Annotated in this window: 105 protein-coding genes and 2 pseudogenes (1 of these 107 cut by a window edge); 33 read left to right on the plus strand and 74 right to left on the minus strand. The window is 67.3% G+C overall.

Annotated features, from left to right (window positions below; all coding sequences use genetic code 11):
- Positions 1-27: 27 nt before the first annotated feature.
- From BT264_RS09585 to BT264_RS09625, 10 genes and pseudogenes are all read right to left on the minus strand, one after another.
- On the minus strand, positions 28-762 hold the full coding sequence (locus tag BT264_RS09585) for a GntR family transcriptional regulator (RefSeq protein ID WP_047899075.1): 735 nt from the start codon (positions 760-762) through the stop codon (positions 28-30).
- Positions 763-1,087: 325 nt separating this feature from the next.
- Positions 1,088-4,291 carry an error-prone DNA polymerase gene (locus BT264_RS09590; RefSeq protein WP_072444727.1) on the minus strand — a complete coding sequence of 1,068 codons (3,204 nt, stop codon included), beginning with the start codon at positions 4,289-4,291 and terminating at the stop codon, positions 1,088-1,090.
- 6 nt (positions 4,292-4,297) lie between these two features.
- Positions 4,298-5,785: a Y-family DNA polymerase gene (locus BT264_RS09595; RefSeq protein WP_072444728.1), complete on the minus strand. Its 1,488-nt coding sequence runs from the start codon at positions 5,783-5,785 to the stop codon at positions 4,298-4,300.
- A complete protein-coding gene (gene imuA / locus BT264_RS09600; protein ID WP_110281348.1) occupies positions 5,718-6,410 on the minus strand; it encodes a translesion DNA synthesis-associated protein ImuA in 693 nt (230 codons plus the stop codon). Before imuA ends, BT264_RS09595 begins: the two co-directional genes overlap by 68 nt.
- Positions 6,411-6,703: 293 nt before the next feature.
- Entirely contained in the window at positions 6,704-8,347 is a 1,644-nt protein-coding gene (locus BT264_RS09605) for a DUF2334 domain-containing protein (RefSeq protein WP_072467033.1), read from the minus strand.
- 12 nt (positions 8,348-8,359) lie between these two features.
- The gene (locus BT264_RS09610; RefSeq protein ID WP_072437648.1) at positions 8,360-8,656 is read right to left on the minus strand and encodes a hypothetical protein; all 297 of its coding nucleotides are present in this window, start codon (positions 8,654-8,656) and stop codon (positions 8,360-8,362) included.
- 273 nt (positions 8,657-8,929) lie between these two features.
- Positions 8,930-9,198: pseudogene (locus BT264_RS40455) on the minus strand (hypothetical protein); the annotation flags it as partial.
- A 119-nt stretch (positions 9,199-9,317) separates the two neighbouring features.
- On the minus strand, positions 9,318-10,112 hold the full coding sequence (locus BT264_RS09615) for an ABC transporter ATP-binding protein (RefSeq protein WP_072437267.1): 795 nt from the start codon (positions 10,110-10,112) through the stop codon (positions 9,318-9,320).
- Position 10,113: 1 nt separating this feature from the next.
- Positions 10,114-11,010 carry an ABC transporter permease gene (locus tag BT264_RS09620; protein ID WP_072437268.1) on the minus strand — a complete coding sequence of 299 codons (897 nt, stop codon included), beginning with the start codon at positions 11,008-11,010 and terminating at the stop codon, positions 10,114-10,116.
- Positions 11,011-11,148: 138 nt separating this feature from the next.
- Positions 11,149-12,114, minus strand: a complete 966-nt coding sequence (locus BT264_RS09625) for an ABC transporter substrate-binding protein (RefSeq protein WP_072437269.1) — start codon at positions 12,112-12,114, stop codon at positions 11,149-11,151.
- A gap of 333 nt (positions 12,115-12,447) precedes the next feature.
- Between BT264_RS09625 and BT264_RS09630 the strand changes: the two genes are divergently transcribed.
- Positions 12,448-12,756, plus strand: a complete 309-nt coding sequence (locus BT264_RS09630) for a VF_A0006 family four-cysteine protein (protein ID WP_072437649.1) — start codon at positions 12,448-12,450, stop codon at positions 12,754-12,756.
- 112 nt (positions 12,757-12,868) lie between these two features.
- On the opposite strand, the gene BT264_RS09635 is transcribed toward BT264_RS09630, so the two are convergent.
- Together BT264_RS09635 and BT264_RS09640 are read right to left on the minus strand one after the other, a co-directional pair.
- Positions 12,869-13,684 (minus strand): MetQ/NlpA family ABC transporter substrate-binding protein, encoded by an 816-nt coding sequence (locus BT264_RS09635; protein ID WP_072437270.1) that lies wholly within the window; start codon positions 13,682-13,684, stop codon positions 12,869-12,871.
- Between the two features lie 207 nt (positions 13,685-13,891).
- Entirely contained in the window at positions 13,892-15,529 is a 1,638-nt protein-coding gene (locus BT264_RS09640) for a methyl-accepting chemotaxis protein (RefSeq protein WP_072437650.1), read from the minus strand.
- 210 nt (positions 15,530-15,739) lie between these two features.
- Between BT264_RS09640 and BT264_RS09645 the strand changes: the two genes are divergently transcribed.
- The gene (locus BT264_RS09645) at positions 15,740-16,030 is read left to right on the plus strand and encodes a YciI family protein (RefSeq protein ID WP_034179097.1); all 291 of its coding nucleotides are present in this window, start codon (positions 15,740-15,742) and stop codon (positions 16,028-16,030) included.
- Between the two features lie 143 nt (positions 16,031-16,173).
- Here BT264_RS09645 and BT264_RS09650 read toward each other — a convergent pair whose 3' ends face one another.
- Genes BT264_RS09650 through BT264_RS09670 form a run of 5 tightly spaced genes read right to left on the minus strand, consistent with a single transcriptional unit; the run spans position 16,174 to position 20,253 of the window.
- Positions 16,174-16,791 (minus strand): SCO family protein, encoded by a 618-nt coding sequence (locus BT264_RS09650; RefSeq protein ID WP_072437271.1) that lies wholly within the window; start codon positions 16,789-16,791, stop codon positions 16,174-16,176.
- Between the two features lie 18 nt (positions 16,792-16,809).
- On the minus strand, positions 16,810-17,712 hold the full coding sequence (cyoE, locus tag BT264_RS09655; protein WP_072437272.1) for a heme o synthase: 903 nt from the start codon (positions 17,710-17,712) through the stop codon (positions 16,810-16,812).
- 8 nt (positions 17,713-17,720) lie between these two features.
- The gene (locus BT264_RS09660; protein WP_072437273.1) at positions 17,721-18,833 is read right to left on the minus strand and encodes a COX15/CtaA family protein; all 1,113 of its coding nucleotides are present in this window, start codon (positions 18,831-18,833) and stop codon (positions 17,721-17,723) included.
- 25 nt (positions 18,834-18,858) lie between these two features.
- Entirely contained in the window at positions 18,859-19,482 is a 624-nt protein-coding gene (locus tag BT264_RS09665) for an SCO family protein (RefSeq protein ID WP_072437274.1), read from the minus strand.
- A 60-nt stretch (positions 19,483-19,542) separates the two neighbouring features.
- Complete coding sequence (locus BT264_RS09670; RefSeq protein WP_256260603.1) at positions 19,543-20,253, minus strand: SURF1 family protein; 711 nt, start codon at positions 20,251-20,253, stop codon at positions 19,543-19,545.
- An 84-nt stretch (positions 20,254-20,337) separates the two neighbouring features.
- Here BT264_RS09670 and BT264_RS09675 point away from each other — a divergent pair, with 84 nt between their 5' ends.
- A complete protein-coding gene (locus BT264_RS09675) occupies positions 20,338-20,547 on the plus strand; it encodes a twin transmembrane helix small protein (protein ID WP_034179103.1) in 210 nt (69 codons plus the stop codon).
- 187 nt (positions 20,548-20,734) lie between these two features.
- Here BT264_RS09675 and BT264_RS09680 read toward each other — a convergent pair whose 3' ends face one another.
- From BT264_RS09680 to BT264_RS09710, 8 genes are all read right to left on the minus strand, one after another.
- Complete coding sequence (locus tag BT264_RS09680; RefSeq protein ID WP_072437276.1) at positions 20,735-21,592, minus strand: cytochrome c oxidase subunit 3; 858 nt, start codon at positions 21,590-21,592, stop codon at positions 20,735-20,737.
- A gap of 138 nt (positions 21,593-21,730) precedes the next feature.
- The gene (locus BT264_RS09685; protein ID WP_047899090.1) at positions 21,731-21,931 is read right to left on the minus strand and encodes a DUF2970 domain-containing protein; all 201 of its coding nucleotides are present in this window, start codon (positions 21,929-21,931) and stop codon (positions 21,731-21,733) included.
- A gap of 16 nt (positions 21,932-21,947) precedes the next feature.
- The gene (locus tag BT264_RS09690) at positions 21,948-22,556 is read right to left on the minus strand and encodes a cytochrome c oxidase assembly protein (RefSeq protein WP_072437278.1); all 609 of its coding nucleotides are present in this window, start codon (positions 22,554-22,556) and stop codon (positions 21,948-21,950) included.
- 35 nt (positions 22,557-22,591) lie between these two features.
- Positions 22,592-22,732, minus strand: a complete 141-nt coding sequence (locus tag BT264_RS39140; RefSeq protein ID WP_006760728.1) for a cytochrome oxidase small assembly protein — start codon at positions 22,730-22,732, stop codon at positions 22,592-22,594.
- Between the two features lie 80 nt (positions 22,733-22,812).
- Positions 22,813-24,420 (minus strand): cytochrome c oxidase subunit I, encoded by a 1,608-nt coding sequence (ctaD, locus tag BT264_RS09695; protein ID WP_072437279.1) that lies wholly within the window; start codon positions 24,418-24,420, stop codon positions 22,813-22,815.
- 43 nt (positions 24,421-24,463) lie between these two features.
- On the minus strand, positions 24,464-26,065 hold the full coding sequence (coxB, locus tag BT264_RS09700; protein WP_072437280.1) for a cytochrome c oxidase subunit II: 1,602 nt from the start codon (positions 26,063-26,065) through the stop codon (positions 24,464-24,466).
- Positions 26,066-26,122: 57 nt separating this feature from the next.
- Positions 26,123-26,647: a DUF2244 domain-containing protein gene (locus BT264_RS09705; RefSeq protein WP_051983603.1), complete on the minus strand. Its 525-nt coding sequence runs from the start codon at positions 26,645-26,647 to the stop codon at positions 26,123-26,125.
- Between the two features lie 195 nt (positions 26,648-26,842).
- A complete protein-coding gene (locus BT264_RS09710) occupies positions 26,843-27,808 on the minus strand; it encodes a methyltransferase domain-containing protein (protein ID WP_072437281.1) in 966 nt (321 codons plus the stop codon).
- 83 nt (positions 27,809-27,891) lie between these two features.
- Between BT264_RS09710 and BT264_RS09715 the strand changes: the two genes are divergently transcribed.
- A complete protein-coding gene (locus BT264_RS09715) occupies positions 27,892-28,695 on the plus strand; it encodes a ComF family protein (protein WP_072437282.1) in 804 nt (267 codons plus the stop codon).
- Positions 28,696-28,802: 107 nt separating this feature from the next.
- On the plus strand, positions 28,803-29,273 hold the full coding sequence (gene trmL, locus BT264_RS09720; protein WP_034179112.1) for a tRNA (uridine(34)/cytosine(34)/5-carboxymethylaminomethyluridine(34)-2'-O)-methyltransferase TrmL: 471 nt from the start codon (positions 28,803-28,805) through the stop codon (positions 29,271-29,273).
- Positions 29,274-29,295: 22 nt separating this feature from the next.
- Here trmL and BT264_RS09725 read toward each other — a convergent pair whose 3' ends face one another.
- The 5 genes from BT264_RS09725 to BT264_RS09745 form a co-directional block, all read right to left on the minus strand.
- The gene (locus BT264_RS09725; RefSeq protein WP_072437283.1) at positions 29,296-29,820 is read right to left on the minus strand and encodes an O-acetyl-ADP-ribose deacetylase; all 525 of its coding nucleotides are present in this window, start codon (positions 29,818-29,820) and stop codon (positions 29,296-29,298) included.
- A gap of 93 nt (positions 29,821-29,913) precedes the next feature.
- Entirely contained in the window at positions 29,914-30,912 is a 999-nt protein-coding gene (locus BT264_RS09730; protein ID WP_072437284.1) for an NAD(P)H-dependent glycerol-3-phosphate dehydrogenase, read from the minus strand.
- 25 nt (positions 30,913-30,937) lie between these two features.
- Positions 30,938-31,417 (minus strand): protein-export chaperone SecB, encoded by a 480-nt coding sequence (secB, locus tag BT264_RS09735; protein WP_034179115.1) that lies wholly within the window; start codon positions 31,415-31,417, stop codon positions 30,938-30,940.
- Between the two features lie 107 nt (positions 31,418-31,524).
- Positions 31,525-31,785 carry a glutaredoxin 3 gene (gene grxC, locus BT264_RS09740; protein ID WP_034179116.1) on the minus strand — a complete coding sequence of 87 codons (261 nt, stop codon included), beginning with the start codon at positions 31,783-31,785 and terminating at the stop codon, positions 31,525-31,527.
- Entirely contained in the window at positions 31,782-32,204 is a 423-nt protein-coding gene (locus BT264_RS09745; protein WP_072437285.1) for a rhodanese-like domain-containing protein, read from the minus strand. The genes grxC and BT264_RS09745 overlap by 4 nt, the downstream gene beginning before the upstream one ends.
- Before the next feature lie 134 nt (positions 32,205-32,338).
- Between BT264_RS09745 and gpmA the strand changes: the two genes are divergently transcribed.
- The 3 genes from gpmA (at position 32,339) to BT264_RS09760 (ending at position 35,757) form a co-directional block, all read left to right on the plus strand.
- Positions 32,339-33,085, plus strand: coding sequence for a 2,3-diphosphoglycerate-dependent phosphoglycerate mutase (gene gpmA, locus BT264_RS09750; protein ID WP_072437286.1), 747 nt, complete (start codon positions 32,339-32,341; stop codon positions 33,083-33,085).
- A gap of 250 nt (positions 33,086-33,335) precedes the next feature.
- Positions 33,336-34,883, plus strand: a complete 1,548-nt coding sequence (locus BT264_RS09755) for a S41 family peptidase (protein ID WP_072437287.1) — start codon at positions 33,336-33,338, stop codon at positions 34,881-34,883.
- A gap of 121 nt (positions 34,884-35,004) precedes the next feature.
- On the plus strand, positions 35,005-35,757 hold the full coding sequence (locus BT264_RS09760; protein ID WP_072437288.1) for a HesA/MoeB/ThiF family protein: 753 nt from the start codon (positions 35,005-35,007) through the stop codon (positions 35,755-35,757).
- 97 nt (positions 35,758-35,854) lie between these two features.
- Here the strand turns inward: BT264_RS09760 and ptsP are convergent, their stop codons facing one another.
- From ptsP to BT264_RS09795, 7 genes are all read right to left on the minus strand, one after another.
- Positions 35,855-37,627, minus strand: a complete 1,773-nt coding sequence (gene ptsP, locus BT264_RS09765) for a phosphoenolpyruvate--protein phosphotransferase (RefSeq protein WP_072437651.1) — start codon at positions 37,625-37,627, stop codon at positions 35,855-35,857.
- Between the two features lie 201 nt (positions 37,628-37,828).
- Positions 37,829-38,098, minus strand: coding sequence for an HPr family phosphocarrier protein (locus BT264_RS09770; RefSeq protein WP_072437289.1), 270 nt, complete (start codon positions 38,096-38,098; stop codon positions 37,829-37,831).
- A 73-nt stretch (positions 38,099-38,171) separates the two neighbouring features.
- The gene (locus BT264_RS09775) at positions 38,172-38,642 is read right to left on the minus strand and encodes a PTS sugar transporter subunit IIA (RefSeq protein WP_034179121.1); all 471 of its coding nucleotides are present in this window, start codon (positions 38,640-38,642) and stop codon (positions 38,172-38,174) included.
- Between the two features lie 233 nt (positions 38,643-38,875).
- A complete protein-coding gene (gene gshB / locus BT264_RS09780; protein WP_072437290.1) occupies positions 38,876-39,832 on the minus strand; it encodes a glutathione synthase in 957 nt (318 codons plus the stop codon).
- 27 nt (positions 39,833-39,859) lie between these two features.
- On the minus strand, positions 39,860-41,149 hold the full coding sequence (gene gshA, locus BT264_RS09785) for a glutamate--cysteine ligase (RefSeq protein WP_034179123.1): 1,290 nt from the start codon (positions 41,147-41,149) through the stop codon (positions 39,860-39,862).
- Between the two features lie 243 nt (positions 41,150-41,392).
- Entirely contained in the window at positions 41,393-42,910 is a 1,518-nt protein-coding gene (locus tag BT264_RS09790) for an ammonium transporter (protein WP_072437291.1), read from the minus strand.
- A 37-nt stretch (positions 42,911-42,947) separates the two neighbouring features.
- Positions 42,948-43,286, minus strand: a complete 339-nt coding sequence (locus BT264_RS09795; RefSeq protein ID WP_006398175.1) for a P-II family nitrogen regulator — start codon at positions 43,284-43,286, stop codon at positions 42,948-42,950.
- Between the two features lie 355 nt (positions 43,287-43,641).
- Between BT264_RS09795 and BT264_RS09800 the strand changes: the two genes are divergently transcribed.
- Positions 43,642-43,893, plus strand: a complete 252-nt coding sequence (locus tag BT264_RS09800; protein WP_034179125.1) for an accessory factor UbiK family protein — start codon at positions 43,642-43,644, stop codon at positions 43,891-43,893.
- 281 nt (positions 43,894-44,174) lie between these two features.
- On the plus strand, positions 44,175-45,779 hold the full coding sequence (locus BT264_RS09805) for a YifB family Mg chelatase-like AAA ATPase (protein ID WP_072437292.1): 1,605 nt from the start codon (positions 44,175-44,177) through the stop codon (positions 45,777-45,779).
- Positions 45,780-46,751: 972 nt separating this feature from the next.
- Here BT264_RS09805 and BT264_RS09810 read toward each other — a convergent pair.
- Positions 46,752-47,072, minus strand: a complete 321-nt coding sequence (locus BT264_RS09810) for a hypothetical protein (RefSeq protein WP_072437293.1) — start codon at positions 47,070-47,072, stop codon at positions 46,752-46,754.
- A 285-nt stretch (positions 47,073-47,357) separates the two neighbouring features.
- On the opposite strand from BT264_RS09810, the gene BT264_RS09815 reads away from it, so the two are divergent.
- From BT264_RS09815 to BT264_RS09835, 4 genes are read left to right on the plus strand one after another with little or no spacing between them, the layout of a single operon-like run.
- On the plus strand, positions 47,358-48,710 hold the full coding sequence (locus BT264_RS09815) for a heme-binding protein (protein WP_218173336.1): 1,353 nt from the start codon (positions 47,358-47,360) through the stop codon (positions 48,708-48,710).
- A gap of 19 nt (positions 48,711-48,729) precedes the next feature.
- Positions 48,730-50,811 (plus strand): ferritin-like domain-containing protein, encoded by a 2,082-nt coding sequence (locus BT264_RS37415; protein ID WP_177318347.1) that lies wholly within the window; start codon positions 48,730-48,732, stop codon positions 50,809-50,811.
- A gap of 10 nt (positions 50,812-50,821) precedes the next feature.
- A complete protein-coding gene (locus BT264_RS09830) occupies positions 50,822-51,775 on the plus strand; it encodes an MNIO family bufferin maturase (protein WP_072437294.1) in 954 nt (317 codons plus the stop codon).
- Between the two features lie 17 nt (positions 51,776-51,792).
- Positions 51,793-52,596 carry an HvfC/BufC N-terminal domain-containing protein gene (locus BT264_RS09835; RefSeq protein ID WP_177318348.1) on the plus strand — a complete coding sequence of 268 codons (804 nt, stop codon included), beginning with the start codon at positions 51,793-51,795 and terminating at the stop codon, positions 52,594-52,596.
- Between the two features lie 531 nt (positions 52,597-53,127).
- Here the strand turns inward: BT264_RS09835 and BT264_RS09845 are convergent.
- The gene (locus BT264_RS09845) at positions 53,128-53,700 is read right to left on the minus strand and encodes a hypothetical protein (RefSeq protein WP_072437297.1); all 573 of its coding nucleotides are present in this window, start codon (positions 53,698-53,700) and stop codon (positions 53,128-53,130) included.
- A 162-nt stretch (positions 53,701-53,862) separates the two neighbouring features.
- Between BT264_RS09845 and BT264_RS09850 the strand changes: the two genes are divergently transcribed.
- A complete protein-coding gene (locus tag BT264_RS09850; protein WP_072437298.1) occupies positions 53,863-54,399 on the plus strand; it encodes a peroxiredoxin family protein in 537 nt (178 codons plus the stop codon).
- A 97-nt stretch (positions 54,400-54,496) separates the two neighbouring features.
- On the opposite strand, the gene BT264_RS09855 is transcribed toward BT264_RS09850, so the two are convergent.
- From BT264_RS09855 to BT264_RS09895, 9 genes are all read right to left on the minus strand, one after another.
- Entirely contained in the window at positions 54,497-55,852 is a 1,356-nt protein-coding gene (locus BT264_RS09855) for a sigma-54-dependent transcriptional regulator (protein WP_072437299.1), read from the minus strand.
- Between the two features lie 80 nt (positions 55,853-55,932).
- Positions 55,933-57,942 carry a sensor histidine kinase gene (locus BT264_RS09860; protein WP_072437300.1) on the minus strand — a complete coding sequence of 670 codons (2,010 nt, stop codon included), beginning with the start codon at positions 57,940-57,942 and terminating at the stop codon, positions 55,933-55,935.
- A 4-nt stretch (positions 57,943-57,946) separates the two neighbouring features.
- Positions 57,947-59,236, minus strand: coding sequence for a dicarboxylate/amino acid:cation symporter (locus tag BT264_RS09865; RefSeq protein WP_034179131.1), 1,290 nt, complete (start codon positions 59,234-59,236; stop codon positions 57,947-57,949).
- Between the two features lie 399 nt (positions 59,237-59,635).
- Positions 59,636-61,321, minus strand: a complete 1,686-nt coding sequence (locus BT264_RS09870; RefSeq protein ID WP_072437301.1) for a cation acetate symporter — start codon at positions 61,319-61,321, stop codon at positions 59,636-59,638.
- A gap of 11 nt (positions 61,322-61,332) precedes the next feature.
- The gene (locus tag BT264_RS09875; protein WP_014895931.1) at positions 61,333-61,638 is read right to left on the minus strand and encodes a DUF485 domain-containing protein; all 306 of its coding nucleotides are present in this window, start codon (positions 61,636-61,638) and stop codon (positions 61,333-61,335) included.
- Positions 61,639-61,876: 238 nt separating this feature from the next.
- A complete protein-coding gene (locus tag BT264_RS09880; RefSeq protein WP_072437302.1) occupies positions 61,877-63,082 on the minus strand; it encodes a CaiB/BaiF CoA transferase family protein in 1,206 nt (401 codons plus the stop codon).
- A gap of 30 nt (positions 63,083-63,112) precedes the next feature.
- Positions 63,113-64,261 (minus strand): acyl-CoA dehydrogenase family protein, encoded by a 1,149-nt coding sequence (locus BT264_RS09885; RefSeq protein WP_072437303.1) that lies wholly within the window; start codon positions 64,259-64,261, stop codon positions 63,113-63,115.
- Between the two features lie 14 nt (positions 64,262-64,275).
- On the minus strand, positions 64,276-65,484 hold the full coding sequence (locus BT264_RS09890; RefSeq protein ID WP_072437304.1) for an acyl-CoA dehydrogenase family protein: 1,209 nt from the start codon (positions 65,482-65,484) through the stop codon (positions 64,276-64,278).
- 29 nt (positions 65,485-65,513) lie between these two features.
- Positions 65,514-67,640, minus strand: coding sequence for a 3-hydroxyacyl-CoA dehydrogenase NAD-binding domain-containing protein (locus tag BT264_RS09895; RefSeq protein WP_072437305.1), 2,127 nt, complete (start codon positions 67,638-67,640; stop codon positions 65,514-65,516).
- Positions 67,641-67,794: 154 nt separating this feature from the next.
- On the opposite strand from BT264_RS09895, the gene BT264_RS09900 reads away from it, so the two are divergent.
- From BT264_RS09900 to BT264_RS39850, 4 genes and pseudogenes are all read left to right on the plus strand, one after another.
- Positions 67,795-68,757 (plus strand): LysR family transcriptional regulator, encoded by a 963-nt coding sequence (locus tag BT264_RS09900; protein WP_072437654.1) that lies wholly within the window; start codon positions 67,795-67,797, stop codon positions 68,755-68,757.
- Positions 68,758-68,828: 71 nt separating this feature from the next.
- The gene (gene ggt / locus BT264_RS09905; protein ID WP_072437306.1) at positions 68,829-70,703 is read left to right on the plus strand and encodes a gamma-glutamyltransferase; all 1,875 of its coding nucleotides are present in this window, start codon (positions 68,829-68,831) and stop codon (positions 70,701-70,703) included.
- Between the two features lie 353 nt (positions 70,704-71,056).
- Positions 71,057-71,434: pseudogene (locus BT264_RS40460) on the plus strand (adhesin); the annotation flags it as partial.
- A 397-nt stretch (positions 71,435-71,831) separates the two neighbouring features.
- Positions 71,832-72,782, plus strand: a complete 951-nt coding sequence (locus tag BT264_RS39850) for a YadA family autotransporter adhesin (RefSeq protein ID WP_256260604.1) — start codon at positions 71,832-71,834, stop codon at positions 72,780-72,782.
- A 254-nt stretch (positions 72,783-73,036) separates the two neighbouring features.
- Here BT264_RS39850 and BT264_RS09915 read toward each other — a convergent pair whose 3' ends face one another.
- From BT264_RS09915 to BT264_RS09945, 7 genes are all read right to left on the minus strand, one after another.
- Positions 73,037-74,452 carry an amidase family protein gene (locus BT264_RS09915; RefSeq protein ID WP_083533967.1) on the minus strand — a complete coding sequence of 472 codons (1,416 nt, stop codon included), beginning with the start codon at positions 74,450-74,452 and terminating at the stop codon, positions 73,037-73,039.
- Between the two features lie 289 nt (positions 74,453-74,741).
- On the minus strand, positions 74,742-75,767 hold the full coding sequence (locus BT264_RS09920) for an ABC transporter permease subunit (protein ID WP_256260605.1): 1,026 nt from the start codon (positions 75,765-75,767) through the stop codon (positions 74,742-74,744).
- Positions 75,707-76,504: a taurine ABC transporter ATP-binding protein gene (locus BT264_RS09925; RefSeq protein WP_072437308.1), complete on the minus strand. Its 798-nt coding sequence runs from the start codon at positions 76,502-76,504 to the stop codon at positions 75,707-75,709. Before BT264_RS09925 ends, BT264_RS09920 begins: the two co-directional genes overlap by 61 nt.
- 34 nt (positions 76,505-76,538) lie before the next feature.
- A complete protein-coding gene (gene tauA / locus BT264_RS09930) occupies positions 76,539-77,555 on the minus strand; it encodes a taurine ABC transporter substrate-binding protein (RefSeq protein ID WP_072437309.1) in 1,017 nt (338 codons plus the stop codon).
- Between the two features lie 255 nt (positions 77,556-77,810).
- On the minus strand, positions 77,811-78,803 hold the full coding sequence (lipA, locus tag BT264_RS09935; RefSeq protein ID WP_072437310.1) for a lipoyl synthase: 993 nt from the start codon (positions 78,801-78,803) through the stop codon (positions 77,811-77,813).
- On the minus strand, positions 78,796-79,551 hold the full coding sequence (lipB, locus tag BT264_RS09940; protein ID WP_072437311.1) for a lipoyl(octanoyl) transferase LipB: 756 nt from the start codon (positions 79,549-79,551) through the stop codon (positions 78,796-78,798). Before lipB ends, lipA begins: the two co-directional genes overlap by 8 nt.
- Positions 79,552-79,634: 83 nt before the next feature.
- The gene (locus tag BT264_RS09945; protein ID WP_072437656.1) at positions 79,635-79,961 is read right to left on the minus strand and encodes a DUF2917 domain-containing protein; all 327 of its coding nucleotides are present in this window, start codon (positions 79,959-79,961) and stop codon (positions 79,635-79,637) included.
- A gap of 102 nt (positions 79,962-80,063) precedes the next feature.
- Between BT264_RS09945 and BT264_RS09950 the strand changes: the two genes are divergently transcribed.
- Positions 80,064-81,050 (plus strand): transcriptional regulator GcvA, encoded by a 987-nt coding sequence (locus BT264_RS09950; protein WP_072437312.1) that lies wholly within the window; start codon positions 80,064-80,066, stop codon positions 81,048-81,050.
- Here BT264_RS09950 and BT264_RS09955 read toward each other — a convergent pair.
- From BT264_RS09955 to BT264_RS10000, 10 genes are all read right to left on the minus strand, one after another.
- A complete protein-coding gene (locus tag BT264_RS09955; protein ID WP_011546305.1) occupies positions 81,034-81,342 on the minus strand; it encodes an HP0495 family protein in 309 nt (102 codons plus the stop codon). The two genes, BT264_RS09950 and BT264_RS09955, sit on opposite strands and share 17 nt — an antisense overlap.
- On the minus strand, positions 81,342-82,268 hold the full coding sequence (locus tag BT264_RS09960; RefSeq protein WP_072437313.1) for a D-amino acid aminotransferase: 927 nt from the start codon (positions 82,266-82,268) through the stop codon (positions 81,342-81,344). The genes BT264_RS09955 and BT264_RS09960 overlap by 1 nt, the downstream gene beginning before the upstream one ends.
- A gap of 48 nt (positions 82,269-82,316) precedes the next feature.
- Positions 82,317-83,633, minus strand: coding sequence for a D-alanyl-D-alanine carboxypeptidase family protein (locus BT264_RS09965; RefSeq protein WP_072437314.1), 1,317 nt, complete (start codon positions 83,631-83,633; stop codon positions 82,317-82,319).
- 630 nt (positions 83,634-84,263) lie between these two features.
- The gene (locus BT264_RS09970) at positions 84,264-84,908 is read right to left on the minus strand and encodes an alpha/beta hydrolase (RefSeq protein WP_072437315.1); all 645 of its coding nucleotides are present in this window, start codon (positions 84,906-84,908) and stop codon (positions 84,264-84,266) included.
- Between the two features lie 13 nt (positions 84,909-84,921).
- The gene (locus BT264_RS09975) at positions 84,922-85,239 is read right to left on the minus strand and encodes a (2Fe-2S) ferredoxin domain-containing protein (RefSeq protein WP_011694422.1); all 318 of its coding nucleotides are present in this window, start codon (positions 85,237-85,239) and stop codon (positions 84,922-84,924) included.
- A 150-nt stretch (positions 85,240-85,389) separates the two neighbouring features.
- Complete coding sequence (locus tag BT264_RS09980) at positions 85,390-86,541, minus strand: VanZ family protein (protein ID WP_072437316.1); 1,152 nt, start codon at positions 86,539-86,541, stop codon at positions 85,390-85,392.
- 19 nt (positions 86,542-86,560) lie between these two features.
- The gene (locus BT264_RS09985; protein WP_072437657.1) at positions 86,561-87,184 is read right to left on the minus strand and encodes an ABC-type transport auxiliary lipoprotein family protein; all 624 of its coding nucleotides are present in this window, start codon (positions 87,182-87,184) and stop codon (positions 86,561-86,563) included.
- Positions 87,185-87,272: 88 nt separating this feature from the next.
- Positions 87,273-88,202: an MlaD family protein gene (locus BT264_RS09990; protein WP_072437317.1), complete on the minus strand. Its 930-nt coding sequence runs from the start codon at positions 88,200-88,202 to the stop codon at positions 87,273-87,275.
- 27 nt (positions 88,203-88,229) lie between these two features.
- Positions 88,230-89,159, minus strand: coding sequence for an ABC transporter ATP-binding protein (locus BT264_RS09995; RefSeq protein ID WP_072437318.1), 930 nt, complete (start codon positions 89,157-89,159; stop codon positions 88,230-88,232).
- The gene (locus tag BT264_RS10000; RefSeq protein WP_072437319.1) at positions 89,156-90,280 is read right to left on the minus strand and encodes an MlaE family ABC transporter permease; all 1,125 of its coding nucleotides are present in this window, start codon (positions 90,278-90,280) and stop codon (positions 89,156-89,158) included. Before BT264_RS10000 ends, BT264_RS09995 begins: the two co-directional genes overlap by 4 nt.
- A gap of 277 nt (positions 90,281-90,557) precedes the next feature.
- Between BT264_RS10000 and BT264_RS10005 the strand changes: the two genes are divergently transcribed.
- Both BT264_RS10005 and BT264_RS10010 read left to right on the plus strand, forming a co-directional pair.
- Positions 90,558-92,621 carry a bifunctional 2',3'-cyclic-nucleotide 2'-phosphodiesterase/3'-nucleotidase gene (locus tag BT264_RS10005; protein WP_072437320.1) on the plus strand — a complete coding sequence of 688 codons (2,064 nt, stop codon included), beginning with the start codon at positions 90,558-90,560 and terminating at the stop codon, positions 92,619-92,621.
- An 8-nt stretch (positions 92,622-92,629) separates the two neighbouring features.
- A complete protein-coding gene (locus tag BT264_RS10010) occupies positions 92,630-93,475 on the plus strand; it encodes a tetratricopeptide repeat protein (protein ID WP_072437321.1) in 846 nt (281 codons plus the stop codon).
- 41 nt (positions 93,476-93,516) lie between these two features.
- On the opposite strand, the gene BT264_RS10015 is transcribed toward BT264_RS10010, so the two are convergent.
- Together BT264_RS10015 and BT264_RS10020 are read right to left on the minus strand one after the other, a co-directional pair.
- Positions 93,517-94,026: a hypothetical protein gene (locus BT264_RS10015; RefSeq protein ID WP_072437322.1), complete on the minus strand. Its 510-nt coding sequence runs from the start codon at positions 94,024-94,026 to the stop codon at positions 93,517-93,519.
- Positions 94,027-94,055: 29 nt separating this feature from the next.
- Complete coding sequence (locus BT264_RS10020; protein ID WP_072437323.1) at positions 94,056-94,367, minus strand: hypothetical protein; 312 nt, start codon at positions 94,365-94,367, stop codon at positions 94,056-94,058.
- A gap of 388 nt (positions 94,368-94,755) precedes the next feature.
- Here BT264_RS10020 and BT264_RS10025 point away from each other — a divergent pair, with 388 nt between their 5' ends.
- From BT264_RS10025 to BT264_RS10035, 3 genes are all read left to right on the plus strand, one after another.
- A complete protein-coding gene (locus tag BT264_RS10025) occupies positions 94,756-95,676 on the plus strand; it encodes a biotin--[acetyl-CoA-carboxylase] ligase (RefSeq protein ID WP_072437324.1) in 921 nt (306 codons plus the stop codon).
- Positions 95,673-96,461 (plus strand): type III pantothenate kinase, encoded by a 789-nt coding sequence (locus tag BT264_RS10030; RefSeq protein ID WP_072437325.1) that lies wholly within the window; start codon positions 95,673-95,675, stop codon positions 96,459-96,461. Before BT264_RS10025 ends, BT264_RS10030 begins: the two co-directional genes overlap by 4 nt.
- Positions 96,462-96,710: 249 nt before the next feature.
- Positions 96,711-96,953, plus strand: a complete 243-nt coding sequence (locus BT264_RS10035; RefSeq protein ID WP_072437658.1) for a hypothetical protein — start codon at positions 96,711-96,713, stop codon at positions 96,951-96,953.
- A 16-nt stretch (positions 96,954-96,969) separates the two neighbouring features.
- On the opposite strand, the gene rfaE2 is transcribed toward BT264_RS10035, so the two are convergent.
- From rfaE2 to BT264_RS10065, 6 genes are all read right to left on the minus strand, one after another.
- Positions 96,970-97,455 (minus strand): D-glycero-beta-D-manno-heptose 1-phosphate adenylyltransferase, encoded by a 486-nt coding sequence (gene rfaE2, locus BT264_RS10040; RefSeq protein ID WP_072437326.1) that lies wholly within the window; start codon positions 97,453-97,455, stop codon positions 96,970-96,972.
- Between the two features lie 159 nt (positions 97,456-97,614).
- Positions 97,615-98,493: a ferritin family protein gene (locus BT264_RS10045; protein ID WP_072437327.1), complete on the minus strand. Its 879-nt coding sequence runs from the start codon at positions 98,491-98,493 to the stop codon at positions 97,615-97,617.
- 476 nt (positions 98,494-98,969) lie between these two features.
- The gene (locus BT264_RS10050; RefSeq protein WP_072437328.1) at positions 98,970-100,196 is read right to left on the minus strand and encodes a patatin-like phospholipase family protein; all 1,227 of its coding nucleotides are present in this window, start codon (positions 100,194-100,196) and stop codon (positions 98,970-98,972) included.
- Positions 100,197-100,220: 24 nt separating this feature from the next.
- Entirely contained in the window at positions 100,221-100,955 is a 735-nt protein-coding gene (locus BT264_RS10055; RefSeq protein WP_072437329.1) for a PhaM family polyhydroxyalkanoate granule multifunctional regulatory protein, read from the minus strand.
- Positions 100,956-101,035: 80 nt separating this feature from the next.
- The gene (locus tag BT264_RS10060; RefSeq protein ID WP_072437330.1) at positions 101,036-101,863 is read right to left on the minus strand and encodes an enoyl-CoA hydratase/isomerase family protein; all 828 of its coding nucleotides are present in this window, start codon (positions 101,861-101,863) and stop codon (positions 101,036-101,038) included.
- Positions 101,864-101,987: 124 nt separating this feature from the next.
- Positions 101,988-102,980 (minus strand): fumarylacetoacetate hydrolase family protein, encoded by a 993-nt coding sequence (locus tag BT264_RS10065; protein WP_072437331.1) that lies wholly within the window; start codon positions 102,978-102,980, stop codon positions 101,988-101,990.
- Positions 102,981-103,109: 129 nt separating this feature from the next.
- On the opposite strand from BT264_RS10065, the gene BT264_RS10070 reads away from it, so the two are divergent.
- The 5 genes from BT264_RS10070 (at position 103,110) to metH (ending at position 109,900) form a co-directional block, all read left to right on the plus strand.
- Complete coding sequence (locus BT264_RS10070; RefSeq protein WP_034179164.1) at positions 103,110-103,976, plus strand: IclR family transcriptional regulator; 867 nt, start codon at positions 103,110-103,112, stop codon at positions 103,974-103,976.
- Between the two features lie 123 nt (positions 103,977-104,099).
- Positions 104,100-105,371, plus strand: a complete 1,272-nt coding sequence (locus tag BT264_RS10075; RefSeq protein WP_177318349.1) for a DUF3108 domain-containing protein — start codon at positions 104,100-104,102, stop codon at positions 105,369-105,371.
- Positions 105,372-105,612: 241 nt separating this feature from the next.
- Positions 105,613-105,870, plus strand: a complete 258-nt coding sequence (locus BT264_RS10085) for a BTH_I0359 family protein (protein ID WP_006477667.1) — start codon at positions 105,613-105,615, stop codon at positions 105,868-105,870.
- A 202-nt stretch (positions 105,871-106,072) separates the two neighbouring features.
- Positions 106,073-107,140: a homocysteine S-methyltransferase family protein gene (locus BT264_RS10090; protein ID WP_072437333.1), complete on the plus strand. Its 1,068-nt coding sequence runs from the start codon at positions 106,073-106,075 to the stop codon at positions 107,138-107,140.
- 42 nt (positions 107,141-107,182) lie between these two features.
- Positions 107,183-109,900 (plus strand): methionine synthase, encoded by a 2,718-nt coding sequence (gene metH / locus BT264_RS10095; protein ID WP_072437334.1) that lies wholly within the window; start codon positions 107,183-107,185, stop codon positions 109,898-109,900.
- 112 nt (positions 109,901-110,012) lie between these two features.
- Here the strand turns inward: metH and BT264_RS10100 are convergent, their stop codons facing one another.
- The gene (locus BT264_RS10100) at positions 110,013-110,336 is read right to left on the minus strand and encodes a DUF1840 domain-containing protein (RefSeq protein ID WP_034179168.1); all 324 of its coding nucleotides are present in this window, start codon (positions 110,334-110,336) and stop codon (positions 110,013-110,015) included.
- A 201-nt stretch (positions 110,337-110,537) separates the two neighbouring features.
- Here BT264_RS10100 and argS point away from each other — a divergent pair, with 201 nt between their 5' ends.
- The 3 genes from argS to BT264_RS10115 all read left to right on the plus strand — a co-directional run.
- Positions 110,538-112,319 carry an arginine--tRNA ligase gene (gene argS, locus BT264_RS10105; RefSeq protein ID WP_072437335.1) on the plus strand — a complete coding sequence of 594 codons (1,782 nt, stop codon included), beginning with the start codon at positions 110,538-110,540 and terminating at the stop codon, positions 112,317-112,319.
- 104 nt (positions 112,320-112,423) lie between these two features.
- Complete coding sequence (locus BT264_RS10110) at positions 112,424-113,320, plus strand: SPOR domain-containing protein (RefSeq protein ID WP_072437336.1); 897 nt, start codon at positions 112,424-112,426, stop codon at positions 113,318-113,320.
- A gap of 69 nt (positions 113,321-113,389) precedes the next feature.
- Positions 113,390-113,583 carry the beginning of a thiol:disulfide interchange protein DsbA/DsbL gene (locus BT264_RS10115; RefSeq protein WP_072437338.1) on the plus strand. 445 nt of this gene lie beyond the right edge of the window, so the window shows 194 of its 639 coding nt (coding positions 1-194); it begins with the start codon at positions 113,390-113,392; the stop codon falls past the right edge of the window.

Genomic DNA, 113,583 nt, shown 5'->3' on the forward strand with positions numbered 1-113,583 from the left:
CATGTCGCGCGCGGGCAGTCTCGCGCGTCAGCGTTTCAGTTCGGCGACGAAGTCGTAATAGTCGTCGCGGCAATACGATTCGGTCACTTCGATCGCGCGCTGGTCCGCACCGTAGCCGATGCGCGTGATCACGAGCAGCGCCGCGCCCGGCTTCACCGCCATCCATTTCGCGATCTCGCGCGTCGCGTTCACCGCGCGAAAGTGCTGCAGCGCGCGCACGACGACCATGCCGCGTGCTTCGAGGTATTCGTACAGCGATGCACCGAGCGCCTGCGGATCCGGCACCACCGCGGCCGGCAGCGTCGAATGCTCGACGGCCATCACGATGCCGTCCGCGCGGCGCAGCCGTTCGAGCCGAGCAACCGTCGCGCCCGGCGCGAGGCCGAGATGCACGATCTCGTCGCGGCTCGCGGCGCGCAACTTGCGCGACAGCCACACCGAATCGGGCATGAAGCCGCGCTGCTGCATCTTCGCGGTGAAGCCGACGAGACGCGACAGCGGATCGGCAACGCGCGGCGTGATGAAGCTGCCCGCACCGCGCGCCCGGGTGATCAGCCCCTGTTCGACCAGCAGCGCGAGTGCGCGGCGGGCCGTGATCCGCGATACGCCGACCGACACCGACAGCAGCCGCTCCGACGGCAGCGCCTCGCCGGCCCGCCACGCGCCGCCGTGAATCGCGCTCGCCAGGTTGCGGGCGAGCTGCAGGTAGAGCGGCGTGTCGCTGAGGGGATCGGGCGCCAGTTCGGACCAGCCGGTTTCCATGTGCCTCCGGGTGTCGGGCGACGACCTCGGGCCGTCGAAAGTGAACGCATTATATAACCACCATAATACCAGTCAACGAACTGGTATTAGCGGCGTGAAAATCGCGGAAAGCCTTGCTGCGCAAGCGTTTTAGCGCCGGGAAATCCTTTGTTTACAATGCTGTGCGGGATAGGGATTTACCCGAGGTGGTATGCAAGGGGACAGTTCCAGTGCCCGGTTCAGCCAGGTTTCGGGTGCGAATATGAGACCGGAATAGAACCAGTTGAGCCGACTGGTATGCATCGTGGGACGAAGCGCCGCGGGCCGGCGGCACGCATCGATGGAGTCAGTGGAATTCGCGGCTCGACGTACGCAGGCCGCCGAGCAGCGGCGTCAGATCCTCGAAATGCTGCGCGATGAGGTGCCTCACGTCGCTCACGACCTGCCACACGCCGGACGCCGCGAGCAGCCGCGAATCGAGGGTTTCGCGGCGCTGCCGCGCGAGCAGTTCGGGCCGGACGATCACGTTCACGCAACCCGTTTCGTCCTCGAGCGTCATGAACATCACGCCTTTCGCGGTGCCCGGCATCTGCCGCGCGGTCACGAGCCCGCACGCGCGTGCGAGCCGGCCGTCGGGGCGGTTGCGCAGTTCGGCCGCGGACGACAGCCGCTGCGCGCGCAGCGCGGGCCGCAGCAATGCGACCGGATGGCGGTTCAGCGTGAGGCCGGTGGTGTGATAGTCGGCGAGGATGTCGTCGGCCTCCGACGGCGCGCCGAGCGCGGGCTGCTCCGCTTCGTCGATCGGCGCGGCGGCGAGCAGGTCGCGCTCCGGCGCCGCGGCGACAGCCTGCCACAGTGCATCGCGGCGATGGCCGGCGAGCGTCGCGAGCGCGTTCGCGGCGGCGAGCGCTTCGAGGTCGCGGCGTTCGAGCTGCGCGCGACGCGCGAGGGTGTCGACGTTCTCGAACGGGCCCGCCGCGCGTGCGGCTTCGATGCGGCGCGCGGCGGCTTCGCCGAGGCCGCGCACGAGCGACAGGCCGAGCCGCACGGCAGGCTGGCCGTGCGGCGGCGGCTGGCCGGGCAGCGCTTCGAGCGATGCTTCCCAGTCGCTTTGCGTGACATCGATCGGCAGGACCTGCACGCCGTGGCGCTTCGCGTCCTGCACGAGTTGCGACGGCGGGTAGAAACCCATCGGCTGGCTGTTCAGCAATGCGGCGAGAAAGATCGCCGGTTCGTGGCATTTGAGCCAGCTGCTGGCGTAGGCGAGCTTCGCGAAGCTCGCCGCGTGGCTTTCGGGGAAACCGTAATCGCCGAAGCCCTTGATCTGCTCGAAGATCTGTTCGGCGAATTCGGGCGGATAGTCGCGCTCGCGCATCCCGTCGACGATCTTGCGGTGATATTGCTCCAGATTGCCCTTGCGCTTCCACGCGGCCATCGCGCGACGCAACTGGTCGGCTTCGCCGGGCGTGAAGCCGGCCGCGATCATCGCGACCTGCATCACCTGCTCCTGGAAGATCGGCACACCCTGCGTGCGTTCGAGCGCTGGCTTCAGATCTTCCTTCGGGTAACTGACCTTTTCGATGCCCTGCCGCCGCTTCAGATAGGGATGCACCGCTCCGCCCTGAATCGGCCCCGGCCGCACGATCGCCACCTCGATCACCAGATCGTAATAATTGCGCGGCCGCAGGCGCGGCAGCATCGACATCTGCGCGCGCGATTCGATCTGGAACACGCCGACCGTGTCGGCGCGGCAGATCATGTCGTAGGTCGCTTCATCATCCTGCGGAATGTGTTTCAGCGTGAATGGCTCGCCGCCCGGCTCCGGCGGCCCGCGCCACGCGGTGCGCATGTCGAATGCGCGATGCAGCGCCGACAGCATGCCGAGCGCCAGCACGTCGACCTTCATCAGTCCGAGCGCCTCGAGATCGTCTTTATCCCACTGGATCACGCGCCGCCCGTCCATCGCAGCGTTCTCGACCGGCACGAGCCGCGTGAGCTTGCCGCGGCTGATCACGAAGCCGCCGGAGTGCTGCGACAGGTGGCGCGGAAAATTGAGCAATCGCCCCGCCAGTTCGGCCCATGCGCGAATCAGCGGCGTTTCGGGATCGAGCCCGGCCGTCGCGAACTTCTGCAGCAGATCGCGGCTGCCGTCGAACCAGCGGTGCCCTTTCGCAACGCGATCGACCAGCATCGGATCGACGCCGAGCGCCTTGCCGGTTTCGCGCAGCACGCCGCGCGGGCGATACGTCGATACGGCAGCGGCGAGCGCGGCGCGATCGTGTCCGTATTTTTCGTAGATATGCTGGATCACTTCTTCCCGACGCTGATGCTCGAAGTCGACGTCGATATCGGGCGGCTCGCCGCGTTCCTCGCTGATGAAGCGCTCGAACAGCATCGTGCTCTGATCGGGATTGACTTCGGTGATGCCGAGGCAGTAACAGACGACCGAGTTCGCGGCCGAGCCCCGGCCCTGGCACAGGATGTTCTGGCTGCGCGCGTATTTGACGATGTCGTAGACGGTCAGGAAGAACGGTTCGTAGTTCAGCTTCGCGATCAGGTCGAGTTCATACCGGATCTGCGTCGCCACTTTCTCCGGAATACCCTGCGGATAGCGCCCGGCCGCCCCTGCCCTGGTTTCCTGCTCCAGATAGCTCGTCGGCGTGAGCCCCTTCGGCACGATCTCGTCGGGATACTCGTAGCGCAGCGAATCGAGTTCGAAATGACATGCATCGAGAATCGCGCACGTCTGCGCGATCTCGTCCGGCGAGAACAGTTCTGCGATTCGCTGCCGCCTGCGCAGATGCTGCTCCGCGTTCGGCGCGAGCGCATAGCCGCATTCCGAGACCGGCATCCCGATCCGGATCGCCGTCATCACGTCCTGCAGCGGCTTGCATGACCGCCGGTGCATCGTCACATCGCCAAGCGCAACGATGCGCACCCCACGCCGCGCGCCGGCCGCACGAATCTCCTCGCGCTGCGCACCGTCCAGCGCGCGCTGCAACTGCACGAGCCCCAGCCGCGCACGCTCGCCGAATGTCGCGCGAAACCATGCGACCTGAGCATCGAGTACGTCCGCACGCACCGGATACGCGGGCACGAGAATCGCGAAGCAGTCGGGCATTCCGCGCAAGTGTGCAAACGCCTCGGGCGGCACCGACAGCATCCTCGACGTCAGTCGATACGTGCCCTTCGGCGATGCCATCCGCCGCCACGAAATCAGCTCGGACAGGTTGCCGTAACCCTCGCGGTTCTGCGCGAGCAGCACGAGCCCGAACGCGCCGGGGCCCGGATCGTGGCCAGGTGCGACTTCATCCGGGGTGACTTCGAAATACGAACCGATGACGAGCGGCAGCCCTTTCGCCTTCGCCTCGACATGCATGCGCGGCGCGCCTGCGAGCGAGCATTCGTCGGTGATCGCGATCCCGCGATAGCCGAGTTCGAACGCGCGCTCGACCAGTTCTTCCGCATGCGACGCGCCATGCAGGAACGAAAAGTTCGAGCGGCAGAACAACTCCGCGTAGTCGGGAAGAAACTGGTATTGCGCAGCCATCACCGCTCACCCGAACAGGCCGTGCAGAAACCAGTGCGGAGCCGACCGACTGCTCGTCCGCTCCCTGAATACCCAGTAGCACGCCCCCTCTTCGCCCTGCGCAACGTAGTAATCGCGCGCGGCCAATTGACCATCGAACCACCCGGCCTCGATCCGTTCCGCCGACGACATCATCCTGAGCGGCGTATGAAATACCGGCCGCTCCCCGCGCATCAGCAACGGCAGCGGCTCGGCCAGCAGCCACGCGGGACGCGGCGGCACGGCCGGCGGACCAGCGGCCGGCTTGCCGGCCTGCGCATCGAGCGGCAGCCAGCGGTTCGCGGCTTCGGGCCGGTGATCGGCGACGGGCGCCGCGCGCAGCACGTTCTCCGCGCCGAGCCGCGCGACCAGCAACTCGAACAGCCGCGCGCGCGTCTCGCGCGTGCCGCCCGGCTCGGGAAACAGATCGTCGGCCGGCGGCGCGACCGATTCGACGCGCGTGGCCTTCAGGCGCACCGCGATCACCGCGGCCGGCAGTTCGACGCGCGCGAGCCGCTCGCCGAGCAGCCGCATGAAGTGCGCCTCGTCGCGTACGGGCGCGGCGAACGCGAGTTCGAGCGGCGTCGGCGGCACGGCCTGGCGGCCGCGCTCGTGCTCGAGATCGAACGTCATCGCGGCCAGCGACAGTTGCCGCGCGGCCAGCCAGCCGCAGAGCTGCACGACGAGCCGCCGCGCGGCGAACAGCACGGCTTCCGCGTATTCGACGCGCTCCGGCAATTCGAGCCGCACGTCGAACACGGGCGGCACCGCCATCCACGCAAGCGGCTCGACCGCTTCGCCGTATGCACGATCGAGCGCGGCCAGCAGCGCGGGACCGCAGCGGCGCTGCAGCCCCGCGCGCGGCAGGCGGCGCAGATCGGCGAGCGTGCGGCAACCGAGGCCGTCGAACCAGCCCGCATACGGACGCGCATCGGGCAGCAGCACACAGGGCAGCCCGTCGAGCGAGCGGACGAGCGACGCGTGGCCGGCGACGCGGCGCCGGATGCGCGCGCGCGCCGACGTGCGCGCGAGCAGCCACGCGCCGCGCCCGGTCGGCGCGGCGGACAGGCGCGCCGCATAACCGAGCGCCGCGAGCGTCGCGCGCACCTGGCGGCACAGCGACGGCAGGCCGCCGAACAGGCGCAGGCTCGGGCCGACGTCGACGATCAGCGTGGCTTCGTCGTCGAGCGCGACGCACGGCGAGAAGCGCAGCAACGCGAGCGCGACCGCGCGCTGCGCATCGGCCTCGCGCGCGGGATCGCGTTCGACGAGCTGCGTCTCGGGCGCGAGCGTCAGCACGCCGCCGCGCTTCATGCCCGCGCGCACGCCTTGCCGGCGCGCGGGCGCATCGGCGATCAGCACGACGCCCTGCTCGAGCACCGCGCAGCCGGCGCCGCCGGCCGCTGCGTCAGACGGCTGCGGGGCGCACACGTCGAGCGGCAGGCGCGGCAGATGGATGCCGAGCAAGACGCGCATAACGACTCTCCACGATGGGCGACGGCAGGTCGAGCACGAGCGGCTCGCCGCGCGCGGGCCCGCGACGCTTGACGATATCGAGCGACACGCCGCCCGGCACGGGATGCAGCGCGACGCGCAGCACGGCCGGCGACGGCTGCCGCGCGGCCGACAGCGGGCGCAGCATCACGAACAGCGTGTCACCCGTGCGCGCGGCCGCGAGATGCAGGCGCCGCAGCGCATCGGGCCGCGCGTCCTGCCAGAGCAGCAGCGCGCCGCAACAGCCGGTCCTGAGCGCCTGCTCGGCGGCCCACAATGCATCCGTGCGGCTGCCGGCGCGCAGCCACAGCAGCGCGTCGGCCGGCACGCCGAGACTGGCGAGCGCGGTCGCATGCGGCGATTGCGGCGGCGCGACGAGCGCGAGCGGACGCCGGGCGCTGACGGTGCGTGCGAGCGCGGGCGCGAGCAGCCGCATCTCGCCGCAGCCCGGCTGCGCGGCCAGCAGTTCGACGAGCCCGCCGACCGGCCAGCCGCCGCCCGGCAGCTCGGCGGACAGCGGCGCGAAGCCGGTATCGATCGTGCGCGGGCCGCCGCGCGCGAGCTGCGAGCCGCGCCAGAGCGTTATTCCCCCCGAGCCGGAATGCATACTTGCGTCGAGCAACGTATCGATGGACCGAGCCCGTTCGTCAGCGGGCCGGATCTGGCTGGGATGGAGAAGAACGGTAGTCACGATCGATCGCTCACTAATACTGTATATATATACAGTATTCTAGCTGAAAATCTCCAAGGCGCGAGAGAGGCGACGATAGGAATTCAGGGCGATATCCAGAGCGTCCTGGCTCGCCGAGCATGCGCGCTCGGGCAGAGCTGACGTCAATAGTCAGCTCTAAGCCACGGGCGCGCCGATGAAGGTCGCACGGAGCTGCCGCCATGCCAGTATCACTTGGCAGTCGTGCCGTCTACCCACGTATAGCCGAGATTCGTAATGCCGGTGATCAGGCTCTGGAAGTCCTGGTACGCCGGCAATCCGAGATCGGGTTCAAGCCAGTATGGATGGAAGAAGAAGGACGCGAAACCGTCCCGCACCGCCAAACCGTATTGCGCATTGGTCACGAGTTGCTGCCATGTGTACGCGATACACGAGAATTGGTCGACATTGCAGATGTTGTACTGGATGCTGCCCAGGTTCTCCGGAACGATCCGCTGTCCGTAGTAATCGGAGTTGATGATGTACGGAAAGAACTGCCCGGCCGAAAAGTCCTGGTTGGGCGCCCCCGTTCCGATTTGAGGATTGGTCGCGGTGTAGTAGACGGCCCGCTGGAACGTCGTCGGAAACTCGAGGGCAGTGGCCGCCGCCGCATTCGGCGACATCTGGTACTGCGGCGCAGCCCAGCCGACGACCTTGTAGCCGTTGGTCGTGAACTCGAGGATGCCCTCGGCCATTCTGCCTGCCGCCCATTGAACGGAGTCCTCATCGACGGGACGGTTCTGGACCGCATACCAGAACTCATAGTCGCTACCGCTGACCGCGGTGAGAAGATTCGGCGTCGAATCGTACTGGTGCGTATAGCCGTGCATCACGATCGAGCCGCCGTGCGCTATCGCGTAGTTCAGCGCGCTCATGAGGCCCGTTGCCTGCGCAAGATGGATCGTCTCCGGGACGCCGCCGGTGTAATAGCCGTTCGGATCCGTATACACGGGGATGGTGGCCATCGTGAACGGAATCTGCTTCGAATACAGGTAATTCGTCAGCGTTGTCATCGAACTCGTCGTCGTATACGCGTCGAGGTCCTCCAGACGGACGAGCGCACGGTGATTCACCGGTGCATTGGTCTGCAGTATGTCGTGCAGGATGTCGCATATCACCAGGTATCGATCTGTCGGGCCGATGAAGGAAAACGGCACATCCGCGAAATACCAGAGCTTGCCCGAACGCATGACGTATGGCGTGGTTGTGCCGGTCTTGCTGTTCTTGATGGTGACGAGTGCCTGCGCCTTGGTGGCATCGACGACCTGGGTCAGCCCGACATCCGGGTCCGCATTGATGGCGCCGGATGATGCGTCATAGGCGTAGTACTTGACCATCGGCAGATTCTTGTACGTGACCGTGTCGTAGAAGCCGGGATTCGGATTGCTCGACGAAGGCGGCGCGTTCAACCCGGCAATGCCGAGAAAGCTGAACCCGAAGGTCTGGTTGAAGGTATAGGCCGTGTTCCATGCAAGCTGCCACAAGTTGTATTTGAACCAGACCACGGTCTTCGTGGCGGTCATCACGTCGCTCATGAACGCCGTCGGAATCGGGTTGTTGTAGTAGTCGCCGATGTAGAACGTGACGTCGTGGTTCGCGACCATTCCGGCCGTGTAGTTCTGTATCGGAACCAGGTCGACTGTCGCGTTGAAATGGCCAAGCAGGTTTCTCAACATGATGCTGTACATCAGGCCGAGCTTCGAATACGGGTCATTGGCCGGATTGTCGTACAGCACGAGCGTACGTGCCGTGGTGACCTGCGCGTGCGCCGTGCCCGGCAACGTCATTTGCGCGAGTCCGGCAAGCAGGGCGATGACAAGCAGGATCTTTTTCATGGCCGTTTCTCCCTAGTCACGTTGCACGTTGCCGCCGGCTTTCTTGACGGACTTCAAGTTGAACTTGGGGCGCCCCGTCTCCTTGTATGCCTTCTCCCATTCCTCGTCGGACATACCCGGCTTCACCTTGACCTGGGCGGAACCGTTGGGTAACGGAGGCGGCTTGATCTTTACGGCAGACGAATTGCCCTTCTCCTGCGCATTCGTATCCTGAACAGCGACGGCGAAGGCGAGCGCGGAGATTAATGTGACGAGTGATCCGACAATGCTCAGCCCGTTCCGAAAATATCGATTTCGGTAAGAAAGCATGATTTTCATCCTTCGGCATGCGAAATAATTTCCACCCGTTATGGAAACGAGCACGATGATGTGCCAGTCATAATCGGGGCGTTATGTCGTTATTTGTTGCGTGCTTGATACCGGATAAAAATCCGGAATCGGACAGTTTTGCTTTCAAGCTAGAACCGTACCAACCGTCGCAAATTGGCATAGGACCAAGGCACCGAAGTCGGCACGCCATGGCAATCCGAAATTGTTTAGAAAAAAACGTTTCAGGTGTGCAACGTATCCGCTGTCGCTGCCGTCATCCATCGCGCGTGCGTGCAGCGTGAGCGCGGCCCATGTGCGATCACCGAACACGCGCGCAATCCATTCGACCTGGGCTCGAGCCTCTGCGCGCTGGCCGGGAAGTCTGGCGACAGGATCGCGATGCAATCGGGCAGGCCACGCAGGCGCTAAGGGGGCTTTCTGATGCTCGTGATCGAGCTGCGCCAGGCATGCGTGCCGAGCGAAACCAATTCGCAGAGGTTGCCGTAACCGTCGCGGTTCATCGCAAGCGCGGCGAATGCGATCCTCGCAACCATCCGGCCCGCTGCGATGCACACGCGCCGAATCACCCGGCCGGATCGGCACTCAAACCGGCACGATGCAACACCACATCGCGCCGGCTCGCCGCGTGCCGCCCGTCACGTCAACTCAGCAACAACGCGTCGTCGTCGAGCTGCTCGTGCCGCACCTTCTCGAACATCTGCAGCAGGTCCGGCACGTCGAGCCCCTTGCGCGCGTCGCCCGACACGTCGAGCACGACCTGTCCCTGATGCAGCATCACCGTGCGATCGCCGTAGTCGAGCGCCTGCCGCATGCTGTGCGTGACCATCATCGTCGTCAGCCGGCTCTCGGCGACGATGCGCGCGGTCAGCTCCAGCACGAACGCGGCCGTCTTCGGGTCGAGCGCGGCCGTGTGCTCGTCGAGCAGCAGGATCCGCGACGGCCGCAGCGACGCCATCAGCAGGCTCACGGCCTGCCGCTGGCCGCCCGACAGCAGCCCGATCCGGTCGGTCAGCCGGTTCTCGAGGCCGAGATTCAGCAGCCGCAGCTTGTCGCGGAACAGCTCGCGCGACGGCCGGTCGAGCGCGGCCCGGAAGCCGCGCCGCACGCCGCGCGCCGTCGCGAGCGCCATGTTCTCCTCGATCGTCAGCGCCTCGCAGGTGCCGGCCATCGGATCCTGGAACACGCGCGCGACGAGGTGCGCGCGGTCCCACGCGGGCTGGCGCGTGACGTCCGCGCCGTCGATCGAGATGCGCCCCGCATCGACGCGCTGGTCGCCGCTGACCGCATTGAGGAAGGTCGACTTGCCGGCGCCGTTCGAGCCGATCACCGCGACGAACTGGCCGTCGGGAATCTCGAGCGACAGCCCGCGCAGCGCGCGCGTCTCGATCGGCGTGCCGGGATTGAACGTGAGTGTCAGGTCTTGTGCGGACAGCATGTCATGCCCCTCCGTTCTTGCGCGCGAACAGCTTCTTGCGCGTCGCCGGCAGCACCAGCGCGATCGTGACGAGCGCGGCCGTCACGAGGTTCAGGTCCTGCGCCTTCAGGCCGATGAATTCGCTGTTCAGCGCGAGCGCGATGAAGAAGCGGTAGACGATCGCCCCGAGCACGACGGCGAGCGTCGTCAGCACCAGCCGGCGCGCGGGCAGCAGCGTCTCGCCGATGATCACCGCGGCCAGCCCGATCACGATCGTGCCGATCCCCATCGAGATGTCCGCGCCGCCCTGCGTCTGCGCGAACAAGGCGCCTGCGAGCGCGACGAGCGCGTTCGACAGCGCCATCCCGGCAAGCGTCGCGCGGCCGGTTGCGATGCCCTGGGCACGCGCCATCCGCGGGTTCGCGCCGGTCGCGCGCATCGCGAGGCCGAGCTGCGACGAGAAGAACCAGTCGAGGCCGAGCTTCGCGACCACGACGACGATCGCGAGCAGCGCCGGGCGCAGCACGTAGTCGGGCATCCAGTCGGGCTGCAGCACGGTGAACAGCGTCGGCTCGGTGATCAGCGGCACGTTCGGCCGGCCCATGATCCGCAGGTTCACCGAATACAGCGCGATCATCATCAGGATGCTGGCGAGCAGATCCATGATCTTCAGGCGCACGTTGAGCCAGCCCGTGATGAAGCCGGCCGCCGCGCCCGCGACGATCGCGAGCACCGTCGCGGAGAACGGGTCGTAGCCGGCCGAGATCAGCGTCGCGGCGACGGCGCCGCCGAGCGGAAAACTGCCGTCGACGGTGAGGTCGGGGAAGTTGAGGATGCGAAACGAGATCAGCACCCCGAGGGCGACGAGACTGAAGATCAGGCCGATCTCCAGCGCGCCCAGAAACGAGAACAGAGACATGATGGGGAAATCCTGTTGCTTCCCGGCCGGACGTGTACGGCCGGGCGAAGCGAACGGGCGGCCCCGGGTGGGAGCCGCCCGTCCGGCGGTGTCGTTCGGGCCCGGATCGGGCCCGCAAGCGCGGCGGTCGGCCGCGGCTTACTTGATGACCGTCTTCGCTTCCTTGACGAGATCCGGCGCCAGCGTGACGCCCTGCTTCGCGGCCGCGCCCGTGTTCGCGAACAGCTCGAGGTTGCTGCTCGTCTCCGACGCGATCGCGCCCGGCTTCTCGCCCTTCAGGATGCGCGCGACGACCTTGCCCGTCTGGCGGCCGAGGTCGCCGTAGTTGATGCCGAGCGCCGCGATGCCGCCGCGCTTCACGCTGTCGGTGTCGCCGGCGACGAGCGGGATCTTCGCTTCGTTCGCGACCTTCACGAGCGCTTCGTACGCGGACACGACGTTGTTGTCGGTGTTCGTGTAGATCACGTCGACCTTGCCGATCAGGCTCTTCGCGGCCGGGCCGATGTCGACGGTACGCGGTGCGGCCGCCTCCTTCAGCGTCATCCCCTGCTTCGCGAGAATCTCCTTGAGCTCCTTCACGACGACGACCGAATTCGCCTCGCCCGGGTTGTAGACCATGCCGACCGTCTTCGCATTCGGCACGACGCGCTTGATCAGCGCGACCTGGCGATCGAGCGGCAGCTTGTCGGACACGCCCGTCACGTTGGTGCCCGACGGGCCCCAGCCCTTCACGAGCTGCGCGGCGACCGGATCGGTCACGCCCGAATAGACGACCGGCACGCTCTTCGTCGCCGCGACGACCGACTGCGCGGCCGGCGTCGCGATCGCGACGATCACGTCGGGCTTGTCGCCGACGAACTTGCGCGCGATCTGCGCGGCCGTGCCCGTGTTGCCCTGCGCGCTCTGGTATTCCCACTTGAGCTTGTCGTCGCCGTAGCCTTCCGCCTTCAGTTCGGCGCGCACGCCGTCGCGGATCGCGTCGAGCGCCGGATGGTCGACGATCGACAGCACCTTGACGGTCTGCGCGTGCGCGGCGCCTGCCAGCGCGAGTGCGGCCACGCCGGCCGCGATCGAACGGATCGCGAAAGTCTTGAATCGCTTCATGGGTGAGTCTCCCCCGTATTGTGTCGGTTCTGGATGATGGATTCCCGCCGCCGTCAGGCGGGCTCCGCCGCGCGTAAAACTCGGCGGCGGCCGGCCCGCGCACCCCCCGGGAAGGTGCGTAGCGGCGAACGCACGAGGATACCATTTCCGCAGACCACCGCCTGACTCCCCGCTTTCGCCCGGCGCGCCGGATTGCGCTGCCCGCCGGTGCCCGCAACCGCGCGCGAAGCCCGGCCGGCGGCGGTTCCCGCCGGCATCGGCGCAACGCGTCAGCCGCGTTGACGGCTTTACGTTATGCTGTCGGCCGACCCAGGCGACACCATCGGAGGGCACATGAAACAGGGAGTCCGTGCAATCGCATTCGCGGCCGTCGCGCTGGCGCTGCCGGGCGCGGCGTTCGCGCTGACCGACGGCTATGCGCAATACGACGAGTGCATGCTCGGCGCGCTGCGCGAAAGCCGCAACGCCGCCGCGGCCCAGCTGATCCAGCGCTCCTGCGACGCGCTGTACCGCAACAACGCGATGCTGCTGCCGCGCGAGCGGCGCTTTCACGAGTGCGTCGTGCAATCGCTGCCGGGTGTGCGCGACAACTATGCGATCCAGCAGATCATGGCGATCTGCTCGCGGCGCGGCGACATGTAATCCGGCATCGAACGCGGCGCACCGCGCGGCCGTCCACCGGCCGCGCCAATGAAAAAGGGCCTGCGCGCGACGCAGGCCCTTTTCGTTCGGCGGTCCGACCGGTGTGCGGCGTTCAGAACGACGCGACCATCGAGCCCTTGAACTGCTTCTTGATGAATTCCCGCACTTCCGGCGACTGGTACGCCTTGACCAGCTTCTTCACCCACGGCTGATCCTTGTCCTTCGCGCGCACGGCGATCAGGTTCGCGTACGGGCTCGTCAGCGCTTCGAGCGCGATCGCGTCCTTGGTCGGCTGCAGGTTCGCGGCCAGCGCGTAGTTCGTGTTGATCACGGCCGCGTCGACGTCCGACAGCACGCGCGGCAGTTGCGCGGCGTCGAGCTCGGAGATCTTCAGCTTCTTCGGGTTCTCGGCGATGTCGAGCACCGTCGCGTTGTTGCCGCCCGTGCCGGCGCCCGACTTCAGCTTGATCACGCCTTGCGTCTGCAGCAGCAGCAGCGCGCGGTTCTCGTTCGACGGATCGTTCGGCACCGCGAGCTTCGCGCCTTGCGGCAGGTCCTTCAGCGACTTGAACTTCTTCGAATACACGCCGATCGGCGAGATGTAGGTCAGGCCCGCGCTGACGATCTTGTAGCCGCGCTGCTTCACCTGGCTGTCGAGGTAGGGCTGGTGCTGGAAGCTGTTCGCGTCGAGGTCGCCCGCGTCGAGCGCCGCGTTCGGCTGCACGTAGTCGTTGAACTCGATGACCTTCACGTTCAGGCCTTCCTTCTCCTTCGCGACCTTCTGCACGAGCTGCCACACTTCCGCATCCGGGCCGGCGACCGTGCCGACCTTGATCACCTTGTCCTCGGCGTGCGCGCCCGCCGACAGCGTCAGCGCTGCACCGGCGGCCAGCACGGAAAATACCTTCAGGAGACTGCGACGCTTCATCTGTTTCTCGCTTTCTTGCTTACTGGAAATGGGGCGCGATACGGGTATCCCCCGACTCGCTGGAAGGGGCAAATGGTGTCACAGGATCGGCGGGAAGTGAAATACATCCCGCTCATATGGGTATGCACCGCAGCGGTGCCGGCGACGGATGCGCGGCTTGGCCGTTAGTTGCGTTCGCCTATCGCGCATCGGCCTCGGCCGTACGCGTCACGCCACCGCTGCGCCGTCGGCCGCCTTCGTGCCGAACGCGGGTTCGGCCGCCCGCTCGCCGGCCCGCCGCGACGATATGCCGCCGGCATCGCCGACCCGGAACGCGCCGACCGCGTCGCGCAGCCGCGCGGCCTGTTCCTGCAGCGACGCGGCGGCGGCCGCGGCTTCCTCGACGAGCGCCGCGTTCTGCTGCGTCACCTGGTCCATTTGCGTGACCGCGCGCCCGACCTGCGTGATGCCGCTCGCCTGCTCCTCGGACGCGGCCGCGATCTCGCCCATGATGTCGGTCACGCGCGCGACGGCCTGCAGGATCTCGCCCATCGTCGTGCCGGCCTGGCCGACCAGCGTCGAACCGTTGCGCACGCGCTCGACCGAGTCGACGATCAACGCGCGGATCTCCTTCGCGGCCGTCGCGCTGCGCTGCGCGAGCGAGCGCACCTCGCCCGCGACCACCGCGAAGCCGCGGCCCTGCTCGCCCGCACGCGCGGCCTCGACCGCCGCGTTCAGCGCGAGGATGTTGGTCTGGAATGCGATGCCCTCGATCACGCCGATGATGTCGGCGATCTTGCGCGAGCTGTCGTCGATCTCGCCCATCGTGCCGATCACGCGGTTCACGACGTCGCTCCCCGTGCGCGCGATGTCCGACGCGTTGTTCGCGAGCCCGCTCGCCTGCCGCGCGTTGTCGGCGTTCTGCTTCACCGTCGCGGTCAGCTGCTCCATGCTCGCGGCCGTTTCCTCCAGCGACGCGGCCTGCTCCTCGGTGCGCTGCGACAGGTCGTCGTTGCCGGCCGAGATCTCCCGGCTCGCCGACGCGATCGATTCGGCCGACTGGCGAATCCCGCCGATCGTCGCCTGCAGCCGTGCCTGCATGTCGCGCATCGCGGCCATCATGCTCGTGCGGTCGCCCGCGCGCACGGGCACCGGCTGCGTCAGGTCGCCCTGCGCGATGCGCGTCGCGAGCGCGGCCGCTTCGTCGGGCTCGCCGCCGAGGCTGGCGCGCACGTTGCGGATGATCACCAGCATCGCCGTGCTGATCACGAAGCCGATCACGAACACGACCGCGAGGTGGCCGAGCAGCGTGCGGTAGTAGATGGTGTCGATGTCCTTCAGGAACACGCCGCTCGAGATGTTCCAGTCCCACGGCGCGAACCGCGTGACGTAGCTGATCTTCGGCACGGCGGTTTCGCTGTGCGGCAGCCGCCCGCGATATTCGGCGAAGCCGCTGCCGGTCTCCTTCGCGGCGTTCAGGATCGTGACGAACAGCGGCTTGCCGTCCGGATCGAGATAGTCGCCGACCTGCGTGCCGACCAGCTTCGGCAGCGTCGGATGCATCAGCACGACCGGTTTCGAGTCCATCACGAACACGTAGCCCGAATCGCCGTAGCGCATCGCGGCAAGGCTCGCGAGCGCGTCGCGCTTCGCGTCGGCCTCGGGCAGCGTGCCGCTCTGCGCAAGCGCGTGATACGCCGTCACGATGCCGGCCGCCGAGTCGACGAGATTCGCGATGCCGGCCTTGCGTTCGGCGAGCATCGTCGCGCGCGTCTCGTAGGCGCTCCAGGCGCCGACGCCCAGCAGACCGATCCATACCAGCGCAAGCGCGAGCCACAGCTTGCGGTTCAAACTCATTCTGCTCATCTGCGTGCCTTTATCGATGTCGGTGCACACGATGCGCACGAACGGCCTGCCGCGCGCAAACGGTTGCCCTTGCATTTACGGCAACGAGGCTTACAACTTGAATACGCGCCGATGCGGAACGGACGGCCCCGGCGCGACAGCCCGCATCCGCTGTGCTACAAAGACCGGCTGGCCGGCGCGCGACGCGCCGGCGCCATTCCGGGGCCATCCATGTACGTCATCGACATCCACTACACCGCATCGCTCGAGCGCATCGACGACGCGCTCGAACGCCACCGTGCATATCTGCAGCCGCTGTTCGACAAGGGCATCTTCATCGCGGCGGGGCCGAAGGTGCCGCGCGAAGGCGGCGTGATCCTCGCGGCCCGCATCGATCGCGACGAACTCGACGCGATCCTGAAGACCGACCCGTTCGTCACCGAGGGGCTCGCGACGTATCGCGTGACGGAATTCCGGATCACGCGCGCCGCGTCCGGCTTCAACGTGCCGGCGCTGCCGTAACGCGGCTCCTGCGTGGCACGCAGGCGCGCGCCGACGCGCCGCGCGGCGGGCAGCGCATGCACACGAAAAGGGAAGGGGGAAAGCGTGACGGCGCAATACGGCCGACACGCGAAACGCCGGGCCGGGCGCCCGGCGAATGCCGGTCAGTCGACCAGCAGCTTCAGGTCGTGGACCCACGGGCCGGGGCCCTGGCCGTCGCGCACGAACAGGCGGAGCTTGCCGTCGCGATCGAACACGTAGCTCGCGGCGGTGTGGTCCATCGTGTAGCTGCCGGGCGTCTTGCCGGGCACTTTCGCGTAGTACACGCGGAAATCCTTCGTGACCTTCTTCAGCGCCGCTTCGTCGGCCGGCCGCAGGCCGATGAACGACGGATCGAACGCGGGCACGTACTGGCCGAGCAGCGCCGGCGTGTCGCGTTCCGGATCGACGGTGACGAACAGCACCTGCACGCGCTTCGCGGCATCGGGCCCGAGCTGCTTCAGCGCCTCGGACAGTTCGGCCATCGTCGTCGGGCACACGTCCGGGCAGTGCGTATAGCCGAAGAACATCACGACGGCACGGCCCTTGAAGTCTGCGAGCGTGCGCACCTTGCCGGCCGTATCGGGCAGCGAGAAGTCGTTGCCGAACTGCGTGTTGCCGGTGATGTCGAGATTCTGGAATTTCGGCGCGTTGTCGCATCCGGCGAGCAGCAGCGCTGCCGTGAATGCGCACGCGAGCATCCAGCCTTGGCGCGCGCGGCGCCCGAACCGTGATTGGAGCATTGCGTTCAAACCGTGCGGTTACACGCCGAGCAGCGGGCGTGCATAGTGATCGACGAGCAGCGCGGCGAACAGCAGCGACAGATAGACGATCGAATAGCGGAAGGCCTTGCGGGCGAGTGCGTCCGAATAGTCGCGGTAGATCTTCCACGCATACGCGAGGAACACCGCGCCGAGCAGCACCGCGCTCGTCAGGTAGACAGCCCCGCTCATCCCGGAGATGAACGGCATCAGCGTGACCGCGAACAGGATCACCGTGTACAGCAGGATATGCAGCCGCGTGAACTTCTCGCCGTGCGTGACGGGCAGCATCGGCAGCCCCGCGCTCTCGTAATCCTTGCGGCGATAGAGCGCGAGCACCCAGAAATGCGGCGGCGTCCACACGAAGATGATCAGCACGAGGATCCACGCGTCGCCGGGCACCGCGCCGGTGACCGCGGCCCACCCGAGCGCCGGCGGCATCGCGCCCGACGCGCCGCCGATCACGATGTTCTGCGGCGTCATCGGCTTGAGCAGCAGCGTGTAGATCACCGCGTAGCCGACGAACGTCGCGATCGTCAGCCACATCGTCAGCGGGTTCGTGAACGTATAGAGCGTCCATGCGCCTGCGCTGCCGAGCACGGCCGAGAACACCAGGATCTGCGGCGTCGTGATCTCGCCGCGCGCGGACGGGCGCCATGCGGTACGCCGCATCATCGCGTCGATCTTCTGTTCGACGAGGCAGTTGATCGCGAATGCGGCGCCGGCCAGCAGCCAGATGCCGACCGTGCCGCCGATCAGCACATGCCACGGCACCATGCCCGGCGTCGCGAGGAACATGCCGATCACCGCGCAGAACACCGCGAGCTGCGTGACACGCGGCTTCGTCAGCGCCATGTACTGGGAAAAGCGGCTACCGGGCGATTGGGAGAGGGTGCTTTGCATGGGGGCGGTCACGCCGGGGCGGCGTCGCGCGCAGGCTGCGCGACACGGCCGGGGCGGCTTGAAAGGATGCGAAAGTTTAACATGACGACGAGCAGCAGCAGGATCGCGGCACCGCCGTTGTGCGCGACGGCGACCGGCAGCGGCCACTGCAGCACGATGTTGGTCAGGCCCGTCACGAACTGCAGCAGGACGACCAGCAGCACGCCGTTCGCGGGCCGCCGCAGCGATTCGAAGCGGCGCATCTTCAGCGCGAACGCGATCAGGTACGCGACCACGACGAACGCGAACGTGCGGTGCGTCCAGTGGATCGCGACCAGCGCATCCTGCGTGATCGCGTCGCCGTCCTTCGTCATCCCGAGCGCGCGCCACAGGTGGAAGCCGTGCCCGAAGTCCATCGGCGGAATCCACTGGCCGTTGCAGGTCGGGAAATCGGTACACGCGAGCACCGCGTAGTTGGTGCTCACCCAGCCGCCGAGCGCGATCTGCACGACCAGCAGCACGAGCGCCGCGAGCGCGGCCGCGCGATAGCGCCCGGCCTCCGGGTCGTGAGACGGCAGCGGCGTCTGCCGCGCCGCGAGCCAGCCGAGCGTGCCGAGCAGCGTGAGGCCGAGCAGCAGGTGGATCGTGACGATTACCGGCTGCAGCTTCATCGTGACCGTCCATGCGCCGAACACGCCCTGCACGACGATCAGCAGCAGCAGGCTCGTCGGCCACCACGGCGATACGTGCAGCGGGCGGCGACGCAGCCGCGCGGCCCATGCGATCACGACCTGCGCGATGATCAGCACGCCGATCGCCATCGCGAAATAGCGGTGGATCATCTCGATCCACGCCTTCGTCATGCTGACGGGGCCCGTCGGCATCGCCTGATGCGCGGCCGTGATCGCGGCATGCGCGATGAACGGCGACGACGTGCCGTAGCAGCCGGGCCAGTCGGGGCAGCCGAGCCCCGAATCGGTCAGCCGCGTGAAACCGCCGAACATCACCAGGTCGAGGGTCAGGAACGTGGTGATCCACACGAGCTTGCGGAACTTGTCGTCGTCGGCCTTCACCCACACGTACGACAGCGGCAGCAGCGCGATGCAGAAGCCGATCAGGCCGAGTTGCAGTAGATACGACATCGGAATGGTGCCTCGCTCTCTCGCCTTAGCCGATGCTCGACCACTTCAGCAGCTTCGTCACGTCCGCCTTGATCTTGCTGGGATTCGGGTCTTTCGGGAAACGCATCATCAGGTTGCCGTTCGGATCGACCATGTAGATATGGTCGGTGTCGTTCGTGCCGGCGTCGGCCGGCAGCCACGCGGCCACCGCGGCCGGATCGGCGACGAGCCGGCGCGTGTCCGGATAGGCTTCCAGCACCTTCTGCGGCATCGCGCCCGCATCGCTGCGCAGCCATACCATCGTGAGCCGGTGCCGTTCGCCGGCCTGCGTGACGCGGATCTGGCGCATGAAATAGAGCTTCTTCGCGCACGCGTCGTCGCACGCGCTGCGATCCGTCATCACGAACAGCCACACGCCGCGCAGCGACGACAGCGGCACCGTCTTGCCGGTTTCGTCGGTGACCTGCAGATCGGCCGGGATCGGCCGCTGCGGCTCGATCAGCGTACCGTAGTTGGTCGAACCGCCCTTCGGCTTGATCACGTAATAGGTGAAGTACGACGCGAGCATCGGCGCCGCGCACACGAGACCCAGCAGCACGAGCATCCAGCGGCCGCGCTTGCGGGCCGCAGGCGACGGCGCAGCGGCCGGACCCTGACGGGAAGATTGCATGGACAAATCAGACCTCTCGAAACGAACCCGCGGCGCGTGCGCCGCGTCCTGGCATGGCGCTCACGCGCCGGCCGACTTCTTCGCCGCACGCCGCGCGGCGTACAGGCCGAAGCCGAGCGCGGCCGCCGCCATGGCCCACCACTGAAACATGTAACCGTAATTGCGCTCGACGCCGGTCGTCGCCGCCGGCCAGTCGCGCACGAGCTTGTCGCCGTCGTCGCTCGTCTGCTGGATCACGAACGGCTGCAGCGGCAGCCCCGTTTCCTTCGCATACGCGGCGACGTCCAGGTTCTGCCGGATCTTCTGGTGCGCCGCCGACCCGCCTTCGCCGAGCTCGAACGCACGCGACGCGTCGGCGCGCGCGATACCCACGATCTCGACGTCGCCCGTGGGCGTCGCGAACGACTCGATCGCCGTGCGATCGGCGATGTTGCGCGGCAGCCAGCCGCGGTTGACGAGCACGACACCGCCGCCCGTGAGTTTAAACGGCATCACGACGTAAAAACCCGGCTGGTCGTTATACGGCCGATTGTCGAGAAACACCGCTTGCTCGGGCAGGAAGCGGCCCTTCGCACGCACGCGATGAAACTCGATCGACGCGAGCGGAATCGGCCGCGCGCCGACGTCGACCGGCACCGCATGCTCGTAGCGCACGATGCTCGCCTGCAGCGCTTCCTTCCGGTGCGCGCGGTCGCGCTGCCAGAAACCGAGACGGATCGTGACGGCGACGACGACGAGAATCAGCAGCGCAGGCAGCCAGCGAATCTTCATCGTGCAACCCGCCGGGCACATTCGCGAAAGCGAAATGCGATAATTATCCCCTTCCTTCCGAATTGCCGTCGTCCGGTTCGCGTCATGCACATACTCGTTCCCATCGCCTTCGTCCTCATCATCGCCAGCATGGGCTCGGCGCTCTACTTCATGATGCACGACCGCGGCCACACGAAACGCATGGTCTGGTCGCTCGCCACCCGCGTCGGGCTGTCGGTCTCGCTGTTCCTGTTCATCCTGCTCGCGAACTGGATGGGCTGGATCCATTCGACCGGCCTGCCGATCGGGCGTTGACGCATTTGTCGCCGCGGCCTGCGGCAACCGCTGCGACACGCTGTGACATTTAGCCGCACGACCGCGCCACCAAGTAAAAGCGCCGCCTGACTGAGTCGCGGCGGCGCCAGGGTGGTGTCGGCTCGCAACTGCCGGGCCGACACCAATGAAAACGGCCCGCGCATTGCTGCGCGGGCCGTTTTTCCATTTACAGCCAGTAGACGACGACGTACAGGCCGAGCCAGACGACGTCGACGAAGTGCCAGTACCACGCGGCGCCTTCGAATGCGAAGTGGTGATCGGGCTTGAAGTGGCCGCGGATCATCCGCACCAGCACCACCGCGAGCATCGTGCCGCCGAGGAACACGTGGAAGCCGTGGAAGCCGGTCAGCAGGAAGAACGTCGAACCGTACACGCCCGAGTTCAGCGTCAGGTTCAGTTCGTTGTACGCGTGGAAATACTCGAAACCCTGCAGGAACAGGAAGCAGATACCGAACGCGAGCGTCGCGGCCAGCCATGCGATCGCCTTCTTGCGATGATCGTCGCGCAGCGCGTGGTGCGAGATCGTCAGCGTCACGCCCGACGACAGCAGGAATGCCGTGTTGATCGTCGGGACCGGCCACGGGCCCATCGTCTTGAAGTGACCGGCGAGCGCGGCAGGGCCTTCGTTCGGCCACACGGCGGAGAAGTCCGGCCAGATCAGCTTGTAGTCGAGGCTGCCGAGCTGGTGCAGCGCGATTTCGCGCGCATAGAACAGCGCGCCGAAGAACGCGCCGAAGAACATGACTTCGGAGAAGATGAACCAGCTCATGCTCCAGCGGTACGACTTGTCGACGTTCTTGCCGTAATGACCGCCTTCCGATTCGGCGATCGCGTCGCCGAACCAGTGATACAGCGTGAAGAGCAACCACAGCAGGCCGAGCAGCGCCGTAAACGGCGCCCAGTCGTGACCGTTGATCCACAGCGCCACCGATCCGAGCATGACCAGCAGGCCGACGGCCGCGCTGATCGGATGCTGCGACGGATGCGGCACGAAATAGTACGGGGTCTGGTTTTGACCGCTCATGCTTGATTCTCCACTTCAGTCCAATTTGTGTACCGGAAACCGCTCCGGCTTTATTTCTTGCGCGGCACGACCGCCACCGCTCTTTCCTGCACGCAGCGCCGCGGCGCTGCGCACTGCATTCTTTCGTGGCCGCGGGCCTCAGCCCACGACGGCACGCACGATCAGGATCAGCACGCCGATGAACACGCCGGCCGCGATCAACGCGACGATCAGCACGTGCAGCGGATTGAGCTGCGTCGCGTCGGCCTCCAGGTCGCGCCGCTTGCGCACCCCGAAGAACGACCACAGCACCGCTTTCACCGCCTGGCCGAACGACCCGCCCCGCTTGCCCTCCGTCATCGCCCCGTCTCCGTCGTCACGCATCCGGCTTCGCCGCGCCCTGCGCCGCGGTACTGCGCGTCGCCGGCGCCGGCGCGGCCGGCGTATTCAGTTCGAAGAACGTGTACGACAGCGTGATCGTCTTCACGTCCTTCGGCAGTTTCGGATCGATCACGAACACCACCGGCATCTTGCGCGACTCGTTCGCGGCCAGCGTCTGCTGCGTGAAGCAAAAGCACTCGATCTTCTTGAAGAACTCCGTCGCCTGCTTCGGCGCGTAGCTCGGAATCGCCTGTGCAACGACCGGCCGGCCCTGCCCGTTCGTCACGTCGTACACGATCGTCGTCAGCTCGCCCGGATGCACGTCGAGGCTGTTGTGCTCCGGCTTGAAACCGAGCGGGCCGCGCGCGTTCGCATCGAACTCGACCGACACCGTGCGGCTGGTGTCGACCTGCGAGTTCTTCACCTCGCGCTCGCTGACGTCGCGCTGCACCAGGTTGTTGATGCCGGTGATCTGGCAGATCGCCCGATACATCGGGATCAGCGCAAAGCCGAAACCGAACATCAGCCCGGCCACGACGAAGAGCTTCACCAGCATCGAACGATTGAACGCGCGATCGACGGCGCCCTCTTCCGGCTTCGACATACGACAACTTCCTCGCTACTGCGTCAGTTACTGCATCAGTGAGTGGACAGCCACCACTGCTTGATCACGACACCCACAAAAAAAACGGCGGCGATGACGAGCAGGATGAGGCCGAGCCGCTTGTTGCCCGCGCGAATCTGCTCGGGCGTTCGTCTTTCTTGTGGATTCCGGTTCATCTGAAACTTCGCTGAAACTTCGATTCGGCGCCCGCCGCGCCTGCCTGCACGGCAGGCAGCGGCTAAGCGCACTGTGAAACTTACTCGACGTGCGGCGGTTGCTCGAACGTATGGAACGGAGCCGGGCTCGGCACCGTCCACTCGAGGCCCGTCGCGCCGTCCCACGGCTTGTCCGACGCCTTTTCCAGGTCGCCGCCGCCACGGTAGGCCGGCAGCGCGACCGCGAACAGGAAGTACACCTGCGCGAGGCCGAAGCCGAATGCGCCGATCGTCGCCACCTGGTTGAAGTCCGTGAACTGCGCCGGGTAGTCCGCATAGCGGCGCGGCATGCCCGCGAGGCCGACGAAGTGCATCGGGAAGAACGTCAGGTTGAAGAAGATCATCGACGCCCAGAAGTGGATCTTGCCGCGCGTCTCGTTGTACATCCAGCCCGTCCACTTCGGCGCCCAGTAGTACCAGCCCGAGAACAGCGCGAACAGCGAGCCGGCCACCAGCACGTAGTGGAAGTGCGCCACCACGAAGTAGGTGCCGTGATACTGGATGTCGAGCGGCGCCATCGCGAGCATCAGGCCCGTCAGGCCGCCGAACGTGAACACGAACAGGAAGCCGATCGCGAACAGCATCGGGGTTTCGAAGGTCATCGAGCCGCGCCACATCGTCGCGAGCCAGTTGAACACCTTCACGCCCGTCGGCACCGCGATCAGCATCGTCGCGTACATGAAGAACAGCTGGCCGGTGACCGGCATGCCCGTGGCGAACATGTGGTGCGCCCAGACCATGAACGACAGGATCGCGATCGAAGCCGTCGCATACACCATCGAGCTATAGCCGAACAGCGTCTTGCGTGCGAACGCCGGGATCACCTGCGACACGATCCCGAACGCCGGCAGAATCATGATGTACACCTCGGGGTGGCCGAAGAACCAGAAGATGTGCTGGTACATCACCGGGTCGCCGCCGCCTGCCGCGTTGAAGAACGACGTGCCGAAGTGACGGTCGAACAGCACCATCGTGATCGCGCCTGCCAGAACCGGCATCACGGCGATCAGCAGGTAGGCCGTGATCAGCCACGTCCACGCGAACATCGGCATCTTCATCAGCGTCATGCCCGGCGCGCGCATGTTCAGGATCGTCACGACGATGTTGATCCCGCCCATGATCGACGACGCGCCCATGATGTGGACCGCGAAGATCGCGAAGTCCATGCCCGGGCCCATCTGCGTCGACAGCGGCGCGTACAGCGTCCAGCCGGCGGCCGTCGCGCCGCCCGGCGCGAAGAACGAGCCGACCAGCAGCACTGCCGCGACCGGCAGCAGCCAGAAGCTGAAGTTGTTCATCCGCGCGAACGCCATGTCGGACGCGCCGATCTGCAGCGGAATCATCCAGTTCGCAAAGCCGACGAACGCCGGCATGATCGCGCCGAACACCATGATCAGGCCGTGCATCGTCGTGAGTTCGTTGAAGAACTCCGGACGCATGATCTGCAGGCCCGGCTCGAACAGTTCGGCACGAATGCCGAGCGCCATCACGCCGCCCGACAGGAACATGATGAACGAGAACAGCAGGTACAGCGTACCGATGTCCTTGTGGTTGGTGGCGAACAGCCAGCGCCGCCAGCCATGCGGGGTTTCGTGCGCGTGGTCGTCGTGCGCGTGGTCCGCGGCTACGTCGTGCCCGATGCTAGACATGAGAATCTCCTAATGCGAATACGTCGACTAACTCAGCGACACGTCAAGCCGCCGGACCGATCTCGACACGCCGGGCTTCCTTAGCGTCAGCCCCGCCCGTGATCGTTTCCGGCTTTTTCATGATGATGTGGTCTTCCGCCACGCCTGCTGCCTTCAGCGCGTCGCGCACGGCTTGTGCGCGGTGCTTCGCCAGTTCGGCGTTCGCGTCGGCCGAGCCCGTCTTGTCGGTGAAACCCGACAGCGCGAGCTTCGCGTCCGGATGTGCCTTCGCATAGTCGGCCGCGGCGGCGATCGCCGCTTTCGCGTCGGCCGGCAGCACGCTCTTGCCCGTCTCGAAGTAGATCGTCGACAACGCGGCCGATGCCGCTGCCGACGCTGCCGCCGGCTGCTCGGCTGCGCCCGACGCGGCTTGCGCCGGTGCCGAAGCCGCTTCGGCCGGCGCCGCTGCGCCTGCCGTGTCTTCCGGCATCTTGCCGTTGCGCGCGTCAGCCACTTGCTTCGGCTGCAGCAGGTCGTTCTTGTGGTTGCCCCACGAATTACGCTCGTACGTGACGACCGATGCGATGTCGAGGTCCGACAGCGACGCCCACGACGGCATCGCGCCCTTGCCGTTCAGCACGCGCTCGACGTGGCCGGCGATCGGGCCGTTCACGATCGGGCTGCCGTCCATCGCCGGGAATGCGCCGAGGCCCTTGCCGCTCACCTGGTGGCAGGCCGCGCAGTTCGCCTTGTAGACTTCCTCGCCGTGCGCGACGAGTTCGGCCATCGTGTAGACCTTGTTCGGATCGACCGCCGCGCCGGCCAGCTTGGCCTTCTGCGCGGTGACCCACTTCGCGTAGTCGTCTTCCGACAGAACTTCGACCACGACCGGCATGTACGCGTGTTCCTTGCCGCACAGCTCGGTACAGAAACCGCGGAAGGTACCGACCTTGTCGGCCTTGAACCACGTGTCGCGCACGAAGCCGGGAATCGCATCCTGCTTCACGCCGAACGCGGGCACGTACCACGAGTGGACGACGTCGTTCGCGGTCGTGATGATGCGGATCTTCTTGTTGACCGGCACGACGAGCGGGTTGTCGACTTCCTGCAGATAGGTGTCGGTGATCGGCTTCTTGCCCATCACTTCGTCGCGCGGGGTGGTCAGCGTCGACAGGAAGCCGATGCCCTCGCCCGGGCCCTTCACGTAGTCGTAGCCCCACTTCCACTGGTAGCCGGTGACCTTGATCGTGAGATCGGCGTTGGTCGTGTCCTTCATCGCGACGACGGCCTTCGTCGCCGGCAGCGCCATCAGCACGACGATGACGAACGGCACGATCGTCCAGATGATCTCGACGGTCGTGCTTTCATGGAAATTGGCGGCCTTGTGGCCTTTGGATTTGCGGTGCGCGAAGATCGAATAGAACATCACGCCGAACACGCCGACGAAGATCACCGTACACAGGATCAGCATCATCGTGTGGAGATCGTAGAGCTCCTCGGCGATCTTCGTGACCGGCGGCTGAAAGTTGATCTCGTTGACGCGGGGGCCGCCCGGGCTATCACCGACCGCCAGGGCGGCACCGGCAAAGAGCAATCCGCTGCATGCCAGCACGCCCGTGAGGGCTCGCTTGATTGTTTTCATAGCATCCTTACCCAAAATTTCCATTCAAACCCTCCCCCGTCGCAAGCCGCCGGCCTGTTCCCGGCCGGTGCCCGCGCCTCGTCAGCCGCAGCGCCTGAGCGACATGCGCAGTTCGTCGGCGAACTGCGCACGCTTGTACTGCGCGAGATGCTGCCCGATTACGACGGTCTGCCCGCGCGATACCAGCCGAATCGGATCGCGTGGCGTCGCGCCCGGCTCGACCCGCACCCAGCGCGGGTTGAATTCGATCTGCGTGAGCCGCTCCGCATCCATCCGCTCGATCACGAGCCGGTGCGGGAACAGCCTGATGCGTTCGTAATCGACCGCATGGCGAGCATAGATCGCGAATGCGACACCCACAGCCAGCAACTCGATTCCGGTGAAGGGCATGACGAGCCAAGCCCCCCGCCACATCAGCAACGTCGCGATCACCAGCGAGAAGCCCGCGAGCGACGCGTAAAACAGCACGAACTGGCGCGGCGACGCCGAACAGTTGCGTTTCATGAGCCAGTCTTCGAGGACCGGCTCGCCGTTCGTCGTCTCCGCCAAAACCCTCGCTGCTTCCATCGCCGCCTCACGCGAATGGCATGCGATGCATGCCTGCATCGGACTCGTCGCCCCGTATTGCGGGGACCCCGGGACGACAAGCTGACGCATTATAGGCGGGTTCAATGGCATCCACAAGCAAGCGCCTATCGCCCGCCAAGCCAAGCGCGACAAGCTTTCCGGCCATTTTGGGCGCCAATTCGACCCCGCTTTGCACCGCTAATTTCGGACATAACAAAACCCCTCTTTACCGCTTTACCGATTCTTCGGACGCCCCTTTCCGATGTCCTCGATGCGCACGATCCCGTGCCCTTCGGCGGTCGTGCGCGGCACGGCCTTCCATGCGTGGCCGTAGATCACCTCGAAGGTCAGCGCAATCGTACCGTCCGCGCGCCGGCGCGCTTCCAGCGCGTCGCCGAGCGCCGCGCGAAAGCGTCGCGTCGCACGCTGCGGCGCCGCGCGCTCGAACGGATAGGCGCCCCAGCGGCGCACGTCGGCCAGCAGGGAATCGGGGGATTTGTACGTGACGGTCAGCACTTCCTGGTCCATCACGGGAATCTCGAAGCCGCTCTCGACGAGCATGTCGCCGAGGTCGTGCATGTCGACGAAATCGATCACGCGCGCGGCGGGCTGTGCGATGCCGAGCGCCGCTTCGGCGTCCGTGCAGGCTGCGCGCAGCTCGCGCAGCGTGTCGGGGCCGAGCGTGCTGAACATCAGCAGCCCGTTCACGCGCAGCACGCGCTGCCATTCGGGCAGCACCGCGTCGGGGCGCGAATGCCAGTGGAGCGCGAGATTCGACCAGATCAGGTCGAACGCGCCGCCCGGGAACGGCAGCGCGGCGAAGTCGGCCTGCGCGACGCGCGGGCCGCGCTGGCCCAGCGCCCGGCCGAGCGAGGCCGGCAGCCAGCGGCGCCAGCTCGTCTGTTCGACCTCGCGCTGACCGGCCCGCGCAAGCATCGCGCCGGACAGGTCGACGCCGAATACGGGCGCTTCAGGAAAGCGCGCGCGCAGCGCCGGCAGATCGTCGCCCGGGCCGCAGCCCGCATCGAGCACGGCCGTGGGGCTCACCTTGATGTATTCGAGACGCTCGTTCATCCGCTGCGCGATCTCGCGCGGCAGGAACGCGACCGCGTCGAACGTGGCGGCACGGCGATCGAAGATCCGCCGCAGGCGCCTGGCGTCATTGGCCGGACGGCCTGTTGAAGTCGAAGCTGGGGACATGTCGGGCACACTGGCGAAGAGCCCGAAGTATACTCGCTCGCCCCGCAGGCTTCATCGAGACGGGGCCGCCAGGAGTGTTCGCAATGATCCGCAGTTCCGCTCCGCGCACGATGCGCGTCGTTTTGTCGCAGGTTCGCGCGCTGGCTGCGCGCGTCGCCGCGGTCGCGCTGCCGAATCGCTGCGCACTGTGCGGCAATTTGTCACATACCGTGATTTGCATTGCCTGCGACGCCGCGTACTGGAATGAAGCGCGGCTGCGCTGCGACGTCTGCGCGCTGCCGCTGGGTGTCGGCCAACCGCGTTCGCGCCCGCTCCGTGGCGGGCACAGCGGCGCCGGCCGCACGGCCGCGTACCGGTGCGACGCGTGCCGCACCGCGATGCCGCCGTTCGATGCGACGCTAGCGCTCGCGGATTACCGTGCGCCGCTCGACGGGCTCGCGCGCGGCCTGAAGTTTCATGCGCGGCTCGCGCTCGGCGCCGAATTCGCGGCCCGGCTCGCCCGGCTCGTCGACGATACGCGCGGGACCGGCGGCTTCGACCTGGTCGCGCCGGTGCCGCTGTCGCACCGGCGGCTCGTCGCGCGCGGCTACAACCAGGCATGGGCGATCGCGCGGCCGCTCGCGCGGCGGCTCGGCGTGCCCGCGGATGCGGCGCTGCTCGCGCGCGTCGCCGACACCGCGCCGCAGTCGCGGCTCGCCCTGCGCGCGCGGCGCGACAACGTGATGTCGGCATTCGCGGTGGCCGGCGACGTCGCGGGCCGCCACGTCGCGCTCGTCGACGACGTGATGACGTCCGGCGCGACGTTCGCGGCCGCCGCGCACGCATTGAAGGCGGCAGGCGCCGCGCGCGTGACGAATCTGGTTGCGCTGCGCACCGCCAGGGATTAATTAAATAGAGAGGCCGGCCGCCTGCACGCGGCCGCGGCCGTCACGAACCGGCCGGCCGGGAACGAGCGCGCGTTGCTCCGCCCCGGCCGGCCCAGCCAAACCGAAACATGTTCAACGTCGTCCTCGTCGCTCCCGAAATTCCGCCGAACACCGGCAACGTGATCCGCCTGTGCGCCAACACCGGCGCGCACCTGCACCTGATCGAGCCGCTCGGCTTTCCGCTCGACGACGCACGGATGCGCCGCGCCGGCCTCGACTATCACGAATATGCGCAGATGCGCGTGCACCGCGACTGGGACGCCTTCGTCGCGGCCGAATCGCCCGATCCCGCGCGAATGTTCGCGTTCACGACACGCGGCTCGGGCCGCTTCCACGATCATGCGTTCCTGCCGGGCGACTGGTTCGTGTTCGGCTCGGAGACACGCGGCCTGCCCGCCGCGCTGCTCGAACGCTTCCCGAACGAACAGCGCGTGCGCCTGCCGATGCGGCCGGACAACCGCAGCCTGAACCTGTCGAACACGGTCGCGGTGGTCGTGTTCGAGGCGTGGCGCCAGGCCGGCTTCGAAGGCGGCGCATGATGCGTGCGCGGCGCGGGATGCGTCAGGCCCGCGCGAGCCGCGCGCAATACAGGTCGTGGATGTCGGGGGAAAAGCACGCGAATATCACGCGTGCGAGGCTCGGCGCCTGCGGCAGCATTTCGACGACGGTGCCGACTGCAATGTCGACGGCCTCGCCGGCCGGATAACGGTAGATGCCGCAACTGATCGCCGGAAACGCGATCGACGTCGCGGCCACCTCTTCGGCCAGCTCGATCGCGCGCCGATAGCACGATGCGAGCAGGTCGGGCTCGCCGCGATCGCCGCCGTGCCACACCGGCCCGACCGCATGGATCACGTAGCGCGCCGGCAGCCCGTGGCCGCGCGTGAGCTTCGCGTCGCCCGTCTCGCAGCCGCCGAGCGTGCGGCACTCGGCGAGCAGGCCGGGGCCGGCCGCGCGGTGGATCGCGCCGTCGACGCCGCCCCCGCCGAGCAGCGAGCCGTTCGCCGCGTTGACGATCACGTCGACATCGAGCGTCGTGATGTCGACGAGTTGCGCATCGAGCGTGGTGGAATGGATCTGCAGCATGACAACCTCCCGAAACGCCGGAGACTTGTTCAAGCGTAGTGCGCTTTGGCGCCGCGCGCTTGGCGCGACCGCGCCTGGCGGCGCCCGGCCGTGCTACTCGGCGCGCGCGTCGCGCCGCAGCAGGCCGCTGACGGCGTCGCGCGGCGCGATGCCGTCGAACAGCACGCCGCACACGGCTTCGGTAATCGGCATTTCGATCGACTGCGCGTGCGCGATCGCCAGCACGGCCTGCGCGCAGCGCACGCCTTCGGCCACGTGGCCGAGCGCACCGAGGATGTCGTTCAGCGTCCGGCCGGCCGCCAGTTGCAGGCCGACCGTGCGGTTGCGCGACAGGTCGCCCGTCGCGGTGAGGATCAGGTCGCCGAGACCCGTGAGGCCGGTGAAGGTTTCCGCGCGGCCGCCGAGTGCGACGCCGAGCCGCGACATTTCGGCGAGGCCGCGCGTAATCAGCGCGGCGCGCGCGTTCAGCCCGAGGCCGAGGCCGTCGGAAATGCCGGTCGCGATCGCAAGCACGTTCTTCACCGCGCCGCCGACCTCGACGCCGACCACGTCGTCACCCGTATAGATCCGCATCGCGCCGTGATGGAACGCGGCGAGCGTGCGCTCGCGGCATTCGGCGGACGCGCTCGCCACCGTCAGCGCGACGGGCAACGACTGTCCGACCTCGCGTGCAAAGCTCGGCCCCGACAGCACGCCGTTGCTGCGCTGTTCGGGCAGCTCGGCCGCGATCACCTGATGCGGCAGCAGATGCGTGTCGGCCTCGAAGCCCTTGCAGACCCAGACGATGTGCGCGGGCACGCAGCCTGCGTCGCGCATCGCGCGGAACAGCGTGCGCAGCCCGGCCACGGGCGCGGCGATCACGCACAGCGCGTCGTCCGCTGCGCCATGCGCGAGCGCGGCGCCGAGATCGGCGTCGTAGCGCAGTGCGTCAGGCAGCGCGATGCCGTCCAGATAGCGGGAATTTTCGTGCCGGGCCTGCAGCCCGGCGATGAGCGCGGCGTCGCGCGCCCACAGAAGCGTATCGTGCCGCGCGGCCAGATGGCCCGCGAGCGCGGTGCCCCAGGCACCGGCGCCGAGAACGGCTACTTTCATACCCAGCACCGGTCCGTGTGAAACGTCAGTTCAGCGTCGTGCCGTTCGGCGCGCCTGCGGCGCCGGCCTGCTGCTGAAGCTGCGCGAGACGCTGCTCGTACAGCGCCTGGAAGTTGATTTCCGCCAGGTGGATCGGCGGGAAGCCCGCACGCGTGATCGCGTCGGCGATGTTCGAGCGCAGGTACGGGAACAGGATCGTCGGGCAAGCGATGCCGACCAGCGGGTCGAGCTGTTCGTCCGGAATGTTGCGAATGTCGAAAATGCCGGCCTGCTTCGCTTCGATCAGGAACGCGACCTTGTCCTTCACCTTCGCGGTGACGGTACCCGATACGACGACTTCGAACACGCTTTCCGCGAGGCGGTCGGCCTTGACGTCGACTTCGACTTCAACCGACGGCATGTCCTGCTCGAGGAAGATAGCCGGCGAATTCGGCTGCTCGAGCGACATATCCTTCAAGTAGACGCGCTGGATGTTGAAGAACGGTTGGTTTTCGACGTCGGACATGGTGTTTCCCTAAAAGTGGTGACGGAGCGGCCCGGCTTCTCGCCGGCCGCCACGGATGAATCCTGCGCGCCCAAGCCGCGGCGCGGCCGGCGGCCATTCTGCCCTAATCAGGCCGCTTGCAGAAGCGGCGCGAGCCCGCCTTCGCGGTCGAGCTTCGACAGATCGTCGTAGCCGCCGACGTGCGTGTCGCCGATATAGATCTGCGGCACCGTGCGGCGCCCCGTGCGCGTCATCATTTCCTCGCGGCGTGCCGGATCGCGGTCGATCAGCACCTTTTCGATCTGCTCGACACCGCGCAGCTTCAGCAGGCGCTCGGCCTGCATGCAATACGGACACACCTGCGTGCTGTACATCAGAACCTTGTTCACTTCGCTGCTCCTTGTTTGACGACCGGCATCCCGGCCTGCTGCCAGGCAGCCACGCCGCCCTCGAGCACGTGCACCTCGGCATAGCCCGCCGCCTCGACCTCGCGCGCCGCCTTCTGCGACTGCTGGCCATTCTGGCAGACGAGCAGCACCGGCGTGCTCTTGTTCTTCGCGACCTGCGCGATCTTCGCGCCGATCTCGCCCGCCGCGACCTGACGCGCCGACGGCAGGTGGCCGGCGGCGAAATCGGACGCGGCGCGCACGTCGATCACGACCGCATTGCAGCGGTTGATGAGCTGGGTGGCCTCCGCGGCCGACAGGCCGCCGCGGCCGCGGCGCAGGGCGGGCCACGCCAGCAGGCCGCCGGATACCAGCAGGATCGCGATGAGGGCCAGGTTCGTGTAATTGGTAAAGAACGTCACGGAATTCCGCCGGAAAAAGAGAAATCGGATGAGGACAATCCCGCCATTATAAAATAACCGCCTTGCGCGATGGCGGGCCCGGGTCGGGTGCCGCGCGACGCGCACCGCTTCCTTCACTACCGACCGCAAGATCCATGTACAAACTCGTTCTCATCCGCCACGGCGAATCGACGTGGAACAAGGAAAACCGCTTCACCGGCTGGGTCGACGTCGACCTGACCGAACAGGGTCGCAACGAGGCCTACCAGGCCGGCGAATTGCTCAAGGAGGCCGGCTACACGTTCGACATCGCGTACACGTCGGTCCTCAAGCGCGCGATCCGCACGCTGTGGCACGTGCAGGACCGGATGGACCTCATGTACCTGCCGGTCGTCCACTCGTGGCGCCTGAACGAGCGCCACTACGGCGCACTGTCGGGGCTGAACAAGGCGGAAACGGCCGCGAAGTTCGGCGACGACCAGGTGCTCGTCTGGCGCCGCAGCTACGACACGCCGCCGCCCGCGCTCGAACCGACCGACGAGCGCGCGCCGTTCAACGACCCGCGCTATGCGAAGGTGCCGCGCGAGCAACTGCCGCTCACCGAGTGCCTGAAGGACACGGTCGCGCGCGTGCTGCCGCTGTGGAACGAGTCGATCGCGCCCGCGGTCCGCGCCGGCAAGCAGGTGCTGATCGCCGCGCACGGCAACTCGCTGCGCGCGCTGATCAAGTACCTCGACGGCATCTCGGACAGCGACATCGTCGGCCTGAACATCCCGAACGGCGTGCCGCTCGTGTATGAACTCGACGAGGACCTGAAGCCGATCCAGCACTATTACCTCGGCGACCAGGACGCGATCGCGCAGGCGCAGGCCGCCGTCGCGAAGCAGGGCAAGGCGAGCTGACGCCCGTCGCGCCGGGCGTGCCGCGTCCGGCGCGGCACGCCGCGCGAACCTTCGCGGCCCCGCTGCGGTCGAACCCGCTTTCGAACCCGCAGCGCGTCCGGCGGTGCCCCGCCGGGCCTGCTCCGGGCCCGGCTCATGGCGCCTGTTCGCCGCTTTTCGCGGCGTTCCACTGAGTTATCGGACGAACAGTTATACTTGTCCGCTACATCCCCGCTACCGCCACGCGCTTCCCGACCGCACCAGACTCTCTATGCGAATGAAATTGAAGAACATCGGCCTGATTGCCGCGGGCCTCGCCACGGGCGTGTTCGCCACGCTGCAGATTTCCGCGTCGGCCGAGCAGACCGCCACGGCGCCGCTTCCCCTCGACCAGCTCCGCCTGTTCGCGGAAGTATTCGGCCAGATCAAGCGCGAGTACGTCGAACCGGTCGACGACAAGAAGCTGCTGACGGCGGCGATCAAGGGCATGGTGTCGAGCCTCGATCCGCACTCGTCGTTCCTCGACAAGACCGACTATGACGAGCTGCAGGAGCAGACGAAGGGCCGCTTCGCGGGTCTCGGCATCGAGATCTCGCAGGAAGACGGCCTCGTCAAGGTGATCTCGCCGATCGAGGACACCCCCGCATTCCGCGCCGGCATCCGTCCGGGCGACCTGATCACGCGCATCAACGACAAGCCGGTGCGCGGCATGACGCTCGACAAGGCCGTCAAGCAGATGCGCGGCGAGCCGGGCACCAAGGTCACGCTGACGATCTTCCGCAAGAGCGACGACCGCACGTTCCCGGTCACGGTCACGCGCGCGATCATCAGGGTCCAGAGCGTGAAGATGAAGATGCTCGACCCGGGCTACGCATATATCCGCATCACGAGCTTCCAGGAGCGCACGACGCCCGATCTCGCCGCGAAGCTGCAGGACATCGCGCGCCAGCAGCCGAACCTGAAGGGCCTGGTCCTCGACCTGCGCAACAACGGCGGCGGCCTGCTGCAGAGCGCGGTCGGCGTCGCCGGCGCGTTCCTGCCGCCCGACTCCGTCGTCGTGTCGACCAACGGCCAGATCCCCGATTCGAAGCAGGTCTACCGCGATACGTACGACAACTATCGCCTGCCGTCCTTCGACGGCGATCCGCTGAAGAACCTGCCGCCGGTCTTCAAGACCGTGCCGATGATCGTGCTGACGAACGCGTATTCGGCGTCCGCGTCGGAAATCGTCGCCGGCGCGCTGCAGGATTCGAAGCGCGCGCAGATCATGGGCAAGACGACGTTCGGCAAGGGCTCGGTTCAGACGGTCCGCCCGATGACGGCCGACACCGCGCTGCGCCTGACGACCGCGTATTACTACACGCCGAGCGGCCGCTCGATCCAGAACAAGGGCATCGCGCCCGACGTGCCGGTCGATCAGTACGCGGACGGCGATCCGGACGACGTGCTCGTGACGCGCGAGGTCGACTACACGAACCACCTCGCGAACACGCAGGACCCGAACGAGAAGAAGGAACAGGAAGAGCGCGAGCAGCGCCGGATGGATCAACTGCGCGTCCTCGAAGAGCAGAACGACAAGAAGACGCCGGAGCAACGCCAGAAGGACCGCGATCGCAAGCCGATCGAGTTCGGCAGCGCCGACGACTTCATGATGCAGCAGGCGCTCAACAAGCTCGAGGGCAAGACCGTCCAGGAATCGAAGTCGCTGCTCGCCGAGAGCACGACGAAGAGCCCGGCCGGCAAGGCTGCCGCGGCCTCGAAGGCATCGGGCGCGAGCGCGAAGCCGGCCGCACCGAAGCCCGCGTCGGCGCCGAAGTAAGCGCCGGCCGGCATCCGACGGGCCATCGCGGGAAGACCGCGATGGCCCGTTTTTCATGTGCGCCTAGAATACGCAGATACGCCCGCGCCACCGGCGGCGGCATGCTTCGCCCGATCTCCCCATGAACGACGATCAACTCCTTCGCTACTCCCGCCACATCCTCGTCGATGAAATCGGCATCGAGGCGCAGCAGCGCTTTCTCGACGCGCACGCGATCGTCGTCGGCGCGGGCGGCCTCGGCTCGCCTGCCGCGATGTACCTCGCGGCATCGGGAGTCGGCACGATCACGCTCGTCGACGCCGATACCGTCGACCTTACGAACCTGCAGCGGCAGATCCTGCACGTGACGGCATCGGTCGGCCGCGCCAAGGTCGAATCGGGGCGCGACGCGCTCGCGCAACTGAACCCCGAGGTGAAGGTGAACGCGGTCGCGGAGCGCGTCGACGACGCGTGGCTCGACGCGCACGTGCCGGCCGCGACCGTCGTGCTCGACTGCACCGACAACTTCGCGACGCGACACGCGATCAACCGCGCGTGCGTCGCGCACGGCGTGCCGCTCGTGTCGGGCGCCGCGCTGCGCTTCGACGGCCAGATCAGCACGTTCGATTTCCGCGATGCGACCGCACCCTGCTATGCGTGCGTGTTTCCGGAAGACCAGCCGTTCGAGGAAGTCGCGTGCGCGACGATGGGCGTGTTCGCGCCGACGGTCGGGATCATCGGCGCGATGCAGGCCGCCGAAGCGCTGCGCGTGATCGGCGAAATCGGCACGACGCTCAACGGGCGGCTGATGATGCTCGATTCGCTGCGGATGGAATGGACGACGATGAAAATCGCGCGCCAGGCCGACTGCCCCGTGTGCGGGGGCCGGCACTGACGCGCGTCGGACGCATGCGCCGGCCGGCGCATGCATGACCCTTCACGGCGGTTAGCGGCGACGCTGGCGCCTGAGCGGCATAAGCGGCATAAGCGACCTAAGCGGCCGCATCCGCGCGCGGCTCGGCGACCGACAGCCGCTTCAGCGCCGCCTGCACTTCCTCCGGCTCGAATGCGGCAAGCACGTCGGCCGTCGGTTTCTCGAGCGCCTTCAGGTGCGCGCGCAGGATCTCCTGCTTCACGACGAGCAGCTGGCTCGGGTGCATCGAGAACTCGGTGAGCCCCATCCCGAGCAACAGGCGCGTGAGCGCCGGATCGCCCGCCATCTCGCCGCACACCGACACGGACACGCCCGCGCGCTTCGCTTCGCGCAACGTATAGGAGATCAGGTGCAGCACGGCCGGATGCAGCGGGTCGTACAGGTGCGCGACCGCGTTGTCCGCGCGGTCGATCGCGAGCGTGTACTGGATCAGGTCGTTCGTGCCGATCGACAGGAAATCGAACCGCTTCAGGAACAGCGGCAGCGCGATCGCCGCGGCCGGAATCTCGATCATCGCGCCGATGCGCACGTTCGGATCGTAGGCGAGCCCCGCGTCGTCGAGCTGGCGCTTCGCCTCGCGGATCAGGTCGAGCGTCTGGTCGATCTCCTGCGCGTGCGCGAGCATCGGGATCAGGATCTTTACCTGGCCGAACGCGGACGCACGCAGGATCGCGCGCAACTGCGTGAGGAACATCTGCGGCTCGGACAGGCTCCAGCGGATCGCGCGCAGGCCGAGCGCCGGGTTCGGCGCCGTCTCGTAGCCCTCGTCGAGCGCCTCGAGCGGCTTGTCCGCGCCGACGTCGATCGTGCGGATCGTCACCGGCATGCCCTTCATCCACTCGACGGCCCGCTTGTATGCGGCGAACTGCTCCTCCTCTTCCGGCATCTCCTTCTGATGCATGAACAGGAACTCGGAGCGGAACAGGCCGACGCCGACCGCGCCGGCGTCGACGGCCGCCTTCGCATCGTCGGGCAGCTCGATGTTCGCGTACAGGTCGATCTTGGTGCCGCACAACGTTTGCGTCGGCGAGAATTTCAGGCGCTGCAGCTTGCGTTGCTCGAGCAGCTTCTCTGACTGGCGGTACGAATATTCCTCGAGGACGATCGGCGCGGGATCGACGATCACGATGCCCTGGTCGCCGTCGACGATGATCAGGTCGTCCTGGCGGATCAGCGCGCTCGCGTGCTGCACGCCGACCGCGGCCGGAATGCCGAGGCTGCGCGCGACGATCGCCGTGTGCGACGTGCGGCCGCCGAGGTCGGTGACGAACGCCTGGAACGACTGCGTCTTGAACTGCATCATGTCGGCCGGCGCGATGTCGTGCGCGACGACGATCATCTCGTTGGTGCCGTTCGCGGCCGCGCGGTCGAGCGCCTGCGACGCGGACGGCGCACCGGCGAGCGCCTTCAGCACGCGCTCGACCACCTGCTCGATGTCGGCCTTGCGCTCGCGCAGGTATTCGTCCTCGATGTCGTCGAAGTGGCGCGTGAGCAGCTCGAGCTGCTCGGTCAGCGCCCACTCGACGTTGTAGCGGCGCGTGCGGATCAGGTCGATGGTTTCCTGCACGAGCATCGCGTCGCTCAGGATCATCATGTGGACGTCGATGAATGCGCCCACTTCGCTCGGCGTGTCGTCGGTCAGGTCGGCACGCAGCGCTTCGAGTTCGTGATGCACGACGTCGAGCGCCGTGCGGAAACGCTCGACCTCGGCGTCGATCTGGTTCGCCTCGATCAGGTAATGGGCGACGTCGAGCGCCGCCGGCGCGATCAGATACGCTCGCCCGATCGCGATACCTCGTGAGACGGGAATGCCTTGCAGCGTGAAGGACACGCGCACCTCCTCTGTACAAGTAAAGCCGCGGCACACTGCTGCGATGCGCTTATGACCCCGGTTAGCGATTATAAATTCCGCGACTCCCCGCTGACTGCATGCACCGCAGCATTGTGCATTCCGCATCAATGCTTCCGACGAAAAAAATGCCGCGAAATCCGCGGCATTCTGGCTGGAAACGGCAACGATCCCGCGCGACGATCACTGGCCTTCGCCGAACTTGTCGGCGATCAGCTTCAGCAGCGCGTCCATCGCCTCCCGCTCGTCGGCCCCTTCGGTCTCGATCGTCACGGTGCTGCCGATGCCCGCCGCCAGCATCATCACGCCCATGATGCTCTTCGCATTGATCTTGCGCCCGTTGCGTGTCATCCAGACTTCCGACTGGAAGTTGCCGGCCAGTTGCGTAAGCTTGGCCGATGCGCGCGCATGGAGCCCCAATTTATTAACGATGGTGGTTTCTTGTTGAAGCATGATTCTCGGTCGGGTCGGTCGGGACCGCCGGCGTCGCGCGTCGGCGGTGCTGTCTAAAACGGAAAACGGATGATCAGTGCGATTCGGTGCGCGGTTGCGGTTCGGGCGGAATCGGCGCGCACTGGCCGCAGCCGGCTTCCGTCGGCGGCGGCGGCGTGCCGGCCGCCACTTCATGGACGCCCTTCGCGCCGCCGGACAGCGCCTTGTCGACGAGCTTGTCGAGCGGCACGGTGCGATAGCAGACGGCCCGCACGAGCATCGGCAGGTTCACGCCCGCCAGCACACGCACGTTGTCGATCTTCGCGAGCTGGCCCGCGATGTTCGCGGGCGTCGCACCGTACATGTCGGTCAGCACGACCACGCCGTTCTCTTCCTTGAGCCGCGCGAGTTCCGCGTGCGCGAACGCCATCACCTGGGTCGGATCGCTGTCCGCCATCACGTCGATACAGCCGATGCGCGCGGGCACGCCGCCGTAGATGTGCGCGATGCAGTCCCGCAGCGCGGTGGCGAGCGGTGCGTGCGCGATGATCAGGATCCCGGCCATGTCAGATCGCTCCCGGCCGCCCCTGGCGGGCCGATACCCCGCGGCGGGGCAATGAGCGTAGCGAGTGTGGGAAGCGTTTCATGTTCAGCCTTGCAACAGTGTCGGCCCGACCGCCGGGCCTTCGGTGCGCCGATCACGGCACCGGGCAAGCGGGCATTGTAGCAGGCCGGTCAAGCTGCTCCGGCGACGGGGGACCTGCGCGGGCCGCCGCCGGGGGTGCGCAGGAAAACGGCCTACGCGGCCGCGCGCTCCAGCGCGTCGATGAACATCGCGGCGACGTCGAAGCCCGTCTGCTCCATGATCTCGCGGAAGCACGTCGGACTCGTGACGTTCACCTCGGTCAGCCAGTCGCCGATCGCATCGAGGCCGACCAGCAGCAGCCCGCGCGACGCGAGCACGGGCCCGAGCGTCGCGGCGATCTCGCGATCGCGGGCAGTCAGCGGCTGCGCGACGCCGAGCCCGCCCGCGGCGAGATTGCCGCGCACCTCGCTGCCCTGCGGAATCCGCGCGAGCGAATACGGCACGGGCTCGCCCGCGATCAGCAGGATCCGCTTGTCGCCGGCCTTGATCTCGGGAATGAACTTCTGAATCATCAGCGAGCGCGTGCCGTCGTGGCCGAGCATCTCGATGATCGCGCCGAGATTCATCCCGTCGGCCTTCACGCGGAACACGCCCATCCCGCCCATCCCGTCGAGCGGCTTCACGATCACGTCGCCGTGCTCGGCGTGGAACGCGCGCAACCGCGCGGCATCGCGCGTGACCAGCGTCGGCGCGACGAATTGCGGAAACTCGCCGATCGCCAGCTTCTCCGAATGGTCGCGGATCGACTGCGGCTTGTTGAACACCCGCGCGCCCGCGCGCTCGGCGAGTTCGAGCATCCACGTGGCCGTCACGTACTCCATGTCGAACGGCGGATCCTTGCGCATCAGCACCGCGCCGAACGACGTCATTTGACGGGATTCATGCGCGGCCGCCTCATACCACGGATGACGATGCAGGTCGGCCGTATCGCCGACGATCGTCACGCGCTGCACGTCCGCCTCGACGCCCGACCCGGTCCACGCAAGCTGGTGCGGCTCGCACGTGTAGATCACGTGCCCGCGCCGCGCGGCCTCCGCCATCATCGCGTAGGTCGAATCCTTGTAGATCTTGAAGCGCTCGAGCGGGTCGGCGATAAAGAGAATGTCCATGCGGGTCCTGTACGTAGCGAAGGTCCGTTACACCTGGATGGCTTCGGGATCGGTCTTTTCCAGTTCGATCGACGACGCGATCAGCGACAGCCGCGCGACGACGCCGTACATGTAGAAACGGTTCGGCGGCGCGGCGCCCGGCTTGGCGCCGGCATCCGGCAGCGCGGTGTGCTCGAAGCCGAGCGGAACGTAGTGCATGCCGGGCGCGTTCAGGTTCTGGTCGCGCTCGCGGCCGCCGTGCGTGCGGTAGAAACCGCCGACCACATAGCGGTCGATCATGTACACGACGGGCTCGGCCACTTCGTCGCCGACGCGCTCGAACGTATAGACGCCTTCCTGCACGATCACGTCGCGCACCGCGAGGCCGGCCTTCGACTCGGCCATCTGTGCGCGCTCGGCCTTCGACATGCGGCCGATCTCGGCCGCGTCGTGCACGGTCATCACGCCGCGCCCCGCCGTGCCCGCGTCGGCCTTCACGACGACGTACGGCTTCTCGCTGATCCCGTATTCGCGGTACTTGCGCGCAATCTTCTTCAGCACGCCGTCGATCGCGTCCGCGAGCGCCTGCTCGCCTTCATGCGCCTGCCAGTCGACACCCTCGACGTGCGCGAAATACGGATTCACCATCCACGGATCGACGCCGACCATCTTCGCGAACTTCTTCGCGACGTCGTCGTAGCACGAGAAGTGCGTCGACTTGCGGCGCACGGCCCAGCCCGCGTGCAGCGGCGGCAGCAGGTACTGCTCGTGCAGGTTTTCCAGCACGGCCGGGATGCCGGCCGACAGGTCGTTGTTCAGCAGGATCGAGCACGGATCGAAATTCTTCAGGCCGAGGCGGCGCTGCGAACGCTCGAGCGGTTCGAGCACGATCTTCTGGCCGTCGGCCAGCGTGATCGGCGTCATGTCGGTGATGCTCGGGTCGAGCGAGCCGAAGCGCACGTTCAGGCCGGCCTGGCGCATGATCGTCGCGAGCCGCGCGACGTTTTCCAGGTAGAACGCGTTGCGGGTCGGCAGCTCGGGAATCACGAGCAGGTTCTTCGCGTCCGGGCAGATCTTCTCGATCGCGGCCATCGCGGCCTGCACGGCGAGCGGCAGCACTTCGGACGGCAGATTGTTGAACGCGCCGGGGAACAGGTTCGCGTCGACGGGCGCCAGCTTGAAGCCGGCGTTGCGCAGGTCCACCGAACAATAGAACGGCGGGGTGTGTTCCTGCCATTCGAGCCTGAACCAGCGTTCGATCGCAGGCGTCGCGTCGAGGATCTTCCGCTCGAGTTCGAGCAGCGGACCGTTCAACGCGGTAACGAGGTGGGGAACCATGAATCACTCGCGAGCGGGAGAATGAAGATTGTAGAGCAATTGCCCTGCCCATTTGGGGATTGTTCCCGGCTTCGCAAGGGTTTGGAGGAAGTTTTCGGCTATTGACCCGATAGCGCGAAGGGTTATGCGCTACGGCAGCACGCGGCAGGAGAAAAAAAGCCCGCCGGGTGGGCGGGCCGAAGTCGCTGCGCTCATTCGTGGCGGGCGCCGTCTGCGCGGCGGCCCGCCGTGCATCCTTATGACTTATTCGACATGCTCGCCGTGCAGGATCACGTCGAGGCCTTCGCGCTCTTCCTCTTCGGACACGCGCAAGCCCATCGTCAGGTCGATCAGCTTCAGCAGCACGAAGCTCAGCACGCCGCTGTAGACCAGCGTGATCAGCACGCCCTTCGCCTGCAGCAGCAGGCTGCCGTCGGCACCGCCGATGTCCTTGACCGCGAACACGCCCGTCAGCAGCGCGCCGAGAACCCCGCCCACGCCGTGCACGCCGAACGCGTCGAGAGAATCGTCGTAGCCGAGCTTCGACTTGAGCCACGTGGCCGACCAGAAGCAGATCACGCCCGCCGCGATGCCGATCACGAGCGCACCGGCGACGCCGACGAAGCCGGCAGCCGGCGTGATCGCCACGAGACCCGCGACCGCGCCCGACACGATACCGAGCACCGACGGCTTGCCCTTCGCGATCCATTCGGCAAACATCCAGCCGAGCGCCGCGCAGGCCGTCGCCACTTGCGTGGTCAGCATCGCGAAGCCGGCACGGCCGTCGGCCGCGACCGCGGAGCCCGCGTTGAAGCCGAACCAGCCGACCCACAGCATCGAGCCGCCGATCATCGTCAGCACGAGGTTGTGCGGCGCCATCGATTCGCGACCGTAGCCGACGCGCTTGCCGAGCACCAGGCACGACACGAGGCCCGCGATACCGGCGTTGATGTGCACCACCGTGCCGCCCGCGAAGTCGAGCACGCCGTCGGCCGACAGCCAGCCGGTCGGCTCCCACACCATGTGCGCGATCGGCACATAGACGATCAGCGACCAGAGCGTCATGAACACGAGCATCGCCGAGAACTTCATCCGGTCGGCGAACGCACCGCAGATCAGCGCCGGCGTGATGATCGCGAACGTCATCTGGTAGACGAAGTAGACCGATTCCGGAATCGTCGTCGCCAGGTGGCTGACGGTCAGCGTCGTCGCCTTGTCGCCCTTGATGTAGTTCATCCCGTGCAGGAACACGCGCGACAGGCCGCCGATGAAGCCGTTGCCCGGCGTGAACGCGAGGCTGTAGCCGACCACCGTCCACAGCACCGTGATCACCGCGGTGATCGCGAAGCTCTGCATCACGGTCGCGAGCACGTTCTTCTTGCGGACCATGCCGGCGTAGAACAGCGCGAGACCGGGGATCGTCATGAACAGCACGAGCGCGGTGGAGGTCAGCATCCACGCGGTGTCGCCGGCGCTGATCTTCGACGAATCGACGGAGAACGGTGCGGTCGGCGCGGCGGGTGCGGCCGGCGCGGACGCTGCGGCGGCGGCCGATGCGTCGGCGGCGGCGCCCGAAGCCGGTGCGGCGGCGGCCGCTGCGGCGGATGCGTCGGTTGCAGCCGGCGCCGAAGCTGCCGGAGCAGCGGCAGCCGATGCGTCGGAAGCCGTTGCGGCGGGCGCGGACGCAGCCGCGGCGGACGCCGCGTCGTCGGCGAGCGCGGGGCCGACGCCGGCCGCGATCAGCGAGCCGGCCATCAGCAGGGACATCAGAAGTTTGCGCATCTTGGGTTTCCTCTTGTCGCTTGTCTTGTCTGTTCTGTTACAGCGCGTCAGCGCCCGTCTCCCCGGTGCGAATCCGGATCACTTGTTCGATCGGCGTGACGAAGATCTTGCCGTCGCCGATCTTGCCGGTGCGCGCGGCCCGCTCGATCGCCTCGACCGCCTGGTCGACGAGGTCGTCGGACACGGCCGCCTCGATCTTCATCTTCGGCAGGAAATCGACCACGTATTCGGCGCCGCGATACAGCTCGGTATGCCCTTTCTGGCGCCCGAACCCTTTCACCTCCGTCACCGTGATACCCGAGACGCCGAGCGCCGACAGCGCTTCGCGCGTCTCATCGAGCTTGAACGGCTTGATGATTGCGGTAATGAGTTTCATGAAGTCCTCTCGCTGGGTTGTCCCGTCGAATTGGTTGGAATGTTGTAACGGACTCTTCTCAGCAACTCGCATGCCATGTTCGTCCGAGCGCCGTCTCGAAGGGCTCCGTAACGGGGTCGCATCCCGTGATGTAAGGTGCGGAAGCCCGGCCGAATGGCCAACATGGCCCGGTTTGCTGGCGCGGCGAAAGGATCGTTGCTAGAGTGCACGCACGTCCCGGCTCGCCGGGACATTCACCCATGCGGGCGCCATGCCCGGAATTCGCGCTCCGGGCGCACCATTTCCGGTCATGCGTGCATCATGGGCACGTACGCAACTGAAGATGCACAATTTTTGTGCAAGGAAGGGGAATCACATGAAGCAACCCAGCGACGTTTTCCACGATCTGCAGTCGCGCGTCAGCGATCTGCTGAAGAACTCGCCGGCCAAGGACGTCGAGCGCAACGTGAAGGCCATGCTGTCGCAAGGCTTCTCGAAGCTCGATCTCGTCACGCGCGAGGAATTCGACACGCAGGCGCAGGTGCTCGCCCGCACCCGCGTGCGCCTCGAGGAACTCGAAAAGCGTGTCGCGGAGCTCGAGCAGAAGCTCGCGGCACCGCAGGCCTGACGCCCGCCACCCGACCGCAAGGTCCGGGCGCGGGCCGCCTCGCGCGGCCCGCGCCCGCCGCCCCGAAGCCATACCGCCGTTCTTCGTAGTCCGTCGTTCTTCGCAGCTCCCCGCTCTTCGCCGTTCATCGCTCTTCGCCGTTCATCGCTCTTCGCAGTCCGTCGTTCCGCAGTCCCTCGTTCTTTTCCCGCGCCACGCCGGCAAGCGCGCACCGATTCCTCCGATTCCCGCGGCATGCGGCCCCGAACGGCCGTCGCCCATCTGTTTACAGGAGCCTCGCCATGTCGCTCGCCGTGGTGCGCAGTCGCGCGCCCGCATCCGGCCGCGCGCCGGACGTTACCGTCGAAGTCCATCTCGCCAACGGGTTGCCGTCGTTCTCGATCGTCGGCCTGCCCGATCTCGAAGTCCGCGAAAGCCGCGAGCGCGTCCGCGCCGCGCTGCAGAACTGCGGATTCGAGTTCCCCGTGCGCCGCATCACCGTCAACCTCGCGCCGGCCGATCTGCCGAAGGAGTCGGGCCGGTTCGACCTGCCGATCGCGCTCGGCATCCTCGCCGCGAACGGCCAGATCCCGGCCGACGCGCTGGCCGGCCGCGAATTCGCGGGCGAGCTGTCGCTGACCGGCGCGCTGCGGCCGATGCGCGGCGCGTTCGCGATGGCGTGCGGTGCGGCACGGGACTGGCGCGCGGGCGAAACCGGATCGGGCCTCGGTTCCGGTCCGGGCCCGAATTCGGTCGCCCTGTCCGGCTCCGCGGCAACGGCGCGTCCGCCCGAGCTGTACCTGCCGCTCGACAGCGCGGCCGAGGCGGCGCTCGTGCCGGGCGTCACGGTATTCGGTGCGCCCGACCTGCCCGCGCTGTGCGCACACCTCGCCGATGCGCCCGACGGGCGGCTGATGCCGGTCGCGGCGCCTTGCCTCGACGGCCTGCCGGCGCCAGCCGCGCCCGACCTCGCGGACGTGGTCGGCCAGCGCGGCGCCCGGCGCGCGCTGGAAGTCGCCGCCGCGGGCGGTCATCACATGCTGATGGTTGGCCCGCCGGGGGCCGGCAAGTCGATGCTGGCCGCGCGGCTGCCTGGCCTCCTGCCGCCGCTGACCGACGACGAGGCGCTGACGTCGGCCGCGCTCCTTTCCGCGAGCCGCCTCGGCTTCTCGCCCGCGCAATGGCGCCGGCGGCCGTTCCGCGCGCCGCATCACTCGTCGAGCGCCGCCGCGCTGGTCGGCGGCCGCAACCCGCCGCAGCCGGGCGAAATCACGCTCGCGCACCTCGGCGTGCTGTTCCTCGACGAACTGCCGGAATTCGACCGGCACGTGCTCGAGATGCTGCGCGAGCCGCTGGAAGCCGGCCGCATCACGATCTCGCGCGCGGCGCAGCAAGCCGACTTCCCGGCCGCGTGCCAGTTGATCGCCGCGATGAACCCGTGCCCGTGCGGCTGGCACGGCGATCCGTCAGGGCGCTGCCGCTGCACGCCGGACGTCGCCGCGCGCTACCTGCGCAAGCTGTCGGGGCCGCTCGTCGACCGCATCGACATCCAGATCGACCTGCCCGCGCTGTCGCCGGCCGAACTCGCGTCGCGCGCGTCGGCGCCCGGCGAGCCGAGTGCAGCGGTGGCCGCGCGGGTTGCGCAGGCGCGCGCGCTGCAGCTTGGCCGGCAGGGCAAGACGAATCACATGCTGAGCGGCCGCGAGACCGACGATCTGTGCCGGCCGACCGACGAAGGCGAGCGGCTGCTGCGCGAGGCCGGCGAGCGCTTCGGCTGGTCGGCGCGCGCGTATTTTCGCGTGCTGAAGGTCGCGCGGACGATCGCCGACCTGGCCGGCGACCCGCTGCCGACGGCCGCGCAGATCGCCGAGGCGATCCGCTACCGGCGCGTGCTTACGTCGCTCTGAGCGCCCCCGGAGGACAAAATCCGGCTGCCGAGACTTGATCTATGCACAATTTCGCGAATCCGGCCCCGGATTGCAGCTCGCCGGGGCCCGCTCATCGAAAAATTCGCATCCCTTTGTTTTATTTATTTTTCAAAAACCCAGACGAATTGCAAAACGGGGTGGAGGGTCGCCCGACGCGGTTCGGCAGCCGCGCGAAATCACGCTGTTCCTCGACGAACTTGAGGTTAGGTGTTCTTTTAGGTTGTATGTCTGCTTTATATATCTATCGAGACACTTTGGGGGATACCGGGGGGATTGCTGGTGCCCTGCACAAGGGAGCCTTAGTCATCATTCATTTCAAATCGGGTCAATCAGTCGACCGCACAATTCGAACGACTACAGTCGAGGCGCTTATGCGCCGCCCCTCTTACAGGCCGTATCTAGTCAAAGAACTCAATCCGTGGTTCTGACCACATAGGCGTAAGCGCGATTGGAGTGCAGCCGATTACGCGCGATTACATCCCGCCAGTTCGATCGCCCGCAGGCACTTCCCTGGCAACCGATTACGGGATAGACGCCATAATTTCCTCAAGCGTCGTTTACACAATTTCCGGATATCGACTCCAGGAAAATCGGACGTTTGGAATCTATATTTTTATCTTATTTACTGCAACCCCATGTACGTTAAACAATTGTTACGCCAAGGCAATGCCACGGCAAAATTACAAATGAAACCGATATAACGCGAACCCAAGCCAAGTGCGAGCCTCATGAAAAATGCTGAAAACTCATTTTGCCGATCACTTTTCTCCTGCGAAGATTCGAGGCAAAAGCCCACAGTCGATGGCTCGCGCATACGAGCCGCTTATTTCGTCCGATAGCCCGATAATAGCCGGCACACGGATTCCGTCGCTGCCTCGTTAGCATCGACCGTATCAGTGTGTTGCATCGGCTTCACACAGAGCTCGCCGACCCACGTCACGGGCCACTCACTCAAGCCACCGCCAGCGATGTATTCCACATCAGCTCGCCCTGGGCGGTGATTCCGGCGAGCCGCGCAGGCTGCGGGGCACTTTGCCATTCGGCCCGTTGGTCCAGTGCGCCCGGCGCTTGAATAACCCAGTAAAACTCCCCGACGACCAACCCGTCTCTTTGCACCATCTCACACCTTGCGCAAAATCGCTTCGTCAACACGATGGCAGCCGAGATCGTCGGCAGACAAACATCGCCAGTGATTTTCTTGCCGAAATTCCCATCGAATCTCACTATTTGCGCCGCAAGATCGAAAACACCGTTATGGATTTTCGCCGACAATTTGCAAGGACGTTAACCGGGATCGGATCACTCATGAAAAAAAGACCCGTCCACCGATATTCTCATCGAGATGGCGCCCATACCCGGCCAAGGAAAATTTCATCACTTTCAAGAGCACTCATTTCAGGGCCAGATAATCTGGCCACCGAAAACTCAACCTGTCAACGTTAACAGCTACTCTTTTATCTTCTCGGCGAGTGGAATCAACGAAAATTCGCGGGCCTGCCGTTTAGATCCTAGAATTATCGAAAACCAACGTCGGCACCTACCATTTAAGGCGGGCATATGGACCGGGGATTTCCATCGCAAGCGGTTACGGTCGCTGCGAATCAAACTTGGCACTCGACGGGAATCACGGTCGACGGCGACCTTGGCGTGACCATCGCCTATCAAACCGGCATGTGGCAAGTGGATGACGACGGCGTGGACTACGATGCGAACGGTAACCCGATGTACGACGCCTCCAGCAGCGGTGCTCCGTTACCCGGCTGCGCGGTAGGCGGGCTTATCGGGCGGATCGGCACGGGCCATCCGTTCTGGGTCGGCGACGGTCCCACGGTAGTTCCGAAAGGCGAGTCGGGCCCGCTCGAGCTGGTCATCAATGACGATCTGACCAAGGACATGAGCGCCAATATCGGCAGCGTCACCGTATTCGTCTATCTCAGCAACACCGCTCCCGACCTGTCGATGCCGCTCGTCAGCGACCCGCAGCAAATCGTGCCATGCATTCCGGCCAGGAAACTCATGCCGCTGCAGTACTTGATTGGCACGTGGACTAACCAACCGCTGGGCAGCTCCGGCAAAGGCGGCCCCGACTGTCCGTTCTCATACAACGTGATGCCCTTGCCGCAAGCCGATCCCTCGTCGCCCCTGGGCTATTTCCTCAAGAACTTCGCCTATTACGAGGAGCTGACCTTTACCGCCATTCATGGTCCGGTGCTCAATCGCAACGGCAACGGTGCACAGGTCGCCTATACGCTTTTCTATGAGCAGCGCGTCTACTTCGCGGGGGGCTCCAACAAGGACGCCCTGGTACATGCCGAAAACGGCTCCCTCTTGCTGCTGGCCGACCAGGAGCAGCCTCTCGGTCCGTACGGAAATGGTTTCAGTGAAGGCTTGGGCAATCAGACTGTCGCATTCAGCGTTGCGCCCACTCAGGCGTTCAACCTCGCCAAGCAGATGTCAGTCCCGCACGGCAACTCGATCCTTGCCCTGGGTTCATACGCCACTGGCACCGGAGTCCCGATCATTCCACCGGCGGCGGTGCTGCCTTCGGGGGACGTCGACAGCTTTCCGTACTTCTGGAAGAACGCGGCAACGAATCCGAATCTGACCTACACGTCAAATCCGAACCAAGCGCTCGTTGACGCGCTCGCCATCCAAGCACCGAGCGATTTCATAACGTTGGCCGTCAGCTCTTCCAACGGAAACGGCGCTGTCAGCAATATCGGCTTCGAACAAAAGAACAGCAATGTCACCGCCTACGACTTTACCTGCTGGCTGGAAAGTTTTGATGGGGGAACCAGCTTTCCGCAGCTGCAATACACCCAGACCATCACGATGCTCCTGACGGTACGCGGCGGCCGCGTGTCCTTCCCGCATGTGACGGTCAATACGTTGACGAAGAAATCATCATGACCGACCTGGAGAAATGAGCATGTCCCATCTCGACTCAACGGACAAAGATATTCCCGTGCGCCCCCTCAGCGAAGCAGAGCAACGCCTGGTGCGCCATATCGACGAGCATTGGAATCGCGCCCGCGCATTGACGGAATTGCGCGACGGGTTGCAGACCGCGGTCGAGATCGAACTGGCGACGGTGCCGCTCTATTTGTTCGCCTACTACTCGATCAACCGCACCCCGGAAGGCTTTCCGGCAACGGACCTGTCCCGCTTCGCCGGCCAGGCGGGGGGCATCATGATGAGCGTGGCTGTCGAGGAAATGCTGCATTTGTCCTTGTCGTCCAACATGCTTTATTCGCTCGGCGTACAGCCCCAACTCTATTTGCGCTCGCCCTCACCGTACCCGACCGACCTACCCGGTCATGCGAGGCTCGGCCCGGACCGTAAGCCAATGGCGCTTCCGCTGGCTAAATTCTCGTCCGGGCAGTTATGGCATTTCCTCGAAGTCGAATACCCGGCCGCAGCGGACGCCCCGCCCGAGCTGAACAATTGGCAAACAATCGGCCAGATCTATTCCTACCTTCGGTGCATCATTAGCTCGCAGCACATCACCGACGACGATTTCAAAGCGGGGCGGGCGCCGGCCCAGATCCAGCCGTCCAACTATTCGCCGAACAATATCGACTCGGTCTATCCGACTGCCAGCTTCAATTTCGGTTGCCCGGTACCGACACCGGTTGGCGGCTCCGCGGCGAACGCAGCCGCCTATGCGAGCCGCGGCGACAGCCATGCCGGCCGCAGCGCGCTGATGACCATTGCGTCACGCCAAGATGCTTTGAAGGCGATCCAGACGATCGACGCCGAAGGCGAAGGCTTCGGCCCTCACAAGTTCGACGATGAGTCGCATCACGAACTCTCGCATTACTACAAGTTCCTGACTTTGCAATCGCAACTCGCAGGCTACGATCCCCACGACGAAAAACTGCGGGACCTGCCGCCTCCTCCGCCGCCGGCGGCACGTCAGTTCGGCCGCGAAGAGCTGGCAAAAATCATGTTCGATTTTCCCGACAATCCGGTGGCCGCCGCATACCCGCCTGGGCGCCGCGAGCTCGCCGACATCGTCAGCGGCCTATATCAGTACATGCTGATCATGACCGAGAGTATCTTCCTCATTGAACCAAGTCAGCAGAAGCTGTATTTCAATCAGACGCTGCACCGATCGATGATTTGGATCCTGGATAAGGTCATCCAGGCCATGCGGAAAATCCCCTTGTCCGGGACCGACAGCTACCCCAGCACTTTAAAGTTGGCGCCGACTTTCGAGAATATCAATCTTGGCCCGCGTAACCAGGCCTTCGCTACGCTGGTCGCGATGTGTAATGGGATGGACGCCAAATATGGCAGCGAATCCTGGTACAGCAGCGACGCGCAATACTTCGTCGACATGATCCCCTCGTTGCCGGATGTCAGCGGCCTATGGCAGGCGCAGCCCGATCAGCCGACCTTGGGCAAGCCCGGCTGCGATGTCAGTAAGTATCAGGGCATTCCAGTGTTCCCCGCGGCGCCGCCCGCGCCGGGCGTGTTACTGCCTGGCGAGGTACGGCATGCCTGCATGGGACTGAATCAATGCAAGGGGCAAGGCCGTACTCGTGACAATGCGTGCGCAGGCCAAGGGTATTGCTCGACCGCGCTTGAATTCAATTTTGCCGAACCGAACTCGCCAAGCGTATCGGATCACACCTGTCGCGTCCAAAACGCGTGTGCGGGTCAAGGTGGTTGTGGCCTGTATGGCACAGGACGGGAGCAGGAAGCGCCTGGTGCGAACGCTTGCGCCACACAAGGCTGCTGTGCCACGCCGATCAATGCCGAGCGCTTCAGCACCGACGGGCGCAACCGTGGCAAGAGCGTCTGGCTGCGTGCACGTGAAGTGTTCGCCGAGCAAACCTGGCCCGAACTGCGCAAGAAAAACGCGGCGTTGCCGCCCCAGCCGCCACAGCCGCCGCATCCCGAATTGTTCCAGTACGGCCCGACCATCGAATGGATCCAGGAATATAGCGGTCATGGCATGACGGCGTGCGGCTCCAGCGGCATGAGCGGCGCCGGCAGCTGCAGCTAAGGAGCGCCGCATGATTGAACTTCGAAGGGGTGCGGCCGGACACCAACTGGGATTCGGTGTCGGGCTGCGCAACCAGCATTTCGACCATATCTTGACAACGCGGCCGCCGGTCGATTGGTTCGAAGCGATCTCGGAGAATTTCATGGATTCGGGTGGACGGCCGCGCGCCGTCCTGCGACAGATCGCTGAGCGATATCCGATCGTGCTACACGGTGTGTCGATGTCGATCGGCAGTACCGACCCGCTCGATCGCGACTATCTAGCCCGTTTGCGGCGGCTGGCCGACGAGGTATCGGCGCGCTGGGTCAGCGACCATCTGTGCTGGACCGGCGCGCTCGGGATCAACAGTCATGATCTCCTTCCGCTGCCGCTCAACGAAAGGACGCTCAAGCATGTGAGCGCCCGCGTCGTCGCGGCACAGGAGTTACTGGGACGGCCGTTGGTGTTGGAAAATCCCAGCACCTATGTCCGCTTTCGCCAGTCGACTACGGACGAACCCGCCTTTCTGCGCGAGCTCAGCCGCGCAACGGGCTGCTGGCTGCTTCTCGATGTCAACAACGTTTATGTCAGCTGCTTCAATGCCGGCACCGATCCAATGGATTACCTGAACCAGTTCCCATTCGATCGCGTCGTGCAATTGCATTTGGCGGGACATCAGCATTGCGGCACTCATATCGTCGACACGCATGATCGCCCGGTTTCTCCGGCGGTGTGGAATCTGTTCCGCCTGGCCTGGCAACGCAGCGAGCAAGCTGCCACTTTGCTCGAATGGGATGGCGATGTGCCGGCCTTTGAGCGCGTGCACGCCGAATTGATGCGGGCGCGACAGATCATCGACGGCGACGCGCCCACCCGGGTCGAAGCTACCGGGCGGCCGCAGCCAGACAACGTCGAGGCCGTGTCCACCCCAGTTGCGTTTCTCGTGCCCGAGATCATGAGCAACAGCGCCGTGTGCTCGTCATGAACGCAGGAGACGATCGCTTGCAGTCGCTGCAACGCTGGATGCTCGACGCGCTGATCGCGCCGGATGGCACCGATGCCGACACCATCGCCGACACGTTTCTACCGGGGCCGAATTTGTCATCCTCGGCTTGTCTGGCGATCTATCAGCGCAGTTATATTCTGCGCTTGCGAAAATGTTTGGAAGAGCAGTTTCCCGCCAGCCGCCACACTTTGGGAAGCGCTCTTTTTGCCGATTTCGCCGACGAATATCTGCGGACGTATCCGTCCGACAGCTACACGCTGTACGAACTCGGTCGGCGCTTTCCGAAATGGCTCGCGGACAATCGTCCTGATCGGGACCAACCGCCGGAAAGACGCGAGTCATGGATCGACTTCATGATCGACCTGGCCGCTTACGAGCGCGATTTGTACCGCCTGTTCGACGCACCGGGCCACGAGGGACTGCCCTGGCCCGACGCGTCGGTCGACGATGAGGCACTGATCCTCCAGCCTTGCTTGGCTCTGATCGAGTATCGCTATCCTGTCGCCTGGTATTACCACGAGGTTCGCGCCGGCCGCTCGCCACCGTTTCCCGCTGCCAAGGATTCCTATGCGGTGATCCTACGTCGCGACTTTCTCACCCACACTTTTCCGGTCACCCGCCTACACCATCGATTCTTGTCGCTGGTGGAACGAACCCGACACGTCCCAACATCGATAAAGGCAATCGCGGTCGAGGCGGAGTATCCCGTTGATGAGGTATGGCGATCCTGGCGCCACGAGGTACGCCACCCTTGGCTAGAGGCGGGCTTCTTCATCGAGAGGGCGGTACTGGAAGGCTAACGGAACGCTGCCAAGCTTTAGATTCGTACGGCAACGGAGGAATGCGGGTGCCTCCGATGACTCTCAGCGGCCATGAAGAGACATTGGACGAACTCGGAAGGACTGTCGACAATCCACCCCTCGTCTGCGGCGGCTCGATGGCGGACTCGTTAGCGTATTCACGCTATCCGCTACCGGCGCGTGCTTACGTCGCTCTGAGCGCCTTCGGATGACAAAATCCGGTTGTCAAGACTTGACTTATGCACAATTTCGCGAATCTGACCCCGGATCGCGGCTTGCCGGGGCCTGTCCGGCGCAGAATCCATATCTATTTGTTTTCATTGATTTTTCTCAAAACACGAGCAAATCTCGAAACGGGCGGAAGGGCCGTCCGGCGCGGCTTAGCGGGAAATCCGGCCGACTTTTCAACAAAGTTATCCACATGCGCTGTGGATAGCCGAAAAAACCTCGCAAAATCCAGCGACTAGCGCCGAAAGCTGCGAATGAACTTTCAGTTGTCACACGATGTCTGAGCGCCCTCGCCGGCCGCCATCAGTCGAGTTTGAACGAGCCGAAAAACTGGTCGAACTGCTCCTGGGCGATCGGCCCGTCGGCGATCACGACAGCCTGGTACGCGTGCCGGCCACGCGCGGCGAGCCGTGCGACGATCATCTTGCGCGCGCGATCGCCGCCGGCCGCCGCACCCGCGATGCGCAATTCGAGCCCGTTCACCGCACCGCCGGCCGCGAGCGGCACGGGCACCGAAGCCGTCCGCGGCGCGCCTTCGAGGTTGCGCGACAGCCCGGCGCGCAGGAACTCGAGCGCCGCGCGGCGCGTGTCGTCGCGGTCGTCGGGCAGCGTCAGCGTGCCGACCGCGAACACCGCGCCGTCGACGTGCGCGGCCTGCATCCGCATCGGCATCGACGTGCCACCGAGCGCAACCGGCTGCTCCTCGACGGTCGGCTTCGCCGGCAGGTCGATCGTGTAGCCGGCGTCGTTGTGCAGCGTGCGCCAGTCGTACGACGGCGAGCACGCGGCCAGCACGGCGCTCGCGCAGGCAAGCGCGGCGAAGTGTCGCAGCGGACGAAACAGGGGGCGCAACGAATCGAAGACTTCCTTCGGCATGGCGTGGATCGGGCAGGCAAAACGGCCATTATCCGCCGAACGTGAAAACCGGGATGCGTGGCCGCCGCCGGTGCGCGCACCGCATTCGCGCTAAAATAAGCGCCGAATTTCGACGTCCTTTGCATCGATCCGCGTCATCGACCGACTCCGAGAGCACCGCAGATGAACACCACGCCTCCCGCCCGCCGCAGCGCCGGCCCCGCCCGCTACATCGTCGCGGCCGTCGTCGTCGCGGCCATCGCCGTAGCCGGCTTCTTCGCGTTCAACGGCAAGTCCAGCGCGCCGGACGCGACGTTCACGCTGCTGTCGGGCCAGAAAGTCTCGACCTCCGGCGACCTGAAGGGCAAGGTCTATCTCGTGAACTTCTGGGCGACGAGCTGCGCGACCTGCATGCAGGAAATGCCGCAGATGGTCGATACCTATAACCGCTTCAAGGGTCAGGGGCTGGAATTCGTCGCGGTCGCGATGAACTACGATCCGCCGATGTACGTCTCGAACTACGCGCAGACGCGTCAGCTGCCGTTCAAGGTCGCGCTCGACGACGGCAGCGTCGCGAAGCAGTTCGGCAACGTGCAGCTCACGCCGACGACCTTCGTCGTCGACAGGAACGGCAAGATCCTGAAGCGCTACGTCGGCGCACCGCAGTTCGCGGAACTCGACGCGCTGCTCAAGAAGGCGCTCGACAGCAACGCGGCTTGAGCGCCGCCCGACAACGGCTCGAAGGGCAACGCGCAGCGCCCTTCCCCGCCAACGGACCGCACGACCGGCCAGCCCGGTTCCGCGGTCCGTTGGCTTTTCAGCGCTCGGTTTCGCCTTTCGCCGACAGCCCGTAGCGCTTCATCTTCTCGTAAAGCGTCGCCTTGCCGACATGCAGCCGGTCGGCCGTCGCGGCGACCGCGCCGCCCGTCTGGTTCAGCGCCTCGGCGATCACCGCGCGCTCGAACTGCTCGATGCGCTCCTTCAGCGTCTGCTCGCTGTCGGCAGCGTCGCCGCCCGCGCCCGTTTCCTGCGGCATGTCGGCCACGCCGAGCACGAAACGGTCGGCCGCGTTGTGCAGCTCGCGCACGTTGCCGGGCCAGTCGCGCTGCATCAGGCTCGCGCGCTGCCGGTCGGTCAGCACGGGCGCGGGCCGCCCGTAGCGCACGGCCGCATCGAGCATGAAGTGCTCGAACAACGGCACGATGTCCTCGCGGCGCTCGGCGAGCGGCGGCAGCGCGATCGTCACGACGTTGAGCCGGTACAGCAGGTCGCGCCGGAACGTGCCGGCCGCGACGAGCTCGCTCATGTCGCCCTTCGCGGCCGCGACGACGCGGCAGTTCACGCGGATCGGCTGGTTCGAGCCGAGCCGCTCCAGCACGCCGTCCTGCAGCACCCGCAGCAGCTTCACCTGCAGCGCGAGCGGCATGCTTTCGATTTCGTCGAGGAACAGCGTGCCGCCGGACGCGTATTCGAGCTTGCCGACGCGCCGCTTCGCGGCGCCGGTGAACGCGCCGGGCTCGTAGCCGAACATCTCCGACTCGAACATCGGCTCGGGCAGCGCGCCGCAATTCACCGCGATGAACGGCTTGTCGCGGCGCGGCGACAGCTCGTGCAGGCTGCGCGCGATCAGTTCCTTGCCGGCGCCGGTGTCGCCGTTGATCAGTACCGACGCGTCGGTGGGCGCGACGTTCGCGATCAGCTTGCGCACCTGCTCGATCGCGGGGCTGCGGCCGATGATGCGCGGCGCAACGACGTTCTGCCCGGCCAGTTCGCGCCGCAGCGCATGGTTCTCGAGCACGAGCTCGCGCCGCTCGAGCGCACGGCGCACCGTCTCGATCAGGCGCTCGGCCGCGAACGGCTTTTCGATGAAGTCGTATGCGCCGTCGCGCATCGCCTGCACGGCCATCGAGATGTCGCCGTGCCCGGTGACGAGGATCACGGGCACGTCGGGCACACGCTCGCGGCACTGCGCGAGCACGTCGAGCCCGCTTGCGCCGGGCAGCCGGATGTCGCTGACGATCGCGCCCGCGGTGTCCGCGACGATCGCCTTCTCGGCCGCTTCGGCCGACTCGAAGCCGGCGACGTCGAAGCCCGCCAGTTGAAGGCTCTGCACGCTCGCCCGGCGAACGAGCGCATCGTCTTCGATATAGATCACTTGCAGCCGGTTGGCCATCGTACTCACTTGCTCCTGACGGGCCGCGCGGCAGGGTTGCGCGCGCGGCGGCGTTGATGCCGGTCGTTCGCCGACCGGGCCTAGTGCGAGCCCGCCGGCTCGGACACGGAGTCCGGATGATGCGTGCGCGCGCGCCGCAGCGTCAAGACGAACAGCGCGCCGCCCGACGGCGCGTTGCGCGCGGTCAGCGCACCGCCCGCGTCGCTCGCGATCGACGACGAAATCGCGAGGCCGAGCCCGAGCCCGCGCCCCATTTCCTTGGTCGTGAAGAACGGCTCGAACAGGCGCGGCAACAGGTCGGGCGCGATGCCGGGGCCGTTGTCGCGCACCTCGACCGCGAGCGTCGCGGCCGACACCGAGATCGTCACTTCGATCGCGGGCGCCGCGATGCCCGCGACCGCGTCGAGCGCATTGCCGAGCAGGTTGATCAGCACCTGTTCGAGGCGCAGGTCCTCGCAACGCGCGACGAGCTCGGGGTAGTCGCGCGCCAGATCGAGCGGCACGCCGTGCGCGGGCGATACGGTCGCGTCCTGCAGCGTCAGCGTAAGCGCGACGCCGCGCAGGCGATCGCCGAGCAGCGACAGCACGCTGCGCAGCGCACGCACGACGAGCGCCCGCTCGTTGCGCGGCTTCGCGCGGCCGACGAACAGCTTCAACTGGTTCGTGATCTTGCCCATCCGCTCGGTGAGCGCGGCGATCGCCTCGAGGTTCTCGCGCGCGGCCGCCTGCTCGCCGCGATCGAGCAGCACGCGCGTGTTGTCCGAGAAGCTGCGCAGCGCCGCGAGCGGCTGGTTCAGTTCATGCGTGATGCCGGCCGCCATCTGGCCGAGCGCGGCCAGCTTGCTCGCCTGGATCAGTTCGTCGTGCGCCGCGCGCAGCTCCTGCTCCGCGCGGATCCGGTCGCCGACTTCCTTCTGCAACTGCTCGTTCGCTTCCGACAGGTCGGCCGTGCGCTCCTCGACGCGCCGGTTCAGCTCCGCGTACGCCTGCTGCAACAGCGCGCGGCCGCGGATCATTTCGCGCACGCGCGCGCGGCGCATCCGCCAGTAGAACGCGAGCAGCGCGACCGACACGAAGCCGAAGCCCGTGACGATCGTCGCGTTGCGCGCATCGGCGTCGATGGGCGCGATCGGCGCGAGCGTGACGAGCAGCCAGTCGGGCTCGCCGATCCGCCGCTTGCTGGCCAGGAAACGCGGCGCGCGCAGGCCCGCGCCGAGGCGCACGATCTCCGCATCGGCGCCGAGCGTCTGCTCGATGCGCAGCGGCAGCGGCGTGACGGGCTGCTGCGCGTACTGGCGCGTCTCGTAGATCGACGCGGCCACGGGCCCCGTCAACGGCCGCAGCGTGTGGTACTTCCACGCGGGCACCGACGACAGGAACACGACGCCGTGATCGTCCGCGACGACGAGCGGCTCGGACGCATCGGCGCCCTGGAACCATTCGAGATTGAGCTTCACGACGACGACGCCCGCGATCTTGCCGTCGCGCCACACGGGCTGCGAGATGTAGTAGCCGGGATCGCGCGAGATCGTGCCGATCCCGAAGAAGCGGCCGACCCGGCCGTTCATCGCGTCGAGGAAGTAGGGGCGGAAACGGTATTCGATCCCGACGAAGCTGTCGGGCGCACGCCAGTTGCTGGCGGCGACGCACAGGCCGTCCGCGCCGATCACGTAGGTGACGGTCGCGTGCGCGTGTTCGTTGAGATCTTCGAGATAGCGGTTGACGCGCGCGGTGTAGTCGCCGCGCTTCGGCTCGGCGAGCAGGTCCTGCACATACGGATGGCTGCCGAGCAGATAGGGCAGCGATTCGTAGCGGTCAAGCGTGCTCTTGAGCGCGTTGGTGGTGCGGTCGACGCGCACCGCGGCGTTGCGCTGCAGCTCGGCGACGCCGCGTTGCCAGGTAATCGTCCACGTCAGCGCGCACGCCGCGACGAGCGCGGCGGCAAGCACGACGAGGATGAGCAGGCGGCGCGTCACGGTCGAGGCTTCCTGGCGATGCGGATCGCCTATTGTGTCATAGGCCTCCCTGTCAACGCCTCGGCCGCCGCGGGCGGTGCCGCCGGCGGGCGGTGCCGCCGCCTGCTCCTTCATGACGTCAGACGCCGGCCGTCTCGGTCGCCGAAACCTCGCCGCCGCCCTTCAGCGCCTGGCGCAGCTTGTTGCGGTCGAGTTCCTTCTCCCAGGCGGACACGACGACCGTCGCGACGCCGTTGCCCACGATGTTGGTCAGCGCGCGGCATTCGCTCATGAAGCGGTCGATGCCGAGAATCAGCACCATGCCCGACAGCGGGATCGTCGGCACGACGGCCAGCGTCGCGGCGAGCGTGATGAAGCCCGCGCCCGTCACACCGCTCGCGCCCTTCGACGTCAGCATCGCGACCGCCAGCAGCGTGAGCTGCTGCATCCACGTCAGTTCGATGTTGGTCGCCTGCGCGATGAACAGCACGGCCATCGTCATGTAGATGTTGGTGCCGTCGAGGTTGAACGAATAGCCGGTCGGCACGACGAGGCCGACGACCGAACGCGAGCAGCCGGCCTTCTCGAGCTTTTCCATCAGCTGCGGCAGCGCGGCTTCCGACGAGCTCGTGCCGAGCACGATCAGCAGCTCTTCCTTGATGTAGGACACGAAGCGGATGATCGAGAAGCCCGTGAAGCGCGCGATCGCGCCGAGCACGACGAGCACGAACACGACCGACGTCAGGTAGAACGTGCCGATCAGCTTGAGCAGCGGCACCAGCGAGCCGACGCCGTACTTGCCGATCGTGAACGCCATCGCGCCGAACGCGCCGATCGGCGCCAGCTTCGTGACGATGTGCACGATGCCGAACAGCACGCGCGTGAGCCCGTCGATGAAGTCGGTAACGACCTTGCCGCGTTCGCCGAGGTGCGCGAGCACGCTGCCGAACAAGAGCGCGATCAGCAGGATCTGCAGGATTTCGCCCTGCGCGAACGCGTCGACCATCGTGTTCGGGATGATGTGCATCAGGAAGTCGACCGTCGACTGCCCGTGCGCCTTCGCCGCGTACGACGCGACGGCCTTGCCGTCGAGCGTCGCCGGATCGATGTTGAAGCCGACGCCCGGACGCAGGATGTGCGTGGCCGCGAGGCCGAGCAGCAGCGCGAAGGTCGACACGACCTCGAAGTACAGCAGCGCCTTGCCGCCGACGCGGCCGACCTTCTTCATGTCCTCCATGCCGGCGATGCCGGTGACGACCGTACAGAAGATGATCGGACCGATCACCATCTTGATCAGCTTGATGAACCCGTCGCCGAGCGGCTTCATGTCGGTGGCGAGCGCCGGGTAGTAGTGGCCGAGGATCACGCCGACGATGATGGCGAAGATCACCTGCACGTAGAGCACTTTGTAGAAGGGTTTCTTCTTCACGATGGTTCCTGCTGAAGTAGATGAGCCGGTGGAAACGGCGTCACGCGCGCAGGCGAATGCCAGGGGAGTCATTCGCCCGCGCGGCTGCCGTGCCGCAACAAGCGATGCCTCACGACATCCGGAGGGGGAGGAAGGCAGTGGTCATCGATTGTCTCCTGTCGACCCGAGTCAGCGCTTCAGCGCTTACTTGGGTCCCATGCAACGCTTGGTTTAATAGTCAGGCCGAGTGGGCGGCCATGCGTTTTATATCGCAAGGTCGATGCCAGGTTTCCGTAACCCCTCAAACCATTGTTTTTATTGTATTTCTCATAATGCGGCAGGCAAGGAAATCCGGGATTCCGGATTTCCGGAAAATATCCGTCCGGCGATCCGGACGGACCGACACATTTGTCAGGCCAATCAGTGCTGCACGGCCTCGCCGGCCAGCAGGCCGGTTTGCGCGTAGAACTCCTGCTGCGCGAACGCGTCGCGCTCGCGCCGTGCGCGCTCGCTGCGATCCGCGAGCGAGCCGACGACGATCCCGACGAACGCGAGCGGCACCGACACGAGCGCCGGGTTGTCGAGAAACACCGGCGCGTGCGCGTGGTGCAGCACGTCGACCCACACCGACTTCGACAGCACCGTGAGCACCACCGCCGACGCGAGGCCGAGGCCGCCGCCGAGCACCGCGCCGCGCGTCGTCATCCCGCGCCAGAAGATCGACATCGCAAGCACCGGGAAATTCGCGCTCGCGGCCACCGCCGCGACGAGCCCGACCATGAACGCGACGTTCACGTGCTCGAACAGGATCGACAGCCCGATCGCGACGGCCGACAGCACGATCGTCGCCGCGCGCGAGATGCGCATCTCGAGGCGCTCGTCGGGCTTGCCGCGCGCCCACATCTGCGCGTACAGGTCGTGCGAGATCGTCGTCGCGCCGGCGAGCGTCAGGCCCGCGACCACCGCGAGGATCGTCGCGAACGTGACGGCCGCGATGAAGCCGTAGAACCAGTTCCCGCCGACCGCCTGCGCGAGCTTCACCGCGACCATGTTCGAGCCGCCGAGCAGGTCGTGCGTGAGGTTGAACGTGCCGTTCGCGCCGAGCTTGAAGAACTCGGGATGCTGCGCGAGCAGCACGATCGCCGAGAAGCCGATCACGAAGGTCAGCAGGTAGAAGTAGCCGATGAAGCCGGTCGCGTAGAGCACCGACTTGCGCGCCTCCTTCGCGTTCGGCACCGTGAAGAAGCGCATCAGGATGTGCGGGAAGCCGGCCGTGCCGAACATCAGCGCGATGCCGAGCGACAGCGCGTTGGCCGGATCGCGGATCAGCTTGCCGGGCCCCATGATGCCCAGCGCGCCCGGATGCACGGCCACCGCGCGGCGGAACATCTCGTCGACGCTGAAGCCGAATTCGCCGAGCGCGAGCAGCACGAGCAGCGTCGCGCCGCACAGCAGCAGCACGGCCTTGATCACCTGCACCCAGGTGGTCGCGGTCATCCCGCCGAAGAACACGTAGACGACCATCAGCACGCCGACGATCAGCTCGGCCGTGCCGTACGACAGCCCGAACAGCAACTGGATCAGCTTGCCCGCGCCGACCATCTGCACGACGAGGTACAGCACGACGATCGTCAGCGCGTTCGCGGAGGTCAGCAGCCGGATCGGCCGCTGCGCGAAGCGGTACGCGACGACGTCGACGAACGTGAACTTGCCGAGGTTGCGCAGCGGTTCGGCGATCAGGAACATCACGAACGGCCAGCCGACCAGAAAGCCGATCGAATAGATGAGCCCGTCGAAGCCGAACATGAACACCATCCCGGACAACCCGAGGAACGACGCGGCCGACATGTAGTCGCCCGCGATCGCGAGCCCGTTCTGCAGCCCGGTGATGCCGCCGCCGGCCGTATAGAAGTCGCGCGTCGAGCGCGTGCGGCGCGCGGCCCAGCGTGTGAGCGCGAGCGTCGCGAACACGAACGCGAAGAACATCCCGATCGCGACCGGGTTCAGCTCGACCTTGTCGGGCATCGGGCCCGCGACCGATACCGCATGGGCGGCGGAGGAAACGAGAATGGCAAGCGCGCCGAGCGCGATCGATGTGCGTCGCATGTCGGCCTCCGTCAGGAACGCTGCAGGATTGCGTCGACCCGGCGGTCGAACGCACGATTCGCGCGCAGCACGTAGCACGCGGTCAAGCCGATCGCGACCAGGATGATCGCGACGCCCGCGGCGATCCCGACCGTCGTCGTCGCGCCGCGATACAGCGGCGCCGCGAGCACGTGCGGCGCGAGCGCGACGAGCAGGATGAAGCCGTAGTAGGTCGCGATCATCAGCGCCGTCAGCGTGAAGCTGAAGCGGCGCCGCGCGCGCACGAGTTGCTGGTAGTCGCGGCGCGCCGTGACCGATTCGATGACGGAAAGCTCCATGTTGTCTCCTGTGTCGACCAGAGTTAGCGCTTTAGCGCTTACTCTGGTCCCATGCTTCGCGGTCGACCGGAGTTGGCGCTTTAGCGCTTACTCTGGTCCCATGCTTCGCGGTCGACCGGAATCGGCGCTTCAGCGCTTGCTCCAGTCCCCGCAGGGCGCCCCGTCGTTTCGCGAGGCTTGTCTTGTAGATGGCCGGCGCGTCAGCCGCCCCGCCCGCGCCGCGGCGGCACAAATCGCGTTACACGATGCGATCCGCACGCAGACGCGCGACCTCGTCGGCCGACATACCGAGCCAGCCGCCGAGCACCGCGTCCGTATCGGCGCCCAGCACCGGCGGCGCGCCGCGCACCGGCAGCCGCGCGCCGTCGAAGCGGTACGGCGGCGCGAGCACGTCGACACCGCCCGCGACCGGATGCGGCTGCCGCGTGACGAGCCCCGCACTGGTCGCACGCTCGGACCTCAACGCTTCGTGCAATCCGAGCACTTCGCCGCACGGGATGCCCGCATCGGCGAGCGCCGCAAGCAGCGTCGCGCGCGACCGGCGCGCGAGTTCGCGGCGAAGCTCGGGCAGCAGGTCCGCGCGGTTTTCCGAGCGGCCGAGATTGGTCTTGTAGCGCGCATCGGCCGCGAGATCAGGCCGCTCGATCGCCTCGCAAAAGCGCGCGAACTGCATGTTGTTTCCAACGGTGATCACGAGCGGGCCGTCGGCCGCGTCGAACACGCCGTACGGCACGATCGACGGATGCGCGTTGCCGTAGCGCGGCGGGTCCTCGCCCATCAACAGCGCGTCGAGCCCGTAGTACGCGGTGATCATCAGCCCGCAGTCGAACAGCGCCATCTCGATGCGCCGCCCGCGCCCGGTCGCATGACGCTCGTACAGCGCGGCGAGGATCGCCTGCGCCGAATACATGCCGGTGAACAGGTCGACCGCCGCGACGCCGAACTTCAGCGGCGGCTGGCCGGCCTCGCCGTTCAGCGCCATCAGCCCGGCCTCGCCCTGCACGACGAGGTCGTAGCCGGGCCGCGCGGCCTCGGCGCCCGAACGGTCGTAGCCGGAAATCGCGCAGTGCACGAGGCGCGGGTTCAGTTCGGCCAGCGCGTCGTAGCCGAGGCCGAGCTTTTCCGCGCCGCCGAACTTGAAGTTGTGGATCAGCACGTCGGCCTGCGCGGCCAGCTCGCGCGCGACGCGCTGCCCGGCTTCGGTCTGCAGGTCCACGCAGATCGAACGCTTGCTGCGATTCACGCTGTTGAAGTAGGTCGTCTCGGTAGCGCCGATCCGCAGCCCCCAGTCGCGCGTGTCGTCGCCGCGCACCGGATGCTCGACCTTGATCACTTCCGCGCCGAAATCGGCGAGCACCATCGCGCACCACGGGCCCGCGAGCACGCGCGAGAAATCGAGCACCTTCACGCCGGCCAGCGGCAATGCGGCCGATTCGTTCGTCATTCTTGTCTCCTCCATTCGCGTTGTCCGCTTTTACTGTTTCGACAGCGCGATGTAGCGCGCGAGATGGTGATCCTCGTCGCCGAGCTGATGATCGATCATCACGAGGCGCTTCGCGTAATGCGACAGCGGCAACTCCCACGTCATCCCGATCCCGCCGTGCAACTGGATGCTCTCCTCGGCGACGAGCGTGCCGATCCGGCCGATGCTGTATTTCGCCGCCGCGAGCGCGCGTTCGTGCACCGCGCGCGGCGTATCGAGTTGCGCGGCCGCGTTGATCACGGCCGAACGCGCCTGCTCGACTTCGAGCAGCAGGTCGGCCATCCGGTGCTGCAGCGCCTGGAAGCTGCCGATCGGCAAACCGAACTGCTTGCGCGTGCGCAGGTAGTCAAGCGTGTGTTCCTTCGCGACGTCCATCGCGCCGAGCGCTTCCGCCGACAGCGCGAGCAGCCCGTAGCCGAGCACGCGTTCGAGCAGCGCCGCGCCCGCTTCGCCGTCACCGTCGCCGCCCGGCCCGCCGAGCGCGGCATCGGCCGGCAGCGCAACGCGATCGAAACGCACCTCGGCCGCACGGCCGCCGTCGATTTTCCTGTAGTCGCGCAGCGATACGCCCGGCTCATCGGCCGGCACGACGAACAGGCCGATGCCGGCCGCATCGTCGTCGCGACCGGACGTGCGCGCGCTGACGACGAGGAACGCCGCCTGCGCGGCCTGGTCGACGACGCCCTTCGCGCCCGTCAGCACCCAGCCGTCGCCCGAGCGTTCGGCGCGCGTGCGCACGGTCGTCAGTTCGTAGTGCGAGCCCGGCTCGTCGTGCGCGAACGCGGCGCTCGCGCTGCCGTCGATCAGCGCCGCGAGCTTGTCGCGATGCGCATCGCCGCCGGCAAGCGACAGCGCGCGGCCAGCCAGCAGCGCGCCGAGGAACGGCTCGACGACGAGCCCGCGCCCGAGGCATTCGAACACCACGGCGATGTCGAAGCCCGCGCCGCCGAAGCCGCCGTCGGCTTCGGGAAACAGCGCGCCGACCGTGCCGAGTTCGGCAAAGCGCTGCCACATCGCGCGATCGAAGCCTTCGGCCGACTGCGCGATGCGATCGCGCACCGGGAACGCGTACTGTTCGGCGATGAAGCGGTTCAACGTGTCCGCCAGCATCCGGCGGTCTTCTGTGTGCTGGAAATCCATCGTCGCGCTCCTCGTTACAGCCCGAGCATCATCTTCGCGATGATGTTCTTCTGGATCTCGTTCGAGCCGCCGAAGATCGACAGCTTCCGGTTGTTGAAGTACTGCTGCGCGGCGCTCGCGGCTTCGTCCGGGCCGACCGGTTCGCCGTCGTAGTCCGCATCGAGCGCTTCGTCGATGAACGGCTGCGCGTAAGGCCCCATCGCGCGCCGCATCAGCGACGCGATCTCCTGGCGAATCTGCGTGCCGCGGATCTTCAGCATCGAGCTTTCCGCGCCCGGCGCACCGCCGCCCGCGACCGCGGCCAGCACGCGCAGGTTGGTCGTGCGCATGTTCTCGAGCTCGATCTCGACACGCGCGACGCGCGCTGAGAAAAACGGATCGTCCGCGAGCGGCCTGCCGTTCTTCGTCACCTTCGCGGCGACCGCGCGCAGCCGGTCGAGCGCGGCCGTCGAGAAGCCGATCCCGGCGATGTTGGTGCGCTCGTACGTGAGCAGGTATTTCGCGTAGGTCCAGCCGCGGTTCTCTTCGCCGACGAGGTTTTCCGCCGGCACGCGCACGTCGGTGAAGAACACCTCGTTCACTTCATGCTCGCCGTCGAGCGTGATGATCGGGCGCACGTCGACGCCCGGCGTGTTCATGTCGATCAGCAGGAAGCTGATGCCCTCCTGCTTGCGCACGTCGGTCGCGGTGCGCACGAGGCAGAAGATCATGTTCGCGTAGTGGCCGAGCGTGGTCCACGTCTTCTGGCCGTTCACGATGTAGTGCTCGCCCTGCGCGTCGATGCCGCGCACCGCGCTCGTCTTCACCGCCGCGAGGTCGGAGCCGGCGCCCGGTTCCGAGTAGCCCTGGCACCACCAGTCGGTGCTGTCGAGGATGCGCGGCAGCCAGTGGCGCTTTTGCGCTTCGTTGCCGTACTTGATCAGCACCGGGCCGAGCATGTTCACGCCGAACGGCACGATGCGCGGCGCACCGGCGAGCGCGCATTCGTTGTCGAACAGGAATTTCTGCGCGACGCTCCAGCCGGGGCCGCCGTATTCGCGCGGCCAGTGGCTCGCGAGCCAGCCGCGCGCGTTGAGGATCGCATGCCATTCGCGCATGTCGTCGCGCGTGAGGTGCAGGCCGCCCTTCACCTTGCGCGCGATGCGCTCGGGCAGTTCGGCTTGCAGGAAGCGCTGCACTTCCGTGCGGAAGGCTTCCTCTTCGGGAGTGAAATCGAGGTCCATCTTCGGTCCGTTGCGAATGCGGTTGGCGTTCAGTCGATGCGGTTCAGGCTCGCGAAATCCGCGCCGCGCGCGACGAGTTCGACGATCAGCGGCGACGGCTTCCAGAACAGCGGATCCTCCTTCGCGAACGCGCGGATATCGGCGAGCACGTTCGCGAGGCCGATCGTGTCCGCGTAGTGCATCGGGCCGCCGCGATAGCGCGGGAAGCCGTAGCCGTACAGGAACACCGCGTCGACATCGAGCGGGCGCAGCGCGATCTTTTCGTGCACGACGTTCGCGCCTTCGTTGATCATCGCGGCGAGGTAGCGGCGCTGGATCTCGTCGTCGGTGAACGTGCGCGGTGTGACGCCCTTCTTCGCGCGTTCTTCCGAAACGATCGCTTCGACTTCCGGGTCCGGCGTGCCGACGCGCGCGCCGTCCGGATACAGGTAGTAGCCGCGCGACGTCTTCTGCCCGAACCAGCCGCGCTCGCACAGCCGGTCTGAAATCTCCACGTAGCGCGCGCGCGGATCGCGCGTTGCCGCGCGGCGCTTGCGGGTCGCCCAGCCGATGTCGCCGCCCGCGAGATCGACCACCTGGAACGGCCCCATCGGGAAGCCGAATTCGCGCACCGCGCGATCGATCTGGTACGGCGACGCGCCGTCTTCCATCAGGTAGTCGGCCGCCGTGCGATAGACGGCGAGGATCCGGTTGCCGATGAAGCCGTCGCATACGCCCGCGCGCACCGGCGTCTTCTTCAGCTGCTTGGCGAGCGCGAACGCGGTCGCGACGACGTCCGCGCTCACGCGCGCCGGCACGACGATCTCGAGCAGCTTCATCACGTTGGCCGGCGAGAAGAAATGCAGGCCGATCACGTCGGCCGGGCGGTCGATGCTCGCGGCCAGCTCGTCGATGTCGAGATACGACGTGTTGGTCGCGAGCACCGCGCCCGGCTTGCAGACGCGCGCGAGTTCGGCGAACACGGCCTTCTTCACGGCCATGTCCTCGAACACGGCCTCGATCACGACGTCGGCCTGCGCGAGCGCGTCGTACGACGTGCTGCCCTTGAAGCGCGCGAGCCGCGCCGCGTGCGCGGCCGGTGTCATCCGCCCTTTCGCGACGAGGCCGTCGTACACCTTCTCGACGTGCGCGCGGCCGCGCGCGAGCGACGCTTCGTCGCGTTCGATCATCGTCACCGGCAGCCCCGCGTCGAGCGCCGCGACCGCGATGCCCGCGCCCATCGTGCCGCCGCCGACCACGCCGATCCGCTCGACCGGCCGAGCGTTCGCACGCCGCGCCTCGGGCGCCTTCGCGGCTTCGCGCTCCGCGAAGAACGCATGCACGAGGCCCGCGCGCTGCGGGCTGTCGATGCATTGCAGGAACAGGCTGCGCTCGAACTTCATCCCCGCGTCGAACGACTGCGTGAGCGCGGCCTCGACCGCTTCGACGATCTTCGCCGGCGAGAACAGCCCGCGCGACTTCTTCGGCAGTTCCGCGCGCGCCGCGTCGATCGCGGCCTGCGCGGCCGCGCGATCGGCGAGCCCCTGCGCATCGCGCGTGCGGCGCACCGGCGCGCCGAGCGATACGAGTTCCTGCGCATAGGCGAGGCCTTCGGCGAGCGTGTCGTCGCTGTGCGCGACGCGATCGACGAGGCCGAGCGCGAGCGCTTCGTCCGCGCTCGCGTGGCGGCCCGTCAGCATCAGGTCGAGCGCGGCCTTCGCACCGATCAGGCGCGGCGCACGCTGCGTGCCGCCCGCGCCGGGCAGCAGGCCGAGCGTGACTTCGGGCAGCCCGAGCTTCGCGCCGGGCACCGCGAGCCGGTAATGCGCGGCCAGCGCGACTTCGAGCCCGCCGCCGAGCGTCGCGCCGTGCAGCGCGACCACGACCGGCTTCGCGCTGGACTCGATCCGCTCGCACACGTCGGGCAGCGACGGCGGCACGGGCGGCTTGCCGAATTCGCGAATGTCGGCGCCCGCGATGAAGTTGCGGCCGGCGCCGACGATCAGCACCGCGCGGATCGCGTCGTCGGCCTGCGCGGCGTCGAGCGCGTCGGCGAGGCCGCGCCGCACGTCGGCCGACAGCGCGTTGACGGGCGGATGGTCGATCGTGACGACGAGCACCTTGTCGCGCCGCTCGCGCGTGACCGTGCCTGTTTGGGGTGAGGTGGGTGAATTCATGGTGTCTCCTGTCCTGTCATATGCACCAGACATGCACCGATTCTCGATTGATCGAGATTCATTGACAATTCCCGCATGCTTTTACAAGCTGTCAAGTCTGACTTGACATTGAATGCTTTCCAACCGTTAAACGGGACGGATCATGAGCGAACGCATGGACCTGAACGCGCTGACGCTGCTCGTCGAGATCCTCGACGCCGGCAATCTCAGCAAGGCCGCGCAGCGGCTCAAGATGAGCCGCGCGAACGTCAGCTATCGGCTGAACCAGCTCGAGCGCTCGATCGGCCAGCAGCTCGTGCGGCGCACGACGCGGCGCATCGAGCCGACCGAAATCGGGCTGAAGCTGTACGAGCACGGTCGGCGCATCCGCAACGAGCTGCTCGCCGCGGAGGAATCGGTGACGACGCTCGGCCAGGACCTGCAGGGCCGCGTGCGGCTGTCGGTACCGAGCGGCTACGGGCAGATGGTGATGTCCGAATGGCTGCTCGCGTTCAAGCGGCTGCATCCGGGCATCGTGCTCGACGTCGTGTTCGAGAACCGCGTGGAAGACCTGATGCGCGACGAGATCGACATCGCGGTGCGCGTGATGCCCGAGCCGCCGCAGAACCTCGTCGCGCGCGACATGGGCGCGGTGCGCTACGTCGCGTGCGCGTCGGCCGCATTCGCGGCCGCGCACGGGATGCCCGCGAGCCTCGGCGCGCTGGCCGCCGCGCCGGTCGTCACCGCGACGGTGATGGGCCGCCAGCTCAGGATCGCCGCGTATCTCGGCGACGAGCGCCACGAGGTGCTGCTCGAACCCACGCTGATTTCGGAGAACTTCCTGTTCCTGCGCCAGGCGATCCTCGCGGGGATCGGCGTCGGCATCGTGCCCGACTACGTGATGCAGGACGACATGCGGCGCGGCGCCGTCGTCACGTCGCTCGACGCGTATCGGCTCAGCATCTTCGGCACGCACATGTACATGCTCTACATGCCGAACCGGCACCACACGCGCGCAACGTCGACGTTCATAGAGTTCATCCTCGAACAGGCCGGAAAGGCCGGCCGGGGCGGGCCCGGCGGGATGCGTCAGGGTTTCCTGTCGGGTGACAATCCGCCGGCCGCGCGGCGACAATAGCGCGCCGGGGCGCGCAGCCCCGTTGCGCCTGCACCATCGCTTCATTCGAATTCACTGCTGCCGAGGGTTCAATGTTCGACCGGATTCGTCCGCATTCGCGTCCCTGGACGCTGCTCGCCGCCGTCGCGCTCATCGCGTTCAACGCCGGCTGCACGTCCCCGTCCGCGCCGTCGGGCGCCGTCGTCCCGGTTGCCCCCGCGTCGGGCGCCGCCGTGCCGCTGCCCGGCTTCCATGCGCCGGAGCTGTCGTCCGGCTGGATCGACAAGCCGGGCTGGACTTCGCAGCACAGCATGATCGCGGCCGCGAACCCGCTCGCGACGCAGGCCGGCTACGAGATGCTGAAGGCCGGCGGCACCGCGATCGACGCCGCGATCGCGACTCAGATGGTGCTCGCGCTCGTCGAGCCGCAATCGTCGGGAATCGGCGGCGGCGCGTTCATGCTGTACTTCGACGGCAACGCGACGCAGGCGTACGACGGCCGCGAAACCGCGCCGGCCGCCGCGACCGACCGCCTGTTCTACGGGCCGACCGGCCAGCCGATGGGCTTCTACGACGGCGTCGTCGGCGGGCGCTCGGTCGGCACGCCGGGCGTGCTGCGCATGCTCGACGCCGCGCACCGCGCGCACGGCAAGCTGCCGTGGCGCCGGCTGTTCCAGCCCGCGATCCGGCTCGCCGAGCACGGTTTCACGATCAGCCCGCGGCTCGCGACGCTGATCGCGAACGACAAGTACCTGAAGAACGACCCGGCCGCGCGTGCGTACTTCTACAATCCGGACGGCACGCCGAAAGCGGCCGGCACGGTGCTGAAGAACCCCGCGCTCGCAACCGTGCTGCGCCAGGTCGCCGAGCGCGGCGCGAACGCGTTCTACACCGGCGCGATCGCGCGCGACATCGTCACCAAGGTCCGCAAGCACCCGACCAATCCGGGCCTGCTGTCGCTCCAGGATCTCGCGCGCTACAAGGCGAAGGTGCGCACGCCGCTGTGCGCCGACTACCGGCGCTCGGTCGTCTGCGGGATGCCGCCGCCGTCGTCCGGCGGCCTCGCGATCGCGCAGATGCTCGGCATCCTCGAGGCGATGCCCGACTGGCAGCAGATCGGCGCGCAGAAACCGGTGCGCAACGACGTCGGCTACGAGCCGACGCCGTTCGCCGCGCACCTGTTCAGCGAAGCCGGGCGCCTCGCGTATGCGGACCGCGCGCGCTATGTCGCCGATCCCGATTTCGTGCCGCTGCCGGGCGGCAACTGGGCAAGCCTCACCGACAGGACCTACCTCGCGCAGCGCGCGCGGCTGATCGGCGACAGCAGCATGGGCGTCGTGCAGGCCGGCGCGCCGCGGGGCGCGACGCTCGCGATGGCCGACGACCGCAGCCCCGAATTGCCGTCGACGTCCGACATCGCGATCGTCGACCGCTACGGGCAGGCGCTGTCCATGACGACGAGCATCGAGGACGCGTTCGGCTCGCGGCTGATGGTGCGCGGCTTCATGCTGAACAACCAGCTCACCGATTTCTCGTTCGTGTCGAACGACAACGGCCGGCCGGTCGCGAACCGCGTGCAGCCCGGCAAGCGGCCGCGCTCGGCGATGTCGCCGGAGCTCGTGTTCGACAAGAAGACGAAGCAGGTGACGATGATCGTCGGCTCGGCCGGCGGCCCCGCAATCATCAATCACGTCGCGAAGACGCTGGTCGGCGTGCTCGACTGGGGGATGACGATGCAGCAGGCGATTGCACTGCCGAACTTCGGGTCGATGAACGGGCCGACGCAGCTCGAGCGCGGCCGCGTGTCGGACGCGCTCGTCGACGGGCTGAAGGGCCGCGGGCACGACGTGCAGGTCGTTGAGATGAACTCGGGCCTGCAGGGCATCCAGCGGCTGAACGTGCAGGGGCAGACGGTGTGGTTCGGCGGAGCGGACCCGCGGCGCGAAGGGATCGCGATGGGGGATTGAGCGGTTCCTTGCGTGGCGTGGCGGCGCGACGCGCCGCCGCGATACCGTTCGCCCGCCCCGCCGCGACGAAATTCCGACTCGTCCGACAGACGTTGGCCGCCTCCTGTTCGCGCGTCTTGTCCAACTGCGACATCCCGATCGATACGCGATGTCCTGTCCCATATCGCTAACTTCAATTTCGTAACTGTCTGATCGACGACGCATCTGCCGCTACGTATAGTCGCTGACTCACGTCTCGGCCATTCGATTCCGGCGTGCAGTTCGCAGGCAACGGTGCAACGTCCCGTTGCCGATGAAGCATATCGGCATTGAACGTCCGAATGCACGAATTCAATCATTCAGGACTACGATTCATGATTCGCTTTCTCGCCATACCAACCGGCAACGCACGCCCGCACCGTTCCACAAAGCAGCCACGCCGGACGGCCGCCCGCCTGTCCGTGCTGGCCCTCTCGACAGCCGCGTTCTTGCCTAGCTACAGCCATGCCGACGATCTCGTTCTCGACAACCTGATCGTCAATGCCGGCACCGGCGGCAATCCGGCCGCGTCTGGTGCCGGCTCGATCGCCATCGGTCCCGGCGCGAACGCAAACGGCGAGTCTGGCGGCGACTACTCGGCCATCGCGATCGGCGCGACGTCCGTCGCCGACGGGCGAGCTACCGTCGCCGTCGGCGAAAACGCGAACGTCCACGGCGATCGCTCGAGCGCGTTCGGCGTCTCGTCGAACGTCAACGCGAACCGCGCCCTCGCGCTCGGCGCGGACACAAAGGTCACCGCGCACGGCGCGGTCGCACTTGGCGAGGGCAGCGTCGCCGACCGCGCGAACACTGTCTCGGTCGGCGACGCAGGCAGCGAGCGCCAGCTCGTCAACCTCCGGGCCGGCACGCGCGACACCGACGCAACCAACCTGTCGCAGCTCAAGCCTGTCGTCGACGCACTCGGCGGCGATGCCGCTGTCAGCGCGGACGGTACCGTTCGCGGCCCGAACTACACGATCGACGGGAAATCGTTCAACAACATCGGCAATGCGCTGACGAATCTCGACGGCCGCGTCACGACGATCGACGGCCGCGTCTCAACGGTCGAAACCGACGTCAAGTCGATCCGCACCGACGTCGACGATCTCGGTGCGCAGCTCGACAACGGCACGACCGGCCTCGTCCGTCAGCGTCGCCGGCGCGAACGGCACGCGCACGCTGACCGGCCTGTCGAACGGCACTGGCGACACCGACGCCGTGACGGTCGCGCAGCTCAAGGCGGCCGGCCTGATCGACCCGAACGGCAAGCCGCTCGGCGCGATCGTGTACGACGACCTGACGCTCGGTAGCGCGACGCTCGGCGGTGTGGGCGGTACCTTGCTCGACAACGTCAAGGGAGGCGCAATCGCGGCGGGCAGCATGCAGGCCGTCAACGGCGGGCAACTCTTTGCGATGGAGCAGAAATTCCAGAGCAGCGTCGATTCACTGAATTCTCGCGTGACGAATGTCGAGCAGAACGGCACCGGCGCCAACCCGTCGACGGGCGAGCATGGCAGCCAGCTGGCCCAGCTCGGCGACGGCTCCGGAGCGACCGGATCGGATTCGATGGCGCTCGGCCAGAACTCGAACGCATCCGGCAATGGCGGCGTCGCGCTCGGGAACAATGCGACGGCATCGGGCAATAATTCGGTCGCGCTCGGCGCAAACTCCGTCGCCGATCGCGACGACTCGGTCTCCGTCGGCTCGCCCGGCCACGAACGACAGATCACCAACGTCAAGGCCGGCACCGCGCCGACCGATGCCGTGAACGTGCAGCAGTTGAACGACCAGATCGGCAGCGTTCGATCCGACATCGATCACTACCGGCGCGACGCAAGCGGCGGCATCGCATCCGCCGTCGCGATCGCGAACCTGCCGCAGGCGTCGCTGGCGGGCGAAAGCATGGTATCGATTGCCGGCGGCACGTACAGCGGTCAGTCGGCCGTCGCGTTCGGTCTGTCGACCGCCACCCGCAACGGCCGCTGGGTCGTCAAGGCGTCCGGGTCGACCAATACACGAGGCACCGTGGCAGTCGGCGCCGGCGCCGGCTATCGCTGGTAAGCCGTCGCGGCATTGCCGACAGCATCATCCAGAACGGGCCGAGTTTCGATCGACACGAAACCCGGCCTCTTCCCTTCGCGACCCTGTACGCTCATTACCGTCACGCGCCGCGCCATACACCCGGCGTACACCACCCGCGCGCCGTGCCGCCCCTACCCTCGCCCCTTCCACGGCACGATCCGCCGCTCGAGCAAGCGGCCGCGCTCGGCGATGTCGCATGCCGATCGGCAGCGCCTGCCTGCGCGAAGCACCGTTCAGTGCAACGGACCGCGTCGCGGATCGATCGGCGTCGTCACACCGCAACGCGCCTCGATCACCTCGCCCGCCGCAAGGCAACGGCCCTCCTGAAAGCGCCCGGCCACCAGTTGCACGCCGACCGGCAGCCCATCCACCGCGCCGACCGGCACGGACAGGCCCGGCAGGCCGAGAATCGCGGTGGCGAGCATCGGGCTTTGCGCATCCAGAATGCGCCGCATCGCGTCGTCTCCGCGGCGGTCCGCATCGATCGGGAACGGGCGCTGCCAGGACACCGGCATCAGCAGCAATGGATGACGGGCGAAAAAAATCTGCCAATGGCGCAGCACCGACGATCGCCGCGACAGCGCGTTCATGTAGCCGACCGTGTCGAGCGGCTTCGCGAGATGCATCATGCTCGCGCAAGCGGCCCGGACCGCGTCGTCGCCGTAGGTGTCGATCGCACCGCCCATGCCGGCCTCCATTTCGGCCGTCGTCAACGCGAGCCACAGATCGGCCGCTTCCCGTAGCGCCGGCGGCGTCGCGTGCACGACGGAATAGCCTGCCGCATCGAGGCAGCCGGCGGCAAAATCGAGCGCGTCGAGCACCGCAGGATCGGCCTCGATGCCGTCCATCTGCCGGCACAACGCGACGCGCGTCGGCCCCGCGTCGACACTCAACGGCGCCGGCACCCACCACGGATCGTTGAGATCCGGCGCAGCGAGCGCCCGCAGCGCGAGACGCAGATCGGCCACCGTGCGTGCAAGCGGCCCCTGCACCGACGCAAGCTGAACGGCCGGAGTCCGCTCGTGCGCCTGACTCGGATTGAACGCGGGCACGCGCCCCTGGCTCGGGCGCAATCCCGCAACGCCGCACGCATACGCCGGATATCGAATCGAGCCGCCCAGATCATTGCCGTGCGCGATCGCGCCCACGCCGGTCGCCACCGCGACAGCCGCGCCGCCGCTCGATCCGCCGGATGTCAGGCCGGGCACCCACGGATTCAGCGTCCGGCCGTACAGCTCGTTGTCGGTAAACCAGCGCAGCGAAAACGCGGGCGTATTGGTACGGCCGATGATGATCGCGCCTGCCTTGCGCAGATTCGCAACGACCGGGCTGTCGGCGACCGCCACGACGTCGCGATAGGCGGCGACGCCATTGCTCGTCGCACGCCCGGTCATGTCGACATTGACCTTCACCGTTACCGGCACGCCGTGCAGCGGGCCGACCCGCGCCCCTCGGGCGATCCGCGCGTCCGCGTCAGCCGCGGCGCGCATCGCGTCGTCGGCAAGCACGTCGACGACCGCGTTGGTCTGCGGATTGACCGCATCGAGCCGCTCGAGACAGCTCGCGACGACCTCCTGGGCCAAGCATTCGCGTTGCGTCAGGTTTGCCACGACCTCCGTTGCGCTCAGGCGCCACAGTTCCTTGTCCATCCGTATTGTCTCCTCGATGCGCTGCACTGCGCCTTCTTTGCTTGAGATAAAAGTATCTTATGAAGAATTGGCGCGCACCGACAGACAATTTGTTTTTGGGCGTGACAGCCAGCAGTTGCCGCCCACGAGTTCGTTTTATACGGAGGAATGGCGGACCAGCCACCGAAGGCACGGCTGCGGCTGGTCGGGGCGGGCAGCATTCGGGCCGCCACGCGCAGCCTGCGCCGAGCCAGGCTGCAGTCGGCAACGCGATCGGATCGAGGAACGCGAGGACAATCTCCGCGCCCGTTCAGCCTCTCCCCTTCCACGGCACCACCCGCCGCTCGACCCACCTCATCGCGAGATCGAACAGCCACGCGATCGCGCCGATGATCAGAATCCCCATCACGACGATGTCGGTGCGCAGGAAGCTCGATGCGTTGAGCACCATCTGCCCGAGCCCGGCCGTCGCGGCGACCATCTCGGCCGCGACGAGCGTCGTCCAGCCGAAGCCGATCGCGATCCGCAGCCCGGTGAGAATCTCCGGCAGCGCGGCCGGCAGCACCACGTGCCGCACGATCTGCGTGAAGCTGCCGCCGAGCGAATACGCGGCGTTGATCTGCTCGACCGTCGCCGCGCGCACGCCGGCGCGCGCGGCCATCGCGATCGGCGCGAAGCACGCGAGGAAGATCACGACGAGCTTCGCCGTTTCGTCGATGCCGAACCAGATCACGACGAGCGGCAGGTACGCGAGCGGCGGCAGCGGCCGGTAGAACTCCAGCAGCGGATCGAGCACGCCGCGCGCGACGCGGCTCACGCCCATCATGATGCCGGCCGGCACGCCGATCGCGGTCGCGAGCAGGAATGCGCCGAACACGCGCGCAGTGCTCCACAGCAGATGTTCGGACAGCGGCAGGCCGCCCTGGATGCGGCCGTGCCACGCGTCGACGAAGGCCGTCCATACGGCGTCCGGCGCGGGCAGGAACAACGGCGGCAGCCACTGCCGATGCGTCGCGACCCACCACAGCACGGCCAGCGCAGCGACCGTCGCCGCGCTCAGCCCTGCGGTCTTTCCCTGCCCCGGCAAGCGGTAACGGCGCGACGCGCGCGTCGGGCGCGCCGCCGCGGGTCGCCGCGTCGTGTGTTCGTCCTGCTCGAAACTCGCGGCCGTGCGATCGGCCGTCCACGAATCCTGCGTGCTCATGCTGTCCTGCCTGTGCAAAATACTGTTCCGGCCGCGCCCGACGGCCACGCCCTGCCGCGCGAGCTCGCGCGTCACGCGGCTTCCCCGACGGCTTCGTCGCGATGCAGATATGCGATCAGACGCTCGCGCCATCCGATGAAATCGGGCGACGACTTCACCGCGCGCGCATCGCGCGATTCGACGTAGCGACGCGCGAACGGCAACTCGAAGGTTTCGGCGATCCGGCCGGGGCCCGGCGTCATCACGACGAGACGCGTCGCGAGGAACAGCGCCTCCTCGACGTCGTGCGTGATGAAGAACACCGTCTTGCCGGTGCGCGCCCACACGTCGAGCACGAGCGCCTGCATCGTGCCTCGCGTCATCGCGTCGAGCGCGCCCATCGGCTCGTCCATCAGCAGCACGCGCGGGTCGCTCGCGAGCGCACGCGCGATGCCGACACGCTGCTGCATCCCGCCCGACAGCTCGTACACACGCGCATGCGCATGCTTGTCGAGCCCGACCAGCGCGAGCATCTCGCGCGCGCGCGCTTCGCGTTCGGCCTTCGGCACGCGCGCGAAACGCAGCCCGAGCGCGACGTTGTCGAGCACGTCGAGCCACGGCAACAGCGCGTATTTCTGGAACACGACGCCACGATCGGCACCAGGGCCCGTGACCGGCACGCCGTCGACGCGCACGTCGCCGGTCGTCGGCGCGACGAAGCCGGCCATGCAGTTCAGCAGCGTCGTCTTTCCGCACCCGGACGCACCGAGCGCGACGACGAACTCACCGGCATCGATGCGCAGGTCGACGCGCGCGAGCGCCTGCGTCGTCGGCCGACCGCGCTCGCCCGGATAGGCAACCGATACCTGACGAACTTCCAGCGTGCTCATGAGCGATGCTCCGCGATGCGCTGCGTGGCCGCGCTCAGCGCGCGGCCTTCTGCACGAACTGCGGATCGACGCCGGCCGAATAGTCGGACAGCACCGTCTGGATCGTGCCCTGCGATTTGAGGAACGTGGCCGTGGCGGCGAGCGACTTCGCGGCGCCCGATTGCGCACCGCCGCCGAGCCACGTCGGCGACGCCTGCTCGGCCGCCGTCGGGAATGCGTAGAGCGCGAGGCTGGCCGGCACGTCCTGCACGTTCGCGCCCGATACCTTCGCCACCGCCGCGACCTGCGGCGACCCGGCCTTCCACGCGGCCGCATGCACACGGTAATCGGCATCGGCGGCGGCGAGCACCTTCACGAAGCGCGTGACGAACTCGGGGTTCTCGCGCGCGAACTTGCGGCTCACGACGAAGCCGTCGAAGGTGGCCTTGCCGCTTTCTTTCGCAACCTGGCCCGACGTCGTCAGCACGGTGCCCGACTGCTTGACCTTCGCCAGCACGGGATCCCAGATATAGGTCGCGTCGATGTCGCCGCGCGCCCACGCGGCCGCGACTTCGGGCGGACGCAGGTTGACGATCTTCACGTCGTTCGGATTGACGCCCGCGGCCTGCAGCGCGACGAGCGTATGGAAATGCGACGTCGACACGAACGGCACGCCGATCTTCCTGCCCTTCAGCGCCGCGATGTTGGTGACGCCCGAGCCATTGCGCGCGACGAGCGCCTCGGCGTCGTTGATGTTGTCGAGTACCCAGAACAGCGAAATGTCGAGCCCCTGCGATAGCCCGGCCGCGATCGGGCTCGACCCGGCTTCGCCGAGCTGCACGGAGCCCGACGCGAGCGCGCGGATCACGTCGGCGCCGCTGTCGAGCTTGCGGAACGTTACCTTGTAGCCGGTCGCCTTTTCGACTTCACCGCTCGCCTGCGCGTAGCGCCACGGCACGACCATGTCCTGGTACGCGATCACGACTTCGCGCGATTCGGCGTGCGCCGCGCCGAGCGCGGCAAAGGCGGTCAGCGCGACGACGGCGCGGCGGATGAAGCTGAAACGGGACATGCGGCTCTCCTTCGGAATGCGGGCATTGCTGCGGGAGAGCCGACTATAGGAGCTTTGCGCGCGGCGGGAGCGAACTTATCCTGCGAAGCTATCGATGCCGTTTCAGCTTTGCTTCCCACGCTGAATTGGATCGTGCGTCCGGTCGGACGGCGATTGCCGTGCGAATGCGGGGATCGCAGCCGCACCAGCAAAAAAGCCCGCATCGCTGCGGGCTTTTTCGACTGCGTGAAGGCTGCGGTAACGCTAACGCGGCGCTCAGACCACGCCGGCCCCATGCGCCTGCAGATCGGCGTGATAGCTCGAACGCACCATCGCGCCGACGGCCGCGTGCGTGAAGCCCATCTTGTATGCCTCTTCCTCGTACATCTTGAACGTATCCGGATGCACGTACGCCCGCACCGGCAGGTGGTGCTCGGACGGCTGCAGGTACTGGCCGATCGTCAGCATGTCGACGTCGTGCGCACGCAGGTCGCGCATCACCTGCAGGATTTCCTCTTCGGTCTCGCCGAGGCCGACCATCAGGCCCGACTTCGTCGCGACGTCCGGATGCAGCGCCTTGAAGTCCTTCAGGAGCTTCAGCGAGTGCGCGTAGTCCGAACCCGGGCGCGCTTCCTTGTACAGGCGCGGCACCGTTTCGAGGTTGTGGTTCATCACGTCGGGCGGCGCGGCGTTCAGGATCGAGATCGCGCGGTCGAGACGGCCGCGGAAGTCCGGCGTCAGGATCTCGATGCGCGTTTCCGGCGACTGCTCGCGCACTTCGCGGATGCACTCGACGAAGTGGGCGGCGCCGCCGTCGCGCAGGTCGTCGCGGTCGACGCTCGTGATCACCACGTACTTGAGCTTCAGCGCGGCGATCGTGCGCGCGAGGTTCTTCGGCTCGTCGGTGTCGAGCGGATCGGGACGGCCGTGGCCGACGTCGCAGAACGGGCAGCGGCGCGTGCACTTGTCGCCCATGATCATGAACGTCGCAGTGCCCTTGCCGAAGCATTCGCCGATGTTCGGGCAGCTCGCTTCCTCGCACACGGTATGCAGGTTGTGCTCGCGCAGGATCGTCTTGATCTCGTTGAAGCGCGAACTGCCGGTGGCCGCCTTCACGCGGATCCACTCGGGCTTCTTCAGCTTCTCGATCGGAATGACCTTGATCGGGATGCGCGCCGTCTTCGCCTGCGCCTTCTGCTTGGCAGTCGGATCGTAGGCAGTGGTCGCGGCCGAATCGGCCGGTGCGGGAGAAGCGGTAACGTCAGTCATTCGATTGTTCCAGTGCCTGCGGCTTGTCGGCGGCCGCGGATGCGCCGTCGAGGTTGGCGATCAGACGGCGCACCAGCGTGTGGGCGACGTCGTTCCAGTCGGCGGCAACCTCGAGGCTCGCCATGTCGACGGTTTCCAGTCCGGCATAGCCGCACGGGTTGATCGCAAGAAACGGGCGCAGATCCATCTTCACGTTCAGGCTCAGCCCGTGATAGCTGCAGCCGTTGCGGATCTTCAGGCCGAGGGCCGCGATTTTCGCGCCTTCGTGCACGCCGGATGCCACGTAGATCCCCGGCGCGCCCGCCTTGCGGACCGAAGCGAGATTATACGCCGCGAGGGTTTCGATCACGGCCTCCTCGATCTTCGTCACGAGCGTGCGCACCATCAGCTTGCGCCGGCGCAAGTCCAGCAGCAGGTAGACGACGATCTGGCCGGGGCCGTGATAAGTGATTTGCCCGCCGCGGTCGACCTTCACGAGCGGCACGCCGCTGTCGGCCACCAGCAGGTGGGCCGGGTCGCCCGCCTGGCCGAGCGTGTAGACGGGGGGATGCTCGACCAGCCAGATCTCGTCGCCGGTGTCGGCCGTGCGCGTGTCGGTGAACGCGCGCATCGCGTCGAAGCTCGTCTCGTAGGCCTCGACGCCCCGCCAGCGCACGGTGACCGGGTGATCCGGCTGAACCGGCGACTCGGCGGGCGATGCGGAAGCGGCGACAGGCGTGGACACGATGGAAACCGGCGAAACGGACATGGGCGGTAGTTTACCGAAAACCCATGGGTCTCGCCGGCCGGGGAAAGGGACGGATGGTCAGTATCCGTCGGAGGAAATGGCGGTCAAACCGTGCGCCATCCGTCGTGGAACAGCGCGGCGACGCGTTCGCGCAGCCGTGCCAGCCCGCCGAGCGCGACTTCCCTGGGCGGCCGCGACACCGAGAACGCGACGCACGCACCCTCTCGGCCTTCCGCGCTGAGCCACAGCCGCTCGCCGCGGCGCAGCTTCAGCGTCTCGCCATCGACCAGGAAGTAGTCGTCGACGTCGTTGCTGCGCGTGGCCCAGACCGGCCCGCACTGGACGATCAGCCGCGTGCTGCGTTGCACCTTCATCGGCACGGTTTCGCCCACGGGGATTTCGAACGTGATGCTTGAGGAAATTTCTTGCATGATCGACTCCGCCAATAAGTGCTTCGATGGCTACAATCGTAGTCACTTCAAGGCGTCCGACAAAACGACCAATTTTCACGTCGATGTGAGGAAAATTAGCAAATGGACCTCCGCCAGCTGCCTGCATTGAACGCGATTCGCGCGTTCGAAGCCGCCGCCCGTCACGAGAATTTCTCGCGCGCCGCCGACGAGCTGTACGTCACGCACGGCGCGGTCAGCCACCAGGTGCGCGCGCTCGAGGAGGAGCTCGGCGTGCAGCTTTTCACGCGCAACGGCAAGCGGCTGTGCCTGACCGACGCCGGCATGCGCTACGCGCAGCAGATCCGCACCGCGCTGATGGTGATCGCCGACGCGACGCGCGACGTGCGCGCGAGCGACCGCGACCGGCGGCTGGTGGTGTCGATGCTGACGTCGTTCGCCGCGCGCTTCATCACGCCGCGCATCGGTACGTTCATCGAGCGGCATCCGGAAATCGACGTCGAGCTGCAGTCGACCAACTCGCTGACCGATTTCGCGCGCGACGACGTCGACATCGCGATCCGCTTCGGTCAAGGTAACTATCCGGGGCTGCATGTCGAGCCGCTGTTCGACGAGGTGTTCTTTCCCGCATGTTCGCCGACGCTGAACGGCGGCAAGCTGCCGCAAACCCCTGCCGATCTCGTGCACTACACCCTGCTGCGCTCGGACGACGAGCTGTGGCGGCCATGGTTCGACGCGGCGGGGCTCAAGACGCTGACCGAGCCGAAACGCGGGATCCTGTACCAGGATTCGTCGAACCTGCTGCTGGCCGCGATCGACGGCCAGGGCATCGCGCTGGTGCGCCGCTCGCTCGCGGTGCACGACTTGCTGGACGGGCGCATCGTGCGCCTGTTCGACATCGACGGGCCGAGCCCGTGGCACTATTTTTTCGTGTGTCCGCCGCCGCTGCTGAACACGCCGCGCGTGCAGGCGTTCAGGACCTGGCTGCTCGAGGAAGTCGCCGAATACAAGCGGCTGTGCGACGAGCTGGACGCGCGGCGCGCGGCGGGGAAGACCCCCGCCGAGTGCGCGCGGGAAGGAGGATGGAAGGCGCTTAGAGTACGACCTTGACCATCGGATGGCCAGTCAGTGCGCGGTAGATGTTGTCGAGCTGTTCCTGGCTCGTTGCGCGCACGGTGATCGTGAGGCCCGTGTAATTGCCGCCGCTCGACGCGCGCTCCTCGATCTTCTCGACATCGATCTCGTTGTCGTGAACGGCGACGACCTTGAAGATCGTGTCCTTGAACTCGGGGTGCGCCTTGCCCATGATCTTGATCGGGAAATCGCACGGGAACTCCAGCAGCGACTCCTTCCGGGTCTCGATCGCGCCGGTGACCTCGACGGTTTTGGTCGGTTCGCTCATCATTTTCTCCGGGTTAGGTCAAACTGTTCAAACTCGCGTGCCTTCGCACGCTGGTACGCGTCGTACAGCGCCGCGAACACGGGGCCCGGCTTGCCGCCCTGCACGGGCAGATCGTCGAGCGACGTGACGGGCAGTACTTCCTTCGTGGCCGACGTGATCATGATCTCGTCGGCCGCGCGCAACTCCACTTCGCCGATCTCGCGCGCGGTGAACGGAATGCCGCATTCGTCGGCCAGCTGCTCGACCAGCGCGTAGCGGATCCCCTCGAGGATCTTGTTGCTGCGCGGCGGCGCGATCAGCTCGCCGTTCTTCACGATCCATACGTTCGACGACGAGCCTTCGGTCAGGTAGCCGTCGCGCAACTGCAGTGTCTCGAACGCGTCGCGTTCGGCCGCATGCTGCGCCATCAGCACGTTGCCGAGCAGCGAGATCGACTTGATGTCGCAATGCAGCCAGCGGCGATCCTCGGCCGTCACGCAACGCACGCCCTTCGCGCGCTCCTCTTCCGACGGCAGGCGCAGCGGGCTCGTCATCGCGAACACCGTCGGCACCGCATTCGCCGGGAACGCATGGCCGCGCTTCGCGACGCCGCGCGTCACCTGCAGGTAGACGAGCGCGTTGCCGTCGCCGAGGCCTTCGGCATTCGCCGCGACGATGCGCTCGATCAGCGCGCGCCAGCCGGCGGCGTCGTGCGGATTGTCGATGCCGATCTTCTTCAGGCTGCGCGCGAGCCGCTCCAGATGCTGCTCGATCCGGAACGGCACGTGCGCGCCGTCGTGCGCATAAACGGGGACGACTTCATACACGCCGTCGCCAAAGATGAACCCGCGGTCGAGCACCGGAACACGGGCTTCGGACAGCGGCACCAGTTCCTCCTGCGACGAGACGCTGAGGTAGACGATCGGTTCGAATTCGGCTTGGCTCATGGTGATGACAGATGGGGATGAAGTCGTAAAAACAAAGGCCCGTCGTGCTTACTTCTTCTTGCTGAACATCAGCAGGATCGAGTCCCAGATACGGCCGAAGATACCGGCTTCCGGCACGGCCTGCAGCGCGACGACCGGGAATTCGGACAGCGTCTTGCCGTCGGCGACGATCTTCACGGTGCCGACCTGCTGGCCTTCCGCGAGCGGCGCGATCAGCGGCGCGTTGACGTCGACTTCCGTCTTGACCTTGTCGCCGAGGCCGCGCGGCACGGTCGCCCACTGGTCGCCCTTCACGCCGACCTGCACGGTGTTCGCCTTGCCCTTGTAGATGCGCGGCGTCGAGATCGCCTGGCCGCCCTTGAACAGGCGCACCGAATCGAACGCGCTGTAGCCGTAGTTCAGCATCTTCATGCTGTCCTGCGTGCGCTCGCCTTCCTTCTGCTCGCCCATCATCACCGACACCAGGCGGCGCTGGCCGTCGACGCCCGGAATCGCGCGCTTGGCCGACGCGATCAGGCAGTAGCCGGCTGCCTGCGTATGGCCCGTCTTCAGGCCGTCGACCGTCGGGTCGAGCCACAGCAGACGGTTGCGGTTGCCCTGGCGGATGTTGTTGTACTTGAATTCCTTCTCCGAGAAGATGCCGTAGTACTGCGGAAAATCGCGGATCAGGTGCGCGGACAGCTTCGCGAGGTCGCCGGCCGTCGTGTAGTGGTTCGGGTCGGGCATGCCGTTCACGTCGGCGAAGTGCGTGCCCTTCATGCCGAGGCGCTGCGCCTCGTCGTTCATCAGCGTGACGAACTGCCCTTCGCTGCCGCCGACGAGTTCGGCCAGCGCGATCGCGGCGTCGTTGCCCGACTGGATGATCATCCCGTACACGAGGTCGTGCACGGACACCGGCTTGTTCGCCTCGATGAACATGCGCGACTCGTCGCGGCCGACGCGGCGCACCGCTTCGCTCGGCGTGACGATCTGCTCCATCGAGATCTTCTTCTTGTCGAGCGCCTCGAACACGAGGTAGGCCGTCATCAGCTTCGTCAGCGAGGCAGGCTCGACGCGCTCGTCCGCATTGCCCGATGCGAGCACCGTGTTGCTCGTCGCGTCGACGAGCACCCACGAACGCGCATTCACGCCCGGCGGCGGCACCGCGCCCGGCATGTAGACCGCGGGCGCGCCGGTGAACTGCTCGGCAGCGGCGGCCGGCGCCGCATGTGCGGCCTTGGCCTTGGCGGCCGGCTTCGCCTCGGCGACGACGATCGTCGACGCGAGCGCGACGGGCAGCATCACGCCGAGCGCGACGTTGCGCGCGGCGGTGCCGAAGGCGATGGAGGAAGCGAGGGACTTGAGGCCTTGGGGAGACAGACGCATGATCGATTCAGGCTGATGGCAGAAAGTGCGGTGCGAAACGCGCAGGGTTGAACGGCAAGGCGGCGGGCGTTTCGGGCACTCGCCGACATCGTCGGGCGACGCGAAACGCGCCGGTTGGACTCGTGCGGACGCGTTCGGTTCGCGGCCGTCGCGAGCGGGCGGACAGGCGGCGAAACGAGCGCCGCATGCGCCCAGCCGGGCCGCGGGCGACGCGAAATGCGGCCATTATACGTGGCCGCGAACGGCGTTTTCGCGAACCTGGTGTCGTGTCCCGTGCCACGCGGTGTCGACGTGCCGGCGCAATCGTGCTCGCGGCAACGCGCAAACCGCGGCGATATCCGGCGGCATCGCGAGAATTTGCAGCGCCGCCACGGCGCCAGAAGGCGCAGCACGTCGGTGCCGATTTGCGCCGAACACCACGATCGCAGGACGGCCGCACACCGGCTTCAGGAGGATAGCGCGGGCACGCTGCGGGAAATCGCCCGAAGCCGCGCGAAAGGCGCGCGCAGGCGGTGTGCAAGTCCGGTTGCGCGCGCGGTGCGGCGCGATGTCGTGTGGTCGATCGCGCATTCGGCGGGTGCCGGTGCGCAACGCGAGCCGCCGGCCGTTACGCCGGCGCCCGCGTGCCGGCTAGCGCCACGCGTCGACGATGATGCGCTTCAGCACATGCAGCTTGCGATGGAGGAAATGCTCGGCGCCGGGGATCACGACGACCGGCAGCTCCTGCGGCCGCGCCCAGTCGTACACCGACGCGATCGGCACCGTGTCGTCGGTTTCGCCGTGGATCACGAGCGTGTTCTCCGGCACGTCGGCCACCTGCCAGCGACTTGCGGCCGTGCCGACGAACACCATCCGCTCGATCGGCACGCCCGTGTCGCGCAGCCGCTTCGCGACATGCGACAGCACGAAGGTGCCGAACGAGAAGCCCGCGAGCACGAGCGGCAGGTCCGCATACGCGGGCTGCGCGCGCATGTGCGCGAGCACCGCGAGCAGGTCGTCGGCCTCGCCGGTGCCGTTGTCGTGCACGCCTTCGGTCGCGCCGACGCCGCGGAAGTTCGACCGGTAGACGACGTAGTCGAGCTGCACGAGCGTGCGCGCCAGGGTCTGCGCGACCTTGTTGTCCATCGTGCCGCCGAACAGCGGATGAGGATGCGCGACGAGCGCGATGCCGCGCGGCGCGGCGCCGCCTTCGCGCACCGCGTCGGGCAGGTCGACCGCGATTTCGATCTGCCCGACCGGGCCCGCGATCAGCGATTTCTGCGTATGAACGTTCATTCGGCCGGCCCGCTCAGATCTTCAGGCGATCGACGACCTTGCCGTCGCGCAGGTGCGATTCGACGATCTCGTCGATGTCGGCCTGGTCGACGTACGTGTACCACGTGCCTTCCGGGTACACGACCATCACGGGCCCTTCCTCGCAGCGGTCGAGGCAGCCGGCCTTGTTGATGCGAACCTTGCCGGGCCCCGCCAGGCCGAGTTCCTTCACGCGCTTTTTCGCGTATTCCTGCATGGTCTGCGCGTCGCATTGCGCGCAGCTCGGCCGTTCGGCGCCCGGTTCGCGCTGGTTCAGGCAGAAGAAGACGTGGTGCTGGTAGTAGGAATCCATGATGGTGACGAGCGGCCCGGCGCGATGCCGGGCGGAAAGAGGGGCGATAGCCGTTGCACGGTGCAACGGATGATGGTCCGGACGATTATAGCGACCGGCGCGCGCCGCTGCCCGCGATGCGGCCGGGGCTGCGCTGCCCGGCCTGCACCGTCAGCGGCGCACCGCGGCCGGCAGCCACGCGCGCTCGACGCGCTGGCCGAGCCAGATCAGCGCCGCGTACGGCCAGATCCACGCGAGCCAGCGCGCGATGCTGTTGAAGTGCACGTAGCGGCCCTGCCGCCAGCCCGACAGCGTGAAGTCGAAGAACGGATTGACCGGCAGCAGGTTGACGAGCGCCACGCCGGCCAGCAGCGCGAGTGCCGCCAGCGTCGCGCGCCAGGTCGCCGGCACGTGCAGCGCGACGAGCGCGGCCGCGAAGCCGAGCTCGATGCCGAGCCGCGCGCCGGGCGTCGCCCACACGACGACGAGGCCGGTGGCCGACTGCATGAACGTCGCGGCCGCCTTCAGCACGAGCGTCGCGGCGACGAATGCGATCAGCAGCCGGATGCGCGGCGCACTCGGCCGCATCGCGAGCGACGCGATCGCCAGCACGGCGAACAGCATCAGCCCGCCGAGCGCGGCCTCCCACGCGGAATCGGACAGCCAGCCGTCGACGCGCTCGGGCCATTCGCTCACGTGCCACGCGGCCGGCAGCCACGCGAGCAGCGTGTCCTGCATCGACGCGTCGGCGCGCTCCCACAGCGCGGCCGGCCAGTCGCCGATGCCGAACAGGAACGGCGACGGAAACAGGATCGCGAACGGCCACAGCACGGCCAGCAGCAGCGGCGTCGCGCCATCGGCCTCGAACCATGCGAAGCGCAGCCGGCGCAGCGCACCGCGGTCGAGCAGCGCACCGGTGGCCGGCGCGACGAGCGCCGCGCCCAGCAGCGCGCCGAGCGCGTTGGCCGCGAGATCGAGATTCGACGCGATGCGCGTCGGCAGGTAGGTCTGCAGCGCCTCCATCGAGCCCGACAGCAGCACGCCGAGCGCGCCCGCGACCAGCGTCGCGGCAACCCCGCGCCAGCGCGGGTGCAGCGCGAGCACGCCGAGCGCGCCGAACGGCAAATACCCGAGCACGTTCGTGACCACGTCGAACGCGGTCACGTAGCGCTGCATCGGCGCGAACAGGTAGTCGAACGGCCCGATGCCGAGCGACGCCCAGCCTTCGAACGGATACAGCGACGCGTAGACGATGAGCGCCGCGTAGGCGGCAAAGGCCTGGCGCGCGAGCGGCGATGCGCGATGCGGGCCGGTCGCGTTCATCGCGGCTGCGCGGCGTGCGTCACGGCGTGCCCGCGTACGCCTGCATGCCGACCCACGCGGCGATCTGCGACACGAGCTCGTCGCTCGCCGTCGCGAGCGCACGCGCGCCGCCGGCCGCGTCGGGCGTGCTCGACGGCGCACGCGCGACGAACGTGCGCTGGCCGAGCACCTTGCCGTCGAGCGTCAGCGTCGCGCGCGCGGTGACGGCGCCGTGGCTTTGCGACTGCCCGTCGAACACCTGCTCGAATTCGTTCAGGTCGACCTTGAGGGTCGGCGCGCGCACGCCGTCGGACCCTTCGAGCACCGTGCCGCGCGACGACAGCGCGCCGCGCAGCCGCTGCGTGAGCAGTTGCGCGGGCGGTGCGGTCCAGCGGCTGTCGCGATAGACGGCCACGTGCTGCGCATCCGCGTACGCGAGGCGGTACGCGAACTTGTCCGAATCGAGCGCGTCGGGCGCGGCGACGTCGAGCACCTTCAGCGCGGGGCCCGCACCGGCCGTCACGACCGGAGAAGCCGGCCCGAGGTCGTAGCGGACATTCGACAGCACCGCGCTGTTGCCGGCGCAGCCGGCCGCAAGCGCAAGCGTCAGCACGGCGAGCGCGGTCGCAGCCGGACGCAGCGCGCGTTCAAGGATTCGTGGCATGGCGTGTTCCTGCATGATGTTTCCGGTTTCGATGGGCGTCACTGCCCGGCCGTTTCCGGCCAGGCGATCGACGGGTTTCCGGCCTGCTTCACTTCCCGGCCGCCGCACCCGGCCAGACGAAGCCCGCTTCGCCGGGCCCCGGCGCCGCGCCGGGCGAACCGAACAACAGACTGCGCGGGTTGCGGCCGAGTTCACCGGCGACGTCCTTCAATTGCTGCGACGCGTCGCCGACGCTGCCGGCCAGCGCATTGAAGCGCGGCAGCGTGTCGTACTGCACGCGCGCGTTGAGATCGTTCAGCGCGACGCCGACCTGCTCGGCGGCCGTGCCGGCCTTGTTCAGGTTCGACACGAGCGGCCCGTTCGGCTGCAGCAGCGTGTTCGCCGACGCCATCGTGCGGTTCACCTGGTGCATCGTTTCCGGTAGCGCGGCAACGGCCGGGGCGAGTTGCTTCGACAGCGTCGTCGCGCCATCGGCCGCATGCTGCAGGCTTTCGGCCGTCGCGCGCAACTGCTCGCGCATCTCGGGCGACATCAGCGCGTTCGCGCTTTTCGCGGCCAGTTCGAGCTGCCGCAGCAGCACGTCGCCGCGCTCCTGGATCTGGTCGAACAGGCTCGGCCGCATCGGGATCTGCGCAATCGCCTTCGGCGACGACGGCAGCGGCGCCAGGTCGCGGCCCGTATCCTCGAGCTGCACGAACGCGATGCCCGTCACGCCCTGGAAACCGAGGCTGCCGTAGGTCGACTGCGTGATCGGCGCATCGTGGTCGACGAGAATCCGGATCCGGATCTGGCCCGGGTGCGTGCGGTCGAAGCCGATCGACTGCACCTTGCCGACGTCGAGACCGCGAAAGCGCACCGCCGCGTCCGGGAACAGCCCCGTCACGTTGGTGCGCGCGAGCAGGTCGTACGGCACGCGCACGGTGCGGTCGACGTTGAACCAGAACACGGTGCCCGCGATCGCGAGCGTCAGCGCGATCGTGAACAGGCCGGCCCAGAACGCATGTGATTTGTTTTCCATTCGCGGGTTCCTTGCTCCTTGCCTTGCCTACAGCTCGACGCTCGACAGCGCCGGTTCGAGGGCCGCCTTCGGCAGCTTCGCGCGCCGCTCGGGCGGCAGCGCCTGCAATGCGCGGCGCCCGCGCAGCCCCAGGAAATATTCGTGGATGAACGGATGGTCGACGTTCGCGACCTCCTCGACCGGCGCGGCGACCAGCACCTTGCGGTCGGCCAGCACCGCGACGCGCGTCGACAGCGCGACCATCGTGTCGAGATCGTGCGTGATCATCACGACGGTCAGCCCGAGCGTGCGGTGCAGCGTCGCGATCAGCTCGACGAACTCGTCGGACGCCTGCGGATCGAGGCCGGCCGTCGGCTCGTCGAGGAACAGCAGCTCGGGCTCGAGCGCGATCGCGCGCGCGATGCCGACCCGCTTCACCATCCCGCCCGACAGCGCGGCCGGCATCTTCGACGCGTGCTTGCACGGCAGCCCGACCATCTCGAGCTTCAGCATCACGATGTCGTGCAGCAGGTCCGGCGGCACGCGGCCGAGCTCTCGCAGCGGCTGCGCGACGTTATCGAACACCGTCATCGACGAGAACAGCGCGCCCTGCTGGAACAGCATCCCCGAGCGCGTGCGCATCATCCGCGCGCTCGCGTCGTCGATCGTCGCGGTATCCTCGCCGAACACCTTGATCGTGCCCGACGTCGGTCGCTCGAGGCCGAGGATCTGGCGCACGAGCGTCGTTTTGCCGGAGCCCGAGCCGCCGACGACCGACACGATCTCGCCGCGCCGCACGTCGAAGTCGAGCTTCTGGTGAATGATGTTGCGCCCGTAGCGCTTGGTCAGGTTGCGCACCTCGATCACGAGGTCGCCGGCATCTACCGCTGCGGCCGGCGGCGTGCCGACAGATGCGACGCCGACTGCCGCGGCATGAGCCGGCGCGGCACCGGCCGCCGATTCGTTCGATGCGTTCATCCGAGCCCCACGTTCTGGAACAGGATCGCGAACACCGCGTCGGCGAGGATCACGACCGTGATCGACGACACGACCGACGTGGTCGTCCCTTCGCCGAGGCTCTGCGAGTTCGCCTTGATCCGGAAGCCGAAATGGCAGGCGACCAGCGCGATCAGCATGCCGAACACCACGCCCTTGCCGACGCCGATGTACAGGTTCGCGATCGGCACGACGCCCGGCAGCGAGCGCACGAAATAGTTGACGTCGATCCCGAGCACGAGCTTCGCGGCGAGCGCGCCGCCCGTCAGCGCGATGATGTTGGTCCACATCACGAGCAGCGGCATCGCGACGCCGAGTGCAAGCACGCGCGGCAGGACCAGCCGCAGCCCGTGCGGGATGCCCATCACGCGCATCGCATCGAGCTCCTCGGTCACGCGCATCACGCCGATCTGCGCGGTGATCGCCGAGCCCGAGCGGCCCGCGACGAGGATCGCCGACAGCACGGGGCCGAGCTCGCGGATCACCGACAGCCCGAGAATGTTCACGATGTAGCGGTTCGCGCCGAACATCTGCAGCTGCTGCGCGGACAGGTAGCTGAGCACGATGCCGATCAGGAACGCGACGAGCGCGGTGATCGGCAGCGCCTGTGCGCCGGCGCTGTAGATGTTCGCCGAGGTTTCCTTCCACGGCATGGTCTGCGGACGGCGCAGCACCGACAGCGCGTCGAGGATCACGAGGCCGAACATCGCGATGCCGCCCTGCAGGTGTTCGCCGAACGTGAAGATCGCCTGGCCGAGCCGCGTGACGGGATCGACGCGCACGACGCGCTCGGGCGCCTCGCGCCCGCTGTCGAGCCGCTCGATGCGCTCGAAGATCGTGCGCTGCGTGTCGCTCAGCGCGACGCCGGCCGGCAGCTTGCGGCCCCACACGCGCCACAGCGCCTGGCCGCCGACGTGGTCGAGCCGCTCGATGCCGGACAGATCCCATTCGCTCACGCGCCCGGACCCGATGCTCGCGACGCGGCGCGCGACCGCGCCGCGATTGCGCGCAAGCGCGATGGCGGTCCACTGGCCGGTCAGGCGCACCGTCTGGCCCTGGCTGCCGGCGTCGACCGACAGGCCGGGAGGAGTCTCGAAGTCCAAGGGCAGGTTGTTTGCAAAAGGATGACAGCGGCCATTGTAGCGAACCACCCGGCACAGCGACGTGAGGATGTCGGTGGGGGCGCCCAGCCGAGAGCGCCCGGCCCGGGCCTGCCCGGAGGCCGCCGCACATCGCGGCCCGCTGCCGGCGTCATCGCCTTTCATTCTTCCGTCACGTTTCCTTTCGATACTCTCACGCGCCGCACCTCAGGCCGTCGGCGCCCCGCGCCGCCATTTCGTTGCGCACCTCGCCATAACAGAACACTAAACAGGACAACCGATGCGTTTCCCCCCGCTTTCCCGCCGCCGCGTACCGGCCGCCGCCGCGCTCGCCGGCCTGGCCTTTGCCCTCGCCGGCTGCGGCGGCGACGACGTCACCGCCCCGCCACCGTCGCAGGCCCAGGCGCCCGTCGGCACGACGGCCACGCTCGCGCTGCTCGAGACGACCGACCTGCACACCAACGTGTTGTCGTATGACTATTTCAAGCTCGCCGCCGACAATTCGCTCGGCTTCGAGCGGGTGTCGACGCTGATCGCGCAGGCGCGCGCGCAGTACCCGAACACGCTGCTGCTCGACAACGGCGACACGATCCAGGGCACCGCGCTGTCGGACTACCAGGCGCTCGTGAAGCCGATCGGCTGCGACCAGACGCTGGCGATCTACAAGGTGATGAACGCCGCGAAATTCGACGGCGGCGGGATCGGCAACCACGAGTTCAACTACGGGCTGCCGTACCTGTCGCAGGTGACCGGCAACACGTTCGAGGTCGACGGGCTGCCGGCTCCGGCCCAGCAGAAGAAGTGCGCGGGCCCGAACTTCCCGCAGGTGCTCGCGAACGTGATCAGCGCGAAGACCAACGCACCGCTGTTCACGCCGTACACGATCCTGACCCGCACGGTGACGGCGACGACACCGGACGGCAAGACGGTCAGCGCGCCTGTGAAGGTCGGCATCATCGGCTTCACGCCGCCCGCGATCATGAGCTGGGACAAGCGCTGGCTCGACGGCAAGGTCTACACGACCGGCCTGAAGGAAGCCGCCGAGAAGTACATTCCCGAGATGCGCGCGAAGGGCGCCGATCTCGTCGTCGCGATCTCGCACGGCGGCCTCGACAATTCCGCGTATTCGCCGACGATGGAAAACGGCAGCTGGTGGCTGTCGACCGTCTCCGGCATCGACGCGATGCTGATCGGCCACTCGCACCAGGTGTTCCCGGACGCGAACAGCACCGTGTCGCAGTTCAACCTGCCGGGCGTCGACAAGGTCAAGGGCACCGTCAACGGCGTGCCGACCGTGATGGCCAACTACTGGGGCAAGCACCTCGGCGTGATCAAGCTCGGCCTGAAGTTCGACGGCAAGACGTGGAGCGTCGACAAGTCGCAGACGACCGTCGAGGCGCGGCCGATCCAGAACGCCGACAAGACCTACGTCGCGGCCGACCCGTCGGTATCCGCGGCGATCGCGGCCGAGCACCAGGCGACGATCGACTACGTGAAAACGCCGATCGGCTCGACCGACTACCGGATGAACTCGTACTTCGCGGATGTCGGCGATCCGGGCGCGATCCAGATCGTCAACGAGGCGCAGGCCGACTACGTGAGGACCTACGTGCAGGCGAACCTGCCGCAGTACGCGTCGCTGCCGGTGCTGTCGGTCAGCGCGCCGTTCAAGAGCGGCTTCGGCGGCGGCAGCGACTATACCGACGTCGCGCCGGGCGCGCTCGCGATCAACAACGCGGCCGACCTGTACCTGTATCCGAACACCGTGTACGCGGTGAAGGTGAGCGGCGCCGACGTGAAGAACTGGCTCGAGACCGCCGCGAAGCGCTTCAACCGGATCGACCCGACGCAAGCGACCGTGCAGAAGCTCGTCAGCAGCTTCCCCGGCTACAACTTCGACATGTTCACGTCCGCCGATCTGTCGTACGAGATCGACGTCACCCAGCCGCTCGGCAGCCGGATCAGGAACCTGACGTACAAGGGCGCGCCGATCGACCCGAACGCGCAGTTCATCGTCGCGACCAACAACTACCGCGCGAGCGGCGGCGGCAACTTCCCGGGCCTCGACGGCAGCAAGACGATCTTCGCGTCGCCAGACGCGAACCGCGACGTGCTGATCTCGTTCATCAAGAAGCGCGGCGCGATCACGCGCACGGCCGATGGCGCGCAGCGCAGCTGGCGCTTCACGAAGCTCGCGAGCTCGGTCGCGCACGTGCAGTTCGCGTCCGCGCCGAACCGCCTCGGCGATGCCGCCGCCGCCGGCCTGGCCGGCATCACGCAGGTCGCGGCCGACGACGGTTCGGGCAAGAACCTCGCCACCTACGAGATCGACCTCACGCAATGAGACACGCGATGCAACCGATCCGGACGATGCGGCCGGCCGAAACCGGCTTCGCCGCCGCCGCGCGGCGCCTGCTGCGCGCGAAACTCCCGCCGGCCGCCCTGCTCGCGGCGGCGGCCGTGACCGTCGCGGCCGTGGTAGCCGCGACCGGCTTGCGCGGCGCCGGCCCCGCACCGAGCGCCGCGCAGCTCGACGAGTGGCAGGCGATGGTCACGCAGGCCACCGAGCCGCACGCGCTCGCGCAGTTGCGCACGCTCGCGCGCCGCGGGTCGGGCGCCGCGCAGACGGCGCTCGGCATCGCGCTCGTCGACGCGCGCGAACCGGGGCTGCGCGACGAGGGGCGCGGCTGGCTGGAAACCGCCGCGCAGGCGAACGGCAAGGCTGACGCACCGGCTGCGCGGCGCGCGCAACTCGCGCTCGGCAAGGCACTGCTGCTCGGCAGCGGCGACATCCCGAAGGACTACGCACGCGCCCGCGCGCTGCTCGGCGAAGCGGCCGAACAGGGCGACCCGGCCGCCGCGTATTACCTCGGGCTGATCTATCGCAGCGGCTACGGCATCGCCGCCGATCCGGTGCAGGCCGCGCACTGGTTCGACGTCGCGTCGCGCGCGGACATCCCGGCCGCGGACTTCATGCTCGCGAACGCGTACCGCGACGGCAGCGGCGTGCCGCGCGACGACGCGCGCGCGCTCGCGCTGTATCGCCGGGCCGCCGAACACGAGTTGCCGGAAGCCGTGCAGACGCTCGCGATGGCCTATCGCAACGGCGAGCTGGGGCTACGGCCCGACGCGGACGAATTCCACGCGCAGTGGATCGAGACCGCGCATGCGCTGAAGCATCCGGTCGTCGCTCCGTGACGCGCCCCTGCCGCCTGGCCGGGCGCCGTCGCGGCATCCCGTCAGGCGGCACCGCTCTGCGCGGGTCGCTCCAGACGCATGTACGCGTCGGACACGATCAGTCCGAAGACGATGTGATCGAGCGCGCTCACCCACCCTCGCGCGTCGGCGAACCACGGGAACAACTGAGTCATGCCGTAGTAGTTGACGACGTACAGCAGCACGCCGAATACGCCCCCCGCCACGCTGGCCATCCCGACGCTCGAATCCAGGCTGAAACACGCGATGATCACGGCCAGAATCAGCGCAAATACGATCGACAACGCGAAGTGCACGCCCAGCGCCGCCAGCAGCGTCCCCACTTCGACCGTGATCGACGGCGCGAGCGCGTCGTCGCCGAAGTAGATGGCCGCGATCATGCGCAGCGGTGCCCACGCGTCGTGTCCGATGATTGCCGCCGCGACGACCTGGATGACCAGGAAAACCGCACCGGCCACGCACCCGCCGATCACGGCTGCTCGCCACACCGGAACGCGGCGCGCGTAATGGTGCGAATGCATGTGGAGTTGCATGGCCACCTCCTTGAAAACGGTCCGCCGCGTCAGTGCCGGTGCGTATGCGACATACCCGAGCGCACCGCCGACCATGCCGACGCGAGCGAGTCCATCAGCCGGCGACAGGCGCGCGTCATCGGGAGCCCGACGGCGTCGGAGATCCGGGGCGTCTTGCGGTGAAAGCGCTCGAACAGGCTGGACAGGCTCGAACACGAATGAAGCTTGTTCATCGCCATTTCCCTCGATGCGGCAACGACGAGGACGCGCTGGCGCACGCCGCGCGGGCTGTCGGAGCGGATATATCGAACGTAGTCGCGCCGGTCGTGAATATCAAGATGCAGGCTGGCGCCCGTGCGCAACGGTGCCGGGTTCTGCAGACGAAAGCGGTAACAGGCCCGTGGTCAAGCAGAACACCGACTGCAAGCGCTTGCGTGTCCGTGAAGCCGAGCCCGCAAACAAACAGCCGCGCCGGATGCGCGGCCATCGCCGTCGATATTTCTGCCGGTGCATGGTTGTGCCGCAAGTGTTCTCACAGCCGCCAGGCGAACAGGCGGGAATGAACTCGATCTCGATCCGGTTACGCTGGCTCGGAAGAATGAGCGAATCGTTGCGCCAGATCTTTGTATCGATGTTGATTCGGTCTCGCGAAATTCCAAGATTCTGAACTTGCGTGGCGCGACCATATCGGTACATACCTGTTCCCCGCTCCCCAACGCGCCCCCGCCCCCTGTCGCTACAATAGCCACCATGAACGCCCCCACCTCCTCCGACACGCCCGATTCCGGCGACGCGCACATCGCGCGCAACCGGCTCGACGCGCACCTGGACGCCGCGCCGCGTGCGTGGCCGCTCGACATCGTCGCCGCCACCGGCTCGACCAACGCCGACGTCGCGACGCGGCTCAAGGCGCTGCCGCGCAGCGCGAACGCATTGCCCGCGCCGCTCGTGCGCGTCGCGTTCGAGCAGACGGCCGGCCGCGGCCGGCAGGGCCGCCCGTGGTTCGCGCAGCCCGGCAACGCGCTGCTGTGCTCGGTCGGCTGCATCGTGCCGCGCGCCGTCGACGCGCTCGGCGGCCTCAGCATCGCGATCGGCGTCGCGCTCGCCGAAGGGCTGGCCACGCTGCCGCTCGACGCCCGCATGCGCGTCGCGCTCAAATGGCCGAACGACCTGCTGCTGATGGCCACCGACGACGGCACGCGGCGCATCGTCGGCAAGCTCGCCGGGATCCTGATCGAAACCGTGTGGACCACCGCCGGCGCGACCGCCGTCGTGATCGGCTTCGGCATCAACGTGCGCGGCGCGGAAGCCGTCGCCGCGCAGGTCGACGCGCTGCGCGCGCGCGACGCGACGCTCGCGAGCGGGCTGCCGCCTGCCGCGCTGTCGATCGCATGCGCATCGGCCAACCTCACCGATACGCTCGCCGCGTCGCTGAACGCGCTCACGCCCGCACTCGCGCAGTTCGGCGCCGACGGGCTCGCGCCGTTCCTGCCGCGCTGGCATGCACTGCACGCGTACGCGGGCCGCGAAGTCGTGCTGCTCGAACAGGGCGTCGAACGCGCACGCGGCATCGCGACCGGCATCGATGCGACCGGCCAGTTGCTGCTCGACACGCCGAACGGCGTGCAGGCGATCGCGGCCGGCGACGTGTCGCTGCGCGAAGCGCAATGAACGAGCCGTACCTGCTGATCGACGCCGGCAACAGCCGGATCAAGTGGGCGCTCGCCGATGCGCAGCGCACGCTTGTCCAGACCGGCGCGTTCGGCCACGCACGCGACGGCGGCGGCGATCCCGACTGGTCGAACCTGCCGCGTCCGCGCGGCGCATGGATCTCGAACGTCGCGGGCGCCGACGTGGCCGCACGAATCGACGCGCTGCTCGACGCGCGCTGGCCGGGCCTGCCGCGCACGACGATACGCTCGCGCTCCGCGCAATGCGGCGTGACGAACGGCTATACGACGCCCGAACAGCTCGGCAGCGACCGCTGGGCCGGCCTGATCGGCGCACATGCGGCCTTTCCGGGCGAGCACTTGCTGATCGCGACGTTCGGCACCGCGACGACGCTCGAGGCGCTGCGCGCGGACGGCCGCTTCACGGGCGGGCTGATCGCGCCGGGCTGGGCGCTGATGATGCGCGCGCTCGGCACGCACACCGCGCAGTTGCCGACGCTGACCACCGACATCGCGAGCGGGCTGCTCGCAGGTGCGCAGGCCGAGCCGTTTCAGGTCGATACACCGCGTTCGCTGTCGGCAGGCTGCCTGTACGCGCAGGCGGGGCTGATCGAACGCGCCTGGCGCGATCTCGCCGATGCATGGCAGGCACCCGTGCGGCTCGTGCTGGCAGGCGGCGCGGCGGACGAGGTCGCGCGCGCGCTGACGCTGCCGCATACGCGGCACGACGCGTTGATCCTGTCCGGGCTCGCGCTGATCGCCGAGGAAGCGGCCGCGCAGAATTGACGGAGTTGCGTCGGCTTCGCCGTCTCGCCGACGGTATCGGCGCATGTCGGTGCAGGATTTCGTCGCGGGAACGTTGGGGGAACGCGCCACTGCAAGCGGCCCGCCGCCCGCGAGGCAAAGGCCGCACACGGGTTGCCTGACTGTTGAGAACAGTCACGGAAACAACGAAAAAGCCGGCCATGCGGCCGGCCCGACTGAACGACTGAACGACTGAACGACTGAACGACTGAACGAAAAGGGGTGTCGACGATGCTGCGCTGGCTGATCGCTGTTCTCTTTCTCGCCAACATGCTCGCGTTCGTGGTGGCGCGCGGCGTGTTCGGGCCGCTGCCGGCAGCCGGCCCGCGCGAACCGGGCGTGCTGTCGCGGCAGGTGCAGCCCGATGCGCTGCGCGTGACGCCGCTGGCGCAGGCGGCCGACCAGCCCGTCGTCGGCGGCCCGATCGCGCCGCCGGCCGTCATGGCCGCGCCGCTTGCGGCATCCGCGCCCTGACAGCGCCGGGCCGCGCTCAGGACTGCTGCGCGCGGACCTTCTTCAGCAACGCGGTGGTCGAGCGGTCGTGCTCGAACGGAATCGCCAGCGCGCGGCCGCCCCAGCCGCGCACGAGCGCCGATTCCGGCAGCGCATCCATGTCGTAGTCGCCGCCCTTCACGAGGATGTCCGGACGGATGGCCTCGATCAGCGACACCGGCGTCTGTTCCTCGAACTTCACGACCCAGTCGACGCTTTCCAGCGCCGCGAGCAGCGCCGCGCGGTCATCCTCGCGGTTGATCGGCCGATCGTCGCCCTTGCCGAGCATGCGCACCGACGCATCGCAGTTCACGCCGACGATCAGGCACGCGCCGAGCGCTTTCGCGTCGGCGAGATACGTGACGTGGCCGCGATGCAGGATGTCGAATACGCCGTTGGTGAACACGACGGGCGACGGCAGCGACGCGCGCAGGGCAACCAGGGCATCACGGGTAATCAGCTTGCGTTCGAAGGTGGCGGACATGATGGAGATCGGACGAAATGAACGATGGGGCGCGCGGCGGCCCCGGCGGCAGCGCCAGATAAAAAGCCCGCCGGACCGGCCGGGCGGGCTTCATGCAACGGACGCGAAACGGCGCAATGCGGCCGGCGCGATTCACGCCGGCTGCGGCGCCTTGCGGCCTCAGGCCGGCTGCGCGGCCGACGACGGGCCGCTTTCGGCCTGCAGGCGGCTGGTGACTTCCTTGCGATAGCGGTTCAGCTCCTGCGCGGTCGCGAACGTGCGCTCGAACAGGATCGACAGGTTGTGCAGGATGCGCTCGACAACCTTCTTTTCCCACTCGCCGTCGAAACGGATCTGCTCGTCGAGCCAGCGCTCGAGCCATTCCGGATCCGGCAGGCGCGACTGCACGGTGTCGCGCGGGAACAGCGCCTGGTTCACGTGCAGGTTGGTCGGGTGCAGCGGCTTCTCGGTGCGGCGCGCCGACGCCATCAACACGCCGATCTTCGCGAACGCGGCACGCGCGACGTCGCCGCAGTTGTTCAGCGCCTTCTTCATGTAGCGCAGGTACGCGCCGCCGTGGCGCGCTTCATCGCGCGAGATCGTTTCGTAGATCTGCTTGATGACGGGCTCGGTGTGCCAGTCAGCCGCGCAGCGGTACCAGTGGTTCAGGCGGATCTCGCCGCAGAAGTGCAGCATCAGCGTCTCGAGCGGCGGCGCCGGATCGAACTGGAAGCGCACCGCGTGCAGCTCCTCTTCGGTCGGCACCATGTCCGGCTTGAAGCGGCGCAGGTATTCCATCAGCACGAGCGAATGCTTCTGCTCCTCGAAGAACCACACGCTCATGAACGCGGAAAAGTCGCTGTCGTGCTGGTTGTCGCGCAGGAACATTTCCGTTGCGGGCAGCGCCGACCATTCGGTGATCGCGTTCATCTTGATCGTCTTCGCCTGCTCGTCGGTGAGCAGCGAAGCGTCGAACTTGTCCCACGGAATGTCCTTCTCCATGTCCCAGCGGACGGCTTCGAGCGACCTGTAAAGTTCCGGATAAAGCATCGTGTTCATGATGGTCCCACCCCTGTTCTGCGCAATGCGACTTCTCTAAACGTGACTGTTGCCACAAAGGCGCGCCAAGCGCGCTTTTTGCAGCCAAGACTGTAATTTTACGCGTGAAACCGACCGACCGGACGCTGATTCCACGTCCGGCAGCCGGGCGGTCGCGCCGCCGCCGTTGGGCACGCCGCAGCCACGCTCCGTTCGAACGGAACCGGCCGCGCTTGCCTGAGTGGGGGGCCGGCGCTGGCCGGCTCGTTGGCGAGCCCGTCCCCTGCCCCCAGGCGGGTTCCCCGTAGGGTCCCGTGCGGATGCCGGATCGGCGGGCTGCTCGATGTGGTGTATACGGCGGCGGCCATGATATCACGCGTGTATGACGCTTCCGAGACGCCTGCCCGGTCGCGCGCCGCCAATCCCGGTGCGGCGATCGGTCGCGCCCGACCGTCGCGAAAACGCAACCTCGCGCAACCGCGCGCCATCTGCGTGCATCAGACCCGTATTTCGCCCGTCGCGAGCCCGTCTTCCGGCGGCGTGCCGGCTGCCGGCGCGCTGCTGCCGTCCGCCTGTGCGATCCAGCCGGCGAGCGTGTCGCGCTGCGCGCGCCCGTCGCCATAGCCGAGCTCGATCAGTTCGCGCGTGAACGCCTCCTCGAACAGCAGGTAGCTCGCGAACGACGCGCCGGCCGGCTGGCTGCCGCCGACCGCGCCGAGCAGCCCGCGCATCGCCGCCGGCATCTGCTTCAGGTGCTTCGCGGCGATCAGCTCGATACGCTCGGACGGCGCGATCGCCAGCACGTCGACGTGCCGCCAGCCGCTGTCGACCTCGACCTGGTGCGGCAGGTGCTCGATCATCCGGTTGATGTGCTCGATCCGCTCGATGTCCGAGCCGATCGAGTCGAGGAACACGCTCGCAAGCACCTGCTGGCCGATCTGCGCGAGCGACGGGTAGCCGCGCACGCGGCCGGCGCCGTTCGCGGCCGGAATCTCGGGCCGCGGGTCGGCCGCACCGACGACGACGATCCGGTGCGCGCCGAAGTGGATCGCCGGCGACAGCGGCGCGATCTGCCGGATCGAACCGTCGCCGAAGTACTCGATCTGCCCGTCGAGCACGAGCGGCACGGCCGGGAACACGAACGGAATCGCCGACGACGCGAGCAGGTGCGACGCCGACAGATCGACGAGCCGCGCGGTGCGCTGCGCGCGCCGCCACGCCTGGATCGGCTCGGCCGCCTGGTAGAACGTGAGGTGCCGGCCGCTCGAATAACTGAGCGCCGTCACCGCAAGCGCGTGCAGCAGCCGCGCCTCGAGCATCTGCTCGATCCGGTGGAAGCTCAGTTCGCGCTGCAGCAGGTGCGCGAGCGGCGTGTTGTCGAGCAGCCCGCGCGGCGAACGGCGGGCCGCCCAGCCGAACGTCATCGTCGCGAGCCAGCGCGCGCCGGCGGCCGCGATGCCGAGCCAGTCGGTGCGGTACACGTAGTCGGGGCGCAGGTGCTCCCAGAATTCGAGCAGGCGGCGCACGCCGTGGGAAAAGTCGTCCGCGTGGCTCGCGATCGACGTTGCGTTGATCGCGCCGGCCGACGAGCCGCACACGACCGCGAACGGCAGCGTGTGCCGGTCCGGATCGGCCTCGAGCGCGATCTCGGCCAGCGCCTTCAGCACGCCGACCTGGTAGGCGGCACGCGCGCCGCCTCCCATCAGAACGAGCGCGAGCCGCATGATCGACCTGCTACCGGCGCCGCGTCACGTCGAGCGCTTCGGCGGACGGGTTGCGGGCGACGAAGCGGCGGCCGCGCGCACCGCCGCCGAGCCGGCCGGCTTCGCGCGCTTCGCGGCGGGCTTGCGCGGCGCGGCGGCGGCCGGCGCCGGCTTCGCGGCCTGCTCCGGCGGGGCGGCAGCGTCCGGCGGCGCGGGCTGCATGCCCGGCTGCGCCATCGCGAGGCTCGCGAGCTGGTTGAACTGCGACTGCAGCAGGTTCCACCAGCCGGCCGGATCGAACGCCTGCTGCGCGGCATCGCCTTCCGGCGGCGCATCCGCGCCGTCCGCCGCCGGCGCTGCGTCGCCCGGCGGCGCCGACGCGGCTTTCGCCGCCTGCGCCGCCGCGACGGCCGCGTCCTCGGCCGCCGACATCGAGCTTTGCGCGAACGCGCCGAACGCCCGCAGCGTCGCGAGCGTCGCGCGCTGCACCTCGAGCGCCTGGATCGCGGACTGCAGCATCCCGAGATTGAGCTTCAGCCACTGCTCGACCGCGCGCAGATCGGTGATCCGCTTGTCGAGTTCCTCGACGCTCGTGAGCGGCGCCATCATGTCGGACATGCTCGACAGCGACGGCGGCAGCCCATGCGTGGCGCCCGGAAACGACGTCATCCCGCCGAACGGCGACATCCGCATCATGTCCCACATCCGGTCCATCATGTCGGCGGGCTGGAAGCCGGCAAAGCCGGCGAAAGGGTTGGAGCCGGAGGCATCGGTCGTCATACGGGCATCCTGGTTAGACTGGGGGAGCGAGGCGGCCGCCATGCGTCGCGCAGCCGCGCGTGATTCGATCATAGCGCGCGTCAGAACGGCGCGTCGCCGGGGAAGTCGGGCGGACGCCGCTCGCGCAGCGAGCGGATGCCCTCCTGCACGTCGGGCCCCGAGAAGCCCATGAATTCGAGCGCGAGCGACGCGTCGAAGGTCGGCCCGGCCGCGCGCAGCCAGTTGTTCAGCGCGTACTTGGTCCAGCGGATCGCCGACTGCGAGCCGTGCGCGAGCCGCTCGGCCACTTCGTACGCCTTCGGCAGCAGGTCGGCCGGCTCGACCGCGAGCGATACCAGCCCGATCCGCTCGGCCTCCGCGCCGCTCACGGGCTCGCACAGCAGCAGGTAGTACTTCGCCTTCGCCATCCCGCACAGCAGCGGCCACACGATCGCCGCGTGGTCGCCGGCCGCGACGCCGAGCCGCGTATGGCCGTCGATGATGCGCGCATCCTTCGCGGCGATCGAAATGTCGGCGAGCAGCCCGGCGACGAGCCCCGCGCCGACGGCCGGCCCGTGCATCGCCGACACGATCGGCTTGCTGCAGTTGATCACGTTGTAGACGAGGTCGCGCGCCTCGCGCCACACGCGGGCGCGCACGTCGAAGTCGTTCGCCATGTCCTCGACGAGCGCGAGATCGCCGCCCGCCGAAAAACCCTTGCCTTCGCCGCGGATCACCGCGACGCGCGTGTCGGGATCGCGGTCGACGTCGCGCCAGATGTCGGCGAGCTCGCGATGCATGCGCGCGTTCGCGGTCGCGAGGCCGCTACGGTTCGCACCCTCGCCGCTCATCACGATGTCGAGCACGCCATGGTCGCGGCGCGTCACCTTCAGTGCTTCGTAACCGCCGTATGCGGCGAGATCGGCCATGCGCCTGCTCCTTGCTCGAGGCTCTTGAATCGAGTGTAGCCAAGCCCGCGCGGGCAAACATCAGGCGAAACCCGGCGCGCGGGCCGGAGCCGGGTTTCGCGCGGGCGTTGCGTGCCCGCGTGACTTACGCCGCGCCGTCGGGCGGTGCGACCGACTGCTCGATCGCGCCGAAGATCGACTTGCCGGCCGCGTCGAACATCTCGATGCGCACGGTGTCGCCGTAGCGCATGAATTCGGTCTGCGGCGCGCCCTGCTCGATCGTCTCGAGGCAGCGCTTCTCGGCGATGCAGCAGTAGCCGCGCTTCGCATCCTTGTTCGACACCGTGCCCGAACCGACGATCGAGCCGGCGCGCAGGTTGCGCGTCTTCGCCGCGTGCGCGACCAGCTGGCCGAAGTGGAACACCATGTCGGTGCCCGCATCGGGCTGGCCGACCTTCCTGCCGTTCCAGTGGACGATCATCGGCCGGTGCACGCGGCCTTCGCGCCATTCGTCGCCGAGCTCGTCGGGCGTCACGGCGACCGGCGCGAACGCGGTGGCCGGCTTGCTCTGGAAGAAGCCGAAGCCCTTCGCGAGCTCGGCCGGAATCAGGTTGCGCAGCGACACGTCGTTCACGAGCGTGACGAGCCGCACGGCCTTCAGCGCGTCGTCGGGCGATGCGCTCATCGGCACGTCGCCGGTGATCACCGCGACTTCCGCCTCGAAATCGATGCCCCATTCCTCGGACGGGCACACGACGTCGTCGCGGGGCCCCAGGAAATCGTCGCTGCCGCCCTGGTACATCAGCGGATCGGTCCAGAACTCGGGCGGCATCTCTGCGCCGCGCGCGCGGCGCACGAGCTCGACGTGGTTCACGTACGCGGAGCCGTCGGCCCACTGGAACGCGCGCGGCAGCGGCGCCATGCAGCTGGCCGGATCGAACGAGAACGCGTTGCGCGCGCGGCCGTGGTTCAGCGCGTCGTACAGGTCGCGCAGCTGCGGCGCGTAGAACGCCCAGTCGTCGAGGACGCGCTGCAGCGTCGGCGCGATCGCGTCGGCGATCGCCGCGGTGTGCAGGTCGCGCGACACGACGATCAGCTGGCCGTCGCGCGTGCCGTCCTTCAGCGAAGCAAGTTTCATAAGGGGAATCTGCCGTTGTAGTGACGATGGAGGGAATCTATTTTACGATGGTGAATCCATGCGGCGCGCCACGATCGCGCACGCCGTTTTCGCCCCGATCCTTGCCGCATTTTCGCGCACCCGCTGCCCATGCCCGCCAGCCCGCTTCCCGACGACGATCTCGCCGACTCCGACACCGACGACGCCGCTTCCGGCGAGCACGGCGAGAAGGTCCGTTCCGGCATCCAGTCGATCGAGGTCGGCTTCCGCCTGCTCGACGTGCTGACGAGCGAGCCGCGCGCGATGATGCTGCGCGACCTCGCACAGCGCGCGGGCATGAGTCCTGCGAAGGCGCACCGCTACCTGGTCAGCTTTTCGCGGCTCGGCGTCGTGTCGCAGGACCCCGTGTCGGGCCGCTACGAGCTCGGCGGCTTCGCGCTGCAGATGGGGCTCGCGCGGCTCGCGCGCGTCGACGGCGTGAAGCTCGCGCGGATCGCGCTGACCGAATTCCGCGACCGCCTCGACCAGACGGTCGGCATCGCGGTGTGGGGCAACCAGGGGCCGACGATCGTGCACTGGATGGAATCGAGCCATCCGGCGAAGGCGTCGCTGAAGCTCGGCGACGTGATGCCGCTGCTCGGTTCCGCGACCGGGCTGCTGTTCGCCGCATACCTGCCGCGCAGCAAGACCGCCGCGATGCTCGAGCGCGAACTCGCCGATACGCGCCGCTCGCCGCATCACGGCGGCCCGCGCACGCTCGACGAAGTCGACGCGGTGCTGGCCGACGTGCGCGAGCACGAGGCCGCGCGCGTCGAGGGGATGCTGCTGCCGACGATCCACGCGTTCTGCATGCCCGTGTTCGACGCGGTCGGCGAGCTCGCGCTCGCGATCGTCGCGCTCGGCCAGGAAGGCTCGTTCGATATCGCGTGGGGCGGCGAGATCGACACCGCGCTGCGCGCGTGCGCGCGGAAACTGTCTTACGAACTCGGCTATAGTCCCGACGCGCGCGACGCCTGACGCGCGCGATACATCCCGGTACACGCCGCGCACCGCGAACGCGCGGCGCCTCCGACGGTCCGATTCCTGTGGTGCGCTGTGCACCCAATGTCACGCGACCAACCCGACCCCGTTCCGGTGCCCATGCAGCCTGCCGACATCCGCCCGCGTCACGCCCTGCCCCGCCGCTGGCTGCGCGTGGGCGTCGCGCTCGTCGTCGTGCTGGTGCTGCACGCGCTCGCCGCGATCTGGCTGATGCGCAATCGCGAATCGTTCACGCCGCCCGCGCCCGCCGAGGTCCCCGTGCAGATCGAGCTGCTGAAGCCGCAACCGATCGAGCGCCAGCCCGCGCCGTCCGAGCCGAAGCCGGTCGAGCATCCGGCCGCCCCCGCGGCGGCCGCGCCCAAGGCCGCCGCACCGAAGCCTGCACCGTCACCCGAGCCGGTCCTCACGTCGACGCAGCCGGCCGAGCAAGGCGAGCCGCCACCGGCTGCCGTCTCCGCGGCGAGCGGCATGCCGAGCGCATCGGGCACGCACGCCGCATCGGCCGCCGGCGCCAGCAGCGCCGCGGCGCCGGGCCCCGCGACCGATGGCGTGAAGTTCGCCGCGCCGCCGTCCGGCGACCTGCAGTACGACACGTTCTACAACGGGATGCAGAACATGATCGGCACGATCCACTGGCGCACCGACGGGCGCACCTACGACCTGTCGGTATCGATGCCGGTGCCGTTCGTCGGCCCGTTCGCCTATCGCAGCGAAGGTCGCATAGACGCATTCGGCGTCGCGCCCGACCGTTACGTCGAGAAGCGCGGCAAGCGGCCGGAAGACATCGCGATCTTCAACCGCGAGATCCGGCAGGTCGTGTTCACACGCACGCCGAACAACGCGCCGCTGCCCGACGGCGTGCAGGACCGCTTCAGCATGCTGATGCAGTTGTCGGGGCTCTTGCGCGGCAACCCGTCCGCCTACAAGCCCGGCGTCACGCAGCAGTTCTTCGTGATCGACAACAACAGCGGCGAGACCTGGCCGATCACGGTGATCGGCGACGAGCAGGTGCAGACGCAGGCCGGCATCATCGACGCGCGGCATTTCATGCGCCTGCCGCGCCGCGACGGCGACACGCGCCGCATCGACATGTGGCTCGCGCCGTCGCTCGGCTGGCTGCCCGCGCGGCTCGTGCAGAGCGAACCGAACGGCGCGCAGATCGAGCTGCTGTGGCACGGCCGGCTCGCGGCGCCGGCCGTGCCGTCCGATGCGACGCCGGCAGGCGACACAACGAACGCGCCCGCCGGCGCATCGACGCCCGATGCATCGGCCGCACCACCCGCGGAACCGCCACAACCAGCGCCGCCGGCCACCGTGCAACCGCCCGCGCCACCGGCTGAACCGTCGGCGGCGTCGCCTGTCACACAGTGAACGCGCGGGGATCGGCAATTTCGACCGACTACAGATTTCCGCGAAATGGCCGATGACACTCTTTAACAACTATTTCAGTCCACCGGCAGACAATAAGAAACGTTTCATAGACATCGGCTTCTAACCGATACACCCCACGCAACGGGAACGGGGTGTGCTGCGCAAGCCCCTTGAAACCGGCAAGGCTCGCCCCACCTAGGGGACAACAAGGCCAGATGCCACTGCGAAGAGGAGTGCCGCCATGCAAATGATCTACAACAGCCCCAACTACTGCGTCGTCGAATTTGCGCCGCAGGCCGGCCATCATCTGATGAATGCCGGCGGATACGAAATCGTCGACAAGAACGCGCAGCGCGAGATCTTCATCGACGGCGAACTTGCCGAACGCTTCCGCGCACACGTGAAGCAACTGATCGAGGATGAACCGTCGCTCGACGAAGTCGACGAATTCCTCGGGCAATTCGACAGCCTGATGATGATGCCCGTCGTGCTGCACTGACGACCCGCGGCCCGGCGCCTCGCGCGGCCGGGCCATTCGCCGCGCACCGACGCGGCGCCCGCGAGCACTCCGATCATGCCCCCGTCCGGTTCGCCTGGCGGGGGCTTTCATTTGGCGGGCGCCCCGGCCGGCGCGAGGCCGGGCGGCGGCCAGGCGCACCGGCTACAATGACGGTTTTCCCGTCTTCGCCGGTCCTCCGCCCATGTCTGCGACTCCTCTCGCCGCTTCCGTCCCGCTCGACGCGCCCTACACGCGCGGCGCCGCACTGCCCGCGCTGCTGAAATCGCGCATCCTGATCCTCGACGGCGCGATGGGCACGATGATCCAGCGCTACAAGCTCGACGAAGCCGCGTATCGCGGCGAGCGCTTCAAGGATTTCCCGCGCGACATCAAGGGCAACAACGAGCTGCTGTCGCTCACGCAGCCGCAGATCATCCGCGAGATTCACGACCAGTACTTCGCGGCCGGCGCCGACATCGTCGAAACCAATACGTTCGGCGCGACGACGGTCGCGCAATCCGACTACGGGATGGAAGATCTCGTCGTCGAGATGAACGTCGAATCGGCGAAGCTCGCGCGCGAATCGGCCGCGAAATACGCGACGCCGGACAAACCGCGCTTCGTCGCGGGCGCGATCGGGCCGACGCCGAAGACGGCGAGCATCTCGCCGGACGTCAACGATCCGGGCGCCCGCAACGTCACGTTCGACGAGCTGCGCGACGCGTACTACCAGCAGGCGAAGGCGCTGCTCGACGGCGGCGTCGACCTGTTCCTCGTCGAGACGATCTTCGACACGCTGAACGCGAAAGCCGCGCTGTTTGCGCTCGACGAGCTGTTCGAGGACACCGGCGAGCGCCTGCCGATCATGATCTCGGGCACCGTCACCGATGCGTCGGGCCGGATCCTGTCGGGCCAGACGGTCGAGGCGTTCTGGAATTCGCTGCGTCATGCGAAGCCGCTCACGTTCGGCCTGAACTGCGCGCTCGGCGCGGCGCTGATGCGCCCGTACATCGCCGAGCTCGCGAAGCTGTGCGACACCTACGTGTCGTGCTACCCGAACGCGGGCCTGCCGAACCCGATGAGCGACACCGGCTTCGACGAAACGCCGGACGTCACGTCGGGCCTGCTGAAGGAATTCGCGCAGGCCGGGCTCGTGAACCTCGCGGGCGGCTGCTGCGGCACGACGCCCGAGCACATCGCCGAGATCGCGAAGGCGCTCGCCGACGTGAAGCCGCGCCGCTGGCCGAACCAGTACAGCGACAACGCCTGACCCGACCGCCCCACGCCCTTCATTACACGAATTCGCACCGCCATGACCGATCACATGATGCGCCTTGCCGGCCTCGAGCCGTTCAACGTCACGTCCGGAACGCTCTTCATCAACGTCGGTGAACGCACCAACGTCACCGGCTCGAAGGCGTTCGCGCGGATGATCCTCAACGGCCAGTTCGACGAGGCGCTCGCCGTCGCGCGCCAGCAGGTCGAGAACGGCGCGCAGGTGATCGACATCAACATGGACGAGGCGATGCTCGATTCGAAGGCGGCGATGGTGCGCTTCCTGAACCTGATCGCGTCGGAGCCGGACATCGCGCGCGTGCCGATCATGATCGACTCGTCGAAATGGGAAGTGATCGAGGCCGGCCTCAAGTGCGTGCAGGGCAAGGCGATCGTGAACTCGATCTCGCTGAAGGAAGGCGAGGAAGCGTTCCGCCGCCACGCGAACCTGATCCGCCGCTACGGCGCGGCGGCCGTCGTGATGGCGTTCGACGAGAAGGGCCAGGCCGATACGTACGAACGCAAGACCGAGATCTGCAAGCGCTCGTACGATTTCCTCGTGAACGAAGTCGGCTTCCCGCCGGAAGACATCATCTTCGACCCGAACATCTTCGCGGTCGCGACCGGCATCGAGGAGCACAACAACTACGCGGTCGACTTCATCGAGGCGACCCGCTGGATCAAGCAGAACCTGCCGTACGCGAAGGTGAGCGGCGGCGTGTCGAACGTGTCGTTCTCGTTCCGCGGCAACGACCCGGTGCGCGAGGCGATCCACACCGTGTTCCTGTATCACGCGATCCAGGCCGGGATGGACATGGGCATCGTGAATGCCGGCCAGCTCGGCGTGTATGCCGACCTCGACGCCGAGCTGCGCGAGCGCGTCGAGGACGTGATCCTGAACCGCCGCGCCGATTCCACCGACCGCCTGCTCGAGATCGCCGACAAGTTCAAGGCGGGCGGCGCGAAGAAGGAAGAGAACCTCGAGTGGCGCAACCAGCCGGTCGAGAAACGGCTCTCGCATGCGCTCGTGCACGGCATCACGACCTTCATCGTCGAGGACACCGAAGAAGTGCGCGCGAAGATCGACGCCGCCGGCGGTCGCCCGATCAACGTGATCGAAGGCCCGCTGATGGACGGGATGAACATCGTCGGCGACCTGTTCGGCCAGGGCAAGATGTTCCTGCCGCAGGTCGTGAAGTCGGCGCGCGTGATGAAGCAGGCGGTCGCGCACCTGATCCCGTTCATCGAGGAAGAAAAGCGTCTGCTCGCGGAAGCGGGCGGCGACGTGCGCGCGAAGGGCAAGATCGTCATCGCGACCGTGAAGGGCGACGTGCACGACATCGGCAAGAACATCGTGTCGGTCGTGCTCCAGTGCAACAACTTCGAAGTGGTCAACATGGGCGTGATGGTCCCGTGCAACGAGATCCTCGCGAAGGCGAAGGTCGAGGGCGCGGACATCATCGGGCTGTCGGGCCTCATCACGCCGAGCCTCGAGGAAATGGCGTACGTCGCGTCCGAAATGCAGCGCGACGACTACTTCCGCGTGAAGAAGATCCCGCTGCTGATCGGCGGCGCGACCACGTCGCGCGTGCACACGGCCGTGAAGATCGCGCCGCACTACGAGGGCCCGGTCGTCTACGTGCCCGATGCGTCGCGCTCGGTGTCGGTCGCGTCGAGCCTGCTGTCCGACGAAGGCGCGGCGAAGTACCTCGACGAGCTGAAGTCCGACTACGAACGCATTCGCGACCAGCACGCGAACCGCAAGGCGCAGCCGATGGTCACGCTCGCCGAGGCGCGCGCGAACAAGACGAAGGTCGACTGGGCCGGCTACGCGCCCGTGAAGCCGAAGTTCATCGGCCGCCGCGTGTTCAAGAACTACGACCTGAACGAACTCGCGAACTACATCGACTGGGGCCCGTTCTTCCAGACGTGGGACCTGGCTGGCCCGTACCCGGCGATCCTGAACGACGAGATCGTCGGCGAATCGGCGCGGCGCGTGTTCTCCGACGCGAAATCGATGCTCGCGCGCCTGATCCAGGGCCGCTGGCTGAGCGCGAACGGCGTGATCGCGCTGCTGCCGGCGAACACCGTGAACGACGACGACATCGAGATCTACAGCGACGAATCGCGCTCGGAAGTGCTGCTCACGTGGCGCAACCTGCGCCAGCAGAGCGTGCGTCCGGTGGTCGACGGCGTGATGCGGCCGAATCGCTCGCTCGCCGACTTCATCGCGCCGAAGGAATCGGGCGTCGCCGACTACATCGGGATGTTCGCGGTGACGGCCGGCCTCGGCGTCGACGTGAAGGAAAAGCAGTTCGAAGCCGACCACGACGACTACAGCGCGATCATGCTGAAGGCGCTCGCCGACCGTTTCGCGGAAGCGTTCGCCGAGGCAATGCATGCGCGCGTGCGACGCGAGCTGTGGGGCTACGCGAGCGGCGAGACGCTCGACAACGACGCGCTGATCGCGGAAAAGTACGCGGGCATCCGCCCGGCGCCCGGCTACCCGGCCTGCCCCGACCACCTCGTGAAGCGCGACATGTTCGACGTGCTGCACGCGGACGAGATCGGCATGAGCGTGACCGACTCGCTGGCGATGCTGCCGGCCGCGAGCGTATCGGGCTTCTACCTCGCGCATCCGGACAGCCGCTACTTCTCGGTCGGCAAAATCGGGCAGGATCAGCTCGAGGACTACGCGCGGCGCATGGCGCTGTCGCTCGACGACGCGCGCCGCGCGCTCGCGCCGCAGCTCTGATCGATGCGGACGGGCGGCCGACCGCCCGTTTGGTCAGACAAAAAGAAAAAGCCCGCTCGGAAGCGGGCTTTTTCCTGCCTTACTGACCTTTCGTACTGCCGGGCAACGAAGCTCAGAAGCCCCAGTGCACGTCGGCTTCGCCGGCTTTCGCCTCGCGCAGCATCGTGAGGAACGGCGCGACGCGCTGGGCCAGGCTCGGCGGCACTTCGTGGTGCGCGTGATCGGCTTCGTCCTCGTGGAAGTGGCCGGCGTGCTCGGCGCGCGCCTGCTTCGCCTGCGCGACTGCGCCTTCCAGCTTCGCGATCGCGTGGTCCAGCTCGTCGTGCGTAATCACACCGCGCTCGCCCAGCTGCTTGCCGACGAGGCCCAGCACATACACGGCGAAATCCTTCAGCACGTCGAGATCCTGTGCCGCCTTGCTCTTGAACGTAATCATGACAATTCCCTTTTCATCTTGTTGTGCCTGCGCGGCGAGGTTGGGGGAACGCCGGCAGACCGGCGTCCGGCCTCGCGGACGCGGGGCGCCTGAGCGGCATATTAGCACCTGTTAAAATTCTGCGATCCCTGAAACGCGCGCTTAAAAAGCGCGCCGGCGGCCCGGCGTTTCCGGCCGCCACCAACGAAGCCTTCTACCAGCATGCTGCCAGCACACAAACAGACCCTCGAAGCCCTGCTCGCGGATAGCGTCAAGCAGGTCGCACACGCGCTGAATGGCGCCGACGCCACGTTCGTCGCCCCGGCCATCACGCTGGAGCGCCCGAAGGTCGCCGCGCACGGCGACGTCGCGTGCAACGTCGCGATGCAGCTCGCCAAGCCTCTCGGCGCGAACCCGCGCCAGCTCGCCGAGCAGATCGTCGCCGCGCTCACTGCGCAGCCGGCCGCGCAAGGGCTCGTCGACGCCGCCGAAATCGCCGGCCCCGGCTTCATCAACCTGCGCCTGTCGGCCGCCGCGAAGCAGGCGGTGATCGCCGCCGTGTTCGACCAGGGCCGCGCGTTCGGCACGTCGGATCGCGAGAAAGGCAAGCAGGTGCTGCTCGAATTCGTGTCGGCGAACCCGACCGGCCCGCTGCACGTCGGCCACGGCCGCCAGGCCGCGCTCGGCGACGTGCTCGCGAACGTGATCGCGAGCCAGGGCTACGCGGTGCACCGCGAGTTCTACTACAACGACGCGGGCGTGCAGATCGGCAACCTCGCGATCTCGACGCAGGCGCGCGCGCGCGGCCTGAAGCCGGGCGACGCGGGCTGGCCGGAAGCCGCATACAACGGCGAATACATCGCCGACATCGCACGCGACTACCTGAACGGCGAAACGGTCGCCGCGTCGGACGGCGAGCCGGTCAAGGGCGCGGGCGACGTCGAGAATCTCGACGCGATCCGCAAGTTCGCGGTCACGTACCTGCGCCGCGAACAGGACATGGACCTGCAGGCGTTCGGCGTTAAGTTCGACCAGTACTACCTCGAATCGTCGCTGTACAGCGAAGGCCGCGTCGAGAAGACGGTCGACGCGCTGATCAAGGCCGGCATGACCTACGAGCAGGACGGCGCGCTGTGGCTGCGCACGACCGACGAAGGCGACGACAAGGATCGCGTGATGCGCAAGTCGGACGGCACGTACACGTACTTCGTGCCGGACGTCGCGTACCACGTGACGAAGTGGGAACGCGGCTTCACGAAGGTGATCAACATCCAGGGCTCGGACCACCACGGCACGATCGCGCGCGTGCGCGCGGGCCTGCAGGGGCTGCACGTCGGGATCCCGAAGGGCTATCCCGACTACGTGCTGCACAAGATGGTCACCGTGATGCGCGACGGCCAGGAAGTGAAGATCTCGAAGCGCGCGGGCAGCTACGTGACGGTGCGCGACCTGATCGAATGGTCCGGCGGTGCCGCGGCGGGCCAGGAAGCGGCGCCCGACCTGATCGACGAGGCGACCATCACGCGCGGCCGCGACGCGGTGCGTTTCTTCCTGATCTCGCGCAAGGCCGATACCGAGTTTGTGTTCGACATCGACCTCGCGCTGAAACAGAACGACGAGAACCCGGTCTATTACGTCCAGTACGCGCATGCGCGGATCTGCTCGGTGCTCAACGAATTGAAGTCGCGCTACAACGTCGACGCCGCGCAACTGCCGGGCGCCGACCTGTCGCAACTGACGAGCGCGCAGGCCGCATCGCTGATGCAGAAGCTCGCCGAGTATCCGGACATGCTCACGCACGCGGCGAACGAGCTGGCGCCGCACGCGGTCGCGTTCTACCTGCGCGATCTCGCTGGCGAATTCCACTCGTTCTACAATGCGGAGCGCGTGCTGGTCGACGATGAAGCGCCGCGCAACGCGCGCGCCGCGCTCCTTGCCGCGACCCGGCAGGTGCTCGAGAACGGCCTGGCGGTGCTCGGCGTGTCCGCGCCCGCCAAGATGTAAGGACGCAAGCGGCCCGAACCGGGCAGCGAATGGCCGCGGCAGCGCCCGCCGTCGGATAGCCCGCCGCGGCCTTTTCACGATTCTTTTTGCAGGTGACTCAAGCAATGGCACAACCACGCCGCACTTCGAAACAATCGAAACAAGCCGGAGGGACATTTCTTGGAATCGTGCTGGGCCTGATCGTCGGCCTCGCGATCGCCGTGGTGGTGGCGCTCTACATCACGCGTTCGCCGTCGCCGTTCGTGTCGAAGGTCGCGCCGCCGCCGGCCGACAACGGCGCGAGCCAGCCGCAGCAGTTCGACCCGAACCGCGCGCTGCAGGGCAAGACGCCCGGCCAGCCGGTACCGCAGGCCGCGCAGCCCGCACCGCCCAACACCGCGCCCGGCCAGGCCGCGAACCAGACCCAGGGCGGCCTGTTGCCCGAGCCGCAGATCGTCGAAGTGCCGCCGTCGGCCAACGGGTCGAGCGGCTCGAACAACACCGGCAGCTCGAGCAACACGACCGCGTCGAACAATGCGTCGTCGGGTAACGGCGTCGCCGTCGCACCGAAGCCGGCCGACACCACGCCGCCGAAGAAGCCGCAGCCGCCGCAGCAACAGCAGGCGGGCGAGGACGACCTCGCGCGCTTCGCCGCGCAGAAGCAGGCGCAGCAGGCCGCCGCGCAAAAGCAGCAGCAACAGCAGCAGGCCGCGAACACGCCGAAGCCGACGTCGTCGGCCACCGCCGCCGCGGCAGCGAAGCCGCCGACCGCGAGCGACGCGAATACCGGCTACTTCCTGCAGGTCGGCGCGTACAAGACGGAAGGCGACGCCGAGCAGCAGCGCGCGCGCCTCGGCTTCCAGGGCTTCGAGTCGAAGGTGTCCAAGCGCGATGTCAGCGGCGTGACCTATTTCCGCGTGCGCGTCGGTCCGTTCTCGAAGTTCGAGGATATGAACTCGGCCCGTCAGCGCTTGTCCGATGCAGGTGTCGACACGGCGGTGATCCGCTTCACGAAGCAGTAGGCAGCCGGTCGAGCCCACGCAGAACCCGTTACGTTTCGTAACCCGAGCAACTGATTCGACGTTCACAACATGAAAAAACTGCTTAGCACGCTCCTTCTGTCCCTGGGCCTCGCGGCCGGTTTCGCCCAGGCATCGCCTGCCGCACCAGTCGCCGGCAAGGACTTCGAGGTGATGAAGTCGCCTCAGCCGGTGTCCGCGCCGGCCGGCAGGGTCGAGGTGATCGAGTTCTTCTGGTACGGCTGCCCGCACTGCTACGAATTCGA

Origin of the sequence: Burkholderia sp. NFPP32 (assembly GCF_900119325.1) — a bacterium.
In the GTDB taxonomy this organism is placed as follows: domain Bacteria; phylum Pseudomonadota; class Gammaproteobacteria; order Burkholderiales; family Burkholderiaceae; genus Burkholderia; species Burkholderia pyrrocinia_C.

Bases quoted from the DNA above. Each gene is read 5' to 3' on its own strand.
- BT264_RS09585 (WP_047899075.1), bottom strand. From the start codon at position 762: ATGGAAACCGGCTGGTCCGAACTGGCGCCCGATCCCCTCAGCGACACG.
- BT264_RS09590 (WP_072444727.1), bottom strand. From the start codon at position 4,291: ATGGCTGCGCAATACCAGTTTCTTCCCGACTACGCGGAGTTGTTCTGC.
- BT264_RS09595 (WP_072444728.1), bottom strand. From the start codon at position 5,785: ATGCGCGTCTTGCTCGGCATCCATCTGCCGCGCCTGCCGCTCGACGTG.
- imuA (WP_110281348.1), bottom strand. From the start codon at position 6,410: ATGCATTCCGGCTCGGGGGGAATAACGCTCTGGCGCGGCTCGCAGCTC.
- BT264_RS09605 (WP_072467033.1), bottom strand. From the start codon at position 8,347: ATGAAAAAGATCCTGCTTGTCATCGCCCTGCTTGCCGGACTCGCGCAA.
- BT264_RS09610 (WP_072437648.1), bottom strand. From the start codon at position 8,656: ATGCTTTCTTACCGAAATCGATATTTTCGGAACGGGCTGAGCATTGTC.
- BT264_RS09615 (WP_072437267.1), bottom strand. From the start codon at position 10,112: ATGCTGTCCGCACAAGACCTGACACTCACGTTCAATCCCGGCACGCCG.
- BT264_RS09620 (WP_072437268.1), bottom strand. From the start codon at position 11,010: ATGTCTCTGTTCTCGTTTCTGGGCGCGCTGGAGATCGGCCTGATCTTC.
- BT264_RS09625 (WP_072437269.1), bottom strand. From the start codon at position 12,114: ATGAAGCGATTCAAGACTTTCGCGATCCGTTCGATCGCGGCCGGCGTG.
- BT264_RS09630 (WP_072437649.1), top strand. From the start codon at position 12,448: ATGAAACAGGGAGTCCGTGCAATCGCATTCGCGGCCGTCGCGCTGGCG.
- BT264_RS09635 (WP_072437270.1), bottom strand. From the start codon at position 13,684: ATGAAGCGTCGCAGTCTCCTGAAGGTATTTTCCGTGCTGGCCGCCGGT.
- BT264_RS09640 (WP_072437650.1), bottom strand. From the start codon at position 15,529: ATGAGCAGAATGAGTTTGAACCGCAAGCTGTGGCTCGCGCTTGCGCTG.
- BT264_RS09645 (WP_034179097.1), top strand. From the start codon at position 15,740: ATGTACGTCATCGACATCCACTACACCGCATCGCTCGAGCGCATCGAC.
- BT264_RS09650 (WP_072437271.1), bottom strand. From the start codon at position 16,791: ATGCTCCAATCACGGTTCGGGCGCCGCGCGCGCCAAGGCTGGATGCTC.
- cyoE (WP_072437272.1), bottom strand. From the start codon at position 17,712: ATGCAAAGCACCCTCTCCCAATCGCCCGGTAGCCGCTTTTCCCAGTAC.
- BT264_RS09660 (WP_072437273.1), bottom strand. From the start codon at position 18,833: ATGTCGTATCTACTGCAACTCGGCCTGATCGGCTTCTGCATCGCGCTG.
- BT264_RS09665 (WP_072437274.1), bottom strand. From the start codon at position 19,482: ATGCAATCTTCCCGTCAGGGTCCGGCCGCTGCGCCGTCGCCTGCGGCC.
- BT264_RS09670 (WP_256260603.1), bottom strand. From the start codon at position 20,253: ATGAAGATTCGCTGGCTGCCTGCGCTGCTGATTCTCGTCGTCGTCGCC.
- BT264_RS09675 (WP_034179103.1), top strand. From the start codon at position 20,338: ATGCACATACTCGTTCCCATCGCCTTCGTCCTCATCATCGCCAGCATG.
- BT264_RS09680 (WP_072437276.1), bottom strand. From the start codon at position 21,592: ATGAGCGGTCAAAACCAGACCCCGTACTATTTCGTGCCGCATCCGTCG.
- BT264_RS09685 (WP_047899090.1), bottom strand. From the start codon at position 21,931: ATGACGGAGGGCAAGCGGGGCGGGTCGTTCGGCCAGGCGGTGAAAGCG.
- BT264_RS09690 (WP_072437278.1), bottom strand. From the start codon at position 22,556: ATGTCGAAGCCGGAAGAGGGCGCCGTCGATCGCGCGTTCAATCGTTCG.
- BT264_RS39140 (WP_006760728.1), bottom strand. From the start codon at position 22,732: ATGAACCGGAATCCACAAGAAAGACGAACGCCCGAGCAGATTCGCGCG.
- ctaD (WP_072437279.1), bottom strand. From the start codon at position 24,420: ATGTCTAGCATCGGGCACGACGTAGCCGCGGACCACGCGCACGACGAC.
- coxB (WP_072437280.1), bottom strand. From the start codon at position 26,065: ATGGAAATTTTGGGTAAGGATGCTATGAAAACAATCAAGCGAGCCCTC.
- BT264_RS09705 (WP_051983603.1), bottom strand. From the start codon at position 26,647: ATGCAGGCATGCATCGCATGCCATTCGCGTGAGGCGGCGATGGAAGCA.
- BT264_RS09710 (WP_072437281.1), bottom strand. From the start codon at position 27,808: ATGTCCCCAGCTTCGACTTCAACAGGCCGTCCGGCCAATGACGCCAGG.
- BT264_RS09715 (WP_072437282.1), top strand. From the start codon at position 27,892: ATGATCCGCAGTTCCGCTCCGCGCACGATGCGCGTCGTTTTGTCGCAG.
- trmL (WP_034179112.1), top strand. From the start codon at position 28,803: ATGTTCAACGTCGTCCTCGTCGCTCCCGAAATTCCGCCGAACACCGGC.
- BT264_RS09725 (WP_072437283.1), bottom strand. From the start codon at position 29,820: ATGCTGCAGATCCATTCCACCACGCTCGATGCGCAACTCGTCGACATC.
- BT264_RS09730 (WP_072437284.1), bottom strand. From the start codon at position 30,912: ATGAAAGTAGCCGTTCTCGGCGCCGGTGCCTGGGGCACCGCGCTCGCG.
- secB (WP_034179115.1), bottom strand. From the start codon at position 31,417: ATGTCCGACGTCGAAAACCAACCGTTCTTCAACATCCAGCGCGTCTAC.
- gpmA (WP_072437286.1), top strand. From the start codon at position 32,339: ATGTACAAACTCGTTCTCATCCGCCACGGCGAATCGACGTGGAACAAG.
- BT264_RS09755 (WP_072437287.1), top strand. From the start codon at position 33,336: ATGCGAATGAAATTGAAGAACATCGGCCTGATTGCCGCGGGCCTCGCC.
- BT264_RS09760 (WP_072437288.1), top strand. From the start codon at position 35,005: ATGAACGACGATCAACTCCTTCGCTACTCCCGCCACATCCTCGTCGAT.
- BT264_RS09770 (WP_072437289.1), bottom strand. From the start codon at position 38,098: ATGCTTCAACAAGAAACCACCATCGTTAATAAATTGGGGCTCCATGCG.
- BT264_RS09775 (WP_034179121.1), bottom strand. From the start codon at position 38,642: ATGGCCGGGATCCTGATCATCGCGCACGCACCGCTCGCCACCGCGCTG.
- gshB (WP_072437290.1), bottom strand. From the start codon at position 39,832: ATGGACATTCTCTTTATCGCCGACCCGCTCGAGCGCTTCAAGATCTAC.
- gshA (WP_034179123.1), bottom strand. From the start codon at position 41,149: ATGGTTCCCCACCTCGTTACCGCGTTGAACGGTCCGCTGCTCGAACTC.
- BT264_RS09790 (WP_072437291.1), bottom strand. From the start codon at position 42,910: ATGCGCAAACTTCTGATGTCCCTGCTGATGGCCGGCTCGCTGATCGCG.
- BT264_RS09795 (WP_006398175.1), bottom strand. From the start codon at position 43,286: ATGAAACTCATTACCGCAATCATCAAGCCGTTCAAGCTCGATGAGACG.
- BT264_RS09800 (WP_034179125.1), top strand. From the start codon at position 43,642: ATGAAGCAACCCAGCGACGTTTTCCACGATCTGCAGTCGCGCGTCAGC.
- BT264_RS09805 (WP_072437292.1), top strand. From the start codon at position 44,175: ATGTCGCTCGCCGTGGTGCGCAGTCGCGCGCCCGCATCCGGCCGCGCG.
- BT264_RS09815 (WP_218173336.1), top strand. From the start codon at position 47,358: ATGGACCGGGGATTTCCATCGCAAGCGGTTACGGTCGCTGCGAATCAA.
- BT264_RS37415 (WP_177318347.1), top strand. From the start codon at position 48,730: ATGTCCCATCTCGACTCAACGGACAAAGATATTCCCGTGCGCCCCCTC.
- BT264_RS09830 (WP_072437294.1), top strand. From the start codon at position 50,822: ATGATTGAACTTCGAAGGGGTGCGGCCGGACACCAACTGGGATTCGGT.
- BT264_RS09845 (WP_072437297.1), bottom strand. From the start codon at position 53,700: ATGCCGAAGGAAGTCTTCGATTCGTTGCGCCCCCTGTTTCGTCCGCTG.
- BT264_RS09850 (WP_072437298.1), top strand. From the start codon at position 53,863: ATGAACACCACGCCTCCCGCCCGCCGCAGCGCCGGCCCCGCCCGCTAC.
- BT264_RS09855 (WP_072437299.1), bottom strand. From the start codon at position 55,852: ATGGCCAACCGGCTGCAAGTGATCTATATCGAAGACGATGCGCTCGTT.
- BT264_RS09860 (WP_072437300.1), bottom strand. From the start codon at position 57,942: ATGAAGGAGCAGGCGGCGGCACCGCCCGCCGGCGGCACCGCCCGCGGC.
- BT264_RS09870 (WP_072437301.1), bottom strand. From the start codon at position 61,321: ATGCGACGCACATCGATCGCGCTCGGCGCGCTTGCCATTCTCGTTTCC.
- BT264_RS09875 (WP_014895931.1), bottom strand. From the start codon at position 61,638: ATGGAGCTTTCCGTCATCGAATCGGTCACGGCGCGCCGCGACTACCAG.
- BT264_RS09880 (WP_072437302.1), bottom strand. From the start codon at position 63,082: ATGACGAACGAATCGGCCGCATTGCCGCTGGCCGGCGTGAAGGTGCTC.
- BT264_RS09885 (WP_072437303.1), bottom strand. From the start codon at position 64,261: ATGGATTTCCAGCACACAGAAGACCGCCGGATGCTGGCGGACACGTTG.
- BT264_RS09890 (WP_072437304.1), bottom strand. From the start codon at position 65,484: ATGGACCTCGATTTCACTCCCGAAGAGGAAGCCTTCCGCACGGAAGTG.
- BT264_RS09895 (WP_072437305.1), bottom strand. From the start codon at position 67,640: ATGAATTCACCCACCTCACCCCAAACAGGCACGGTCACGCGCGAGCGG.
- BT264_RS09900 (WP_072437654.1), top strand. From the start codon at position 67,795: ATGGACCTGAACGCGCTGACGCTGCTCGTCGAGATCCTCGACGCCGGC.
- ggt (WP_072437306.1), top strand. From the start codon at position 68,829: ATGTTCGACCGGATTCGTCCGCATTCGCGTCCCTGGACGCTGCTCGCC.
- BT264_RS09915 (WP_083533967.1), bottom strand. From the start codon at position 74,452: ATGGACAAGGAACTGTGGCGCCTGAGCGCAACGGAGGTCGTGGCAAAC.
- BT264_RS09920 (WP_256260605.1), bottom strand. From the start codon at position 75,767: ATGGCGCGAGCGTCTGATCGCATATCTGCATCGCGACGAAGCCGTCGG.
- BT264_RS09925 (WP_072437308.1), bottom strand. From the start codon at position 76,504: ATGAGCACGCTGGAAGTTCGTCAGGTATCGGTTGCCTATCCGGGCGAG.
- tauA (WP_072437309.1), bottom strand. From the start codon at position 77,555: ATGTCCCGTTTCAGCTTCATCCGCCGCGCCGTCGTCGCGCTGACCGCC.
- lipA (WP_072437310.1), bottom strand. From the start codon at position 78,803: ATGACTGACGTTACCGCTTCTCCCGCACCGGCCGATTCGGCCGCGACC.
- lipB (WP_072437311.1), bottom strand. From the start codon at position 79,551: ATGTCCGTTTCGCCGGTTTCCATCGTGTCCACGCCTGTCGCCGCTTCC.
- BT264_RS09945 (WP_072437656.1), bottom strand. From the start codon at position 79,961: ATGCAAGAAATTTCCTCAAGCATCACGTTCGAAATCCCCGTGGGCGAA.
- BT264_RS09950 (WP_072437312.1), top strand. From the start codon at position 80,064: ATGGACCTCCGCCAGCTGCCTGCATTGAACGCGATTCGCGCGTTCGAA.
- BT264_RS09955 (WP_011546305.1), bottom strand. From the start codon at position 81,342: ATGAGCGAACCGACCAAAACCGTCGAGGTCACCGGCGCGATCGAGACC.
- BT264_RS09960 (WP_072437313.1), bottom strand. From the start codon at position 82,268: ATGAGCCAAGCCGAATTCGAACCGATCGTCTACCTCAGCGTCTCGTCG.
- BT264_RS09965 (WP_072437314.1), bottom strand. From the start codon at position 83,633: ATGCGTCTGTCTCCCCAAGGCCTCAAGTCCCTCGCTTCCTCCATCGCC.
- BT264_RS09970 (WP_072437315.1), bottom strand. From the start codon at position 84,908: ATGAACGTTCATACGCAGAAATCGCTGATCGCGGGCCCGGTCGGGCAG.
- BT264_RS09975 (WP_011694422.1), bottom strand. From the start codon at position 85,239: ATGGATTCCTACTACCAGCACCACGTCTTCTTCTGCCTGAACCAGCGC.
- BT264_RS09980 (WP_072437316.1), bottom strand. From the start codon at position 86,541: ATGAACGCGACCGGCCCGCATCGCGCATCGCCGCTCGCGCGCCAGGCC.
- BT264_RS09985 (WP_072437657.1), bottom strand. From the start codon at position 87,184: ATGCCACGAATCCTTGAACGCGCGCTGCGTCCGGCTGCGACCGCGCTC.
- BT264_RS09990 (WP_072437317.1), bottom strand. From the start codon at position 88,202: ATGGAAAACAAATCACATGCGTTCTGGGCCGGCCTGTTCACGATCGCG.
- BT264_RS09995 (WP_072437318.1), bottom strand. From the start codon at position 89,159: ATGAACGCATCGAACGAATCGGCGGCCGGTGCCGCGCCGGCTCATGCC.
- BT264_RS10005 (WP_072437320.1), top strand. From the start codon at position 90,558: ATGCGTTTCCCCCCGCTTTCCCGCCGCCGCGTACCGGCCGCCGCCGCG.
- BT264_RS10010 (WP_072437321.1), top strand. From the start codon at position 92,630: ATGCAACCGATCCGGACGATGCGGCCGGCCGAAACCGGCTTCGCCGCC.
- BT264_RS10015 (WP_072437322.1), bottom strand. From the start codon at position 94,026: ATGCAACTCCACATGCATTCGCACCATTACGCGCGCCGCGTTCCGGTG.
- BT264_RS10025 (WP_072437324.1), top strand. From the start codon at position 94,756: ATGAACGCCCCCACCTCCTCCGACACGCCCGATTCCGGCGACGCGCAC.
- BT264_RS10030 (WP_072437325.1), top strand. From the start codon at position 95,673: ATGAACGAGCCGTACCTGCTGATCGACGCCGGCAACAGCCGGATCAAG.
- BT264_RS10035 (WP_072437658.1), top strand. From the start codon at position 96,711: ATGCTGCGCTGGCTGATCGCTGTTCTCTTTCTCGCCAACATGCTCGCG.
- rfaE2 (WP_072437326.1), bottom strand. From the start codon at position 97,455: ATGTCCGCCACCTTCGAACGCAAGCTGATTACCCGTGATGCCCTGGTT.
- BT264_RS10045 (WP_072437327.1), bottom strand. From the start codon at position 98,493: ATGAACACGATGCTTTATCCGGAACTTTACAGGTCGCTCGAAGCCGTC.
- BT264_RS10050 (WP_072437328.1), bottom strand. From the start codon at position 100,196: ATGCGGCTCGCGCTCGTTCTGATGGGAGGCGGCGCGCGTGCCGCCTAC.
- BT264_RS10055 (WP_072437329.1), bottom strand. From the start codon at position 100,955: ATGACGACCGATGCCTCCGGCTCCAACCCTTTCGCCGGCTTTGCCGGC.
- BT264_RS10060 (WP_072437330.1), bottom strand. From the start codon at position 101,863: ATGGCCGATCTCGCCGCATACGGCGGTTACGAAGCACTGAAGGTGACG.
- BT264_RS10065 (WP_072437331.1), bottom strand. From the start codon at position 102,980: ATGAAACTTGCTTCGCTGAAGGACGGCACGCGCGACGGCCAGCTGATC.
- BT264_RS10070 (WP_034179164.1), top strand. From the start codon at position 103,110: ATGCCCGCCAGCCCGCTTCCCGACGACGATCTCGCCGACTCCGACACC.
- BT264_RS10075 (WP_177318349.1), top strand. From the start codon at position 104,100: ATGCAGCCTGCCGACATCCGCCCGCGTCACGCCCTGCCCCGCCGCTGG.
- BT264_RS10085 (WP_006477667.1), top strand. From the start codon at position 105,613: ATGCAAATGATCTACAACAGCCCCAACTACTGCGTCGTCGAATTTGCG.
- BT264_RS10090 (WP_072437333.1), top strand. From the start codon at position 106,073: ATGTCTGCGACTCCTCTCGCCGCTTCCGTCCCGCTCGACGCGCCCTAC.
- metH (WP_072437334.1), top strand. From the start codon at position 107,183: ATGACCGATCACATGATGCGCCTTGCCGGCCTCGAGCCGTTCAACGTC.
- BT264_RS10100 (WP_034179168.1), bottom strand. From the start codon at position 110,336: ATGATTACGTTCAAGAGCAAGGCGGCACAGGATCTCGACGTGCTGAAG.
- argS (WP_072437335.1), top strand. From the start codon at position 110,538: ATGCTGCCAGCACACAAACAGACCCTCGAAGCCCTGCTCGCGGATAGC.
- BT264_RS10110 (WP_072437336.1), top strand. From the start codon at position 112,424: ATGGCACAACCACGCCGCACTTCGAAACAATCGAAACAAGCCGGAGGG.